This window comes from Collinsella aerofaciens, from assembly GCF_020181355.1.
Classification (GTDB): domain Bacteria; phylum Actinomycetota; class Coriobacteriia; order Coriobacteriales; family Coriobacteriaceae; genus Collinsella.
This window is the reverse complement of sequence record NZ_CP084004.1, coordinates 115343-228493: the sequence shown is the minus strand read 5'-3', so window position 1 is coordinate 228493 and position 113151 is coordinate 115343. Positions and strand designations below refer to the sequence as shown.

112 protein-coding genes and 1 pseudogene (2 of these 113 only partly in view) are annotated in these 113151 nt (G+C 61.0%); 92 read left to right on the top strand and 21 right to left on the bottom strand.

Features of this window, described 5'->3' with window-relative positions:
• The 4 genes from LCQ44_RS01000 to LCQ44_RS00985 form a co-directional block, all read right to left on the bottom strand.
• Positions 1–595: the 5' portion of an ABC transporter substrate-binding protein gene (locus tag LCQ44_RS01000; RefSeq protein ID WP_225093842.1), read on the bottom strand. The gene continues 386 nt to the left of window position 1, outside the view; only the first 595 of its 981 coding nucleotides appear in the window; its start codon is at positions 593–595; its stop codon lies beyond the left edge, outside the window.
• Positions 596–754: 159 nt separating this feature from the next.
• Entirely contained in the window at positions 755–1540 is a 786-nt protein-coding gene (locus LCQ44_RS00995; protein WP_195444122.1) for a hypothetical protein, read from the bottom strand.
• A gap of 258 nt (positions 1541–1798) precedes the next feature.
• Complete coding sequence (gene asnS / locus LCQ44_RS00990) at positions 1799–3202, bottom strand: asparagine--tRNA ligase (RefSeq protein WP_225093841.1); 1404 nt, start codon at positions 3200–3202, stop codon at positions 1799–1801.
• Between the two features lie 181 nt (positions 3203–3383).
• Positions 3384–3947, bottom strand: a complete 564-nt coding sequence (locus tag LCQ44_RS00985) for a PTS sugar transporter subunit IIA (RefSeq protein WP_040359007.1) — start codon at positions 3945–3947, stop codon at positions 3384–3386.
• A gap of 243 nt (positions 3948–4190) precedes the next feature.
• On the opposite strand from LCQ44_RS00985, the gene LCQ44_RS00980 reads away from it, so the two are divergent.
• On the top strand, positions 4191–5093 hold the full coding sequence (locus tag LCQ44_RS00980) for an alpha/beta hydrolase (protein WP_035137525.1): 903 nt from the start codon (positions 4191–4193) through the stop codon (positions 5091–5093).
• A 422-nt stretch (positions 5094–5515) separates the two neighbouring features.
• On the opposite strand, the gene LCQ44_RS00975 is transcribed toward LCQ44_RS00980, so the two are convergent.
• Positions 5516–6637 carry an IS110 family RNA-guided transposase gene (locus LCQ44_RS00975; RefSeq protein WP_225093840.1) on the bottom strand — a complete coding sequence of 374 codons (1122 nt, stop codon included), beginning with the start codon at positions 6635–6637 and terminating at the stop codon, positions 5516–5518.
• 321 nt (positions 6638–6958) lie between these two features.
• Between LCQ44_RS00975 and feoB the strand changes: the two genes are divergently transcribed.
• The 4 genes from feoB (at position 6959) to LCQ44_RS00955 (ending at position 12734) form a co-directional block, all read left to right on the top strand.
• Entirely contained in the window at positions 6959–9319 is a 2361-nt protein-coding gene (gene feoB / locus LCQ44_RS00970; RefSeq protein WP_225093839.1) for a ferrous iron transport protein B, read from the top strand.
• Positions 9320–9440: 121 nt separating this feature from the next.
• On the top strand, positions 9441–10637 hold the full coding sequence (locus tag LCQ44_RS00965; protein WP_195232353.1) for an MFS transporter: 1197 nt from the start codon (positions 9441–9443) through the stop codon (positions 10635–10637).
• A gap of 153 nt (positions 10638–10790) precedes the next feature.
• Complete coding sequence (locus LCQ44_RS00960) at positions 10791–12167, top strand: alpha-amylase family glycosyl hydrolase (RefSeq protein WP_225093838.1); 1377 nt, start codon at positions 10791–10793, stop codon at positions 12165–12167.
• Between the two features lie 3 nt (positions 12168–12170).
• A complete protein-coding gene (locus tag LCQ44_RS00955) occupies positions 12171–12734 on the top strand; it encodes a uracil-DNA glycosylase family protein (protein ID WP_161144889.1) in 564 nt (187 codons plus the stop codon).
• 1 nt (position 12735) lies between these two features.
• Here LCQ44_RS00955 and LCQ44_RS00950 read toward each other — a convergent pair whose 3' ends face one another.
• Entirely contained in the window at positions 12736–13398 is a 663-nt protein-coding gene (locus LCQ44_RS00950) for a hypothetical protein (RefSeq protein ID WP_161144890.1), read from the bottom strand.
• A 93-nt stretch (positions 13399–13491) separates the two neighbouring features.
• On the opposite strand from LCQ44_RS00950, the gene LCQ44_RS00945 reads away from it, so the two are divergent.
• The 12 genes from LCQ44_RS00945 (at position 13492) to rpsJ (ending at position 31298) form a co-directional block, all read left to right on the top strand.
• A complete protein-coding gene (locus LCQ44_RS00945) occupies positions 13492–14628 on the top strand; it encodes a pyridoxal phosphate-dependent aminotransferase (protein WP_225093837.1) in 1137 nt (378 codons plus the stop codon).
• Between the two features lie 505 nt (positions 14629–15133).
• Positions 15134–15655 carry a 50S ribosomal protein L10 gene (rplJ, locus tag LCQ44_RS00940; protein ID WP_006235004.1) on the top strand — a complete coding sequence of 174 codons (522 nt, stop codon included), beginning with the start codon at positions 15134–15136 and terminating at the stop codon, positions 15653–15655.
• A 102-nt stretch (positions 15656–15757) separates the two neighbouring features.
• Positions 15758–16135 carry a 50S ribosomal protein L7/L12 gene (gene rplL / locus LCQ44_RS00935; protein WP_006235005.1) on the top strand — a complete coding sequence of 126 codons (378 nt, stop codon included), beginning with the start codon at positions 15758–15760 and terminating at the stop codon, positions 16133–16135.
• A 314-nt stretch (positions 16136–16449) separates the two neighbouring features.
• Positions 16450–17358 carry a UTP--glucose-1-phosphate uridylyltransferase gene (locus LCQ44_RS00930; protein WP_195239356.1) on the top strand — a complete coding sequence of 303 codons (909 nt, stop codon included), beginning with the start codon at positions 16450–16452 and terminating at the stop codon, positions 17356–17358.
• A 287-nt stretch (positions 17359–17645) separates the two neighbouring features.
• Entirely contained in the window at positions 17646–21137 is a 3492-nt protein-coding gene (gene rpoB / locus LCQ44_RS00925; protein ID WP_225093836.1) for a DNA-directed RNA polymerase subunit beta, read from the top strand.
• Positions 21138–21143: 6 nt separating this feature from the next.
• Positions 21144–25622, top strand: a complete 4479-nt coding sequence (locus tag LCQ44_RS00920; RefSeq protein ID WP_175406066.1) for a DNA-directed RNA polymerase subunit beta' — start codon at positions 21144–21146, stop codon at positions 25620–25622.
• A gap of 310 nt (positions 25623–25932) precedes the next feature.
• Positions 25933–26451, top strand: coding sequence for an RNA polymerase sigma factor (locus LCQ44_RS00915; protein ID WP_225093835.1), 519 nt, complete (start codon positions 25933–25935; stop codon positions 26449–26451).
• Positions 26402–27478 carry a DUF4179 domain-containing protein gene (locus LCQ44_RS00910; RefSeq protein WP_225093834.1) on the top strand — a complete coding sequence of 359 codons (1077 nt, stop codon included), beginning with the start codon at positions 26402–26404 and terminating at the stop codon, positions 27476–27478. The genes LCQ44_RS00915 and LCQ44_RS00910 overlap by 50 nt, the downstream gene beginning before the upstream one ends.
• 406 nt (positions 27479–27884) lie before the next feature.
• Positions 27885–28262 carry a 30S ribosomal protein S12 gene (gene rpsL, locus LCQ44_RS00905; protein ID WP_006235012.1) on the top strand — a complete coding sequence of 126 codons (378 nt, stop codon included), beginning with the start codon at positions 27885–27887 and terminating at the stop codon, positions 28260–28262.
• Between the two features lie 73 nt (positions 28263–28335).
• Positions 28336–28809, top strand: a complete 474-nt coding sequence (gene rpsG / locus LCQ44_RS00900) for a 30S ribosomal protein S7 (protein ID WP_006235013.1) — start codon at positions 28336–28338, stop codon at positions 28807–28809.
• A gap of 19 nt (positions 28810–28828) precedes the next feature.
• On the top strand, positions 28829–30928 hold the full coding sequence (gene fusA / locus LCQ44_RS00895; protein WP_022094183.1) for an elongation factor G: 2100 nt from the start codon (positions 28829–28831) through the stop codon (positions 30926–30928).
• A gap of 61 nt (positions 30929–30989) precedes the next feature.
• Positions 30990–31298, top strand: coding sequence for a 30S ribosomal protein S10 (gene rpsJ, locus LCQ44_RS00890; RefSeq protein WP_022094184.1), 309 nt, complete (start codon positions 30990–30992; stop codon positions 31296–31298).
• A 116-nt stretch (positions 31299–31414) separates the two neighbouring features.
• Here the strand turns inward: rpsJ and LCQ44_RS00885 are convergent, their stop codons facing one another.
• Positions 31415–32191: a biotin--[acetyl-CoA-carboxylase] ligase gene (locus tag LCQ44_RS00885; protein WP_195625285.1), complete on the bottom strand. Its 777-nt coding sequence runs from the start codon at positions 32189–32191 to the stop codon at positions 31415–31417.
• 176 nt (positions 32192–32367) lie between these two features.
• Between LCQ44_RS00885 and LCQ44_RS00880 the strand changes: the two genes are divergently transcribed.
• The 25 genes and pseudogenes from LCQ44_RS00880 to rplX all read left to right on the top strand — a co-directional run bounded on the left by LCQ44_RS00880 (position 32368) and on the right by rplX (position 51004).
• Positions 32368–33327: a 3-oxoacyl-ACP synthase III family protein gene (locus tag LCQ44_RS00880; protein ID WP_195625286.1), complete on the top strand. Its 960-nt coding sequence runs from the start codon at positions 32368–32370 to the stop codon at positions 33325–33327.
• A gap of 51 nt (positions 33328–33378) precedes the next feature.
• Positions 33379–33615: an acyl carrier protein gene (locus LCQ44_RS00875; protein WP_006235019.1), complete on the top strand. Its 237-nt coding sequence runs from the start codon at positions 33379–33381 to the stop codon at positions 33613–33615.
• A 2-nt stretch (positions 33616–33617) separates the two neighbouring features.
• Positions 33618–34562: an enoyl-[acyl-carrier-protein] reductase FabK gene (gene fabK / locus LCQ44_RS00870; RefSeq protein WP_195625287.1), complete on the top strand. Its 945-nt coding sequence runs from the start codon at positions 33618–33620 to the stop codon at positions 34560–34562.
• Positions 34550–35476 (top strand): ACP S-malonyltransferase, encoded by a 927-nt coding sequence (locus tag LCQ44_RS00865; protein WP_195625288.1) that lies wholly within the window; start codon positions 34550–34552, stop codon positions 35474–35476. The genes fabK and LCQ44_RS00865 overlap by 13 nt, the downstream gene beginning before the upstream one ends.
• A 30-nt stretch (positions 35477–35506) precedes the next feature.
• Positions 35507–36280: a 3-oxoacyl-[acyl-carrier-protein] reductase gene (fabG, locus tag LCQ44_RS00860; RefSeq protein WP_195625289.1), complete on the top strand. Its 774-nt coding sequence runs from the start codon at positions 35507–35509 to the stop codon at positions 36278–36280.
• A 36-nt stretch (positions 36281–36316) separates the two neighbouring features.
• Positions 36317–37567 (top strand): beta-ketoacyl-ACP synthase II, encoded by a 1251-nt coding sequence (gene fabF, locus LCQ44_RS00855; RefSeq protein ID WP_225093833.1) that lies wholly within the window; start codon positions 36317–36319, stop codon positions 37565–37567.
• A 3-nt stretch (positions 37568–37570) separates the two neighbouring features.
• Positions 37571–38044 (top strand): acetyl-CoA carboxylase biotin carboxyl carrier protein, encoded by a 474-nt coding sequence (accB, locus tag LCQ44_RS00850; RefSeq protein WP_022094191.1) that lies wholly within the window; start codon positions 37571–37573, stop codon positions 38042–38044.
• A gap of 9 nt (positions 38045–38053) precedes the next feature.
• A complete protein-coding gene (gene fabZ, locus LCQ44_RS00845; protein WP_099432064.1) occupies positions 38054–38476 on the top strand; it encodes a 3-hydroxyacyl-ACP dehydratase FabZ in 423 nt (140 codons plus the stop codon).
• Positions 38477–38486: 10 nt separating this feature from the next.
• Positions 38487–39830, top strand: a complete 1344-nt coding sequence (locus LCQ44_RS00840; RefSeq protein ID WP_225093832.1) for an acetyl-CoA carboxylase biotin carboxylase subunit — start codon at positions 38487–38489, stop codon at positions 39828–39830.
• Entirely contained in the window at positions 39823–41541 is a 1719-nt protein-coding gene (gene accD, locus LCQ44_RS00835; protein WP_225093831.1) for an acetyl-CoA carboxylase, carboxyltransferase subunit beta, read from the top strand. Before LCQ44_RS00840 ends, accD begins: the two co-directional genes overlap by 8 nt.
• A 40-nt stretch (positions 41542–41581) precedes the next feature.
• Positions 41582–42796, top strand: a complete 1215-nt coding sequence (locus LCQ44_RS00830; protein ID WP_225093830.1) for a PTS sugar transporter subunit IIC — start codon at positions 41582–41584, stop codon at positions 42794–42796.
• A gap of 150 nt (positions 42797–42946) precedes the next feature.
• Positions 42947–44101 (top strand): cation diffusion facilitator family transporter, encoded by a 1155-nt coding sequence (locus LCQ44_RS00825; RefSeq protein WP_225093829.1) that lies wholly within the window; start codon positions 42947–42949, stop codon positions 44099–44101.
• 39 nt (positions 44102–44140) lie between these two features.
• Positions 44141–44767: a histidine phosphatase family protein gene (locus LCQ44_RS00820; RefSeq protein ID WP_225093828.1), complete on the top strand. Its 627-nt coding sequence runs from the start codon at positions 44141–44143 to the stop codon at positions 44765–44767.
• A gap of 448 nt (positions 44768–45215) precedes the next feature.
• The gene (gene rplC / locus LCQ44_RS00815; RefSeq protein WP_035137484.1) at positions 45216–45836 is read left to right on the top strand and encodes a 50S ribosomal protein L3; all 621 of its coding nucleotides are present in this window, start codon (positions 45216–45218) and stop codon (positions 45834–45836) included.
• Between the two features lie 46 nt (positions 45837–45882).
• Positions 45883–46509, top strand: a complete 627-nt coding sequence (rplD, locus tag LCQ44_RS00810) for a 50S ribosomal protein L4 (protein ID WP_006235032.1) — start codon at positions 45883–45885, stop codon at positions 46507–46509.
• A complete protein-coding gene (gene rplW / locus LCQ44_RS00805) occupies positions 46510–46797 on the top strand; it encodes a 50S ribosomal protein L23 (protein ID WP_006235033.1) in 288 nt (95 codons plus the stop codon).
• Between the two features lie 179 nt (positions 46798–46976).
• Positions 46977–47807, top strand: coding sequence for a 50S ribosomal protein L2 (gene rplB, locus LCQ44_RS00800; RefSeq protein WP_118079381.1), 831 nt, complete (start codon positions 46977–46979; stop codon positions 47805–47807).
• Positions 47808–47839: 32 nt separating this feature from the next.
• Positions 47840–48100 carry a 30S ribosomal protein S19 gene (rpsS, locus tag LCQ44_RS00795; protein WP_006235035.1) on the top strand — a complete coding sequence of 87 codons (261 nt, stop codon included), beginning with the start codon at positions 47840–47842 and terminating at the stop codon, positions 48098–48100.
• A 14-nt stretch (positions 48101–48114) separates the two neighbouring features.
• Positions 48115–48486 (top strand): 50S ribosomal protein L22, encoded by a 372-nt coding sequence (gene rplV / locus LCQ44_RS00790; RefSeq protein WP_006235036.1) that lies wholly within the window; start codon positions 48115–48117, stop codon positions 48484–48486.
• Positions 48487–48492: 6 nt separating this feature from the next.
• Positions 48493–49203 carry a 30S ribosomal protein S3 gene (rpsC, locus tag LCQ44_RS00785; protein WP_006235037.1) on the top strand — a complete coding sequence of 237 codons (711 nt, stop codon included), beginning with the start codon at positions 48493–48495 and terminating at the stop codon, positions 49201–49203.
• Positions 49203–49619, top strand: a pseudogene (gene rplP / locus LCQ44_RS00780) (50S ribosomal protein L16); the annotation flags it as partial. The gene rpsC and the pseudogene rplP, both read left to right, overlap by 1 nt.
• An 86-nt stretch (positions 49620–49705) precedes the next feature.
• On the top strand, positions 49706–49921 hold the full coding sequence (gene rpmC, locus LCQ44_RS00775) for a 50S ribosomal protein L29 (protein ID WP_006235039.1): 216 nt from the start codon (positions 49706–49708) through the stop codon (positions 49919–49921).
• A 16-nt stretch (positions 49922–49937) separates the two neighbouring features.
• On the top strand, positions 49938–50198 hold the full coding sequence (gene rpsQ / locus LCQ44_RS00770) for a 30S ribosomal protein S17 (protein ID WP_006235040.1): 261 nt from the start codon (positions 49938–49940) through the stop codon (positions 50196–50198).
• A gap of 118 nt (positions 50199–50316) precedes the next feature.
• Complete coding sequence (rplN, locus tag LCQ44_RS00765) at positions 50317–50685, top strand: 50S ribosomal protein L14 (RefSeq protein WP_006235041.1); 369 nt, start codon at positions 50317–50319, stop codon at positions 50683–50685.
• A 13-nt stretch (positions 50686–50698) separates the two neighbouring features.
• Positions 50699–51004: a 50S ribosomal protein L24 gene (rplX, locus tag LCQ44_RS00760; protein WP_006235043.1), complete on the top strand. Its 306-nt coding sequence runs from the start codon at positions 50699–50701 to the stop codon at positions 51002–51004.
• A 767-nt stretch (positions 51005–51771) separates the two neighbouring features.
• Here the strand turns inward: rplX and LCQ44_RS09985 are convergent.
• A complete protein-coding gene (locus LCQ44_RS09985) occupies positions 51772–51873 on the bottom strand; it encodes an IS3 family transposase (protein WP_231501554.1) in 102 nt (33 codons plus the stop codon).
• Positions 51874–52202: 329 nt separating this feature from the next.
• Here LCQ44_RS09985 and LCQ44_RS00745 point away from each other — a divergent pair, with 329 nt between their 5' ends.
• The 8 genes from LCQ44_RS00745 (at position 52203) to LCQ44_RS00710 (ending at position 60236) form a co-directional block, all read left to right on the top strand.
• Positions 52203–52547, top strand: coding sequence for a 5'-methylthioadenosine/S-adenosylhomocysteine nucleosidase (locus LCQ44_RS00745; RefSeq protein ID WP_158551150.1), 345 nt, complete (start codon positions 52203–52205; stop codon positions 52545–52547).
• Between the two features lie 193 nt (positions 52548–52740).
• Positions 52741–55482 (top strand): PRD domain-containing protein, encoded by a 2742-nt coding sequence (locus LCQ44_RS00740; RefSeq protein ID WP_225093827.1) that lies wholly within the window; start codon positions 52741–52743, stop codon positions 55480–55482.
• A 123-nt stretch (positions 55483–55605) separates the two neighbouring features.
• The gene (locus LCQ44_RS00735) at positions 55606–56079 is read left to right on the top strand and encodes a PTS sugar transporter subunit IIB (RefSeq protein WP_089572478.1); all 474 of its coding nucleotides are present in this window, start codon (positions 55606–55608) and stop codon (positions 56077–56079) included.
• 9 nt (positions 56080–56088) lie between these two features.
• Positions 56089–56874, top strand: coding sequence for a PTS mannose/fructose/sorbose/N-acetylgalactosamine transporter subunit IIC (locus LCQ44_RS00730; protein ID WP_225093826.1), 786 nt, complete (start codon positions 56089–56091; stop codon positions 56872–56874).
• Positions 56875–56876: 2 nt separating this feature from the next.
• The gene (locus LCQ44_RS00725) at positions 56877–57710 is read left to right on the top strand and encodes a PTS system mannose/fructose/sorbose family transporter subunit IID (RefSeq protein ID WP_089572476.1); all 834 of its coding nucleotides are present in this window, start codon (positions 56877–56879) and stop codon (positions 57708–57710) included.
• Positions 57711–57736: 26 nt separating this feature from the next.
• Complete coding sequence (locus tag LCQ44_RS00720) at positions 57737–58135, top strand: PTS sugar transporter subunit IIA (protein ID WP_089572475.1); 399 nt, start codon at positions 57737–57739, stop codon at positions 58133–58135.
• Positions 58136–58147: 12 nt separating this feature from the next.
• Entirely contained in the window at positions 58148–59272 is a 1125-nt protein-coding gene (locus LCQ44_RS00715) for a glycoside hydrolase family 172 protein (RefSeq protein WP_172676343.1), read from the top strand.
• 79 nt (positions 59273–59351) lie between these two features.
• Positions 59352–60236 (top strand): ROK family protein, encoded by an 885-nt coding sequence (locus LCQ44_RS00710; RefSeq protein WP_199407873.1) that lies wholly within the window; start codon positions 59352–59354, stop codon positions 60234–60236.
• Positions 60237–60352: 116 nt separating this feature from the next.
• Here the strand turns inward: LCQ44_RS00710 and LCQ44_RS00705 are convergent, their stop codons facing one another.
• Complete coding sequence (locus tag LCQ44_RS00705) at positions 60353–60595, bottom strand: DegV family protein (RefSeq protein WP_117797428.1); 243 nt, start codon at positions 60593–60595, stop codon at positions 60353–60355.
• A 624-nt stretch (positions 60596–61219) separates the two neighbouring features.
• Here LCQ44_RS00705 and LCQ44_RS00700 point away from each other — a divergent pair.
• On the top strand, positions 61220–62299 hold the full coding sequence (locus LCQ44_RS00700; RefSeq protein ID WP_117647565.1) for a Gfo/Idh/MocA family protein: 1080 nt from the start codon (positions 61220–61222) through the stop codon (positions 62297–62299).
• A gap of 3 nt (positions 62300–62302) precedes the next feature.
• Complete coding sequence (locus tag LCQ44_RS00695; protein WP_225093825.1) at positions 62303–63049, top strand: DeoR/GlpR family DNA-binding transcription regulator; 747 nt, start codon at positions 62303–62305, stop codon at positions 63047–63049.
• Positions 63050–63479: 430 nt separating this feature from the next.
• On the opposite strand, the gene LCQ44_RS00690 is transcribed toward LCQ44_RS00695, so the two are convergent.
• Positions 63480–64139, bottom strand: a complete 660-nt coding sequence (locus LCQ44_RS00690; RefSeq protein WP_225093824.1) for an RluA family pseudouridine synthase — start codon at positions 64137–64139, stop codon at positions 63480–63482.
• 15 nt (positions 64140–64154) lie between these two features.
• Positions 64155–66650: a U32 family peptidase gene (locus LCQ44_RS00685; RefSeq protein ID WP_225093823.1), complete on the bottom strand. Its 2496-nt coding sequence runs from the start codon at positions 66648–66650 to the stop codon at positions 64155–64157.
• Positions 66651–66949: 299 nt separating this feature from the next.
• Here LCQ44_RS00685 and LCQ44_RS00680 point away from each other — a divergent pair, with 299 nt between their 5' ends.
• Positions 66950–67327 carry a RidA family protein gene (locus tag LCQ44_RS00680; RefSeq protein ID WP_055285184.1) on the top strand — a complete coding sequence of 126 codons (378 nt, stop codon included), beginning with the start codon at positions 66950–66952 and terminating at the stop codon, positions 67325–67327.
• A gap of 112 nt (positions 67328–67439) precedes the next feature.
• Here the strand turns inward: LCQ44_RS00680 and LCQ44_RS00675 are convergent, their stop codons facing one another.
• The gene (locus LCQ44_RS00675) at positions 67440–68096 is read right to left on the bottom strand and encodes a helix-turn-helix transcriptional regulator (protein ID WP_225093822.1); all 657 of its coding nucleotides are present in this window, start codon (positions 68094–68096) and stop codon (positions 67440–67442) included.
• Positions 68097–68447: 351 nt separating this feature from the next.
• Here LCQ44_RS00675 and LCQ44_RS00670 point away from each other — a divergent pair, with 351 nt between their 5' ends.
• The 5 genes from LCQ44_RS00670 to xdh all read left to right on the top strand — a co-directional run bounded on the left by LCQ44_RS00670 (position 68448) and on the right by xdh (position 77823).
• A complete protein-coding gene (locus LCQ44_RS00670) occupies positions 68448–69842 on the top strand; it encodes a uracil-xanthine permease family protein (protein ID WP_225093821.1) in 1395 nt (464 codons plus the stop codon).
• A 195-nt stretch (positions 69843–70037) separates the two neighbouring features.
• Positions 70038–71393 (top strand): putative aminohydrolase SsnA, encoded by a 1356-nt coding sequence (ssnA, locus tag LCQ44_RS00665; RefSeq protein WP_225093820.1) that lies wholly within the window; start codon positions 70038–70040, stop codon positions 71391–71393.
• A 149-nt stretch (positions 71394–71542) separates the two neighbouring features.
• A complete protein-coding gene (gene ygfK, locus LCQ44_RS00660) occupies positions 71543–74542 on the top strand; it encodes a putative selenate reductase subunit YgfK (protein WP_225093819.1) in 3000 nt (999 codons plus the stop codon).
• Between the two features lie 11 nt (positions 74543–74553).
• Positions 74554–75033, top strand: coding sequence for a 4Fe-4S binding protein (locus tag LCQ44_RS00655; protein WP_195247110.1), 480 nt, complete (start codon positions 74554–74556; stop codon positions 75031–75033).
• Between the two features lie 12 nt (positions 75034–75045).
• Complete coding sequence (gene xdh / locus LCQ44_RS00650; RefSeq protein WP_196022156.1) at positions 75046–77823, top strand: selenium-dependent xanthine dehydrogenase; 2778 nt, start codon at positions 75046–75048, stop codon at positions 77821–77823.
• Between the two features lie 420 nt (positions 77824–78243).
• Here the strand turns inward: xdh and LCQ44_RS00645 are convergent, their stop codons facing one another.
• Entirely contained in the window at positions 78244–79242 is a 999-nt protein-coding gene (locus LCQ44_RS00645) for a hypothetical protein (RefSeq protein WP_195247106.1), read from the bottom strand.
• A 653-nt stretch (positions 79243–79895) separates the two neighbouring features.
• On the opposite strand from LCQ44_RS00645, the gene LCQ44_RS00640 reads away from it, so the two are divergent.
• The 3 genes from LCQ44_RS00640 (at position 79896) to LCQ44_RS00630 (ending at position 81814) form a co-directional block, all read left to right on the top strand.
• Positions 79896–81287, top strand: a complete 1392-nt coding sequence (locus LCQ44_RS00640) for an ATP-binding protein (protein ID WP_195247098.1) — start codon at positions 79896–79898, stop codon at positions 81285–81287.
• A 183-nt stretch (positions 81288–81470) separates the two neighbouring features.
• Positions 81471–81632 (top strand): hypothetical protein, encoded by a 162-nt coding sequence (locus LCQ44_RS00635; protein WP_161144910.1) that lies wholly within the window; start codon positions 81471–81473, stop codon positions 81630–81632.
• Complete coding sequence (locus tag LCQ44_RS00630; protein WP_117734342.1) at positions 81608–81814, top strand: hypothetical protein; 207 nt, start codon at positions 81608–81610, stop codon at positions 81812–81814. Before LCQ44_RS00635 ends, LCQ44_RS00630 begins: the two co-directional genes overlap by 25 nt.
• 512 nt (positions 81815–82326) lie before the next feature.
• Here the strand turns inward: LCQ44_RS00630 and LCQ44_RS00625 are convergent.
• Positions 82327–83436 carry an IS110 family RNA-guided transposase gene (locus LCQ44_RS00625; protein WP_161162656.1) on the bottom strand — a complete coding sequence of 370 codons (1110 nt, stop codon included), beginning with the start codon at positions 83434–83436 and terminating at the stop codon, positions 82327–82329.
• A gap of 115 nt (positions 83437–83551) precedes the next feature.
• On the opposite strand from LCQ44_RS00625, the gene LCQ44_RS00620 reads away from it, so the two are divergent.
• Positions 83552–83899, top strand: coding sequence for a hypothetical protein (locus tag LCQ44_RS00620; protein ID WP_225093818.1), 348 nt, complete (start codon positions 83552–83554; stop codon positions 83897–83899).
• 248 nt (positions 83900–84147) lie between these two features.
• Here LCQ44_RS00620 and LCQ44_RS00615 read toward each other — a convergent pair whose 3' ends face one another.
• Both LCQ44_RS00615 and LCQ44_RS00610 read right to left on the bottom strand, forming a co-directional pair.
• Positions 84148–85482, bottom strand: coding sequence for a hypothetical protein (locus LCQ44_RS00615; RefSeq protein ID WP_161145238.1), 1335 nt, complete (start codon positions 85480–85482; stop codon positions 84148–84150).
• 15 nt (positions 85483–85497) lie between these two features.
• Positions 85498–85797, bottom strand: a complete 300-nt coding sequence (locus LCQ44_RS00610) for a hypothetical protein (protein ID WP_161145237.1) — start codon at positions 85795–85797, stop codon at positions 85498–85500.
• A 684-nt stretch (positions 85798–86481) separates the two neighbouring features.
• On the opposite strand from LCQ44_RS00610, the gene LCQ44_RS00605 reads away from it, so the two are divergent.
• Both LCQ44_RS00605 and LCQ44_RS00600 read left to right on the top strand, forming a co-directional pair.
• Complete coding sequence (locus LCQ44_RS00605) at positions 86482–87009, top strand: type IV toxin-antitoxin system AbiEi family antitoxin domain-containing protein (RefSeq protein ID WP_118259134.1); 528 nt, start codon at positions 86482–86484, stop codon at positions 87007–87009.
• Entirely contained in the window at positions 87006–87839 is an 834-nt protein-coding gene (locus tag LCQ44_RS00600; RefSeq protein WP_161145236.1) for a nucleotidyl transferase AbiEii/AbiGii toxin family protein, read from the top strand. Before LCQ44_RS00605 ends, LCQ44_RS00600 begins: the two co-directional genes overlap by 4 nt.
• A 22-nt stretch (positions 87840–87861) precedes the next feature.
• Here LCQ44_RS00600 and LCQ44_RS00595 read toward each other — a convergent pair whose 3' ends face one another.
• The 3 genes from LCQ44_RS00595 to LCQ44_RS00585 form a co-directional block, all read right to left on the bottom strand.
• Positions 87862–88143, bottom strand: a complete 282-nt coding sequence (locus tag LCQ44_RS00595) for a hypothetical protein (protein ID WP_161170688.1) — start codon at positions 88141–88143, stop codon at positions 87862–87864.
• 149 nt (positions 88144–88292) lie between these two features.
• Positions 88293–89282, bottom strand: a complete 990-nt coding sequence (locus LCQ44_RS00590; RefSeq protein ID WP_195246776.1) for a hypothetical protein — start codon at positions 89280–89282, stop codon at positions 88293–88295.
• 123 nt (positions 89283–89405) lie between these two features.
• Positions 89406–90059, bottom strand: coding sequence for a helix-turn-helix transcriptional regulator (locus tag LCQ44_RS00585; protein WP_175406064.1), 654 nt, complete (start codon positions 90057–90059; stop codon positions 89406–89408).
• Positions 90060–90336: 277 nt separating this feature from the next.
• On the opposite strand from LCQ44_RS00585, the gene dpaL reads away from it, so the two are divergent.
• The 5 genes from dpaL (at position 90337) to hydA (ending at position 96556) form a co-directional block, all read left to right on the top strand.
• Complete coding sequence (gene dpaL, locus LCQ44_RS00580) at positions 90337–91551, top strand: diaminopropionate ammonia-lyase (RefSeq protein ID WP_138113034.1); 1215 nt, start codon at positions 90337–90339, stop codon at positions 91549–91551.
• Between the two features lie 74 nt (positions 91552–91625).
• Entirely contained in the window at positions 91626–93011 is a 1386-nt protein-coding gene (locus LCQ44_RS00575) for a YgeY family selenium metabolism-linked hydrolase (protein WP_055252228.1), read from the top strand.
• A 201-nt stretch (positions 93012–93212) separates the two neighbouring features.
• Positions 93213–94415 carry a knotted carbamoyltransferase YgeW gene (gene ygeW, locus LCQ44_RS00570; protein ID WP_055252229.1) on the top strand — a complete coding sequence of 401 codons (1203 nt, stop codon included), beginning with the start codon at positions 93213–93215 and terminating at the stop codon, positions 94413–94415.
• 149 nt (positions 94416–94564) lie between these two features.
• Complete coding sequence (locus tag LCQ44_RS00565) at positions 94565–95179, top strand: nucleotidyltransferase family protein (protein ID WP_138375101.1); 615 nt, start codon at positions 94565–94567, stop codon at positions 95177–95179.
• 9 nt (positions 95180–95188) lie between these two features.
• Positions 95189–96556, top strand: coding sequence for a dihydropyrimidinase (gene hydA / locus LCQ44_RS00560; RefSeq protein ID WP_138375100.1), 1368 nt, complete (start codon positions 95189–95191; stop codon positions 96554–96556).
• 113 nt (positions 96557–96669) lie between these two features.
• Here the strand turns inward: hydA and yqeC are convergent, their stop codons facing one another.
• Entirely contained in the window at positions 96670–97407 is a 738-nt protein-coding gene (gene yqeC / locus LCQ44_RS00555) for a selenium cofactor biosynthesis protein YqeC (protein ID WP_196022150.1), read from the bottom strand.
• Between the two features lie 102 nt (positions 97408–97509).
• On the opposite strand from yqeC, the gene yqeB reads away from it, so the two are divergent.
• The 23 genes from yqeB (at position 97510) to LCQ44_RS00440 (ending at position 112082) form a co-directional block, all read left to right on the top strand.
• Positions 97510–98304: a selenium-dependent molybdenum cofactor biosynthesis protein YqeB gene (gene yqeB, locus LCQ44_RS00550; protein WP_161145230.1), complete on the top strand. Its 795-nt coding sequence runs from the start codon at positions 97510–97512 to the stop codon at positions 98302–98304.
• 9 nt (positions 98305–98313) lie between these two features.
• Positions 98314–99357, top strand: a complete 1044-nt coding sequence (locus LCQ44_RS00545) for an XdhC family protein (protein ID WP_225093817.1) — start codon at positions 98314–98316, stop codon at positions 99355–99357.
• 311 nt (positions 99358–99668) lie between these two features.
• Positions 99669–100226 (top strand): 50S ribosomal protein L5, encoded by a 558-nt coding sequence (gene rplE / locus LCQ44_RS00540; protein ID WP_006235260.1) that lies wholly within the window; start codon positions 99669–99671, stop codon positions 100224–100226.
• Positions 100227–100305: 79 nt separating this feature from the next.
• On the top strand, positions 100306–100491 hold the full coding sequence (locus tag LCQ44_RS00535) for a type Z 30S ribosomal protein S14 (protein WP_022094280.1): 186 nt from the start codon (positions 100306–100308) through the stop codon (positions 100489–100491).
• Between the two features lie 119 nt (positions 100492–100610).
• Complete coding sequence (gene rpsH, locus LCQ44_RS00530) at positions 100611–101009, top strand: 30S ribosomal protein S8 (RefSeq protein WP_006235262.1); 399 nt, start codon at positions 100611–100613, stop codon at positions 101007–101009.
• A 33-nt stretch (positions 101010–101042) separates the two neighbouring features.
• Positions 101043–101579, top strand: coding sequence for a 50S ribosomal protein L6 (rplF, locus tag LCQ44_RS00525; protein WP_006235263.1), 537 nt, complete (start codon positions 101043–101045; stop codon positions 101577–101579).
• Positions 101580–101654: 75 nt separating this feature from the next.
• A complete protein-coding gene (gene rplR, locus LCQ44_RS00520; RefSeq protein WP_006235264.1) occupies positions 101655–102023 on the top strand; it encodes a 50S ribosomal protein L18 in 369 nt (122 codons plus the stop codon).
• Between the two features lie 14 nt (positions 102024–102037).
• Positions 102038–102562 (top strand): 30S ribosomal protein S5, encoded by a 525-nt coding sequence (gene rpsE / locus LCQ44_RS00515; RefSeq protein ID WP_006235265.1) that lies wholly within the window; start codon positions 102038–102040, stop codon positions 102560–102562.
• A 2-nt stretch (positions 102563–102564) separates the two neighbouring features.
• On the top strand, positions 102565–102747 hold the full coding sequence (rpmD, locus tag LCQ44_RS00510) for a 50S ribosomal protein L30 (protein WP_006235266.1): 183 nt from the start codon (positions 102565–102567) through the stop codon (positions 102745–102747).
• Between the two features lie 3 nt (positions 102748–102750).
• Positions 102751–103200, top strand: a complete 450-nt coding sequence (rplO, locus tag LCQ44_RS00505; protein WP_006235267.1) for a 50S ribosomal protein L15 — start codon at positions 102751–102753, stop codon at positions 103198–103200.
• The gene (gene secY, locus LCQ44_RS00500) at positions 103194–104480 is read left to right on the top strand and encodes a preprotein translocase subunit SecY (RefSeq protein ID WP_035137447.1); all 1287 of its coding nucleotides are present in this window, start codon (positions 103194–103196) and stop codon (positions 104478–104480) included. The genes rplO and secY overlap by 7 nt, the downstream gene beginning before the upstream one ends.
• 18 nt (positions 104481–104498) lie before the next feature.
• Positions 104499–105125: an adenylate kinase gene (locus LCQ44_RS00495; RefSeq protein ID WP_006235269.1), complete on the top strand. Its 627-nt coding sequence runs from the start codon at positions 104499–104501 to the stop codon at positions 105123–105125.
• The gene (map, locus tag LCQ44_RS00490) at positions 105122–105910 is read left to right on the top strand and encodes a type I methionyl aminopeptidase (protein WP_225093816.1); all 789 of its coding nucleotides are present in this window, start codon (positions 105122–105124) and stop codon (positions 105908–105910) included. Before LCQ44_RS00495 ends, map begins: the two co-directional genes overlap by 4 nt.
• A 104-nt stretch (positions 105911–106014) precedes the next feature.
• On the top strand, positions 106015–106233 hold the full coding sequence (gene infA / locus LCQ44_RS00485) for a translation initiation factor IF-1 (protein WP_035137443.1): 219 nt from the start codon (positions 106015–106017) through the stop codon (positions 106231–106233).
• A gap of 150 nt (positions 106234–106383) precedes the next feature.
• On the top strand, positions 106384–106497 hold the full coding sequence (gene rpmJ / locus LCQ44_RS00480; protein WP_006363204.1) for a 50S ribosomal protein L36: 114 nt from the start codon (positions 106384–106386) through the stop codon (positions 106495–106497).
• A gap of 14 nt (positions 106498–106511) precedes the next feature.
• The gene (gene rpsM / locus LCQ44_RS00475) at positions 106512–106886 is read left to right on the top strand and encodes a 30S ribosomal protein S13 (RefSeq protein WP_022094275.1); all 375 of its coding nucleotides are present in this window, start codon (positions 106512–106514) and stop codon (positions 106884–106886) included.
• Positions 106887–106900: 14 nt separating this feature from the next.
• Entirely contained in the window at positions 106901–107305 is a 405-nt protein-coding gene (rpsK, locus tag LCQ44_RS00470) for a 30S ribosomal protein S11 (protein WP_006235274.1), read from the top strand.
• Positions 107306–107324: 19 nt separating this feature from the next.
• On the top strand, positions 107325–107921 hold the full coding sequence (rpsD, locus tag LCQ44_RS00465) for a 30S ribosomal protein S4 (protein WP_006235275.1): 597 nt from the start codon (positions 107325–107327) through the stop codon (positions 107919–107921).
• A gap of 32 nt (positions 107922–107953) precedes the next feature.
• Complete coding sequence (locus LCQ44_RS00460; protein ID WP_006235276.1) at positions 107954–108895, top strand: DNA-directed RNA polymerase subunit alpha; 942 nt, start codon at positions 107954–107956, stop codon at positions 108893–108895.
• A 30-nt stretch (positions 108896–108925) separates the two neighbouring features.
• Positions 108926–109393 (top strand): 50S ribosomal protein L17, encoded by a 468-nt coding sequence (rplQ, locus tag LCQ44_RS00455; RefSeq protein ID WP_225093815.1) that lies wholly within the window; start codon positions 108926–108928, stop codon positions 109391–109393.
• Positions 109394–109485: 92 nt separating this feature from the next.
• Positions 109486–110310 carry a tRNA pseudouridine(38-40) synthase TruA gene (truA, locus tag LCQ44_RS00450; RefSeq protein ID WP_055287449.1) on the top strand — a complete coding sequence of 275 codons (825 nt, stop codon included), beginning with the start codon at positions 109486–109488 and terminating at the stop codon, positions 110308–110310.
• A gap of 161 nt (positions 110311–110471) precedes the next feature.
• Entirely contained in the window at positions 110472–111512 is a 1041-nt protein-coding gene (locus LCQ44_RS00445; protein ID WP_225093814.1) for a glycosyltransferase family 2 protein, read from the top strand.
• Positions 111513–111644: 132 nt separating this feature from the next.
• Positions 111645–112082: an arginine repressor gene (locus LCQ44_RS00440; protein WP_006235280.1), complete on the top strand. Its 438-nt coding sequence runs from the start codon at positions 111645–111647 to the stop codon at positions 112080–112082.
• A gap of 189 nt (positions 112083–112271) precedes the next feature.
• Here LCQ44_RS00440 and LCQ44_RS00435 read toward each other — a convergent pair whose 3' ends face one another.
• Positions 112272–113151, bottom strand: the 3' portion of a protein-coding gene (locus tag LCQ44_RS00435; protein ID WP_225093813.1) for a transglycosylase domain-containing protein. The gene runs 1316 nt beyond the window's last position; only the last 880 of its 2196 coding nucleotides appear in the window; the start codon falls outside the window, past its right edge; its stop codon occupies positions 112272–112274.

Sequence of the window (113151 nt, the reverse complement as noted above, 5' to 3'; positions counted from 1 at the left end):
CGAGGCCCAGCTTGTCGAGCTCCTTCTTGGCGGCCTTGATCTGGACGTCGGAGTTGGACTCGGCGGTGCAGTAGAGCAGGCCGACCTTTTTAACGTCGGGCAGGACCTTCTGCATCATCTCGAGCTGCTCGGCGACCGGGGTGAGGTCGGAAGCGCCCGTGACGTTGGTGCCCGGCTTGTCGTTGTCCTGGACCAGGCCGGAGGCGGCGTAGTCGGTGATGGCGCAGCCCACGATGGGGATATCGGCCGTGGCGCCGGCGGCAGCCTGCGCGGCGGGCGTGGCGATGGCATAAATCAGGTTGACGTTGTCGCCCACAAACTTGTCAGCAATGGACTTACACGTGGACTGGTCGTTCTGGGCGTTCTTCTGGTCGATCTTGACCTTAAGGCCGCTCTCCTTGATGGCCTTGACAAAGCCGTCGTTGGCGGCATCGAGTGCGGAGTGCTCGATGAGCTGCAGAACGCCGATAGTGTAGTCGGAACCGGCGGCAACAGAGCCGGAACCAGAGTTGCCGCCGCATCCGGCGAGCGGGGCGAGCGCGAGCAGGCCAGCGGAGACCAGAAGGCTCCTGCGGCTGATGGTGATGTCCTTCATATCATTACCCCCAGTATAAAAATGGCTGGAAACACTGCACTGGGACAAAGTGCAAGTGGAACTATAGTAGCGCTGATGTCCATTTTTACAACAGCCTGGCGGGTTTTTAATACAGAATCGGATGGGCGGTACGGGTAGTCGAATGGGCGGCGGAGGGTCTTATGCGGCGGAGGAGGCGTCGTCCTCGTCTAGGGCGGCGAAGAGCTTCTTGCCGTCGAGGAGACGTGTGGTGACGTTTCTCATACGGGCGATCTCGACGGTGCGCAGCGTATCGTCGGTGCCTCGGGCGTCGTAGACCGTTCCCAGCAGATACGAGATGCCATCGCGCTGCCTGATGGCAAAGGGACGGAGTGTCATCCGTGCTGCTTCGGTTTCGCCGCGTGTCGTGACGCTCGAAATATCAAAACTCACCGTGGTTCCGTGGTCGATGGCCTGCTCGACGAGCTCGCACGTGTCGATGCGCTTGATGGGCGTGCGTGTTGCCTTGGTAGCCTTGCTGCCTGCGCTTGGAGCGGGTTCGGGTGTATCGAGGTAGCCGCGAACGTCGGCGCTCGCCATGGCAACTAAGTGCTGCGCCATGCTCTTGCGGATAGCGATAGGCGTGGAGCGGTTGCGCATGACCATACCGTGGAGCCGGATGATCTCTTCATCGGTGAGCGGGCGGGTAAGAAGTTTGTAGCCCACGCCGCGTTTGTACTCAATTTCGTATCCGGCATGGCGAAGCGCGGAGATGGCGGTGTAGATGCTGCGCCGCGCCGCCGAGATGGGCATGCGGGCGGGGTCGTCGGGATGGGCGAGGCGCCGGATCAGCTCATCGGAAAGCATGGCCTTGTCTTCGCCGGTGTTTTCGCTCAAGAGCTGCAGGATGCGAACGGCGCGATAGGCTGCCATCGAGGCGGCGCCCCTCGTCGTGGTGTCGTAGGTTTCAACAGCGGCTTCGGTCATCGTGCCCACGTCCTTTCCGTTTTGGGTGGCGACGGTATGGAGCCTAGGACGTGGGGCTTTCCCAGGGGCGCAGGGCGCTCTGGGCGGTCGGTAGTCGTCGGCAAACGGCGGGCCGAGTTTTCAACAGCCCTGCTCAACTGACCAAAAACTTGCCAAAAGCTTGACGGATGCTGTTGAAAAAAGCGTCTCTCGACCGATGTCGAGAGACGCTTATGCGATGAGCGTTGGCGTGTGGCGACGCGAGCTAGCGTCCGACGATTAGAAGTCGGCGTTGCCCACGGTGCGCGGGTGCGGCAGGACGTCGCGGATGTTGCCCACGCCGGTCAGATACATGACCAAGCGCTCGAAGCCCAGACCGTAGCCGGCGTGCTTGCAGGAACCGTAGCGGCGCAGGTCAAGGTAGTACTTGTACTGCTCGGGATTCATGCCCAGGTCCTTGATGCGGGCCTCGAGCAGATCCAGGCGCTCCTCGCGCTGGGAGCCGCCGATAATCTCGCCGATACCGGGAACCAGGCAGTCGGCGGCGGCGACGGTCTTGCCGTCCTCGTTCATGCGCATGTAGAACGCCTTGATCTCGGCCGGGTAGTCGGTCACGAAGGTCGGGCGCTTAAAGTGCTCCTCGGTCAGGAAGCGCTCGTGCTCGGTCTGCAGGTCGATGCCCCAGCTGACGGGGTAATCAAACTGGTGGCCAGCAGCGACTGCCTGCTCCAGGATTTCGACGGCCTCGGTGTAGGTAACGCGGGCGAAGTCGGAGTTGGCGACATGGTCCAGGCGCTCGAGCAGACCCTTGTCCACAAACTTGTTGAGCATATTGAGCTCGTCGGGGCAGGTGGCCATGACGTCCTTAAGGACGTACTTGAGCATGGCCTCGGCGTTATCCATGTAGTCGTTAAGGTCGGCAAAGGCCATCTCGGGCTCGATCATCCAAAACTCGGCGGCGTGGCGCGTGGTGTTGGAGTTCTCGGCACGGAAGGTGGGGCCAAAGGTGTACACGTCGCCAAAGGCCATGGCAAAGTTCTCGGCATTGAGCTGGCCGGACACGGTGAGGCTTGCATGCTTGCCGAAGAAGTCCTGGCTCCAGTCGACCTCGCCGGACTCGGTGAGGGGCGGATTTTTGGGGTCGAGCGTGGTCACGCGGAACATCTCGCCGGCGCCCTCGCAGTCACTCGTGGTGATGATGGGGGTGTTGACGTAGACAAAGCCCTGCTCCTGGAAGAAGCGGTGGATGGCGGCAGCCGCGACAGAGCGGATGCGGAACACGGCGCGGAACAGGTTGGTGCGCGGGCGCAGGTGCTGCTGGGTGCGCAGGAACTCGACGGTTGCGCGCTTCTTCTGCAGCGGGTAATCCGGGGCGCTGACGCCCTCGACCTCGATGGAGGTGGCAGAAAGCTCGAAAGGCTGGGGCGCATCGGGGGTCAGCTTGACGGTGCCGGTGCAAATGAGTGCGGCCGAGACGTTTTGATGGGCGATCTCGTCGTAGTTGTCGAGTGCCTCGCGGTTCATGACGACCTGCAGGTCGCGGAAGCAGCTGCCGTCGTTGAGCGTAACGAAGCCAAAGTTCTTCATGTCGCGGACGGACTTGACCCAGCCGGCGACGGTGACGGTCTGGCCGCCGAGCGGCTCGGCATCGGCATAGAGCTGCGCGATTTTGGTGCGGTTCACGTATCCTCCCATAACGGTTGAATGATAGTTATCCATACAGTTCGATATTCTAGCAGCTCGGCTCATTTGGGCTATACAGATAAGGCATTGGCGGGATGGTTTTTCAAACGAAAAGCGCCCGCGGCCAAATGGTCGTGGGCGCTTGACGAGGTGCCTTTTGGCTGTGTGGCGTGGGGCCTGGCTACTTGGTCTTGGCAACCAGCAGCGGGTCGCCAAGCTTGACGAGCGGGTTGCCGCCGATAAGCGTTCCAGACTCGCCGACATGGTCGATGCTCTTAAGACGATCGAGCTCGGAGACGATGACGGTCACGATGTCCTCGTGACCAGCGGCCTTAATGGCCTCGCGGTCGAAGCTGATGAGCGGCTGGCCTGCCTTGACCACATCGCCCATCTCGACAAAGCGGGCAAAACCCTTGCCGTTCATTTCCACGGTGCCCAGGCCAACATGGATGAACACGCGCAGACCGTCCTCGGTGATCATGCCGATGGAGTGGTTGGTGACAGTGGTGGCACCGATGCGGCCGTTGGCGGGCGCATAGATGGTGCCGGTAATGGGCTCGATGCCATAGCCCTGGCCAAGCATGCCCGAGGCGATCGTCTCGTCGGGAACCTCGTTCAGGTTGACGAGCACGCCGTTGACGGGGGCATAGATGACGCCTTCGCGGGTAGCGAAGCTTGCTGCGGGCGGAACGGACGCCTCGCCGGTCGAGGTGAAGGTGGACTTAAGCGAATCGAGCAGACCCATAGTTGCCTCCAACTTAAATAGGCGCATATCGCGCGTTTGGTTTGCCGGAAACGTTTCACATGTGTTTCGCGGCTTGGTCAACGCCCCTATTCTACGCTGCTCAACGATACCTCTGAACTGGGATTATGTGATATATCAGTTGAAGGGAAACTTATTGCCGGAGTGTTTCTGCGCCACGGGTTCAAGTGGGGTACGCTTGAAGGCGAAAAACAAGGGCGCATAATTTGCGCGAAGGGAGCACATATGATTGTCGAGAACCATGCGCTGTGGGGCGAGGAGCCGACCGAGGATTATCCGGCGACGTTTACGTATTTGGGTGCCGAGCCGTTGCCCGATAAACCGAATGGCCGCCGCCCCGCGGTGATTATCTGTGGCGGAGGTGCGTTTACGCATATCGCTCCGCATGAGCAGGATCCTGTGGCGTTTGCGTTTTTGGATCACGGTTACCAGGCCTTTGTGCTCAACTATGTCACGAGTTCTACGGGTGACGTGAGCTTTCCGCATCCCCAGGCAGATCTTGCCAAGATGGTCGCCACGGTGCGCGCCAACGCCGACGAGTGGCATGTCGATCCTAAGCGCGTGTGCGTCGTGGGCTTTTCTGCTGGCGGCATGATTTGCGCCTCGCTGGCAACACAGTGGAAGACCGGCCCCTTTGCGGCACTTGCCGGGGCGCGTCCGGACGACATTCGTCCCGATGCCGTGGTGCTGGGCTATCCATTGCTCGACTTTGCCTATGTGCGCGACATGCAGACGCGCGATCCGCGCATTGACTTGCGCGTGCCCAAGACGGGCGGCAAGACGGGACGCGATTTGCTCAACGACTACCTGTCGATGGTGACGGGCGGCGAGGCAACTGACGAGCATCTGGCCGACATCTGCCCCACCACGCATGTTTCGCGTCAGATGCCACCGACCTTTGTGTGGGGCGTGTCCGACGACAAGACGGCGCCGATCGCGCAGGTCTACCCGTTTGCGCAGCGCATGGCCGAGGAGGGCGTTGCATGCGAGATGCACGTCTTCGACCAGGGTGGTCACGGCCTTTCGCTCGGCAACGCCAACACCGCGGTCGACAACGAGGACAAGCAGGTGGCAGTCCGTCCCTGGATCCGCCTGGCCTTCCGCTTTCTGGAGCGCCACGGGTTTTAGTTACGGCGTTTTACCAAACGCCGTAACCATTTGACGCTGCAAGCCCGCCAGAGCGGCAATCTGCCTTTCAGCTTCGGCGGCATGACCAGAAGGTCAATGCCACCTCGCTTCAAGGCACCTTGCTCGCCCTGGCGGGCTTTCGCTCATATGACCCAATCCGCTGTCAAGAGCCACAATGGCCCCGCCGACCGCTTGCAATCGGTCGGCGGGGCCTGCCGTTAACCCGTCCCGGTCCGCCCCCGGCATGTAATCGACGCCTTCGGCTCAGTCTCATATCCGCGGATACCGTTCTGTCGGCCCGCACTCCATTCCTTCGGCGGGGTTCCCCAAGTCTGTCGAGGCGCATGCGGAGGGCTCCGCGCGCACAGCGAAATAGGGGGTATCCCCGAAGGCCGCCCGGCTCGCCGGGACGGGGGCCATGTCTATTCCGCGCCCTCCCGGCACATCATGCCGAGGGCCCAGAGCCACCTCACGAGCTCGGCCGCGGTGGCCGCGTTGGCCTTCGCCTGGGGCATGCCGCGGGCGAGCATCTCCTCGCGCCGCCGCAGGAGCCGCTCGGACCCCTTCCTCCCGTGCATCCTTATCTCGAGGGGCACGCCCGTGTCCCTCGGCATGAGCTTCGGCTGGTGCCGTGCCGCGGCGTAGCACCATGAGCCCTCAACGGCCAGCTTCCTCACGAGCGCGTTGCCCGCACCGCTGATGCCTCCGAGCCGCACGGAGTCGCCACTCGACCTCTGACTCGGCGCGAGGCCGAAATAGGCCGTGACCTGCCTTCCGGAACGGAACCTCGTGAAGTCGCCGACCTCGGCCGAGAAGGCTGCGGCCAGCGCGAAGGCGCAGCCCTTGATCGACTGGAGGGCGGCCACCTCCGCGGCGATCGGGCCGGCATCCACGGCGGCCCTGTACTCGGAGAGCAGGTCCGCCCGGGCCTCCGCCGCGGCCTCGACCTCGTTCCTCAGGGCGGCGAGCGCCCGAACCCCGCCATCGTCCTCCGGCCTGACCTTGTCGAGCCACCTCAGGAAGTCGTAGGCCCAGTACTTCCTCGGGTTGCCGGCGGGCGTGGTGCCGCCGTAGACGAACCCCCGCTTTGCGAGGAAGGCGAGCAGCCGCTGCTTGGCGGTCGCCAGGCGCGCGGTCGCCCCGTCGTAGGCGCCGGCGAGGTCCCTGATGCCTTCGACCTCGGGGGAGGGGACCCATACGGGGGAGATGTCGTGGGCGAGTATCGCCTTGGCCATCCTGGCGGCGTCGTTCCTGTCGTTCTTGGAGGCCGAGTCGGCGGCCGACCTGGGGATCTTCGAGACCGCGGCGACGACGCACTCGATGCCGAGCCCGGCGAGCTCCCTTTGCGGGGCGAAGCCGAGGTAGCCGCTCTCGTAGGCCGCGAGCGACGGCCCGGGGAACCCATCCATCCACCCGGCGATCTCGCCCCAGGGGTTGCCGGGGAACCTCCTCGTCACGGCCTCGCCGGTGTCCGCGTCGAGGGCGCAGACGGTGGTCGACCTCAGGTGGACGTCCATCCCGAACGCGGTAGAATACTTTGGCATGGGAGCCTCCCAACCTCGTTGCGGCGCGGCTGCGCCTATGGCACTTCAACATCATTGTCGCAGCCCCGACCCGCGGTCACGAGCGGGGGCTCCTATCTTTTTAGTGCCCTCGGATTGGGTCATAGTGTCTGTCGGTTCCAAGACATCGGCGTTGCTATGGCCCAGATGCGGCACTTGGGGACGGTCCTTGCAACAATCTGTTGATTGAACATCGTCGTATGTTCGCGCTATCATGCGTGGTTAAATGGTTAGCCATGGCAAACGGTTAGCCAAGATAAACAAAATGCAACGCCCTGTGGGCGCCGGGGGAGGAACACGGACGTGAAGCTCGATACACTCGAGATTGGAAAGGACGCCGTTGTCGCATCGGTGGCATCGGACGATCAGGCACTCCGACAGCATATTTTGGACATGGGTCTAACGCCGGGCACCGAAGTCACCATGATGAAGTACGCCCCCATGGGCGATCCGCTCGAGATCCGCCTGCGTGGCTACGAGTTGACACTGCGCAAGGACGATGCCGCTCGCATCGAGCTCGTGGGTATTCACGACACCGATACGGGTCCGCGCGCTAACGCCGCAATCGGCACGACGGAGCATCCGGCCCTGGGCGAGGGGACGTATTCGCCCCGTGCGGCAAAGACGGCCGTGCCCGAGGGCGCGCCGCTGCACTTTGCCCTCGCCGGCAACCAAAACTGCGGCAAGACCACGTTATTCAACCAGCTGACGGGCTCCAACCAGCACGTCGGTAACTTTCCCGGCGTGACGGTCGACCGCAAAGATGGCACCATCCGCAACCACCCCGAGGCAAGCGTTACCGACCTGCCTGGCATCTATTCGCTGTCGCCGTACACGGGCGAAGAGATCGTGAGCCGTCAATTCATCCTTGACGAAAACCCCGACGCCATCATCGACATCATTGACGCCACCAACATCGAGCGCAACCTGTACCTGACACTGCAGCTCATGGAGCTTGATCGTCCTATGGTCATCGCGCTCAACATGATGGACGAGGTGACCGCCAACGGCGGCGCCGTAGACGTCAACTTGCTCGAGAGCCTGTTGGGCGTGCCCGTTGTCCCCATTAGCGCTGCCCGCAACGAGGGCATCGGCGAGCTGGTGGACCACGCCCTGCACGTGGCGCGGTTCCGCGAGCGCCCTGGTCGCCTGGACTTTTGCGCGCCCGACGGTCCGGACGGCGGTGCGCTGCATCGCTGCATCCACGGTATTGCTAACCTGATCGAGGACCATGCCGTGACGGCGCACATCCCGGTGCGCTTTGCGGCGACCAAGCTGGTCGAGGGCGATGAGCTGGTAACCGAGGCGCTTCACCTGGATCGCAATGAGCTCGACGCTATCGAGCACATCATCACCCAGATGGAGGGCGAGGCCGGCACCGACCGCCTATCTGCACTGGCCGATATGCGTTTTAGCTTTATCGGCGACGTGTGCGGGCGTTGCGTCGTCAAGCCGCACGAGAGCCGCGAGCACGTGCGCTCCGTCAAGATTGACCGCATCCTGACAGGTCGTTACACAGCCATTCCGGCGTTTCTGGTGATCATGGGCCTCGTCTTTTGGCTGACGTTTGGCGTGATCGGCGCGGCGTTGCAGGGACTCATGGAGGACGGTATCGCTGCCATCATCGCCTCGGCCGATGCGGGCCTCAAGGCGTTCGGTACCAACGACGTGGTGCGCTCGCTGGCTGTCGACGGCGTGCTTACGGGCGTGGGCAGTGTGCTGACCTTCCTGCCGATTATCGTCGTGCTCTTTTTGTTCCTCTCCATTCTGGAAGACTCCGGATACATGGCGCGCGTGGCCTTTGTCATGGATAAGGTGTTGCGTCGCTTTGGCCTGTCGGGCCGCAGTTTCGTGCCCATGCTCGTCGGTTTTGGCTGCACCGTGCCGGCTATCATGTCGACCCGTACGCTCCCATCCGAGCACGACCGCAAGATGACGGTCATGCTCACGCCGTTTATGAGCTGCTCAGCCAAGCTGCCGGTTTACGGCTTGCTGTGCGGGGCGTTTTTCCCGCAGGCGACGGTTCCCGCCATGGTCTCGCTCTATCTGATCGGTATCGTGGTCGGCTGCGTCGCGGCTTTGGTGCTCAACCGCACGGCATTTAAGGGCGACCCGGTGCCGTTTATCATGGAGCTCCCCAATTACCGCCTGCCGAGCGTCAAGACGACAGTGATGCTGGCATGGGATAAGGCCAAGGACTTCATCACTAAGGCCTTTACCATTATCTTTGCCGCGACCGTGGTCATCTGGTTCCTTCAGACGTTCGACATCCGCTTTAACGTGGTCGCCGACCAGTCGCAAAGCCTGCTTGCCGGTCTGGGTAGCATCATCGCGCCGGTGTTGGCCCCGCTCGGCTTTGGCGACTGGCGCGCCTCGACGGCGCTCGTCACGGGGCTCATTGCCAAGGAGAGCGTCATCTCGACGCTCACGGTGCTTTTGGGCGCAACGTCGCCCGCGGCACTGTCAGCCATGTTTTCGCCGTTTACCGCCTACGTGTTCTTGGTCTTTACGCTGCTGTACCCGCCTTGCGTGGCGTCCATCGGCGCCGTCAAGAGCGAGTTGGGCGCACGCTATGCCGTGGCCGTATTCGCGTTTCAGGTGACGGTCGCCTGGGTCGTGGCGTTTGTCGTGCATTCGGCGGGCATGTTGCTGGGGTTGGCTTAGTTATGAATTGACGGCGCAACCTCTGTGTATCGAATTGTTTTCGGCCCCGCATCTGTTGCTGACGGATGCGGGGCCGTTGCTATATAATCGCCTCCGCTCAAAATGATTGGAGACGTTATATATGAGTCAGGCAAGGCAAGACGGCATCACGCTCAGGCAGTGGCTCCCGCTCGTCGGGCTCACCTGCTGTGCGTTCGTGTTCAACACGTCGGAGTTTATGCCCATCGGCCTTTTGACTGATATCGCCGCGTCGTTCTCGCTCACCGAGGCCCAGGCGGGCATCATGATCTCGGTCTATGCCTGGGGCGTCATGCTGCTGTCGTTGCCGCTCATGGTGTTCGCTTCGCGTTTCGAGTTCAAGCGGATGCTGCTGGGCGTGCTCGCCGTGTTCTCGCTGGGCCAGTTCCTGTCCGCCTTGGCACCGACCTATCCCATCTTAGTCTGCGCGCGCCTGGTGGTTGCCTGCGCGCACGCCGTGTTCTGGTCGGTCGCCTCGATCATGGCGTCGCGCCTGGTTGACACACGCCACGGGGCGCTCGCTATCAGCATGATCGCCACGGGCTCTTCCATCGCACAGATCTTTGGCCTGCCGCTCGGTCGCGCCATTGGCTTGGCCGTGGGCTGGCGCATGACGTTTGCCGTGGTCGGAGCGCTGTCTGCTGTCGCGGTCGTCTACCAGGCCACGGTGTTCCCTGCCATGCCAGCGGGCGAGCGTTTTACGCTCAAGCAGCTGCCCGAGCTGCTCAAGAACCCGTTCCTCATCGCGCTCTACGCAGTCACGGTCTTCATGGCGACCGGCTATTACGCAAGCTACAGCTATATCGAGCCCTTCCTGGCGCAGGTCGCGCACGTCGATGCGGGCGCCATTACCATGACGTTGACGGCGTTTGGCTGCTCTGGTTTGCTCGGAAGCTGGCTGTTTGGCCGCCTGTTCGATGGGCATCGCTTCCCGTTCTTGGCTATCACGCTCTCCGGCGTGCCGGTGGCTCTGCTGCTCATGGGTCCGGCCGCATCGTCACTCGCTGCGGTTCTCGCTGTGTGCGCACTGTGGGGTTGCTGCGCCACGGCCTTTAACGTGGCGTTTCAGGCCGAGCTCATCAAGCACACGCCGGCAGATTCGTCGGCCGTCGCCATGTCGATCTTCTCGGGCCTGTTCAACCTCGGTATCGGCACGGGTACCGCGATCGGCGGAGCCGTGGTTTCGGGTCCCGGTATCGCCTGGATCGGCTTTGTGGGCGGGGCGATTGCCGTCGTGGGCGTTATCCTCGCCATCACGGTGATGTTCCCAGCCATCCGCCGCGCCAAGCCCGTCGCCTAGCCACGTCCCCTCATCAGTTGCGGTGGAATAGTTCCTGTTTAAGGCCTTTGAAGACCCAAGCAGGAACTATTCCACCGCAACTTATTTTGGGGGAGGGGATACAAGCTGGGCATACAATGGATGTCGTTGTGTTGAGCTTACCGGGAGGTTGCTATGTGGGCATACGAGACGACGTTCTATCAGATCTATCCGCTGGGCTTTTGCGGAGCTCCGCGCGAAAACGCCGCCCCCGTTGCCGAGGATGAGCTCGCCCAGGCCGCCGATGTCGAACCCAACCCCGATGCTCCTATCATGAAGATTGCCCAATGGGCCGACTGCCTGCAAAAACTCGGCGTTGGCGCTGTGCTCATCAACCCGCCGCTCGAGTCCGATAGTCACGGCTACGACACGCGCAGCCTGCGCCATATAGACCGTCGCCTGGGCGGGGATGCCGACTTTGCCGCCGTATGCGACACGCTGCACGCCCATGGCATCCGCGTGGTGCTCGATGCCGTCTTCAACCACGTCGGTCGCGGCTTTTGGGCCTTCCGCGATGTGCAGGAGCGCAAGTGGGATTCGCCGTACAAGGATTGGTTTCACATCAGTTTTGACGGCGACTCCTGCTATGGCGACGGCTTTTGGTACGAGGGCTGGGAGGGTCATTTTGAGCTTGTGAAGCTCAACCTGCAAAATCCCGCTGTGGTCGATTACCTGCTCGAGTCTGTGCGCCGTTGGGCCGACGTCTTTGGCGTCGACGGCCTGCGCCTGGACGTCGCCTACATGCTCGACCGCGACTTTATGCGCCGCCTACACTCCTTTACCCGTGAGCTCAAGCCCGGCTTTGTGCTCATCGGCGAGACGCTCCACGGCGACTACAATCAGATCGTCAACGACGAGATGCTCGACTCGTGCACTAATTACGAGTGCTACAAGGGCCTGTATTCCAGCTTTAACTCGGTCAACATGTTCGAGATCGCCCATTCGCTGCACCGTCAGTTTGGCGGCGACCCTTGGTGCATCTACCGCGGCAAACATCTGCTTTCGTTTGTCGACAACCACGATGTGCCGCGCCTGGCAAGTATCCTCACCGACAAATCCTGCCTGCGTCCCGCCTATGGCATGCTCTTTGGCATGCCGGGCATCCCGTGCGTCTACTATGGCAGCGAGTGGGGAATTGCTGGCGAAAAGGGCGGCCCCGATGGCGACTGGGCGCTGCGACCTGCGCTCAATGAGCCTGCGCCCAACGAGCTGACGGCGTTCATCACGCAGCTTGCGCACCTTCGCTCGGCCGACGACGCGGCTGCCCGTGCTCTCAACTACGGTGCCTATCGCAACGTGGTGATCCAGAACAAGCAGCTGCTGTTCGAGCGCGCCTGCGACGACGCGGCGGTGCTCGTGGCGGTGAATGCCGTGGGTGAGCCTTACACCTTTGGTGCCGGCGAACTCAACGGCTCCTTCGTCGACCTGCTTGCCGACGATGCGCCCACGGTCGAGCTGACGGGTACCCTTGAGCTTGCACCCTACGAGGTGCGCTATCTGTTGAGAGCCTAGCCCATGGCCGTGTCTGACGAGGGCTATCAACATATTGAGCATGGGTTTGAGCCCGTGTTTGACGAGCACTCGCGCGTTTTGGTGCTCGGGTCGTTTCCCTCGGTGCTTTCGCGCGCCAATGCCTTTTATTACGGCAACCCTCAGAATCGCTTTTGGCGCGTGATGGCCACGTGCCTCGGTATGCCTGTGCCGCCCAACGAGGGCGATCCTTTGGCAAGCGGTGAGCCCGCGACGCTCGATGCCTCCATTGCCGCCAAGCGGGCCATGCTGCTGAACGGCGGCGTGGCCCTGTGGGATGTGGTCGAGAGCTGCGACATTAAGGGCTCGAGCGACGCGAGCATCCGCAACGTTGTGCCGGCACATATCGAGCGCATTACCGATGCCGCGCCGATTGAGGTCGTTGCCTGTAACGGCGGCACGGCAGGGCGACTCTACAAACGCTACTTGCAAGATCGGACGGGGCTGCCTGCCATCGTCCTGCCCTCGACAAGTCCCGCCAATGCCGCCTGGCGCCTGGAGCGTCTTGTCGAGCGTTGGCACGAAGCCGTTGACTGGGCTGTTATTTAATTTAGATTTTTGTTTGAGCGTGGGCGCCCAGACGTTTCAGAACGCCTCGCCAGATCGGCGCGGGCACGGCTGGCTCGGCGCAAACCATGCCGTCGGCGTCGACGTTGGCGGCATTGCCGCCGCCAAGTCGCTGTGCATGCTTGACGGAGCAGCCCATGCGCACAGCGCCCACGAGCTTGTCCATCGCTTCCGAAAACGGTCGGCGCAAGAGGCCCATGCGCGGGGAGCGACGAAGCGCTGCGATGCCGCTGCCGGCGCAGATGGCAACGCCGCCACACCACAATTGGTCATGGCGCTCACATGCCTTGTGCAGGCGAACGGCGGTCCCACGCGCCTGCTCAGTGCTCTCTTGTGCGGCTCGAATCGCGGCATAGACGCGCGTTCCCGTACCGCCAAAGCGCTCAAGCGCCTGCTCGATGGCTGTCAACGTCTCATCGTCAGCCACATCTTCAATGGCCAGCACGATGCCATCGGCAACGCTGCCGGCGTCATTTGCCTTCAAGTCGACCGGGCGGGGGAGTGCGGTGCCGGAAAGCTGTGCATAGGCGGCGATGGCATCCTGCAGGTCCCAGAGCAAAAACTCAAGATCGGCACTATTGGGAATGCTGATATACGCAATGGTTTGCAGCGTTTTTGGTACATCGCTGCGCGCGGTCGGCTCCATGCTGCCTCCTTTCCGGTTGGTTTCCGTTTAGGTTACACCGTCCGGCGGCGCCCCGCCGCGCTATCCTAGTGCAACCCTTACGAAAGGAACGCCATGCGACTGCCCATGAATACCTCGCTTGCCACGCTCAAGCCCTCCGGTATCCGCCGAATCAACGCGCTCGCCGCCCAGCACCCGGGGTGCATCGCGCTTGCGCTTGGCGAGCCCGATTTTCCCACGCCCGATGTGATTAGCGCCGAGGTGACCGCCGCACTGGACCGCGGTGACACGCACTATCCGCCCAACAACGGGCGCCCCGCCCTGCGTGAGGCGTTATCTGCCTACATGGGGGACGCGGGCCTTACGTTTTCCGCCGATGAGGTCATCCTGACCGACGGTGCGACCGAGGCACTGTCGGCAACATTCATGGCTATGCTCAACCCCGGCGACGAGGTCATCATCCCCACGCCTGCCTTTGGCCTGTACGAGAGCATCGTCGTGGCCAACCACGCCAAGGCGGTCTTTTTGGATACGGAGCCTGCGCAATTCCAGATTGACGAGGACGCACTTCGTGCTTGCGTGACGCCGGCGACCAAGGCCATCGTCATCTGCACGCCCAACAATCCTACGGGTTGCATCCTCAACGCGGCTTCGCTCGACGCCGTGGCGCGCGTGGCAGAGCAGGCGGGCATCTACGTGGTCTGCGACGACGTATACAACCGCCTGGTCTACGTGGACGGCTACGAGCGCTTTGCCCAGCGTCACCCGGAGCTGCGTGAACAGACGGTCATCATCGAGAGCTTCTCCAAGCCCTGGTCCATGACCGGCTGGCGCCTGGGCTGGCTCGCGGCAGCGGCACCCGTCATCGCCGAGATCGCCAAGGCTCACCAATACTTAGTATCGAGCGCCGTCTCCTTCGAGATGGACGCCGCAGCCCGAGCCCTGACCGTCGACCCAACCCCCATGCTCGAAGTCTACCGAGCCCGTCGCGAACGCGTACTCGCGGCCTTAGACGCCATGGGCCTCGACGTAGTAGAGCCCGCAGGAGCCTTCTACACTTTCCCGAGCATCAAAAAGTTCGGCCTAACCAGCGAAGACTTCTGCATCAAAGCCATCAAAGAGGCAAACGTAGCCCTAGTCCCGGGCGACTGTTTCGGAACCGAAGGCCACATCCGCCTAAGCTACTGCGTCTCCGACAAAGACCTAGACGAAGGCCTCCGCCGCCTGTCCAACTTCGTGTCAACCCTATAGCCCACCGGGATCCAAAACCATCAGCCCACCGACCCAAGCATTATGAGTGGGGCGCGCCGGCCAACGGACACGAGGATTCGCAGCAAAGGCAACGTAGCTCCGGCCGGGAGGGGCAGGGCGAGTTTTCCGTAGATTCCGCACGAGCCGAAGGCCACTTAATGTGGCCTTCGTGCGAGCCCAGGACTTGACCGAGCGGAAAACTCGCCCTGCCCCTCCCGGTCGGAGCGTATGCAGGGTTTGTGTACGAATCCTCGCGCCCGTTGACCGACGCCGGGGTCCCCGCCATAATACTTTCGGTTCACGCACGAATCCGCTGCCAGAGACAGCCGGTGCAAACGGGCATCGCCCGCGAGCTTAATGGGATATCCCGCCAGCCGAGGTGGTCGAGTAGATATGTCTTCTCGCCCCCGTCGCTCATGCAGCGCGGGGGCTTTCTTTTTGGACATGCCCCCGTCACGTCCTTGTGGCGGACCGTGCCCGGAAAGAATTCGAGGAGGTGTAATTCATGCCCCAGCAGTACAAAATCGACAAGGTTGCAGAGATCGAGTCCCGTATCGCCGAGAACGCCGGTCTGTTCGTCGTCAACTACAACGGTCTGACGGTTAAGCAGGCTCAGGAGCTGCGTCATCAGCTTCGCGAGTGCGGCGCCGAGATGAAGGTCTACAAGAACAACCTGGTCAAGATCGCTCTCAAGAACCAGGAGCAGCCCGAGCTCGACGAGATCCTCGCCGGCCCCGTCGCTTATGTGTTCTACGAGTCCGAGCCGGTCGAGGCCGCTAAGGCCCTTAAGGACTTCTCCGCTAAGTCCAAGGGCGTCCTTGAGATCAAGGGCGGTATCTCCGACGGCAAGGCCGTTTCCGCTGATGATGTTAAGGCTATCGCCGAGCTGCCCACCAAGGATCAGCTTCTCGGCCAGATCGCCGGTCTCATCTCCGGTTTCGCTCGCGACATCGCTGTCTGCGTCAACGGCGTTTCCTCTGGTCTCGCTCGTTCGATCCAGCAGGTCTCCGAGCAGAAGGCAGCCTAGTTGCTGTTTTCACCCGCGGCGGCAACGCCGCACCCCTGGCGCATTCGCGCTGTGTTTTAACTGATCTCCGTGCACAGACACGGAAACCGAAAGGACTTAGAAATGGCTAAGCTTACCACCGATGAGATCATCGATGCTCTTAAGGAAATGACCCTTCTCGAGGCTTCCGAGCTCGTCAAGGCTATCGAGGACACCTTCGGCGTTTCCGCCGCTGCTCCTGCCGCTGTTGTCGCCGCTCCCGCTGCTGGCGCTGCTGAGGCCGAGGAGAAGACCGAGTTTGACGTCGTGCTCGAGGGCTTCGGCGACAACAAGATCCAGGTCATCAAGGCCGTCCGTGAGCTCACCAACCTTGGCCTGAAGGAGGCCAAGGAGGTCGTCGAGGGCGCTCCCAAGGCTGTTCTCGAGGGTGCCAAGAAGGAGGACGCCGAGGCTGCCAAGGAGAAGCTCGAGGCTGCTGGCGCTGCTGTCACCCTCAAGTAATCAGGCTTTCTCGCCAGATTTCTTTGCAGACGGGGTTCGCATTGCGAGCCCCGTCTTTTTTGTTTTTCGGTCCCTCGACATCGGTAGCTCAAACTGCCATGTTCTGTGATTTGCGTCGTATCGGGCACCCTGCCGTTGGGCAATAAAATTGCACCATTCGAGCAATAATTTGCGTTGACCTGCTGAAGAATTGTCTCTGCCTTGTAGCGACATATAGTTCCAGCGGTAAGATGCTTAGGTATCGCAATTTGGTCTGCGGCTGTGTGCCGCACGCATGGGGCGCTTTTGCGCCTGCGAAAGGATCTTTGAATAACATGAAGGCAATCATCCCCGCCGCCGGTCTTGGCACGCGTTTTCTGCCTGGCACTAAGTGCACGCCCAAAGAGATGCTGCCGGTGCTCGACAAGCCCGTCATTCAGTATGTCGTTGAGGAGGCGCTCGACCCCGAGGAGGTCGACGATGCCATCATCGTTACTTCTCCCGGCAAGCCCGAGCTGCTGAACTACTTCCAGCCCGATCGCTCGCTCGAGAACCTGCTGCGCGAGCGCGGCAAGAACGCCTATGCCGATGCCGTCGCCCACGCTGGCGGTATGCCGGTCGACTTCCGTTATCAGTACGAGCCCAAGGGCCTCGGCCATGCTATCCGCTCTGCTGCCGACGCCGTGGCAGGGGAGAACTTCCTGGTTCTTCTGGGCGACTACGTTGTGCCTAACCGCGACATCTGCGACAAGATGCTCGCCGTTTCCAAGGAGCACGGTGGCGCTTCGGTTATCGCCGTCGCTGCTTGCTCGCCCGAGGAAGTCAGCCGCTACGGCGTTATCGCCGGCGAGCGCGTCGGTTCGCTCGAGGGCGCCGAGGACGTTGCCGATGCAGAGCCGGGCGCTGTCTGGCGTATCGGCGGTCTGGTCGAGAAGCCCGCTCCCGAGGCTGCTCCGTCCAACCTGTACATCGTCGGCCGCTATCTGCTGAGCCCGCTGGTCATGGACCTGCTGGCAGATCAGCAGGCCGGCAAGGGCGGCGAGATCCAGCTCACCGACGCCATGGCCCGTTCGCTCGACCGCGAGGCCATGTATGCCGTCGTCATCGACCCGCTGTCGGGCTACGACACCGGCACTCCCTCTGGCTGGATGGCCACCAACGCCCTCATGGCTGCAAGCGATCCCCGCTTTGCCGGCGCCTTCTGGGACGCCATCGACGAGCGCGGCGGATTGATGCGCAAGTAAGCCTTCGGACATCGACATTTACGGGCGCGGACCTCGGTTCGCGCCCGTTTTTTATAAGAGCTGCGATTTCCGGCTCTCTGTTCACAGAAAACATATGAACATATGTTCGATACACATACATCTACCTGCGTGTTTTCTGTCGAAAAACTTTGCTACTCCAAAAACTCAATCGCGTCAAGGCTTTTCTTGCCCAACGGTCGCTACCTGATAAACTATTAGGTTGCGATAACTGGCGAAGCTATGCCTCGCCAACCCACCGAGCATTTCCGTGAAGGAGGAAAAACCTGGTGACCTACGCATACACTGCCACTGAGCGCAAGCGCGTCAGCTTCGGGAAAATCCCGGAGGCCATGGAGCTCCCCAACCTTATCTCTGTTCAAAGGGAATCCTTTGAGCGTTTTAAGGACGAGGGCCTTCGTGAGGCGTTCAAGGAATCCAGCCCCATCCAGAGCCAGAACCATGTTCTCGAGGTTACCTTCGGCGAGCATCAGTTCGGCGACCCCGCGCACACCGTCGAGGAGTGCCGCGAGAAGGATATGACCTATCAGGCTCCGCTTCTGACCGACGTCCGTCTCACCAACAAGGAGACCGGCGAGATCAAGGAGCAGCTCGTCTTCATGGGCGACTTCCCCATGATGACCGATCAGGGCACCTTTATCATCAACGGTACCGAGCGTATCGTCGTCTCGCAGCTCGTCCGCTCCCCGGGCGTGTACTACAGCTCCGAGATGGATTCGGGCAAGCAGATCTACAAGGCCCAGATCATTCCGTCCCGCGGTGCCTGGCTTGAGTTTGAGGTCGACAAGCGCGACCAGCTCATGGTCTCCATCGACCGTAAGCGCAAGCAGAGCGCCACGATGTTCCTGCGCGCCCTTGGCATCGCCGTCACCAACGACGACATCATCGAGCTGCTCGGCAATTCCGATGTGATCAAGCGCACCCTGGAGCGCGACACCGCCCTCACCCGCGAGGACGCCCTCATCGAGATCTACCGTCGCCTGCGTCCGGGCGAGCCTCCCACTGTGGATGCTTCCCGCAGCCTGCTCGAGGGCCTGCTCTTTAACCCGCAGCGCTACGATCTGGCCCGCGTCGGTCGCTACAAGGTCAACAAGAAGCTCAATCTCACCACCGAGGAAGAGGTCACGGTGCTCACCGACGAGGATATCGTCGCGACGCTGCGCTACCTCCTGTCCCTCGCTGCCGGCGAGCAGGGCTTCAAGGTCGACGACATCGACCACTTCGGCAACCGCCGCATCCGTACCGTCGGCGAGCTCGTCGCCAACCAGTTCCGTATCGGCATGAGCCGTATGGAGCGCGTCGTCCGTGAGCGCATGAGCTCCCAGGACATCGACGAGATCACCCCGCAGTCGCTCATCAACATCCGCCCGATCGTGGCCTCCATCAAGGAGTTCTTCGGTTCCTCGCAGCTCTCGCAGTTCATGGACCAGGCGAACCCCCTGACCGGTCTGACCCACAAGCGCCGTCTGTCCGCACTCGGCCCTGGTGGTCTTGCCGGCCACAAGTCCGGCTCCAGCCGCCGCACCAACGTGCCGACGGCCGTCCGCGACGTTCACAATTCGCACTACAGCCGCATGTGCCCGATCGAGACCCCCGAAGGCCCCAACATCGGCCTGATCGGCTCGCTCGCCCTCTACGCCCGCGTCAACGAGTATGGCTTCATCGAGGCCCCGTTCCGCCGCGTCGAGAACGGCGTTGCCACCGACCAGATCGACTGGATGACCGCTGACGAGGAAGAGAAGCACGTCATCGCGCCGGCCAACACGCCGCTCGATCCCAAGACCAACGAGTTCATCACGACCGATGCCGAGGGCAAGATCGTCCGTCCGCACACCGTGATCGCCCGTACCCGCGACTTCGACGGCTCCTTCGGCGCCCCCGCCGACGTGCCCGTCGAGGACGTCGACTACATGGACGTCTCGCCGCGTCAGATGCTCTCCGTCGCAGCCACGCTGATTCCGTTCCTGGAGCACGACGACGCCAAGCGTACGCTCATGGGCGCTAACATGCAGCGTCAGGCCGTGCCGCTGGTTCACCCCGCCGCTCCCTATGTCGGTACCGGCATGGAGCGTCGCGCCGCTCTGGACTCCGGCGAGGTCACCCTGGCCAAGAACGCCGGCGAGGTCATCTTTGCCGACGCCTCCAAGATCATCGTCAAGCATGCCGGCGGCATGGACGAGTATCACCTGGCCAAGTACCAGCGCTCCAACCAGTCCACCTGCATCAACCACCGTCCGCTCGTGCGCGTCGGTGACACCGTTGAGCAGGGCGAGCCTCTGGCCGACGGTCCTTCGACCGATCATGGCGAGCTCGCACTGGGCCAGAACCTCACCGTGGCCTACATGCCGTGGGAAGGCTTCAACTACGAGGACGGTATCGTCGTGTCCGAGCGCCTGGTGGCCGAGGACCTGCTGACGACCATCAATATCACCCGTCACGAGATCGACGCCCGCGACACCAAGCTCGGTCCCGAGGAGATTACTCGCGAGATCCCGAACCTCTCCGAGGACATGCTTGCCAACCTCGACGAGGACGGCATCATCCGCATCGGCGCCGAGGTCGGCCCTGGCGACATCCTGGTCGGCAAGGTCACGCCTAAGGGCGAGAGCGCTCTGACCGCCGAGGAGCGCCTGCTGCGCGCCATCTTCGGTGCCAAGGCTCACGATGTTCGCGACACCTCCCTTAAGATGCCTCACGGCGCTTATGGCCGCGTCATCGACGTCGTCCGCTTTAGCCGCGAGAACGGCGACGACCTGGCCCCCGGTGTTAACGAGCAGGTGCGCGTCTACGTCGCCCAGCGTCGTAAGATCCAGCAGGGCGATAAGATCGCCGGTCGCCACGGCAACAAGGGCGTTATCTGTAACGTTCTGCCGGTCGAGGACATGCCCTACATGGCTGACGGTACCCCGATCGACGTTATCCTCAACCCGCTGGGCGTTCCTTCGCGTATGAACGTCGGCCAGCTGCTCGAGTGCCACCTTGGCTGGGCTGCTGCCTGCGGTTGGGATACCGAGGATGCCGACTCCGACAAGTATGTCCCTGGTCCGTTCTTCGTCTCGACGCCCGTCTTCGACGGCGCCAAGGAGGACGAGATCGCCGAGGTCATCCGTCGCGCCAACAAGAACATGCTCAACAAGGCCACCGCTGCCTTTGGCGATCACATGCGCCCCGAGTTTGTCACCCAGCTTGACGAGCGCGGCAAGACCCGCTTGTTCGACGGCCGCACCGGCGAGGAGTTCCGCGAGCCCATTACCGTGGGTACGTCCTACATCCTCAAGCTCGGCCACATGGTCGACGACAAGATCCATGCCCGTTCGACCGGCCCTTACAGCCTGGTTACCCAGCAGCCGCTGGGCGGCAAGGCTCAGTTCGGCGGCCAGCGCTTCGGCGAGATGGAAGTTTGGGCACTGTACGCATACGGTGCTTCCAACGTCCTGCAGGAGATCCTGACCGTCAAGTCCGACGATACCGTGGGCCGCGTCAAGACCTACGAGTCCATCGTCAAGGGCGAGAACGTTCCTGTCCCGGGTATCCCCGAGTCCTTCAAGGTTCTCGTCAAGGAGATCCGTTCCCTCGCGCTGGACATCGAGCCCATGCACGATGCCGACGAGGACGCCTCCGCCCCTGTGACCGCCGAGGAGACCTCTGCCCTCGATGACCTGGCTGCGCTCGCCGGCGTTGACGCCGACGTCGAGGCCCAGGATGTCGAGACCGCCGAGGCACCCGAGGCTGTCGCCGCCACGACCACTGATAAGGAGTAGTTGACTGTGGCAGATTTCGAAGCTACTGATTTTGACTCGGTAAAGATCTCCCTTGCCTCCGCCGACCAGATCCGTTCCTGGTCGCACGGTGAGGTCAAGAAGCCGGAGACCATCAATTACCGTACCCTCAAGCCCGAGAAGGACGGCCTGTTCTGCGAGAAGATCTTCGGTCCCGCCAAGGACTGGGAGTGCTCCTGCGGCAAGTACAAGGGCATCCGCTTTAAGGGCATCGTCTGCGAGCGCTGCGGCGTCGAGGTCACCTCGGCCAAGGTGCGTCGCGACCGCATGGGCCACATCGAGCTCGCCGCTCCCGTGTCCCACATCTGGTACTTCAAGAGCCCCACGAGCTTCCCGATGAGCCGTATGCTCGACATCAAGTCCAAGGACCTCGAGAAGGTTCTGTACTTTGCCAGCTACATCATCACCGAGGTCGACTACGAGGCTCGCGAGGCCGACGCCGACGACCTGCGCGAGGAGCTCGCCGCCGATCTGGAAGAGATCGATGCCGAGTGCGCCCGCCAGATCGAGTCCCTCAAGGAGCAGGGCAACCCCGAGAACTTTGACGAGTTCTCCGACGAGGAGCCGCTGACCCCCGAGGAGATCGCCTCTGGCATCGTCGACATCGAGGAAGAGTGCAAGGACGAGAAGCAGCTCCGCACGGACGCCTTCAACGCCTTCATGAAGCTCAGCGAGCGCGACCTCATTTCCGATGAGCCGCTGTTCCGCGAGATGACCCGTTACTACTCCATGTACTTCAAGGGCGGCATGGGTGCCGAGGCCGTCCGCGACCTGCTCGCTGCCATCGACCTTCCTTCAGAGGCCGAGAAGCTCAAGGCCATCATCGCCGACGAGGATTCCCAGAAGCAGAAGCGCGAGAAGGCCGTCAAGCGCCTCGAGGTCGTTGACGCCTTCCTGAAGGGCGGCAACAGCCCCGCGAACATGATCCTGGATGTCATCCCGGTCATTCCGCCCGATCTGCGCCCGATGGTCCAGCTCGACGGCGGCCGCTTCGCCGCGTCCGACCTCAACGACCTGTACCGTCGCGTGATCAACCGTAACAACCGACTCAAGCGCCTGCTCGACCTGGACGCCCCCGCGATCATCGTGAACAACGAGAAGCGCATGCTCCAGGAGTCCGTGGACGCCCTGTTCGACAACGGCCGTCGTGGTCGCCCGGTCTCTGGCCGTGGCGGTCGCCCGCTCAAGTCGCTCGCCGAGGCCCTCAAGGGCAAGCAGGGTCGTTTCCGTCAGAACCTGCTGGGTAAGCGTGTCGACTACTCCGGCCGTTCGGTCATCGTTACCGACCCCAAGCTGCTGCTGCACCAGTGCGGTCTGCCCAAGACCATGGCGCTGGAGCTCTTCAAGCCCTTCGTCATGAAGCGCCTGGTCGAGCTCGGCAAGGTCGAGAACATCAAGGGCGCCAAGCGCGCTATCGACCGTGGTGCCACCTTTGTGTGGGACATCCTCGAAGAGGTCATCGACGGCCGCGTCGTGCTGCTCAACCGTGCACCGACCCTGCACCGTCTGTCCATCCAGGCCTTTGAGCCGGTGCTGGTCGAGGGCAAGGCTATCCACCTGCATCCGCTGGTCTGCTCGCCCTTCAACGCCGACTTCGACGGCGACCAGATGTCTGTCCACGTGCCGCTGTCCAGCCAGGCTCAGGCCGAGGCTCGCGTGCTTATGCTCTCTGCGAATAACCTGCGCTCGCCGGCATCCGGCAAGCCGGTCAACATCCCTTCGCAGGACATGATCATCGGTGTGTACTACCTCACCCAGGTTCGCGAGGGTCTGCCGGGCGAGAACCACGTGTTCTCGAGCTTCGACGACGCGCTGCACGCCTATGACTGCCGCTCCGAGGTCGACATGCAGGCCAAGATCCAAGTCCGCGTGTCCGCTGCCGATGCCAACGTCATCAACGAGGACGGCACCCGTATCTTCCGCGTCAAGAACGGCAAGAACGAGTTTGTCGACTACGACGTCACCGGCAACAAGACCGCGCGCTTCGAGACCTCTATCGGCCGCATCATCTTCAACCGCCAGTGCCTGCCCGAAGACTATGAGTTCATGAACTACAAGATGGTCAAGGGCGATGTGGCCAAGCTGGTTGCCGACTGCTGCGATCGTTACCCCGAGGCCAAGGTCGGCCCGATCCTCGACGCCATCAAGTACTCCGGCTTCCACTACGCTACCCGCGCCGGCCTTACCATCTCGGTGTGGGACGCTCTCATCCCTGCCGAGAAGCAGGAGCTGCTCGATCGCGCCCAGGCCAACGTCGACCAGATCAACGAGTACTTCGAGGAGGGCTTCATCAACGAGACGGAGCGCCACATCGAAGTCGTTAACGAGTGGACCGCTTGTACCGACAAGGTTGCAGCGCTCATGCTCGACATGTTCGACGAGGAGAACCCGCTGTACATGATGGCCGACTCCGGCGCCCGTGGTTCTAAGACCCAGCTGCGTCAGCTCGGCGGCATGCGTGGCCTGATGGCAGACATGTCCGGCGAGACGATCGACCTTCCCATTAAGGCGAACTTCCGCGAGGGCCTGCTGCCGCTCGAGTACTTCATTTCGACCTACGGCGCCCGTAAGGGCCTGGTCGATACCGCATCCCACACCTCGGACTCTGGTTACCTGACCCGTCGTCTGGTCGACGTGGCCCAGGACGTCATTGTCCGCGAGGAGGACTGCGGTACGCACGAGGGCGTCACCTACAACCTCATCATCCCCGGCACCACCGACCTCAACACCGACCTCGTCGGCCGTTGCTTCATCGAGGACGTCGTGGCTCCCGATGGCACCGTGCTCTTTGAGCAGGACGGCTACATCGAGAAGGTCGCCGACATCCAGAAGATGGTCGATGCTGGCCTTAAGAAGGTCAAGCTCCGCGCGCTGCTCACCTGCCGCTCCAAGTACGGCGTGTGCCAGAAGTGCTACGGCTGGGATCTTTCCACCCGTCGCCCGGTCGCTATCGGTACTGCCGTCGGCATTATTGCTGCCCAGTCCATCGGCGAGCCCGGTACGCAGCTTACGATGCGTACCATTCACTCCGGCGGCGTCGCTGGCGTCGACGATATTACGCAGGGTCTGCCTACGGTCAGCCGTATGTTCGATATCGTCGGCAACGTCAACGAGAAGATTCTGGGTCGCGAGGCCGAGCTGGCTCCGTACTCCGGTCACCTCTCGATTAAGCCCGAGAAGTCCGAGTACGTGCTGACGCTCACCGACTCCGAGGATCACACCCGTGTCCTCGACGAGCGTCGCGTCCCCGCTTCGGTGCGCTTTATGCCCGAGATCGAGGACGGCTGCGAGGTTCGCGCCGGCGACCAGATCACCAAGGGCTTCGTCAACTTCCGCAACCTGCGCAAGCTGACCGACATCGAGTCGACGATGCACACCTTCGTCGAGAGCGTCAAGGACGTCTACACCAGTCAGGGCGTTGACCTGAACGACAAGCACATCGAGGTGCTCGCACGTCAGATGCTGCGTCGCGTTCAGATCACCAACCCCGGCGACTCCAAGTACCTGCTCGGTCAGTACGTCGACCGCTACGAGTTCGCCGACGAGGTCGAGCGCGTTGCCCGTCTGGGCGGTCAGGCTCCCGTGGCCGAGCCCGTCATCCTGGGTACGCTCAAGGTCGCGTCCAACATCGACTCCTGGCTGTCGAGCGCTTCGTTCATCCGTACCGCCGGCGTCCTTACCGAGGCTGCCATCGAGGGCAAGGTCGACCACCTGCTCGACCTTAAGTCCAACGTCATCGTCGGTAAGAAGATCCCGGCTGGTACCGGCCTCAAGCCGTACGCCAACGCCAAGCTGACGTATCGCACGGCCGACGGCTACGTGGACATCGACGGCCCGGCTTCGCCCAACGCCAAGTCGCTGCCCGAGTGGGCTCCTGTGGAGCTCAAGGACCTGGACGAGCAGCTCCCGCAGCAGCTCGACTGGGCCGGCTACGACGAGTTCGGTGGTGCTGACGGTTCGTTCACCCGCAACGGCCACACCATCTCCGCCGAGAAGGCTCGCCTGTACCTGTTCGACGACCTGGGCGTGTCGCAGCGCTGGACCAACAAGTTCAGCGAGGTCGGCATCGAGACGGTCGGCGACCTGGTCGGCAAGTCCGAGGAGGATCTGCTGCGCATTGATGGTATCGGTGCCAAGGCGATCGAGGAGCTCCGTGACGGCCTGGAGGCCCACGACCTGCTCTACATCCTCGAGAACAACGACGACGTTGCCGACGAGGAAGACCTCTCGCAGCTGCTGCAGATGGTCTTTAGCCCCGACGGTCCGGACGACATCCTGCTGGGCACCTCCGCCGCGCCGACGCATCACGCCGACGCCGACGAGGAGCTCCTGGGCGCCCCGATCGACGACAAGAAGGCTCCCGCCAACGGTGCCATCAACGAGGACATGGCTTCCCTCGACGAGCTGCTCAACCAGCTCGTGGACACCGACGACGCCGAAGAGGCCAAGGACAACGACGAGGAGTAATTAGTTCCGCCGTTCTAACGAACGGCGGCGACCTCCGTCGCTGCGCGGCCCCCAGAGCTACAATCTGTCATTCAAAAGGCAGGGCATGACCAAAAGGTCAATGCCCTGCCTTTTTCATGCCACCTTGTACGCTCTGGGGGCCGCTCGCTTGCGTATGCTCAACCTGTTGCGTTCCGTTGATCCCTTGCCAATAAGGGACAGAGTCATTTTGATAGGTTATTCCTGCTTGAATTTGAAACATTCCGTTCGGTCAAAGCGTATCTATGGTGAGGGCCTCATCGAGAACCATTAACGTCACAGGGAGGTGATTATGGAAGAACAAGCATTTAGACAGGCGGTCGAGGATCACCGTGATGTCGTGTTTCGAATCGCATTGACGTACCTGCGCGATCGTGCCGACGCCGACGATGTTGCCCAGGATGTCTTTCTTAAGCTGCTTAAAAGCGATGGACATTTTGAAAGTTGGGAACATCTTCGTCGATGGCTTATCCGGGTCACGATCAATGAATGCAAATCGCTCTTTCGAAAGCCATGGAGGCGTGTGGAGGATATTGAGAACCTGGCCGATTCGCTTTCGGCGGCGCAGGATGAGACCAAGGCGGTCCTGTCAGACGTTATGCGACTTCCGGAGCGATTCCGCGTTCCCATCGTGCTCTATTACTATCTGGGCTTTTCGACCTCAGAGATTGCCGAGTTGTTGCATGTACCAGCCGCGACCGTTCGAACGCGTTTGGCTCGCGGCAGGTCGAAGCTCAAGTTCATCCTAGAGGAGGGCGACCGTGAAATCCAATCAAATCAAGCAGACCTTCGAGTCCATCCAAGCCGATAGCAATCTTGCAGATCGCGTCCTTAATACTGCTGCGGGTGAGCCGCTTCATCGAAAGGGCCACGCGAAGCCTCTCTATGTTGCCGTAATCGGGTGTCTTGTCGGAGTGTTGGCGACCGGAGGGGTCGCCTACGCAGTTATCAATTCCAGCTATTTTGCCTCAGCTTGGGGAAACCACGGCAACGGGGATTCCATTACCTGGACCAACGGCGGCTCATCGGGAACTAAATATACCTACACCAGAGAGTTTGGCGATGGCATCGCGCCCCAAAGCCTGGAAGGCGCAGTCCAGGAGGTTAATCTGTCCGTCGAGGGCAACGGCTATACGCTTGATATCCATGAGATGGCAATCGACCAAAACGGCTGCGGAGCCGTGACGTTTACGTTGTCCAATCCAAATGGAGTTAACTACTACAAGCCAGCAGCAGAGATTGGCGAACTTGTTCTCTATGGTGAAGAAGAGCAGGGCATCGGCACGCCCGATATGAAGTTCGGCGAGGAATGGCCTGACACACGCAGCACAATTGATAAGGACACATCAAGCGATACTGTCATTAATGGCACGATGTACTTTGCCGCTATGGATCGCGAGCGAGATTTGCAACATGCTGTCACCTGGAATATCCATTGGACCGAGGGTGAAGGTGAGAGTGCGAGGCGGTTTGAGGCGTCGACACCCGAGTTCACTATTGGAGCGTACGTCGATACAAAGGAACTCCGCTCCGGTGACTCGCCTCTTGAGATTAGCCCGTTTTCCATCCAGACGCACATCGATGATTTGGGCTATGAAGCAGTTGATAATAAGCTGACCGTCAGCTACAAGGATGGATCGGAGCAGATTATCGAAGATGACGACGCAGGGCTGTTCAACTTATATTTTTCTTATGGGCGCAATAGCGGAGAGAACATCTGGGTGCCAACGAAGTTGATTGATGTCGATCAAGTTGTCTCGGTAACCCTTGAAATTGTGAGGTATACATCAACAGGGGAGACCGAAACGAAAGAGCCCTTTACCATCGTCTATTCGTAAGATTTGGGGTCGCTTCCTACTAGGGGAAGCGGCCTCTTTTGCGTTAAATGGAAACGCCGCCGATTTCCATGCGACAGATGAGAGCAGATTACCGCTGGAGCGCGACGTTTCCCCAGATAAAACCGACCAAAATAAACCTGTCCCTATTTGGAAGGGAACGTTGCCCCGACAAGCACGTCGGATTCCCGGACCGGGCGGCCGCCCCCGCGCACAGAAGGGGATTCCTTTTGTGTAGGCTTTGCGGAAATATACTCATTTTGGGATACGCCCGGCGGCGTGGTCTGTTGACGGCACAGCTAACGCCACGTATCCTATCGAACTGCGTGTTTCGTAGGGGGATGCTGACCCCTCGATTCAAGCCGTTGCACTTTACAGAAAGCTGGAATCATTCGAGAAGGAGTACGCTTTGCCTACTATTAACCAGCTGGTTCGCCAGGGCCGTCGTTCCGTGCCCAAGAAGTCCAAGAACGCTGCTCTGCAGCACAACTCCCAGAAGCGCGGCGTGTGCACCCGTGTCTTCACCACGAGCCCCAAGAAGCCGAACTCGGCTCTTCGTAAGGTTGCCCGTGTTCGCCTTGTCAACGGCATCGAAGTTACTGCCTACATCCCGGGTGAGGGCCACAACCTGCAGGAGCACTCCATCGTGCTCGTCCGCGGCGGTCGTGTCCGTGACCTCCCTGGTGTCCGTTATCACGTCATCCGTGGCGCCTACGACGCTGCTCCGGTCCAGAACCGTATGCAGGCCCGTTCCAAGTACGGTGCTAAGCGCCCCAAGGCCAAATAAGCCAGATAACGTTTTGATACTTTCGCCGTGTGCCGCCTAAGCGCCGCACGGTAGACACTTAAGGAGATTTCACATGCCGCGTCGTGCAGCAGCTAATCGTCGTGAGGTTCAGCCTGACGCCGTTTACAACAACCGCCTGGTGACTCAGCTCATCAACAAGGTCCTTCTTGACGGCAAGAAGGCCACCGCTGAGCGCATCGTTTACACCGCTTTCGAGATCGTTGCCGAGAAGTCCGAGGGTGGCGACGCTCTCGCTACCTTCAAGAAGGCTATGGACAACGTCAAGCCCACGCTCGAGGTTAAGCCCAAGCGTGTCGGTGGCGCTACCTATCAGGTCCCGATGGAGGTCAACTCCCGTCGTTCCACCGCTCTGGGCATCCGCTGGATCGTCAACTTCTCCCGCGCTCGCAAGGAGAAGACCATGGCCGAGCGTCTCGCCAACGAGATCCTCGACGCTTCCAACGGCCTGGGCGCTTCCGTCAAGAAGCGTGAGGACGTCTTCAAGATGGCCGAGGCCAACCGCGCGTTCTCTCACTATCGTTGGTAAGTTAAGGTAAGGAACTAACATGGCTAAGCCTAAGTACAAGCTTTCCGATACCCGTAACATCGGCATCATGGCTCACATCGATGCCGGTAAGACCACCACGACCGAGCGTATTCTTTACTACACCGGCAAGACCCACAAGATCGGTGAGGTCCATGAGGGCGCTGCCACCATGGACTGGATGGTTCAGGAGCAGGAGCGCGGCGTAACCATTACCTCCGCTGCTACCACCTGCTTCTGGAACAAGGACGGTAAGGACTACCGCATCCAGATCATCGACACCCCGGGCCACGTTGACTTCACCGCCGAGGTGGAGCGCTGCCTGCGCGTCCTCGATGGCGCTGTCGCCGTCTTCGACGCCGTTGCCGGCGTTCAGCCCCAGTCTGAGACCGTTTGGCGTCAGGCTTCCACCTTCAACGTCCCCCGCATCGCCTTCATCAATAAGTATGACCGCGTGGGCGCTGACTTCTTCAACGCTATCGAGACCATGAAGGATCGTCTCGACGCTAACGCCGTGGCCGCTCAGGTCCCGATGGGCGCCGAGGACAACTTCTGGGGCGTCATCGACCTGGTCACCATGACTGCATGGGACTTCAAGGCCGACGAGAAGGGTATGACCTACCCCGAGCCGATGGACGAGATCCCGGCTGAGTTCGCCGACATCGCTGCCACCAAGCGCGAGGAGCTCCTCGACGCTGCTGCCAGCTTTGACGACGAGCTCATGGAGAAGATCCTCATGGAGGAGGACTTCACCGTCGAGGAGCTCAAGGCGGCTCTGCGTAAGGGCGTTCTGGCCAACGAGCTCAACCTCGTCTTCGTGGGCTCCGCCTACAAGAACAAGGGCGTTCAGGAGCTGCTCGACGCTGTCGTCGACTACCTGCCCAGCCCGCTCGACGTTGAGGCTGTCACCGGTACCGATCCGGACACCGGCGAGGAGATCCAGCGTCATCCTTCCTTCGACGAGCCCTTCTCCGGCCTGGTCTTCAAGATCATGACCGACCCGTTCGTCGGTAAGCTCACCTATGTCCGCGTTTACTCCGGCCGTGCCGAGTCCGGCTCCTACGTGGTCAACGCTTCCAACGGTCAGCGCGAGCGCCTCGGCCGCATCCTCGAGATGAACGCCGCCGAGCGTATCGACCGTGACGACGCTGCCGCCGGCGACATCGTTGCTTGCGTCGGCTTCAAGAACTCCACCACCGGTGACACCCTGTGCGCCGAGGGCAAGGAGATCGTCCTCGAGAAGATCGAGTTCGCTAAGCCCGTTATCGACGTTGCCATCGAGCCCAAGACCAAGGCCGAGCAGGACAAGATGTCCCTTGCTCTGACCAAGCTCGCCGAGGAGGACCCGACCTTCCAGGTGTCCACCAACCACGAGACCGGCCAGACCATCATCGCCGGCATGGGCGAGCTGCACCTCGAGATCATCGTCGACCGTCTGCTCCGTGAGTTCAAGGTTGACGCTAACGTTGGTAAGCCCCAGGTTGCCTACCGCGAGACCGCTGGTCACGACGTCGAGAAGGCTGAGGGCAAGTTCGTCCGTCAGTCCGGCGGTCGCGGTCAGTACGGCCACGCCGTCATCAAGCTCGAGAAGATGGAGGAGGGCTTCGGCTACGAGTTCGTCAACGCTATCGTCGGCGGCGTCGTGCCCAAGGAGTACATCCCGTCCATCGACAAGGGCATCCAGGAGGCCCTGAACACCGGTGTTATCGCCGGCTTCCCGGTCCTCGACGTCAAGGTCACCCTGTTCGACGGTTCTTACCACGAGGTCGACTCCTCCGAGGCCGCCTTCAAGATCGCCGGTTCCATGGCTATCAAGGACGCCCTCAAGAAGTCCGATCCGCAGCTGCTCGAGCCGATCATGGCTGTCGAGGTCGAGACCCCCGAGCAGTACATGGGCGACGTTATGGGCAACCTCTCCGGTCGCCGCGGCAAGATCGAGGGCATGGAGGATCGCAAGAACAGTAAGCTCATCCGTGCCAAGGTGCCGCTGGGCGAGATGTTCGGTTACGCTACCGACCTTCGCTCCCAGACCCAGGGCCGTGCATCCTACACGATGCAGTTCGACTCTTATGAGCCTGCGCCCAAGTCCATCGTGGACGAGGTCATGAGCAAGAACGCCTAAGTTCGAGCTCCCTGTTACGTAATCCTGCGAGAACATCTCTCGCACTCTTTGGAGGTTTAAGTTGGCTACCCAGAAGATCCGCATTCGCCTCAAGGGCTATGATCACGAGGTCGTCGATCAGTCCGCGAAGCTCATCGTCGAGACCGCTCAGAAGACCGGCGCTCGCGTCTCCGGTCCTGTCCCCCTGCCCACCGAGCGCAACCTGTACACGGTTATCCGCTCGCCGCACGTGAACAAGGACTCCCGTGAGCAGTTCGAGATGCGCACCCACAAGCGCCTCATCGACATCCTCGACCCCACCTCGGGCACCGTTGATTCGCTCATGCGTCTCGACCTCCCCGCTGGCGTCGACATCGACATCAAGCTTTAAGCGATATCGCTCATAGCTTAAAGGGCCCCGCTGCCGTTACGGTAGCGGGGCCCTTTTGTTTTGAGTTTAGATTTTGGGATAGCGAATTCGTCTGCCGAGCCGACGGCTGCGGCGCCCTATTCGCTCAGGGGGCGCAAGGATGCTTCTTCGAAGTGGAAGACGCACAAGCCGCTCTCGGTCTCAATGCATGCGCGGCCGCAATCGTCGACCGTTCTAAATATGCCTCGTGCCAGCTCGTCTCCAGCGGGGGAGCGGGCGATAACGTGCTCCCCGATCCAATTGAGGTGACCGACATAGTCATCGCGGACGGGCGCGAGCGGTCCGGCGTCTTCTTCCATGGCGTTGAGGCGTTCTGCCCACGCATCTACAGCGTTCACGACTGCGTGATAGACCTCATCGAGGAGCATGTCGACGGCAGGAACGTTTTCGTTAAGGTCCGAGAGACCGATTGCCGGCAGGCCGCCATCGGGCACCTCTTGGGGCACATAGTTCACATTGACGCCAATGCCGCAGACGGCGAAAGGTTTGCCTTCGTTATCGCGTGCGGCCTCGACCAGAATGCCGCCGAGCTTGCGTCCTCGCGCGACCAGGTCGTTGGGCCATTTGAGGCCAATCTCGTTTGCAAGACCCTGCTTTTCGAGTGCTTCGAGCACCGCTAGGCCGCTGACGGCGGCAAGACCAGAGTACTTTGCGGGATTAACGCATGGACGCAGGACAATCGAAAGCAATAGGTTGCCGGCGGTTGAATCCCACTTGTGGCCGCGCCGGCCGCGTCCTGCCGTTTGCGCGCGGGCGGCAAGTCCTGTGCCGTGCGTCGCTCCCTGTTTTCCTGCTTCGAGCAGGTCATCGTTGGTCGATCCGGTTACGTCGACTATCGTTAAACGAGAATCCATAACAGCTGCTACCTCCTAAGTAAATAAGGCAATCGCGCAATGGTGTCGAGAGATAGACACAATGTGAAGCCTTTGTCGCATTTGGACAATTTAATGTTAACACGTCAACAAAGACTGAAATGCGTTATCCTCTCTTGGTCGATGTAAACACGTCAACAACTCAAAGGAGGTTAGTGATGGGTTTCACGATTCTTGGAACAGGCTCGGCGCTTCCTGAGCGCAGCGTTTCCAATGACGAGCTGTCTGAGTTCCTCGATACCTCGGATGAGTGGATTTTTACTCGCACAGGTATCAAGAGCCGCCACGTCTGCACCACCGAGTCACTTGACGACCTTGCCGTAGCGGCGAGCGAGCGGGCACTCCAGGTGTCCGGAATCGACGCGAGCCAGCTGGATCTGATCGTCTGCTCGACGACGACGGGTGACCACCTTGTTCCCGCCGAGGCGTGTGCCGTTGCTGAGCGACTTGGCGCGACGTGCCCTGCCTTCGATGTCTCGGCGGCCTGCGCCGGCTTCGTATTTGCGCTCGATGTCGCCGAGGGCTATATCGCCCGCAGCCGTGCCGAGCGCGTGCTTGTTGTTGCTGCCGAGCAGATGACGCGCGCGCTCGACTGGACTGACCGTGCCACGTGCGTGCTCTTTGGCGATGGCGCGGGCGCTGCAGTCATGGAGGCCGGGGGAGAGAATCCCCTTGCCGTTGAGCTTTCGACCGCACCCGATGTCGAGACGTTACGCGTTCCCGGGCTGGATGGCACCTCGCCATTCAAGGTTCCCTCGGACTGCCAGAGTGTGCTTTCCATGAACGGCCGCCGCGTGTTCAAGTTCGGCGTCAACGCCATCTGCGACACGGTCCATAAGCTTGCGATCGATGCGGGCATTTTGGTCGAAGACATCGATCATTTTGTATTCCATCAGGCTAACGAACGAATCCTGAGCCAGGCGGTCAAGCGCCTGGGCGTGCCGGACGAGCGCGTGGTTCGCACGTTGCGCGAGACCGGCAACATTTCGAGCGCATGCATTCCGCTTGCCCTCGACCGGCTGGCAAACGCCGGTGCACTTCACACAGGCGACACCATCGCCTTGGTTGGATTTGGCGCCGGTCTGGATATAGGTGGCTATCTGCTTCGTTGGAAGTAGTCGCACATAGGAAATAAAAACGCCCTAGGGCACAACCAAAGGAGAACTACCATGGCAGATCAGAAGACCTTCGAGCGCGTTTGCGACGTTATCCGCGAGACCGCCGGTCTTGACGACGTCGAGATGAAGCCCGAGTCCACGCTCGAGGAGATTGGTCTCGACAGTCTGGGCACCGTCGAGATCCTCGTCGCCGTCGAGGACGAGTTTGGCATCCAACTCGATACCGAGGAGAACCCTAAGACGGTCGGCGAGTTCGCCGATACGGTCGAGGCGGCATTGGAGAAGTAGAGATGCTCAAGACTCCTCTCTGCGATCTGCTCGGCATCGAAAAGCCCGTGTTCCAGGGCGGTATGGCCTGGATTGCCGACGCCTCGCTGGCGTCCGCAGTGTCCGAGGCGGGCGGCTTAGGGATTATCGCGGCCATGAACGCCGATGCCAACTGGCTGCGCGACCAGATTCACGAGCTGCGCGCCAGGACGGATAAGCCCTTTGGCGTCAACGTCATGCTCATGAGCCCGTTTGCCGACGAGGTCGCGCAGGTCGTGATTGACGAGCGAGTGCCGGTCGTCGTGACGGGCGCCGGCAATCCCGCCAAGTACATGAAGGCGTGGAACGAGGCGGGCATCAAGGTCATCCCGGTCGTTGCCTCGGTGGCGCTGGCGCGCCTCGTGGCACGTCGTGGAGCCACGGCGGTTGTTGCCGAGGGTACCGAATCGGGCGGCCATATTGGCGAGACCTCGACGATGGCACTGGTGCCGCAGGTCGTCGATGCGGTCGACATTCCCGTCGTGGCCGCCGGCGGTATTGCCGACGGCCGCGGCGTGGCGGCCGCCTTTATGCTGGGCGCTGCCGGCGTCCAGGTGGGTACGCGCTTTCTCGTTGCGAATGAGTGCACCGTCTCGGAGCAGTACAAAGAGATGGTCCTGAAGGCCAACGACACTTCGACGCGTGCGACCGGTCGCTCGACGGGACATCCAGTGCGCGCCCTCAAGAGCCCCTTCACCAACGCCTATGCCAAGAGCGAGGGTTCCGGCGCGAGTGCCGAGGAGCTCGGTGCTATGGGAACCGGTGCGCTGCGTAAGGCCGCCAAGGACGGCAACTACGAAGAGGGTTCGTTTTTGTGTGGACAGATTGCCGGCATGGTCAACGAGCGCCAGAGCGCACGCGAAATCGTTGACGACCTGGTCGATGGCGCCGAGCACGTCCTGAAGGGTGCGTGCGCATGGGTGGCGTAGCGTTTTTGTTTGCCGGCCAGGGTGCCCAACACCCCGCGATGGGCGTCGACTTGATCGAGACATCGCCGGCGGCCGCCGAGGTGTTCGCCATTGCCGATGAGGTGCGCCCGGGGACGAGCGAGCAGTGCCGGAGCGCCTCCAAGGAGGAGCTCTCGCAGACCGAGAACACGCAGCCTTGCGTGTTCGTGCACGACCTGGCAGCAGCTGCCGCCCTGCGCGAGCGCGGCGTGGCACCTGCCGCCTGTGCGGGTTTTTCGCTTGGCGAGGTCGCCGCGCTCACCTTTGCGGGGGCATTCGATACGCGAGCAGGCTTTGAGCTCGTGTGCGAGCGCGCGGCGCTGATGGCCGCGGCTGCCGAGCGCCATCCGGGCGGCATGCGCGCCGTCATCAAGCTTGATGCGGCGCAAGTCGAGGGCCTGGCTGCGCAGGCCGGCGAGGACTGCTGGCCGGTCAACTACAACAGCCCGCAGCAGACGGTTGTTGCCGGAGCGCCCGAGGCACTGCAGGAGCTCGACGTCCTCGTAAAAGAGGCTGGCGGCCGCGCTATGAAAGTCGCGGTGTCGGGTGCATTTCATAGCCCCTATATGGCCGAGGCGACTGAGGGGCTGGCGACGTATATCCAAGCCGGCCACGCGCCATCTCCGCTGTTGATTCCGGTCATGGCAAATATGACGGCGGCGCCCTATCCGGCGGACCCGCGAGCGGCATCGGATGTCTTGGTCAACCAGGTGAGCCATGCCGTGCGCTGGGTCGACACGCTGCATACTCTGCAGGATCAGGGCATCGACACGTTTATTGAGGTCGGCCCTGGCAAAACGCTGTCGGGCCTGGTCAAGCGTACGCTGAGCGACGTTCGCGTGTATTCGTGCGAAACGGCCGAGCAGGTCGCAGCTATTGCCGACGAGCTCGCATAGTCCACAGGGCTGTAACCCGAAAGGAATGACATGGGCAACTTGAACAACGGCGCGCTCGAGCGCAACGACTCACGTCGCGTGGCACTGGTCACGGGCGGCTCGCGGGGTATCGGCCGCGCCTGCGCTGTCGGTCTGGCGGAGGACGGCTTTGATATCGCCGTCGTCTATGCCGGTAGCGTCGATGCGGCGCGCGAGACGTGCGAAGCCTGCGAGGCGGTTGGCGCCGCGGCACGTGCATATCAATGCGACGTGGCCGATCCCGCTGCCGTCAACGCGTGCGTGGAGGCGGTCCTCAACGACTTTGGCTCCATTTGGGCGCTCGTCAACAACGCCGGCATCACCCGCGATGGCCTGCTCATGCGCATGGGCGATGACGCCTTCGACCGCGTGCTCGATGTCAATCTCAAGGGAACATTCAATATGACGCGCGCGCTCACCAAGACCTTTATGCGCCAGCGCGGCGGCTGCGTCGTCAACATGAGCTCGGTCGTGGGCCTGATGGGCAATGCCGGGCAAGCCAACTACGCTGCCTCCAAGGCGGGCGTGATAGGGCTTACCAAGGCGGTGGCGCGCGAGCTTGCGCCCCGCGGCGTACGAGTGAACGCGGTCGCCCCCGGGTTTGTCGAGACGGATATGACGGCAAAGCTCTCGGAGAAGGTTCGCGCGGCAACCGAGGAGCAGATTCCCCTAAAGCGCATGGCGCGCCCCGAGGAAGTGGCCGGCGTGGTGCGCTTTTTGGCAAGCGATGCGGCGGCCTACATTACGGGTGAGGTCGTGCGCGTCGACGGCGGAATGGCGATGTAGAAACCAGGGCCGAAGAATGGCTTGGATGAGGAGACCATGATGGAACAGAGAGTTGCAATCACCGGCATCGGTGCCGTATCGCCGCTCGGCAACACCGCGCTTGCCACTTGGGCAGCCATGTGCGCCGGCACGTGCGGCATCGGCCCGATCACGCACTTCGATACCGATGCGTTTACCGTCAAGGTGGCGGCCGAGGTAAAAGGGTTTGACGGCAACGAGTACTTTGGTAAGCGTGACGCCAAGCATCTGGACCCTTGCGTTCAGTTTGCGATGGCGGCTTCGGACGAGGCAATGCACGATGCGGGCTTTGATGTCGAAGGTGCCATCGATCGCGAGCGCCTGGGCGTCTACGTGGGCTCGGGTGTGGGCGGCATGACGACGCTCGTCGATAACGTCCATACGATTGCCGATCGTGGGCCTCGCCGCGCATCACCCTATATGATTGCGATGATGATCCCCAACATGGCATCGGGCAATATCGCAATCCGCCACAAGGCAAAGGGCCCGACCCTGCCCGTGGTGACCGCCTGCGCGACCTCGGCCCATGCCGTGGGCGAGGCGTTCCGCGCCATCAAGCATGGCTATGCCGATGCAATCCTGGCTGGCGGCGCCGAGGCCGCAATCATCCCCGATGCCGTTGCGGGCTTTACGTCCTGCCGTGCTCTCACCACTAATCCTGACCCGTCGACGGCATGCCGTCCGTTCGATGCAGACCGCGACGGCTTTGTGATGGGCGAGGGCGCCTGCGTGCTGGTGCTCGAGAGCATGGAACACGCGCTGGCTCGCGGGGCGCACATTTATGCCGAGGTCGTGGGTTACGGCAACACCGATGATGCCTATCACATCACGAGCCCCGATCCCGAGGCTGCCGGCATCGCCCGTGCGATATCGCTGGCGGTGGCCGAGGGCGACGTTAAGCCTTCCGAGGGCCTCTACATCAACGCTCACGGCACCTCGACCAAGCTCAACGATTCGTCCGAGACGGCGGGCATTAAGCGTGCGCTCGGCGAGGACGCGGCGCGCGCCGCGCACGTCTCGTCGACCAAGTCGATGACCGGCCACATGATCGGTGCTACGGGCGCCATCGAGGTCATGGCCTGTGCCATGGCGCTCGAGCAGGGCGTGGTGCCCCCGACCATTAACTACCACACGCCCGATCCCGTCTGCGATCTTGATTACACGCCTAATCGAGCGGTTCGCGCCGACCTTACCTGGGCGCTTTCGACCAACCTGGGCTTTGGCGGACACAACGCCGCCATCGCGCTGCGTAGATATACGAGGAGCTAGAGCATGGATTCCAAAAGACTTGCCGAGATAGCCGATGTTATGGAGGACCGCGGCCTCACGCGCGTGCGCGTTGAGGAGCCCGATGGCACCGCGGTCGAACTCGAGCGCGCGAGCGCCGCGCAGCCGGTTGCCGTGCCCATGCCTATGCCGAGCGCTATGGCCGCTCCAGTTGCAGCTCCCACAGTCGCGCCTGCCGCACCGGAGCCCGCCGCGCAGACACCTGCCGCCGCACCGGAGCCCAAGGGCACCGAGGTGACCGCTCCCATGGTCGGCGTTTTCTATGCTGCCCCGGCGCCGGGCGACGAACCGTTTGTGCACGTGGGCTCCAAGGTCAAGGCTGGCGAGACCCTTTGCATCATCGAGGCCATGAAGGTTCTCAACGAGGTGACGGCCGAGGCAGACGGTGAGGTGCTCGAGATCTGCGTGGCCGACGGCGACCTCGTGGAGTTTGGCAGCTGCCTCATGAGGATCGGATAGGTGATATCCATGAACAAAGAAGAGCTCAAGAAGCTGTTGCCGCATCGCGAGCCGATGCTTTTGCTCGACGAAGCCGAGCTGGTGGGCGACGAGGCCCACGGCAAGATCACGATTACGGGCGACGAGTACTTTTTGCAGGGACATTTTCCGGGAAACCCGGTCGTCCCCGGCGTGATTCAGTGCGAGATGCTCGCCCAGAACTGCTGCGTGCTGCTGATGGGCGATGAGGAGGCGCGCGGCGCGACGCCGTTCTACACGAGTCTGGACAAGGTGCGTTTTAAGCGTCCGGTGCGCCCGGGCGACACGGTGGATCTGGTGTGCTCCATCACGCGTGCGCGCGGGCCGTTCCGCTTTGCGACGGGTACTGCGAGCGTCAACGGTGAGGTTTGCTGCCGCGCCGATATGTCTTTTGCACTCATGCACGAAAGTTAAGGAAGGCTTCATGTTCGACAAAGTGCTCATCGCCAACCGCGGCGAAGTCGCGGTCCGTGTTATCCGCGCGTGCCGCGATATGGGCATCAAGACCGTCGCCGTTTATTCCACGGCCGATGCGGACGCGCTGCACGTGCAGCTTGCCGACGAGGCGTATTGCATCGGCGGCCCGCGTCTTGCCGAGAGCTACCTCAACGACGATGCTGTGCTCACCTGTGCCGTAAAGTCGGGAGCTAAGGCAATTCATCCCGGCTATGGCTTCTTTTCCGAGAAGGCAAGTTTCGTGCGCGACTGCGACAAGTACGGTCTGTCGTTTGTCGGTCCTTCGGCCGAGGTGATCGACAGCATGGGCGACAAGGACGCCGCGCGTCGAACGGCTGCCGCGGCAGGCGTGCCCATCGTGCCGGGCTGCGATTTGCTCAAAAGCCCCGAGGAGGCAACGGTCGAGGCCGAGCGCATTGGCTGCCCCGTGCTTATTAAGGCGCGTGCCGGCGGTGGCGGCCGCGGCATTCGCAAGGTCGAGCGCGTGGAAGATGCGGCAAAGGCGTTCATCGAGGCGCGTGCCGAGGGTGAGGCCGTTTTTGGCGACGGCGAGTGCTACATGGAGAAGTTCGTCGCGCCGGCACACCACGTTGAAGTGCAGATTATGGCCGATAAGCAGGGCCATGTGTTTTCGCTCGGCGAACGCGAGTGCTCGGTGCAGCGTCGCAACCAAAAGCTGATCGAGGAGAGCCCCGCGCCGTGCCTCGACGGACACGACGACATTCGTGCCCGCATGCACAAAGCAGCGCGTGACCTGGCACGTGCTGTCGGCTACGAGGGCGCCGGTACCATCGAGTTCCTGTATTCGGACGACGGCAATTTCTACTTTATGGAAATGAACACGCGCTTGCAGGTGGAGCATCCGGTTACGGAGTTTGTGACCGATACCGACTTGGTCAAGTGGCAGCTGCGCGTGGCAGCCGGCCAGCCTCTGCCCTTTGAGCAGGAGGACATGCCGGTCCGCAACCACGCCATGGAGTGCCGTATCAATGCCGAAACGCCGGACTTTCTGCCGTCATGCGGAACGGTCACCGCGTTGCGTGTGCCGGGTGGTCCGCGCGTGCGCTGGGATTCCGCCATGTTTACCGGTGCGAACGTTCCACCGTTCTACGACTCCATGCTCGGCAAGCTCATCGTGTGTGCGCCCACGCGTGACAGCGCCATTCGCAAGATGCGCTCGGCCCTGGGCGAGCTCGTGATCGAGGGCGTGAGCGAAAACAGCGAGCTTCAGCTCGACGTGCTGGCAAACGACGAGTTCTTGTCGGGCATGTATCACACCGATCTGATGGGGCATCTCTATGCTGATGAATAGAAAAGCGAAGACGGTAAACGTCCTCGAGGGGCCGATGACCGAGTCGTGCGCCGAGTTTCCCGCGCGCCACGTGTTTATCAAGTGCCCGGAGTGCCGCCGTGTGATTGATGAGACGCGCCTGCACGACAACCTCGAGGTCTGCCCTCGTTGTGGCAAACACTTTCGCGTGAGCGGTCGCGCGCGCATGCGCATGACGGTCGACGAGGGCACGTTTGAGGAATGGGATGCCAATCTGGCGTCGGAGGACTTCCTCTCGTTTCCCGGCTATGCCGACAAGCTCAAGAGCGTAAGCGAGCGTTCGGGCGAGCGCGATGCCGTTGTGTGCGGCAGGGGCAAAATCTGCGGTTGCGATACGGCGCTCTTCTTTATGGACGCCAACTTTATGATGGGCTCGATGGGTTCCGTGGTGGGCGAGAAGATCTGTCGCGCATTTGAGCGTGCGGCCGAGCTGGGATTGCCAGTTGTCGGCTTTACCGTTTCGGGCGGTGCGCGCATGCAAGAGGGCGTGACATCGCTTATGCAGATGGCCAAGATTTCTGCGGCGGTTAGGCGCCACAGCGAGGCGGGCGGCCTGTATATCACGGTGCTCACCGACCCCACGACCGGAGGCGTAACCGCGAGCTTTGCCATGGAGGGCGACATTATCCTGGCCGAGCCCGACGCCCTGACGGCATTTGCCGGCCCACGCGTGATCGAGCAGAACATGCACAAGCGCCTGCCCAAGGGATTCCAGCGCTCCGAGTTTTTGTTGGAGCACGGCTTTTGCGATGCCGTTGTTCCACGTGGCGAGATTGCGCTCACGGTAGGCGAGCTGTTGGCGCTGCACGAAGGCCACGCGCCCGGCCTGGGGGCACCGCATGAGATCGTGCATACGGGTCGTCGCGGCAAAAAGCTGGGACACTTGTTTAAGCGCTCGGCGGCACCAAAAACCGCGCTCGAGATTGTCAAGCAGACCCGCTCGGCAGATCGCGCCACGGCAGGCGAGATGATCTTGCTGGGCCTGGATGGGTTTGTGGAGCTGCACGGCGACCGTTACTTTGGCGACGACGCCGCTGTGGTGGCTGGCATTGGCTGGAAAGACGGACGCCCCGTAACGGTCATCGCCATCGAGCGCGGCACCACGACCAAAGAGCGTATGCGCCGCAACTTTGGCATGGCACATCCCGAGGGCTACCGCAAAGCGCGTCGCCTTATGCGTCAGGCCGAAAAGTTTGGTCGACCGGTTCTGTGCCTGGTCGATACTTCGGGTGCGTTTTGCGGCATCGGTGCCGAGGAGCGCGGCCAGGGCGAGGCGATTGCCCAGAATCTCATGGAGATGAGCGGCCTTAAGACACCGATTGTCTCGGTGGTGACAGGCGAAGGCGGCTCTGGTGGCGCGCTGGCGCTATCCGTGGCCGACCGCATCCTGATGCTCTCGAGCTCGGCCTATTCGGTCGTGAGCCCCGAGGCCTGTGCGTCGATCCTATGGAAGGATACCGAGCGCGCGAATGAGGCCGCCGAGGCTCTTAAGCTCACGGCCCCCGATCTGTTGGCGCTCGGCATCATCGACGGCATTGTCGACGATAGGGGCCTGTCGCATGAGGAGATCGCCGGTGCCGTCATGTCCTCGGCATTTGATGCCTTCGATACGCTTGGGCGGCTCGACGACGCGACCCTCACAAACCGCCGCTACGAAAAGTACCGCGCAATCGGTCAGTACCGCACGATGTGACAAAGGGACAGCCCGCATGTCACATTGGGAAAGGCGTTCCATGTCACAAGTTTCTAAGGCTACGCTGCCAACGACGTTGAAGTCGACCGTCATGGCCGTGGTGGACTATCTGTCCAAAAGCATGATGTCGGCGCTGCCGTTTATTGTCTGCGCGGCGTTGTTTCGCACCGTCGCCGTCATTATGGGCGAAGGCATGCTGGGCCTGTGGTCTGCCGATTCCGAAATCTATCGCCTGTTCTACAGTTGGCTCTATAACGCCGGCTACTACTTTTTGCCCATCTATCTTGGTTGGGCGGCCGCCCGCCAGCTCGGTTGCTCGGAGCAGCTAGGCATGATGCTGGGCGGCGTATTGATTGCGCCCGATCTGCTTAAGCTCGTCGATGCCGCATCGACGACGGGGGCATCGATGACTTCCGTGTATGGTCTGCTTCCCGCGCCGGTCAACGATTACACGACGACTGTTATTCCGGTTCTCATCTCGGTGCCCGCGCTATGGCGAGTGGAGTGTTTCTTTCAGCGCGTTATCCCTAAGGCCGTGGCGTTTTCGTTCGTTCCGTTTGCGACCATGCTCGTCATGGTTCCGGTTTCCCTGTGCATTACGGCGCCGGCGGGCAGCTATCTGGGCATGCTGTTGGGCCAGCTTATGTTTATGCTTGGCAATTCCGGTGGCATCGTGTCGCTGCTCACGCTCATGGGGCTTGCCGCGGGCTGGGAGTTCCTAAAGATCGCCGGCGTCAGCAACGTTGTCCTATCGCTCGCCTATGCGCAGTTTATGAGTGTGGGAACGGATTCGTGCATCCTGATCGCCGCGACAATGGCAACGTTCGCCGTTTGGGGCATGCCCTTTGGCGCGTCGCTTCGCGTTGCGGATACGGACGAGAAGGCGCTCATGCTGGGCTATTCAATCTCGGGTGTTCTTGGCGGCGTAAGCGAGCCGGCGCTGTACGGTTGCGGCTTTAAATATGGCAGGTGCCTGACGTGCATGGCCATTGGCGGCGCCGTCGGAGGCCTTGTTGCAGCCGTGGGCCACGTTACGGCCTATACCATCGGCATGACGAATGTCCTCATGGTCATTGGCTTTGCCACGGGCGGCATCTCAAACCTGCTGTGGTGCTGCGCTGCCGGCGGCACGGCATTTGCGGTGTCTGCGGCGCTGAGCTACTGCTTTGGCGTGGTGCCGGCGAAGGGGCAGACGACGGGGGACGGAGTCGATTCGCCCGAAACCTCGAAGAGCGCGGTCGAAGCAAGCGCATAAATCGATCGACAAAGGGACAGTCCTGCATGTCACATTCCAAGGTCGTGGCCCATGTGGGTTGCGGCCTTTTTGTATCTGGGGGACAAAGTGGCTACACTACAATCCGTTTGAGCAATAGATATATAGGTAGTACCGTGGGGGCGGATATAGATGGTCGAGTGGATTGTTCGTCGTGCGCAGGGCGACCGTGCGCGCGTGGGCACGTTGACGGGTGTGGTGTGTATTCTCGCCAATGTGGCACTATGTGCGGCGAAGGGTGCAATTGGTGTGGTTTCGGGATCGGTTTCGATCGTGGCGGATGCCATGAACAACCTGTCCGATGCCAGCTCGAACATCGTGAGCGTGCTGGGCTTTAAGCTGGCGAGCAAGCCGGCCGACCCCGAGCATCCTTACGGCCACGGTCGCTACGAGTATCTCTCGGGTCTGGTCGTGGCGGCACTCGTACTGATGATCGGCCTTGAGCTTATCAAGTCCTCGGTTGAGCGCGTCATCCACCCCGAACCTGTCGAGTTCTCGCTTGCCCTGGTGGCGGTCCTGGCGCTTTCGATGGTTGTAAAGCTGTGGATGGCGGCCCTCAACCAAAAGCTCGGTGACCGCATTGAGTCCGAGACGCTGCATGCGACGGCTCAGGACTCAAAGAACGATGTTCTTGCTACGGGTGCTGTGCTGGCGTGCGCAATTGTTTCGCAGGTGACGCACATCAATCTTGACGCATGGGTCGGCCTTGCCGTTGGCGCCTATATTGGCTGGAGTGGTTTTGAGCTTATCCGAGATACGGTGAGCCCGCTTTTGGGCCAGGCGCCCGACCCCAAGCTGGTCAAGCACATTCGAGACAAGATCATGAGCTATCCCGGCGTTTTGGGCGTCCACGACCTTATGGTTCACGATTATGGTCCGGGCAGGAAGTTTGCAAGTGCGCACGCCGAGATGGCGGCCGAGGCCAGCCCGCTGGAAAGTCACGACACGCTCGATAACATCGAGCAGTCGTTTAGGGTCGAAGACGGCATGATCGTCACGCTTCACTACGATCCCATCGTGACCGATGACCCCAAGGTGGCGAGCATGCGCTTGCGCATTCACGCCATGGCTCAGGAGATCGATAACCGCCTCTCGATTCATGACCTACGCTGTGTGCCGGGTCCTACGCACACCAACGTGATCTTTGACTGCGTGCGTCCCTCGGATCTGCAGATGAGCGCCGAGGACCTAAAGCGTACGTTGGCAAAAAAGGTGGAATTCGAATACCCCAAGCCGATTGCCAAGATCACGATCGACGAAGACTACGTAGGCCATACCCACGAGTAAGGCTGCGCCGGCAAAGCAGGTTATGCAGAAGGGGAGAGCATGAAGAAGCTGTATCTACTCCGCCACGGTCAGACGGAGTTCAACGTCAAAAAGCTGGTCCAGGGCCGCTGCGATTCACCGCTGACCGACCTGGGCCGTCAGCAAGCCGGGATGGCAGCCGCGTGGTTCAAAGCCCACAACGTCGTTCCCGACAAAGTGGTCTCCTCCCCTTTGGGCCGAGCCATGGCCACGGCAAGTCTCGTCGCATGCGAGCTCCTCGGTCCGGACGCCGCGGTTGAGCCCTGCGAAGGCATCATCGAGCGCTGCTACGGCACCTTCGAAGAAGGCCCCCACGACGCCCTGCCCACCGACGTCTGGGATCCGGGCGAGGACCTGGTCCCCTTCGGAGGAGAGGGAAGCAAAGCGTTACAAGAACGCATGGTAGCCACCCTCACCAATATCATGGGCTCCGAGGGCATCGAAACCCTCTTAGCAGTAAGCCACGGCAGCGCCAGCCGCCAATTCATCAAGGCTGCAGCTCCAGAGGGCTTCGAGCTCCCAGCAAAACTCCCCAACTGCGCCATCATGATCTTCGGTTTTGAAGAGGCAAAGCCACAAGCAGAAGGCGAGCCAATGCAATGCCAGTTCACCCTCCAGCAAATAGTGGACCCTCAACAAAGTAATTAGCTGAGCGAGCAGAGTTAAGCAGACATCAACGTGTCGTCTCCCGAGCTTGGCAGAGGGGCGGCGAAATATATTAAGTTTGTCGCGAGTTCCGCACGCAAAGGAAAGCACTTAATGTGCTTTCCGTCTTGCGCAGGACTGTAGAGTAGCAAACTTAATATATTTCGCCGCCCCTCTGCCAAGCCCAGGCGACTCCACGCACTTTACCTGCGTAAACAATGTGAGTGAAATATGAATCTCGATGGATACGCCCGCAGCCGTGTATACTAAACAGCTGTGTGTAACCAGGGGAGTATTCTGGCTGGACAAAATGCCTGCTTAATAGGGTTGTCAGGTAGTCCGGACGCAATACAAGACTGGGGAGCACGTCGTGTAAGTAGTGGTCCTCTAGGGGCGTACGCTCGGTGGTGTACGCATTGTCCCAAGACCACGCGAGAGTTGGGATCATATCTTGATCAGCATGATTCTCGGCCGCAAGATTGGCATGACCCAGGTTTGGGACGAGGACGACAACGTCGTTCCCGTCACGGTCATCCAGGCTGGCCCCTGCGCTGTCTCGCAGGTTAAAACTCAGGCAACCGACGGCTATGACGCCGTCCAGATCGGTTTCGGCGACATCAAGGCCAAGAACGTGAACAAGCCCATGGCTGGTCACTTCGCCAAGGCCGGCGTCGAGCCTGTCCGCTTCCTTCGTGAGGTCCGCGTCGAGAACGGCGAGGAGCACAAGGTCGGCGAGGTCGTCACCGTCGCTGATTTCGCTGATGTCGAGAAGGTCGACGTCATCGGTACCTCCAAGGGTAAGGGCTTCCAGGGTCGCATCAAGCGCTGGGGTCAGCGCCGCGGTCCTATGACGCATGGTTCTCACTTCCAGCGTCACCCCGGTTCTATCGGTCAGTGCGCCTATCCTGCGCGCGTCCTCAAGGGCGTCAAGATGGCCGGTCACATGGGTAACGAGCGCGTTACCGTCAAGAACCTTTCCGTTGTCCGCATCGATGCCGAGCAGAACCTCATCTTGGTCAAGGGCGCTGTCCCGGGTGCCAAGAATGGTCTCGTCGCCATCCGTATGGCCTAAGGGCCCAGCCCATTTAGCCCAGCGTCATACCAAGGAGAACACTTAAATGGCAAAGTTTGAAGTAAAGAACAGCGAGGGCAAGAAGGTCGCCGAGGCCGAGCTCGCCGCTGAGGTGTACGGCATCGAGCCGAACATCCACGTTATGCACCACATCGTCAAGTGCCAGATGGCCTCTTGGCGTCAGGGCACCCAGTCCGCTAAGGGCCGCTCTGAGGTTTCCGGTGGCGGCAAGAAGCCTTGGCGTCAGAAGGGCACCGGCCGTGCCCGCCAGGGTTCCATCCGTGCTGCCCAGTGGCGTCACGGTGGCGTTGTCTTCGCCCCCAAGCCCCGTTCCTACGCTAAGCGTATGAACAACAAGGAGGTCAAGCTGGCTATGCGCTCCGCGCTGTCCGCCAAGCTGGCCGATGGCGAGCTCGTGCTCGTCGACGACTACGGCTTCGAGAAGCCTTCCACCAAGGCTGCCGTCGCCATGCTCAAGGCTCTCGGCCTTGAGGGCAAGCGTCTGACCATCATCGTCCGCGATGAGGACGTCAACGCCTACCTGTCGTTCCGCAACATTCCCAAGACGTTCATCATCACCGCCGACGAGGCCAACACCTACGATCTCGTCAACAACAACGCTGTGCTGATGCCCGCCGACATCGCCGCTCACTTCGGGGAGGTGCTTGCATAAATGACCGCCCACGAGATCATCATCCGTCCGATCGTGTCCGAGCGTTCCTTCTCCGGCATGGAGCAGAACAAGTACACGTTCGAGGTCGCCAAGGATGCTAACAAGTATCAGATCAAGGACGCTGTCGAGGAGATCTTCGGCGTCAAGGTCGTTCGCGTGAACACCCTGACGGTCAAGCCCAAGACCAAGCGTGTGCGCTATGTCGCCGGCAAGACCCGTTCTTGGAAGAAGGCCATCGTCACGCTGGCCGAGGGCGACACCATCGAGGTCTTTGGCAACCAGGCCTAAGACTCGCTGCTGTTGAGTGAGCTCATGCCTCCCAAATAGGGGAGGCGAGAGCTCAAGGTTTTGGGCGTATAAAATGGACACGCCCGGAGCCGTGTATACGTCCGGTGTCATCGCACCCGAGGCAGAACCTCGAATCCCTGTCTGCGATGGCTAACGGATTCCTATTGAAAGGGATTGTAATGGCTGTAAAGCACCTTAAGCCGACCTCCGCTGGTAGGCGTTGGCAGACGATCTCCGACTTCTCCGAGATCACCTGCACCAAGCCCGAGAAGTCTCTTCTCGAGCCCCTGCCCAAGAAGGCCGGTCGTAACAACAACGGCCGCATCACCACCCGCCACCAGGGCGGCGGCGTGAAGCGTCGTTACCGCGTGATCGACTTCAAGCGCAACAAGGACGGCGTGCCCGCCAAGGTTGCCACGATCGAGTACGATCCGAACCGTTCCGCTCGCATCGCTCTGCTGCACTACGCTGACGGTGAGAAGCGCTACATCTTGGCTCCCAAGGGCCTCGAGGTTGGTCAGACCATCATGTCCGGTTCTGACGCCGACATCAAGCCGGGCAACGCTCTGCCCCTCGCCGACATCCCCGTCGGTACGCTCATCCACGCCGTCGAGTTCCAGCCGGGCAAGGGCGCTGCTATCGCCCGTTCCGCCGGTAACTCCTGCCAGCTGATGGGTAAGGAGGGCAAGTACGCTATCGTCCGTATGCCTTCCTCCGAGATGCGCCGCATCCTCGTTACCTGCCGCGCCACCGTCGGTGAGGTCGGCAACGCCGATCACGCCAACATCGTCATCGGCAAGGCCGGCCGTAAGCGTCACTTGAACGTGCGCCCGACCGTCCGCGGTACCGTCATGAACCCTGTCGACCACCCGCACGGCGGTGGCGAGGGCAAGAACCACACCTCTGGTCGACCCTCCGTTACCCCCTGGGGTAAGCCGACGAAGGGCCTTCGTACGCGCAAGAAGAAGAAGGTCTCGAACCAGCACATCATTCGTCGCCGTAAGAAGTAATTTCGGATACCGAGTTTTAGGAGAAAGCACTTATGAGCAGAAGTCTCAAAAAGGGCCCGTTCGTGGAGACTCGCCTTCTCTCGCGTATCACCGCGATGAACGAGGCTGGCAAGAAGGACGTCGTGAAGACCTGGTCCCGCGCGTCCACCATCTTCCCCGAGATGGTTGGTCACACCATCGCCGTCCACGACGGCCGCAAGCATGTGCCCGTGTATGTTACCGAGTCCATGGTTGGTCACAAGCTCGGCGAGTTCGCGCCGACTCGTACGTTCCGTGGCCACAAGGCCAAATAGGGGGTTAACCGTAAATGGCAACTAAGTCTATTGAAACTGAGGCCACCGAGGTTCGCGCCGTCGCTAAGTACGTGCGTGTTTCCCCCAGCAAGGCCCGCCTGGTGGTCGATCTGATCCGCCGCAAGCCTGTCGCTCAGGCCTTCGACATCCTCCACTTCTGCGACCGCGCCGTCGCCGTGGATGTCGAGAAGGTTCTCCGTTCCGCCGTTGCGAACGCCGAGAACAACAACGGTCTGCGTGCCGACAACCTGGTTGTCGCCGCTGCCTATGTTGACGAGGGTCCGACGCTTAAGCGCATCCGTCCCCGCGCCAAGGGTTCCGCTTCTCGCATTCTGAAGCGTACTTCCCACATCACCGTCGTCGTTGCTCCTCGAAAGGAGGCGTAAAGCTGTATGGGTCAGAAAGTCTACCCCACCGGCTTCCGTCTTGGCATCACCGAGAACTGGCGCTCCCGCTGGTTCGCAGAGAAGGATTACGCTAAGACCCTCGGTAACGATCTCGAGATCCGCAAGTACCTCGAGAAGCGTCTTTCCCGCGCAGCTGTCTCCCGTGTCGAGATCGAGCGCGCTGGTGACAAGGTGAAGGTCATCATCCTCACTGCTCGCCCCGGCGTTGTCATCGGTAAGAAGGGTGCCGAGATCGATACCCTCCGTACCGAGCTCGAGAAGGTCGCTGGCGTCTCCAAGGGCCAGCTCTCCGTCGACGTTGTCGAGATCAAGCGCCCCGAGCTTGACGCCAACCTCGTTGCTCAGTCTATCGCCGAGCAGCTCGAGGGCCGCGTTGCCTTCCGTCGCGCTATGCGCAAGGCTGTCCAGTCCGCCCGCAAGGCCGGCGCTAAGGGCATCCGTATCCAGTGCTCCGGTCGTCTCGGCGGTGCCGAGATGGGCCGTCGTGAGTGGTACCGTGAGGGTCGCGTGCCTCTGCACACCCTTCGTGCCAAGATCGACTACGGCACGGCTGTCGCCAGCACCACCATGGGCGCTTGCGGCGTGAAGGTCTGGATCTACCTGGGCGAGAAGCTCCCGGGCCAGCCTGTTCCCAACCCTGCACTCGAGGGCTCTTCCCGTCCTCGTCGTCGTAACTCCGAGAGGAGGGGTCAGTAGTGCTTGCCCCTAAGCGTATTCTTCACCGCAAGGTGCAGCGTGGCTCCATGAAGGGCCAGGCCAAGGGTAATACCGAGCTGCATTTCGGCGAGTTTGGTATCCAGGCTCTCGAGGCCCATTGGATCACCAACCGTCAGATCGAGGCCGCTCGTATTGCCATGACCCGCTACATGAAGCGTGGCGGTCGTGTCTACATCACGATCTTCCCCGATAAGCCCATCACCAAGAAGCCTGCCGAGACTCGCATGGGTTCTGGTAAGGGTAACCCCGAGGAGTGGGTGGCCGTCGTCAAGCCCGGCCGCATCATGTTCGAGGTCAAGGGCGTGCCCGAGGAGGTCGCTCGCGAGGCTCTGCGTCTTGCACAGCACAAGCTTCCCATCAAGACCAAGATTGTTGCTGCCAAGAACGCCGAGCAGCGCATCGAGAAGGAGATGGCTGAGGAGGCCGCTCTCGAGGCCAAGTGGGCTGCTGAGGACGCCGCCGCCGCCAAGGAGGAGAACTAATGAAGCCCGCAGAGATTCGTGAGCTCTCGGACGCTCAGCTCGTTGAGAAGCTGAAGGAAATGCGCGCCGAGCTCTTTAACCTTCGTTTCCAGATGGCCACCAGCCAGCTGGACAACACCGCTCGCGTCAACACCGTGAAGAAGGACATCGCTCGCGTCCTCACGGAGCAGCGCGCCCGCGAGATCGCAGCGGAGAAGTCCGCTGTCGCCGAGTAGGACCTAAGGAGAGAACATGACTGATTCGCGTAACTCGCGTAAGGTCCGTACGGGTGTCGTTACCTCCGTCTCCGGTGCCAAGACCATTGTTGTCACCATCACCGAGCGCAAGCGTCACCCCAAGTACGGCAAGATGATGACCAGCTCCAAGAAGCTGCACGCTCACGACGAGGAGTGCACGGCTGGCGTGGGCGACACCGTCCGCGTTATGGAGACCCGTCCTATGTCCAAGATGAAGCGTTGGCGCCTCATCGAGGTCGTCGAGCGCGCTAAATAAGCAGTCGCTCTTACGACTTGTACGTTTCCGAAGATGTGCGTATACCTGGCTTGCATACCACGGGCCGTATAAAGGCTGCGCACCTCTCTTCGGTTCTTAGTTCGGAGGAACATCTACCATGATTCAGATGCAAACCATGCTGAACGTCGCCGACAACTCCGGCGCTCGCAAGATTCGCTGCATCAAGGTGCTTGGCGGTTCCAAGCGTCGTTATGCAGGCATCGGCGATGTGTTCATCGGTGCTGTCCAGGAGGCTACCCCTGGCGCCAACGTCAAGAAGAAGGACGTTGTCCGTTGCGTCGTCGTTCGCACCGTTAAGGAGATCCGCCGCAAGGATGGCTCCTACATTCGCTTTGATGAGAACGCCTGCGTTGTCATCAACAACGATGGTTCGCCCGTCGGCACCCGTATCTTCGGGCCCGTCGCTCGCGAGCTTCGTGACAAGAAGTACATGAAGATCGTCTCGCTCGCTCCCGAGACCCTGTAGTTAGGGGAGATATATGTATATCAAGAAGGGCGATAAGGTCCAGGTTCTCTCTGGTAAGGATCGCGGCAAGCAGGGCGTTGTCCTGCGTGCTCTCCCTGCCGAGAACAAGGTCGTTGTCGAGGGCGTTTCGGTCGTCAAGAAGGCCGTTAAGCCCAACGCTGCCAACCAGCAGGGCGGCATCGTTTCGCAGGAGGCTCCCATCGACGCCTCCAACGTCAATCTCGTTTGCCCCGAGTGCGGTAAGGTTACCCGCGTCGGTCACGAGAAGGACGGCAAGAACAAGCTGCGCGTCTGCAAGAAGTGCGGCCACAAGTTCTAAGCTGCCCGCAACATCAAGTTGCTAGCAAAGGCCCGGATGCCACGGCACCCGGGCCTTTTTCTATCCCCACTCGATGGCTTCGGTTCTGCCGTCCCGTCATTCCGGTTGCATCCAGTTTTCGGTGCCGTCTCGAATCGAGTGCCGCCAGGTGATACCCTGTCGCGTTTCGTCGGCTTCGGGGACAAAAGTCGGGACAACTCCAAAAACTATTTTCGAACTCAGGGCTTTGAGTTTTTGTTTTTGTCCCAAAGGGCGCGGCGGGATGCCTTTGGAGGCTCGATAGCGCCGAAAACGCCCGTTTTGAAACTTAAATGCCTTTTCGCGTGCAAGCCGCCAGCTGCAATAGGAAGTGAATCAACGCAGGTGGCTTTCAAGCAGTTTGCAAAACTGCAGGTCGCAGGTCTTCATTGCCAGTAGGAGAAATGAGTAGTCTCAGGTGGCTTGCCCATGAGTTGACGAACGGGATTTGAGATTACGCTGACGTCCGGAAACGCTTCGAGCACGGCGTTACGTTTTTGGGGTTTGGGCGTAGCCCCTGCACCCGCGAGCGCGGGCCTTAAGCCCGCCGAGAGGGTGACGCGTCGAAAACGAAGGGGAAAGAGAGAAGGGGCCGTCCCTATCATTCAGGTTGCGACCGAAGAAGACAAGGAGACCCCCTGAGCCTGAATGATGCCCCACAGACCGCGTCCGACCGAGCTCAAGCCGAGCTTTTCCTGACGTCCGCCTTCGCGAAGATGATGGCTGGATTGGCTATGGATTGGCAACACTTATTTGGACGATTCCGGGAGGGACGGCCCCGCCTCCCTGAACTCGACCGGCGACATGTAGCCCAGCGTCGAGTGGATCCTGAAGTTGTTGTACCAGTGCACGTAATCCAAGAGCTTGGCTCGGAGCTCGCGCGTCCCTCCTCGGTCCTTCGGAGTGGCCGACGATCTCCCCGTTGCAGAGGTCGACGAGCAGGCAGACGTAGTTCCACGACGCCCCGACGCGCACGCAGGCCAAGTCGCTGCATATATGGGTGCACGGCGCCCTGCCGCCGAAGCCGCGCGCGACGACGTTCGACACGTCGGCCTCGTTGACCGCCCCGGGGTGCACCTTGAACCTCTTCCTGCCGTATGCGCCGGCCAGGCCGTTCTCCCTCATGATGCGGCAGACGCGGCACCGGCTGACGGTAACGCCCGACCTCCCGGGCGACGCCTTGATCTTGCGCGATCCGTTCCGGCCCTTGCTGGCGGCGTGCGCCGCCGCGGCCGCCGTCGCCCCCGACATTAAGGTCCTCAAGGGCCGCGTCGTCTCCGGCGACCAGTTCGTCTCGCCCGCGGAACAGAAGGAGCGAATCCTCGCGGCCTTCGGCGACCTGTGCTGCGAGATGGAGGGCTGCACCATCGCGCAGGCCTCCTATCTCAACGGCGTGCCCCTCGTCGTCGTGCGCGCCATCAGCGACAAGCCCTGCGCCGAGGGCCGGGTCGTCGACTACAACACCTTCGAGAAGAAGGCCGCCTGCGACTGCGCCCGCATCGCCGCGCGCATGGTTAAGCTTTAGGCCCGGCGCGCCGGGGCCCTTTCCAAAGCGAAGTGTCGAGCCGAAGTGTTGAGCGTCGGCCCTGAATGTTCAATGGCCGTTGTTTTCTGCCCCTCAAGTGGTGGACTTTTCCTCGGAGCTGTTGATTCCCCCACGCGCCCCCTTCCGTTCTCTGTTCTCCCCTTATACTCCTTGTACGAGGAGGTAAGAAGTCATGGACAAGACCACACAGGACAGCTTGGCAAAGAAACCCGTCGACATGAGGGACAGGATTCTCGAGCATCTCGAGGCCCTCACCTCTGCCGTCTCGCTCGACGACCTTGCCCGTCTGTCCACCTCCGACATCGCCGAGACGCTCATCATCCCCAGGAGCCTGGCGAGCCAGTACCTCAACGACCTTGTTCGCGCCGGTCTTGTGGTTAAGGTGGCGGGCAGGCCTGTCCGTTATTTTCATCGCCGCGCGTTCCAGAAGCGTTTTCAGGTAAAGCTCTCTGCAAGCGAGTATGCCTCGCTCGCCGACCTCATCCAGGCGACGGGAATCGCCGATCACCGCGACTTCGCGCGTGCCGTGGGCTTCGACATGAGCCTCAGCTCCGTTGTCGAGCAGTGCAAGGCTGCGGTTCAGTACCCTCCGTTTGGCCTGCCCATCCTCTTGAGCGGCGGCGTGGGTGTCGGTAAGTCTTTCCTTTCTCGCCTTGTGTACGAGTACGGCAAGAACCAGGGCTTGCTGTCCCGCGACTCCTCCTATGTGCGCATCGACTGCGCCGGGGTCCCGGACGCCGCCTCGTTCAACGGGCTTCTTGACGAGTCGATCGCGAAAGCGCGCGGGGGTGTGGTCTTTGTCAACGGCATCGAGGCACTCTCTCCCTCTGCGATGGAGCACTGCCTTGCGACGGCCCTCGGGCTCGATGCCTCCCAGGATGCGCCGCGCGCTCGCCTCGTTCTTTCGACGACGCTTTCCGCCGATGACCTGAAGGTTTCCTCGGCCTACAGCAAAATGCCCATCTGTGCCCGCGTCCCCTCACTCAAGGAGCGGACCCCCGAGGAGCGCGAGGATCTCATCTTGAGCTTCCTGCGCAGCGAGGGGTGCCGAATCGGTTCTGATGTGAAGATCAGCCGCGGCGCATACCGTTGCCTCGTGAACGCGGACTTTTCCGATAACATCGCCGGCTTGCGCGCCTGCGTGACGAACTGCTGTGCCAAAGCGTTCCTCAATCGCGAGGGCGACTACGTCGTCGTTCGCCCGTATCTTCTTCCCAGCGGGCTCCTCTCCTCCGCGCAGATCGATCAACAGCCCGACGATGGCGTTCTGATCGACGCGTCTCTGGATGCCGCCGAGAGCACAGGGCCGGTCGAGCAGGCGCTCGATGCCCTGTGCTCCCTCGATGAGCGATTCTGCGCCGGGGAGCTCTCTGTCTCCGAGCTTGTCTCGCAAGCTGTCTCCGCTGTGCGCGGCGTTGAGGATCACTTGATCTTCGACCACGGCGTCGCCTCCTCGAGGTCGCGCGCCTTCGAGCGCGTCGTGGGCGCGGTCCTTGCCGACGCAGGCTCTTCTTATGGCATCGAGCTTTCGAGGAAGGTCGCTTTTCTACTGGCCCAGGAGATTTGCCTGCAGTTGTGGCCGGGTATCGGCCTGGCTAAGCGAAAGTCTGCCTGTGCGGAGCAAATCTCCCATCTCCTCGGTGCCGTGACCTCCGAATTGCCGTTTGCCTCGAGTGTCTCCGATCAGGTCGCCGCAGACGTGGAAGGGGCGCTGGGAATCTCGCTCGATCACTTCACGAAGACGCTTCTGACGCTGTGCGTCGCATCGGAGTCTCGCGATGCGAAGGCCCTTCGGACGCTCTGCGTCATCTTGTCCCACGGCTACTCAACGGCGACGAGCATCGCCGACGCGGCGAACCGTATGCTCGGCATGCATGTGTACGAGGCTGTCGACATGCCCTACGACCAGCAGCTGAAGGACATCGTCGGTCCGCTCCAGCGCCTCGTCGACCGCCATTCCTACTGCACCGGGGTCGTGTTCCTCGTCGACATGGGCTCCTTGGAGGAGGCCTATAAGGCCCTCGAGAACGTTACCGACTCCACTATCGGCGTGGTGAACAACGTCTCTACCGGTCTTGCGCTCGAGATCGGGGTCGGGCTGCTCGGCGGCAAGTCCATCGCCGAGGTTCTTGGCGATGCGACCGCCGCGTGCGTGACGCACTGCAAGGTGATCGAGCGCGTCAACCGTGAGGACGCCATCGTCTTCTGCTCCGAGTCCGGGGTCGACGCCGCGGAGAGGATACGCCAGCTCGTCTCGCAGAGCCTCCCGCGCACCATAGGCGCGCGCCTGCTCACGAGGCCCTTCAAGCAGCTCGTCGCGAACGGGTCGAACGACGCCGTTTTCTCCGAGCACCGCGTCTGCGCCGTCATCGGCACGGGAGACCCCGGGGTCGCCTCCGTCCCCTTCGTCGCCCTCGAGGACATCATGTCGACGGCGTCCGCCTCTAAGGTTGATGCCGTGTTCGGCAGGTGGCTTGACGCTTCCGAGCTCTCTTCTTTCCACGAGAAGCTGCTCTCGAACATGACGCTGCAGAACGTCATCCGCTCCATCACCATCCTCGACCCGGAGCGGCTATTCCATGAGATCGAGAGCGCCGTGCACGAGCTTCAGCGCAGGACAGGCGAGAAGATCGGCAGCAACGCCATCATTGGGCTCTACGTTCACCTCTGCTGTCTCGTCGAGCGCCTTGTTACCAGAAACCCCATTGAGACCTACGTTGGCCAGGACCGCTTCGAGGAGGAACGCGCCGATTTCATCGAGTCCTTCAGGCAGAGCTTCTCGAGCATCTCGACGCGCTATCGCGTAGAGGTTCCCGTAAGCGAGATCGCATATGTCTTCGACTACATAAGCGTGAGCGCCGCCCCGGCGCGAGAAGAGCGCCTCGGCTCCTCGGACCTCCTGCTCGACGAGTGACCTTCCCCACGCCGCCGCAAGCTGACCGCGCGTCCTCAATAATCCGATAACCCCTTGCCCGGCGCGAATCCGGATAGCGCCGAGGCAGTACCGAACGCAAAACTTCATTTGATAGGAGCAAACATGAGTGTTGTTATGGCACGAATCGACAATCGCCTGCTTCACGGCATCATCGTGACGCAGTGGGCCCCGGTGTCGGGCGCGACCCGAGTCATGGTCATCGACGACAAGGTCGCCGGCGACGAGGTCCTGAAGTCCACCATGAGGATGGCGCGCCCCGCGGGCATGGCCGTTTCGATCATCTCCGAGCAGACCGCGCTCAAGAACTTCGCCGCGGGCAAGTACGACCGCGAGAAGGTCTTCGTCATCGCCAAGGAGCCCGAGACGATGCTTCGCCTGGTCGAGTCGGGCGTCGAGCTCCCGTCGCTGGTCGTCGGCGGCTCGCTCGTCAAGGAGGACGGCATCCAGCTCACCCAGCGCGCCTACGCCTCCGCCGAGAACGTCCAGAGCTACAAGGCGCTCATCGCCCGTGGCGTCAAGGTGACGGCCCAGTTCGTGCCCGCCGACAAGCCCGTCTCCGTCGCAGACCTCATCTAAGGGGGAAATATGGTCAACTTCACTATCCTGCAGGTCGTCCTTTTGACCCTGCTGGCCTTCATCAAGCACGTGGACTACTACGGCATCCCGATGATCTTCGTCAATTACGCCGTTTTCTGGGGCCTCATCACCGGAGTCGTCATGGGCGACTGGAAGACCGGCCTTGTCATCGGCGGCACCATTCAGCTCATGCAGCTCGGCGTCGCGGGCTTCGGCGGCTCCTCCATTCCCGACTACGGCACGATGGTCATCATCGCCACCGCCTACGGCGTGACCCTGGGCTCCGACACGGGCCTCGCCATCGGCCTGCCGGTCGGCATGCTCGGCATCCAGCTCGACGTCGTCGCCAAGATCCTCAACGGCTTTGTCGTCGAGAAGTCCCAGAAGTTCTGCAACGAGGGTAAGTTCAATCAGATGAACGCCATCCTGTGGGTCTGCCCCGCGCTCTTCGGCCTGTGCGCCGCCCTGCCCGTCTTTGTCTCCGTGACGCTCGGCCAGCCCGCCGTCAACTGGCTCCTCGAGGTCATGCCCCAGTGGTTCCTCTCCGGCCTCACCCTCGCCGGCAAGATGCTCCCGGCCGTCGGTATCGCCATGCTGCTCCGCTACATGCCAACCGCCAAGTACTTCCAGTACCTGCTCGCCGGCTTCTTCCTCTCGGCCTTCCTGAACGTGCCCATCATCGGCGCCGCCATCGTCGGCGTTGCCCTCGCGATTGCGTTCTACCAGCGTGCCGAGAGGGACACCGAGCTCGCCGCCCACGCTTCCGCAGACGCCTTCATCGGAGAGGATGAGTAACCATGGAAAACGAGAACATCACCGCCGTCGCCGAGGGCAAGCCCTCCGGCTACAAGGTCACCAAGAAGGACCTGCGCAACGCGAACTGGCGCTGGCTCATGAGCGTGTGCACCTTCAACTACCAGACCCAGCAGGGCGCCTCAGTCGCCTACGCCCTCTCGCCGGTCCTGAGGAAGATCTACACGAACGACGAGGACTATAAGCAAGCGCTCAACAACCACTTCCGCTACTACAACACCCAGCCTTGGCTCGCCGCCATCATCCTTGGCGCCTGCGTGGCCATGGAGGAGCGCGACGGCCTAGCGGCGGCGGACGCCGTCCAAGACCTGAAGATCGGCACCATGGGACCGCTCGCCGGCGTCGGCGACTCCCTGCTCATGACCATGATCCCGACCATCATGGGCTCCATCGCCGCCTACATGGCCATCGAGGGCAACCCCGTGGGAGCCGGCATCTGGTTCGCGCTCATCCTGGCCATCTTCTGGGTCCGCATGCACGCCCTCGAGTTCGGCTACAAGCAGGGCGTGAAGCTCGTCACCGACTTCAGCGAGAAGCTTCCCAACCTCACTGCCGCCGCCTCCGTGCTCGGCCTCACCGTGGTCGGCTGCCTCATCGCCTCGGTCATCGGCGTCACCTGCCCGATTAGCTTCAGCTTCGGCGACGTCGCGATGGAGATTCAGCCGCTGCTCGACAAGATCCTGCCTGCCATGATCCCCGCCGCCATCACGGGAAGCGCGTATTACCTTCTTACCAAGAAGAACGCGAGCATGACGGCCCTCATCCTCGTGGTGATCGTCCTCGCGATGGTCGCCTCCGCCGCCGGCATCCTCGCCTAGCTTCGACCCAAGAGATTGGTGAATCAATGAGAAAGATAGTTGTGGCGAGCCATTCCCTTCTCGCCCAGGGCTTCAAGGACACCCTCGAGTTCCTTACGGGTAAGGGCGACGCCGTCAACGCCGTGTGCGCCTACGTGAACGACAACGGCGAGGGGCTCGACGCGGCGGTCGAGGCGGCTCTTTCGGGCACTGACGAGGTCGTCGTCCTCACCGACGCGTACGGCGGCAGCGTGAACCAGCGCTTTTCCCGCTTCGCCTCCGACCGGATCCACGTGATCGCGGGTGTCAACCTCCCGCTCGCCATGACGGTCGCGCTCGCGCGCCCCGACGAGAAACTCGACTTCGACGCCCTCGTCAACGAGGCGCGCCAGCAGATCATCTACGTGAACGGTGCCAGTTCCGCCGAGTGCGACGACGACGAATAGAGGAGGTCGACGATGAGAGAGTTCCTTAAGGACGTGTGGATGCACGGCGGTGAGGAAAGCCGCGCCATCACCCCCGAGAACATCACGGGCGAGAAGGGCCGCGCCGCCATGTCGGCCAGCCACCTCGGCGTCGGCCGCAAGGGCTCGTGCTGCGTGCCCCTTGAGTCCGGCGAGACCATCACGCTCGCGGACATCGAGGGCCCCGGCATCATCCGCCACATCTGGATGACCGTCCCCGACAAGACCGCCGCCGGCAGCTTCGTCATGCGTGACCTCGTGCTGCGCTTCTACTGGGACGACGAGGAGACCCCCTCGGTCGAGTGCCCTGTCGGCGACTTCTTCTGCAACGGCTTCGGTGAGCGCGCCATCGTCAACTCGATGCCCATCTGCGTGAACCCGACGGGCGGCATGAACTGCTACTTCGAGATGCCCTTCAGGAAGCACGCCAAGGTCACGCTTACGAGCGAGCACCCCGGGTTCATTAAGTACATCTTCTACACGTTCAACTACGCGCTCACCGACGTGCCGGACGACGCCATGTACTTCCACGCCCGCTTTAACCGCGAGCGCAGCACCCGCAGGGGCGTCGACTACACCGTGCTCGACGGCGTGCGCGGCAAGGGCTACTACGTCGGCACCTACATGGCCCTGTGCGCCCTGGAGCGCTATTGGTGGGGCGAGGGCGAGATGAAGTTCTTCCTCGACGGCGACGAGGAGTTCCCCACGGTCACCTCGACGGGAGCCGAGGACTACTTCGGCGGTGCCTGGGCCTTCCTCGACAGGCCGCCCCACGCGTTGCCCGAGGCGCAGTGCTTCAACACGCTGTTCGCCGGCTACCCGTACCGCTCGACGCGCGACGCCACGCGCGACCGCTTCAGCGCGGGCAAGCCGAACCCGAATCCGATGCTCGCGACTAACGACGACGCGCTGCCCAGGCACGGCCTCTACAGGTGGCACCTTCCCGACCCGATCTCGTTCAAGGAGGACCTGCGCGTGACGTTCCAGGACCTCGGCAACGACGACATCAAGCTCTACGAGCGCGAGGACGACATCTCCACCGTCGCCTACTGGTACCAAAGCGAGCCGCACGCCGTGCTCGCCCCGTTTGCCGCAAGGCAGGACCGCGTGCCCAGGTAGGGTCGCCTCGAAACAAGCCAACGTTATGGGCGCCCGCGGTTGACCATGACTGCGGGCGTCCCTTTGTAAGGAGGATCACATGAGCGAAAAGCAAATGAGGCTCGGCGCCCTCGAAGCCGGCGGGACCAAGATGGTCTGTGCCGTGGTGTCCGGCGACGGCGAGGTCCTCGACCGTATGGAGACCCCGACGCTTACGCCCGCCGAGACCGTCCCGCAGATGATCGAGTGGTTCACCGCCCGCGATGTGGACGCGTTGGGCATCGGCGCCTTCGGCCCGACCTGCGTCGACCCCAACGACGAGCGCTACGGCTCCATCCTCCAGACGCCCAAGCTCGCGTGGCGAGGCCATGGTCTTCGCGCCGCGTTCGCCGACGCCCTCGGGATTCCGGTGGCCTACGACACGGACGTGAACGTTGCCTGCCTCGGCGAAGTGGTCTTCGGCTGCTGCAAGGGGCTCGAGGACGCCGTCTACGTGACCATCGGCACCGGCGTGGGCGCGGGCGTCATGTGCGCGGGCAGACTCCTTCACGGCATGCTGCACCCCGAGGCCGGTCACATGCTGGTAAGGACCCGTCCCACCGAGGAGGGACGCTGCGTCTGCCCGAGCCACGCGAGCTGTCTCGAGGGGCTCGCCTCCGGCCCCGCCATCGCCGCGCGCTGGGGAAAGCCCGCGGCCGAGCTCGCGGACAACGATGAGGTGTGGGCGCTCGAGGGGGATTATCTGGGGCAGATGTGCGCGAACCTCGTGCTCATGTACTCGCCTCGCCGCATCGTCCTCGGCGGCGGCGTGATGCACCAGGAGCAGCTCTACGGCATCGTCCGCAAGAAGACCCTCGAATATCTGGGTGGCTACATCCAGACCGCCGAGCTTAAGGACATGGAGAGCTACATCTGCGCCCCGGGCTGCGGCGGCGACCAAGGAATCCTCGGCGCGGCCGAGCTGGCAAGAAGGGCGCTCGCGTAACTTGCGCTCTCTCCGCCATACAACGCGTTAAGAAAAGACGAGCGCTTCTTGCCAATTGAGCGGCAAGAAGTGCTCGTCTTTTGCATTTGTTTTTGGGGCAGGACGCCCCGCCTCCGCTAGAGTCCCTGGACCGCCACACCCACGAGGTTTGGACCGGTGTGGACAAGAAACGCGGGGCTGATGTCGGAGCGGACGACCTCCACCGCGTTGGCCACGCACTCGCACAGGGCCTGCTCCATGCGGTCGTAGAGGTCGGCGTGGGCCGAGGTGCGGCTCGCGGCAAAGCGCACCTTGGGGTGCTTCTCGACGATGGCGGCGATGAGCTTGACCTCGGTGCGATGCGGTACTTGCACAGCCATTTCGTGTACGCGAGGCTGTTGGCTTTCTGGGCCACAGCAATCACCTTCCCCCTAGTATGATGACCTGAACAATCCTCATGCTAGGGGGAAGGTTTTTGTCGCGTAGCGGAAATTGGCCTCCACCCGCTGAGCGGGTGGCTTTCTATGCCGCGCGTGCCGCGCGGCACGGACTAAAGTCCATGAATAAAAACGAGGAAGGCCACGTCCGGCCTCCCTCGCAAAGGGTCTCTGATTACTCCCACTCATTGGGGACAGACTTAAATGAGTGCTCTTGAAATGCCGGCGCCTGGGGACGTTCTTTTTCTGTCTGCAGTTTGGAACGTTCCTTTTCTGTCGGCAGTTTGGGACGGTCCTTAGAGCTGCAGCGCGCCATGAGCGAAGGCGAAGCGGATCATCCTGTCTTTTGAGTTCTAAGCATAAGCCCCTGTCTCTGAGCAATGACCGGTTCGCATTTGTGCGTATTTGCGTGCGTGGGATTGCGTGAATATGCGTATAGATGCGCCGTTTACGGGACAAAAATGACCGTTTAGCGGTGAGATACGCAAAAACGCGCACAGACGCGCGTGTTTGTGCGAATATAGAGCTATCCGAAATGCAAGACGTTCTATGACACAGGAGGCACATATGGTAGATTCCAAGCAGGCTCCACTCGACTCCGCGGCAGCCGCAAAAGCAGCGTTCGCTTCGGTCCAGGACAAGCCATTCCCCGATGATATCTTTACGGCTCCCGAGCTTCGTTGGGCTGTGATCGGGTGCGGCGTTATCGCCAACCAGATGGCCCAGTCTCTCGCTCTTGCCGGCCGCAAGCTTGCGGGCGTCGCCAACCGTACGCTGTCCAAGGCTCAGGCTTTTGCTGAGCAGTATGGCATCGAGAAGGTCTATGAATCGGTTGAGGACCTCTACGCCGATCCGGGCATCGACGCCGTCTATATCACCACGCCGCACAACACGCATATCACCTATCTGCGTGACGCGCTGGCCGCCGGCAAGCACGTGCTCTGCGAGAAAGCCATTACCCTCAATTCCGCTGAGCTCGACGAGGCGCGTGCCATCGCCGACGAGCACAACGTCGTCCTCATGGACGCCACCACGGTGCTTCATATGCCCTTGTATCAAGAGCTGCGCCGTCGCATGGATGCCGGTGAGTTCGGCCGCATGAACCTCGCCCAGCTCAACTTTGGTAGCTACAAGGAGTACGGCGATCTGACCAATCGCTTCTACAACCGCAACCTTGCTGGCGGTGCCATGCTCGACATTGGCGTGTATGCCCTGTCCGTCATGCGTCTCTTTATGGCAAGCCAGCCCATTGAGGTCGTTTCGTTGGGCAACACCTGTGAGACCGGTGTTGACGTTGCGGGCGGCATCGTCTGCCGTAATGCCGAGCAGCAGCTGGGTGTTGTGAGCCTTACGCTTCACTCCAAGCAACCCAAGCGCTCGATTATTAGCTTCGATAAGTGCTATATCGAGGTCAACGAGTATCCGCGCGCCGATCACGCGACCATCGTGTGGACTGCGGACGGCCACCGCGAGGAGGTCCACGCCGGCACCGAGGCTTACGCCCTTTGCTATGAGATGGCCGATCTTGAGAAGGCCGTTGCCGGCGACGACTCTAAGCGTGAGCTGCTGGATTATGCTTCTGATGTTATGGAGCTGATGACCAAGCTACGCGCCGACTGGGGAGTCGTGTACCCCGAGGAGGAGTAAGCGATGCTAGCGGAAGATAGGCTCAACGCGATCGTGTCGATGGTTCAGCAGACCGGCTCGGTTACCGTGCCGGAGCTTGCCGAAGCCCTGGGCGTGACGGCGTCTACCATTCGGCGCGACCTGCAGACGCTCAATCGCGCACACCGTATCGCCAAGGTGCACGGTGGGGCGACGAGCCTTGAGCGCGCGCACGTGACGCGCGACCTAACGCTTAATGAGCGCAGCGATCTCCATAACGACGACAAGGAACGTATCTGCGCCCGTGCGGCGGCACTTGTGGAGCCCGAGAGCTTTGTATACATCGACTCGGGTTCGACGACGCTCAGGCTCATCGAGCATCTTCCACACCTTGAAGATGTCACCTATGTGACCGATTCCGTGCTCCATGCTCAACGCCTTGCTTTGCGCGGCATGCGTACCGTGGTGCTGGGTGGCGAGCTCAAACCCGAGACCGAGGCGCTCGTTGGCCCCGATGCCTTGGCAACCTTAGACCGCTACAACTTCAACTGTGGCTTTTGGGGCTCTAACGGCATTGCCGCCGAGCAGGGCTTCACGGCGCCCGATATCGAGGAGGCGCAAGTAAAGCGTATCTCGATGCGCCATACGGCCAAGCGCTTCGTAATCTCGGACGCCAGTAAATTTGGCATGGTGGCGCCCGTCAAGTTCGCGGACTTCCGTGACGCAACGATTATTACCGCAGGCGATGTCCCTGCCAAGTACCGGGCAATGGACAACGTCATCACGGTCTAACAGCAAGGGACGGGCTAAGACCAAAACCACCACAAAGGTGCCTGTCCCCATTGTGGTGGTTAGTAACGAAAACCGAGTAGTTTTCTCAATAGAAAAGCGGCAACGTCCATCACGGGCGTCGCCGCTTTCGTTGTCTGCCGGTTTGTCTAAGTCTGTAACAACTGGACCGTTAAAAGTGGGCTAGGTGTTACAGATCGAGATACTTACGAACCGCGCCGTCCCTTTGTCTCAATCTGTAACATCTGGGACTGATTTTGCCGAGTTACTGTTACAGATTGAGATTATTCCCTTGAGGGGATTCGAATGTCTCGATCTGTAACAGATAGACCGGAAAATGGGTTCTAACTGTTACAGATCGAGACGTTTTGGGACCGCGGCTGAGCCATCGCGGCAAAACCATCATAAAGGTGCCTGTTCCCATTGTGGTGGTTTAGGGCTCCCAGGGGCAAGGGGCTTCGATGTGGATGTGCTCGCCGGTTACGGGATGCGTGAAGGACACGCTGTGGGCATGGAGCATGAGGCCGCAAGGAAGCGGCGTGCCGTACAGGTCGTCGCCTACCAGGGGATGACGCTCGCTCGCCAGATGCACACGGATTTGGTGCTTGCGGCCGGTGAGCAGCTCGACATCGATATACGAGCGCGTGGGCAGACCACGACGGCTCTTAAGACGCTTGAGCACCTTCACGCGCGTTTGAGACGGCTTGCCGCTGGCGCCGACGCGCATCTTTCGACTGTCGTGTCGGTCGCGGGCGATGGGCTTGTCGATGAGCTTTTCGTTCCAGTCGATCTTGCCCTCGGCGAGCGCCAGGTAGTGCTTTTCGAAAGCGTGGTCGATGACCATCTGGTCAAAGGCGGGCTGCGTCTGCTTGTCGAGCGAGAACAGCACCACGCCGGTGGTGTCGCGGTCCAGGCGGTTGAGCGGCTGCATGTCGGTCGCGGCAAAGCCGTCGCCCATCGCCAGCAACAGATCGCTGGCGTAGTCGGTGAGCGTGCGCTCGCCGGTGCCGTCGCCGTGGACAATCATGCCGGCGGGCTTGTCGATGGCCATGAGCCAGGCGTCGCAGTAGAGGACTTGAGGTTCTTCGTTCACGTGTAAGCCTTTCGGTTAGCTAATTCCCACAAACATGCAGCCCGAGGTCGCCCCGCGTAGGCGGGCGGCGGGCTTGCGGCCGGCCTGCGCTGCTTCGACGGCGCGACGGACGCGGGCGACGGCACGGCCCACCTCATCCGTCTCGAGCAGCGTTCCGTCCACCATGAGACGACGCACGCCGGCATCGAACAGCTGAGGAACCTGCGGCGTGAGGTCGATGGGGTAGGCATCGTACAGGCGAGAGCGGCCGTGGATGTCGGTGCGGACGGGCATGACCTTGCCGTCGATATTCTTGAGCGAGAGCTTGCGGGCACGCAGACAGCAGTTGGCACAATCGTGGATGCAGCCGTTGGCAACCTGCAGAATGCAATGCTCGCTTGTCATGACGCGCGGGCGGCCAAAGACGGTGATGCCCAGAGCCGCGGGCGCGTCGGCGCCGAGTGAGACGATCTCGTCGAGCGTGATCTCGGGCGAGAGCCAAAACGCACCGGCTCCGCGCTTGGCAAGTGCCTCCATGCAAGGCGTGTTGTGCACGGGCAGGCAGGAGCGAATCTCGGCCGTGGCGCCAACCTGGGTGGCCAGGGCAAGCTCGGAGATATTGCCGACGGCGACAGTCGCTCCAGCCTGTATCCACGGGTCGACACGTACGTGGTCGACGGCGCGGCAGACCTCATCGAGCACGGGTACGATGCCCTGCTCAAACGCATCGGCGGGGGAGAGCTCGGCCGCATCGAGCGCGTCGGTGGTCATGTAGATGCGCGATGCACCCTCCGCGCGCGCTGCCTCGGCGGCCTCGAGCGAGGTGACGGTGGCGCAGATCTGCGGCTCATCGCGGTAGTGCTCGGGCGCGGGGCGGGAATCACTGGTAATAATCGCCGGCAGCTCGAGCGTTCGGGCGCGCTCCTCGTACGGCTCCAGAATGGTCTCCTCCAGCGACTTGCAGGCGGCGGCACGTACCCTGTGCACGGCGGAGAAGCCCATGCCGCAGCCCTCATCGAGCGCCACCTCAAAGCTTGCAGCCTCAAAGGGCGAGGAGCCCATGCGGCCCACATGCTCCACCAGATCGGACGCCTCAACCGCGCGGGTCTTGGCGGCCTCGACGGTAAAGCCCGTGGCCGTGGCGGTGAGCGATGGGTCGTCGCAGCAAGTAAGCGTGACGGCAAACGGTTCACCCAAACGCGCCACAACGGTTACATCTACGGCACGGCGGCGCAGCACGTCGCGCTTGAGCGCGGCGCCGGCGGCGTCAATAGCGCGCTGGCTGCGAATCACGCGCACGCGGCAGCCCTCGGGCATGCTGCGGGGCACGCGGCACTCGATGACGTCGCCGACGGCGGCATCATCGGCGGCGATGGTGGTCAGGAACTGGTCAAACTCGTCGTCATGACGAAGCTCCAGCAGGTCGCCCTTGCCCACGGGCTCAAACAGCTCAATGCGGGCGATGGCGGCGCGGCGACGGCGGTCGTCGGGCTTGAGGCCGCGCACATCGCGGTTGGCCAGGCGGCTGCCGAGCACCGTGCCCACGATCTGGCCGCGGTTGTTGGAGCGCTCGTAGCTCATCATCTCGTCACCCGAGGTGCCGTCTTGGTAGGCGTGCGTAAAGTCACGGTTAAAGCAGCGCTTGAGCTGGCGCTGGCGGGCGGCCTCTTCATCCTTAGAGGTCGAAACATTGGCCAGCATGTCATCAATCTGATGACGATACACGTCGACGATGGAATACACGTAATCGGGGGCCTTCATGCGGCCCTCGAGCTTGAGCGACGCGGCGCCGGCGTCATACAGACGGCGAACGAGCTGCGAGGTGTTGGTGTCGCGCGGGCACAGCGCGCGCTCGCGACCGGCAGGGGAGAGCGAGCGGCCGTTCTCGTCGATCAGCTCGTAAGGCAGGCGACAGGGCTGGGCGCACATGCCGCGGTTGGCCGAGCGACCCGCCATGGCAAAGCTCGACAGCAGGCACAGGCCCGAGTAGCAAAAGCAGATGGCGCCGTGGCTAAAGACCTCCAGGTCAACGTCGGGCGCGGCGTCGTGGATGGCGGTGATCTCATCGATGGAGAGCTCGCGCGAGAGGGTCACGCGGTCGGCGCCCTGCTCGCGGCACCAAAGCGTTCCGCGGTCATCATGGATGTTCGCCTGAGTCGAGATGTGTGTCTCGATGCCGGGCATGGTGCGCTTGACCTCAAAGAACAGGCCCCAGTCCTGGATAATAAAGGCGTCGGCGCCCAGCGTGGAGCAACGATGGATGAGCTGCAGCGCATCGCTCATCTCGGATTCCTTGATGACGATGTTGACCGTGACGTAGACGCGCGAGCCGGCCAGGTGCGCAGCGCGGCAGGCCTGCTCAAAGGCCTCGTCGGTAAAGTTTGTTGCCTTGCGGCGGGCGTTGAAGCTGCCCATGCCGCAGTAGATGGCATCGGCGCCGGCAGCGAGTGCGGCGGCAAAGGGCTCCGGGCCTCCGGCGGGGGCCAAGAGCTCGGGTCTGCGGTTGGTGGTTCGACTGGCGGTTGCGGTCATATCCTGCCTTTCAAAATGCTCAGATACTCAAAAGTATAGTGGCGCCGTCGCGATGGGCGATGCCCGCAGCCTAAGCAGGACAAAGTCTTCAGCAGCTTGGACTGGCTGCTCCACATGAGAACCGTTCAGCGGTTCGGAGAAACCGTTGGGCGATAAAATATTCTCGCAAGCTGATAATATTCTTGCATCGCACGGAAACCTTGAGTACTATCCCAATCAAGCGCGGTGTTCAGACCGAATTGTGCCTCCCGGTGCGAACGCCGCGCTCACGCTCTCTATCTGATCGTAAGGAGAAAAACATGAGCAAGACCGTCGTGTCTTCCGATAACGCACCGGCCGCCATCGGCCCGTATTCCCCCGGTATCCAGGCCGGCAACATGGTGTTCCTGTCCGGCCAGCTGGGCATCGACCCCGCGACCGGCAAGATGCCCGAGGGCGTCGAGGCCCAGGCCAAGCAGTCCCTCGCCAATGTCGAGGCCCTGCTGACCGCTGCCGGCGCCACCTTTGCCGATGTCGTCAAGACCACGGTCTACCTGGCCGACATCGCCGACTTCGCCGCCGTGAACGAGATCTACGCCTCCAAGTTCGAGGCCCCGTTTCCCGCGCGCAGCGCCTTCCAGGTTGCCGCCCTTCCGGCTGGCGGTCTGGTCGAGATCGAGGTCGTCGCCGCCCTCTAAGGTGTTGGCAACAACTAAACATGACATGCAAAAAGACCCTGCAGCGCGTGCGAGCTGCAGAGTCTTTTGTTAAGTGAGGAATCGCTTGTGGAGCCGCGCTCCATTTTGCTCGTTAGCCCTCCTTGCGAACTTTTTGCAGGTAGCGGTAGACGCTGGGCTCCGAGATGCCCAACGCGGTGGCGGCGCAGGCCACGGCGCCCTTGAGCATGAACACCCCGTTGCCGTTGAGGTGGCGAATGACGTCCACGCGGTCGCTTTGACCAAGCGACGTCACATCCAGCCCGCGAGCGCTCAGCAGCTCGGCAATGCTGCGGTCGATGAGCTCCTGTGTGGACTCCGAAAGGCTTTCGACCTCGATAGAGGCGGGCTCCGTGCGCGTCGGCGCCGCGTCGAAGCACGCCATGAGCTGCTGTGCCATGGCGTTGATGGAGCGCACGGTCGAGAGGTCGGTGTTGACGCAGAGCATGCCGACGATCTCGTCATTCTCGCGGATAAAGTACGTCGCTGACTCCAACGTCTTGCCACCGGCACCGCGGCCCTCGTAGCCCGTAATAAACGGCAGGTCGCGATACTTGGCGTCGTGCATGATCTTGAGCGCCAGATCGGTGGCGGGACCGCCGACCTTGCGGCCGCTCACGATACCGTTGCGGATATCGACGATGGCGTGGTCGGGATCCGAGAAATCGTGCAGGACGATTTCGCTGTTCTTACCGAGTACCTGCTCCAGGAAATCGACCATCGGCAAAAAGCGACGTACGGTCTCGTTCACGGGCAACTCCTTTGGGTTCTATCGAAGTGTTCATAACAATTTTTTATCATGGTAACACGCTGCCCATCATCTCGTATATCCGCAGGTACATTGCGTAATGCAGACGAACGGTAGGAATTTAGCGGTAAACGGTTGACCAAAAGAAATGTTAGATGTTATTTTGACCAGACACTTTCCTGACCTGCGGAAATGCGTAATTTCAGCTGAAGAATAGTCTGATAACAAAAAATTATTATTGAGAATGAGAATCATCTTTAATACGATATGCAATGAAGGCACAACCTCAACCCCGCACTGCGTCACAATAGAGCGTCAGATGCGAAAACAACTACTTCGAGGATTGGTGGTCAAATGACCCAGGAGACGGTTACGAACGGTACTGAAGCCCTGTTCACTCGCGAAGGCATGCCTCCCGTTAAGGAAATGATCCCGTGTGCCCTTCAGCACGTACTGGCATCGTTTGCCGGCATCATTACCCCGGCGGTCATCATGGCCGGCGTCTACGGCTTTAATAGCCAGCAGAGTACCGACATCATCCAGGTCGCGCTCATTCTTTCGGCGATCGACACGGCCCTTCAGGCCTTCGCTCCCTTCCGTCGCATCGGCGGCGGCCTGCCCATCGTCATGGGCGTTTCGTTCGCGTTCCTGCCGGCCCTGCAGGCCATGGGTGCCTCGGGCTTTAGCTTTGGTGCGCTGCTGGGTGGCGAGATCGTCGGCGGCGCCGTCGCGGTCCTCTTTGGTCTGGCCTACAGCAAGATCAAGTGGCTGTTCCCGCCCGTCGTGACCGGTACGGTCATCTTCTCCATCGGCGTTTCGCTGTATCCCACGGCCGTCAAGTATATGGCCGGCGGTATGGGTACGCCGCTGTGGGGCACCCCGCAGGCCTGGTGCGTCGCTCTTATCACCTTCGCCGTGGTCTTTGCGCTCGCCAACTTTGGCAAGGGCACGCTCAAGCTGGGATCCGTGTTCTTTGGCATGATCGTTGGCATGATCGTCTCCATCCCCTTTGGCATGATCGACTTCTCCAGCGTCGCCACCGCTCAGGTCTTCGCTCTTCCCAAGCTCATGCCCTACGCGCTCAAGTTTGATCCCGAGGTCTGCATTACCCTCGCCGTCGTGTTCCCCATGGTTGCCATCCAAGTTATCGGTGACGTCTCCGCCGCCTGCCTGGGCTCCATCGACCGTATGCCCACCGAGCGCGAGCTCTCCGGCGCTATCGTGTCCCAGGGCCTCACCTCTATGGTCGGCGGTCTGCTGGGCGGTCTTCCCACCAGCGCCCTTGGCCAGAACGTGGGCATCATCTGCTCCAACAAGGTCGTCAACAAGTGGGTCTTTGTGATCATTGCGGCCGTCTTTGCCATCGCCGGTCTGTTCCCGCAGCTCTCTGCCGTCCTTTCCGCTATCCCGCAGCCCGTCATCGGCGGCGCGACCGTCGGCGTCTTTGGCACCATCACCATGAACGGCGTGCGCATGTTCACCCGCGAGGGCCTCACGCAGCGCACCACCACCATCGTCGGCACCTCCGTCGTCTTTGGCCTGGGTATCTGGATGGCCAGCGGTTGCCTTGCCGGCGAGGGTATGCCCGCCTGGGTGTCCACCGTCATCGGCTCCAATGCCGTAACCCCCACCGCCATCATGGCCATTGTCCTTAACCTGATCCTTCCGCAGACGCCGGTCGTGGCTCAGCACATCGATGCTGCCAAGGACGCTGCCGTGGATCTGGTCTTGCCCGAGAGCAAGAAGTAACCAATTCGGTGCTATTCGTCGGCGGACGCATCGCCTCGTCCGCCGACGCCATGCGGTACCAAGCCGCACTTCAAAGGGTTTGTCCCTTTGGTGAAGCGTTGACGGGAGAGGGCCCGTTTCCGGTGTAGGCCGGCGCTTCGCACTCCGCCATGTCAGAGGTGTCAAACCCCGCCTCTGATGTTGAAGGGAGCATCCATGCTTCTGGTCGCTAACGGTTCCATCTTTACCCGCAACGCTCAGACCCCGTTTATTCCAAACGGTGCGGTCGCCATTGACGGAGATACGATCGTCGAAGTGGGCCCCGAGCGCGAGCTCAAGGCCAAGTACCCGGATGCCGAGTACGTCGATGCCCAGGGCAACCTCATCATGCCCGGACTTATCAACTGCCACACCCACATCTACTCGGGTCTGGCCCGCGGCCTTGCCATTAAGGGCTGCAACCCCACCAACTTCTTGGAGAATCTCGAGCAGCAGTGGTGGAAGATCGACGACAACCTGACGCTCGACGGCACCAAGGCCAGCGCCTATGCTACGATTTTGGACTCCATCCGCGACGGCGTCACCACGATCTTCGATCACCATGCGAGCTTCTGCGAGATCCCGGGAAGCCTCTTTACCATTAAGGATGCAGCTCAGGAGCTGGGCATGCGTTCGTGCCTGTGCTACGAGGTTTCCGATCGCCGTGGCCAGGAAAAATGCGACCAGGCCATTGCCGAGAACGCCGAATTTGCCCAGTGGGCCGCCAAGGAGCGTCGCGATAACGACAACCACATGATCGCTGCCATGTTTGGCGGGCATGCCACCTTTACGCTGTCGGACGAGACCATGGACAAGATGGCCGAGGCCAACAACGGCCTGACCGGCTTCCACATCCATGTGTGCGAGGGCATGAATGACGTGTGGGACTCCCGCCTCAACCGCGGTGGCATCAGCCCCGTCGAGCGCCTGCTGCAGCACAACCTGCTTGGTCCCGACACCATGCTGGGCCACTGCATCCACGTGACGCCTGCCGAGATGGATATCGTCAAGGAGTCCGGCACCTGGCTGGTCAACAACCCCGAATCCAATATGGGCAACGCCGTGGGCTGCGCCCCCGTGCTCGAGTTCTTCCGCCGCGGCATCCCCGTGTGCATGGGTACCGACGCCTACACCCACGATATGCTCGAGAGCCTTAAGGTCTTCCTGATCATTCAGCGCCACAACGCTGCCATGCCCAACGTGGGCTGGTGCGAGGCCATGACTATGCTGTTTGAGAACAACGCCAAGATGGCGAGCAAGTACTTCGATCGCAAGCTTGGTGTGCTCGAGGCCGGCGCTGCCGCCGACGTTATCGTTATGGACTACAAGCCCTTTACGCCGCTGAGCGAGGAGAACATCGACGGCCACATGCTCTTTGGCATGATGGGCAAAAACTGCCGCACCACCATCATCAACGGCCGCGTCCTGTACAAGGATCGCGAGTTCGTTGGCATTGATGAGGACAAGATCAACGCGTGGACCATGGCTGAGTCCAAGAAGCTCTGGAGCACGCTCAACGATCGCGCCTACTAATTCACAAGTAGATTCGCGTGCGTCGGATGTTTCGCCGCATCCGACGCACGTATAGGCGGCCTCCGCGGGGTCGCCGGCGCTGTGCTAGCGCTACACCGTATTTGCGCCCGCCGCGCGGTCTCGCCGGGCGTTACAGAGAGGAGCTCATTATGAGCGACATCATGAGGCCGATCCCGTTTTCGCAGCTGATGAACTGGATCATCGAGGAGCACAAGACTCAGGGCGCCATCTTTGGCGTGCGCAAGATGGTCACGGCCAACCAGGAGGGAGCGCTTCCCATTTTTGACGAGCGCATCGAGACTCCGTTTGGCCCGGCCGCCGGCCCCAACACGCAGCTTGCCCAGAACATCGTGGCCTCTTATGTGGCCGGCTCCCGCTTCTTTGAGCTCAAGACCGTTCAGGTTATGGACGGCGAGGAGCTCTCCAAGTGTGTGAACAAGCCCTGCATTGTGGCACAGGACGAGTGCTACAACTGCGAGTGGTCGACCGAGCTCGAGGTTCCGCAGGCTTTTGCCGAGTACGTGAAGGCATGGTTTGCCTGCCACCTCATCGCTCGCGAGTACGGCCTGGGCAGCCCGGACGGATTTGTCTTTAACATGTCCGTGGGCTATGACCTCGAGGGCATCAAGAGTCCCAAGGTCGATGCGTACATTGAGGGCATGAAGGACGCTAGCGGCTCCGACGTCTGGAACGAGTGCCGCGCATGGGCGCTCGCCAACCTGGACAAGTTTGAGCATGTTGACGCCGCGTTTGTCGAGTCCATCCCGGCGCGCGTCTCCAACTCCATCACCGAGTCTACCCTGCACGGCTGCCCGCCGGCCGAGATCGAGCGCATCGCGACCTATCTGATCACCGAGAAGGGCCTCAACACCTACATCAAGTGCAACCCCACGCTGCTGGGCTATGAGTTTGCACGTCAGCGCCTCAACGAGCTGGGCTTTGATTACATCGTCTTCGATGACACGCACTTCCGCGAGGACCTGCAGTGGGCCGATGCCGTGCCTATGTTCGAGCGCCTGATTGCCCTGTGCGCCGAGCGCGGCCTGGAGTTTGGCGTCAAGCTGACCAATACCTTCCCCGTCGACGTGACGAGGAACGAGCTGCCCTCTACCGAGATGTACATGTCCGGCCGTTCGCTGTTCTCGCTGACCATCGAGGCCGCCCGCCGCATTACCGAGCAGTTCGATGGCAAGCTGCGCATCAGCCACTCCGGTGGTGCCACGGTCTACAACATCCGCGCCCTGTACGATGCCGGCATTTGGCCCGTTACCCTGGCGACCGACGTGCTCAAGCCCGGTGGCTACGAGCGCTTTAGCCAGATGGCCGGCGAGTTCACCGATCTGGATGGCAAGCCGTTCGCGGGCGTCTCGCTCGACGCCGTGGCCGCGATCCAGGCCGATTCGCTCACCAACCCGCTCTACAAGAAGCCGCTGCGTCCGCTGCCCGACCGCAAGGTCGCCGGCAAGAGCCCGCTTTCCGACTGCTTTACCACGCCGTGCCGCACGAGCTGCCCCATCCAGCAGGATATTCCCGCCTATCTGGCAGCTGTTGACGAGGGCCGCTACGAGGACGCGCTCAACATCATCATCGAGCGCAACGCCCTGCCGTTCATTACCGGCACCATCTGCCCGCATCCCTGCGGCCGCGCTTGCGAGCGTGCGTTCTACGAGCCCGAGGGCGCCCAGATTCGCGCCAGCAAGCTCAAGGCCGCCCGCGAGGCCATGACCGCCGTGCTGCCCAAGCTGCGCGCCCAGGCCATCGCCAACGACAGCGAGCGCAATGTTGCCGTTATCGGCGGCGGCCCTGCCGGTCTGGCGACGGCGTTCTTCCTGACGCGCGCCGGCGTGCGCGTCACCATCTTCGAGGCCCGCGATTCGCTTGGCGGCGTGGTCCGTCACGTGATCCCCGAGTTCCGTATCGCGAGCGACGACATCTCCCACGATGCCGAGCTCTGCCTGGCCTTTGGCGCCAAGGTGCAGCTCAACGCTCGCGTGGAGTCCATCGGCGAGCTCAAGGCTCAGGGCTTTACCGACGTTGTCGTGGCCACCGGTGCCTGGATGCCCGGCTCTGCGGGCTTGGGCGAGGGCGCCGAGCTCGACGTGCTGGAGTTCCTCGAGGCCGCCAAGAGGGGCGAGAAGCTCGAGCTGGGCGAGGACGTCGTAGTCATTGGCGCCGGCAACACCGCCATGGATGCTGCCCGCGTGGCCAAGCGCCTGGCTGGTGTGAAGAACGTGCGCCTGGTGTATCGCCGCACCAAGAAGCAGATGCCCGCCGACGAGGAAGAGCTTGATCTTGCTCTTGCCGACGGCGTTGAGTTCTGCGAGCTGCTGGCTCCCAAGGCACTCAACGGCGCCGTGCTGACCTGCGATGTTATGGAGCTTGGCGAGCCGGATGCAAGCGGCCGTCGCAGCCCCGTTGCCACGGGCGAGACCGTTGAGCTTCCCGCCACCACGGTGATCTGCGCCGTGGGTGAGGGTATCGATGCCAGCCTGTATGATGCCGCGGGCGTCGAGCACGACCGTCGTGGCCGTCTTGCCGCCACCTCCACCGGTGTCGAGGGCGTCTGGGCTGCGGGCGACTGTCGTCGCGGTCCGGCCACCGTGGTCGAGGCTATTGCCGACGCCGCCGAAGTCGCCCGCGCCATCGCTGGCGTGGACTTTAACAAGTACGCCGACTGCAACGAGCAGGCCGGTCGCGAGGACACCTGCTACGAGCGCAAGGGGTCGCTGTGCCGCGACAAGCGCAACTGCACCAAGACCCGCTGCCTGGGCTGCGGTTCGGTGTGCGAGGTCTGCTGCGACGTGTGCCCCAACCGCGCCAACGTTGCCATCAAGGTGCCGGGCCTGGCCAAGCATCAGGTCGTTCATGTCGACGGCATGTGCAACGAGTGCGGCAACTGCGCCGTGTTCTGCCCCTACCAGGAGGGTCGTCCCTACAAGGACAAACTCACCCTGTTCTGGAGCGAGCAGGACATGGAGAACTCCGAGAACGAGGGCTTCCTGGCCGTGGGCGAGGACCACTTTAAGGTCCGCGTCGCCGGCACGGTCCGCACCGTATCGGTCGATGCCGTCAACACCGGTCTTCCCGAGGCCGTCCGCCTGACCATCAGGGCTGTGCGCGACAACTATTCGTACCTTCTTAAGAAATAGGCGAGTCTCTTATGGCCAAATCCATTCAACATAACGTGGCCTACGTTGCCTGCGGAAGCGGTTGCGCCTCCGCAGGCGGCGATGCCCGCTGCAGCGAAGGCTGCATTGGCTGTGGCGCCTGCGTCACGGCCTGCCCCCACGGCGCCATTGCGCTGGTCGATGGCATCGCCCGCGTGGACCGCTCCAAGTGCACGGGCTGTGGCCTGTGCGGCGTGGCGTGCCCGCAGCGCGTGATTGCCTTCGTCCCCGGCTACCAGAACATTCTGGTGCGCTGCAACAACACCGATAAGGGTGCCATTGCGCGCAAGGTCTGCGACACGAGCTGTATCGGTTGCGGTATGTGCGCCAAAAAGTGCCCTGCCGGCGCTATCCGCATCGAGGACAACTGCGCCCATATCGACGGCGTGGACTGCCTGTCGTGCGGCATGTGCGCCGTCGTCTGCCCGCATGGCGCCATCCACGACCGCACCGGCATCGCCGCCGGCGTGTAGAAGGGAATCACCATGGCACAGGAATTCACTTTTACCGTTAACGGTGTCGAGCACACGACGACGGAGAATAAACCACTGCTGCGCTATCTGCGCGACGACCTGCACATTCACTCCGCCAAGGACGGCTGCTCCGAGGGCGCCTGCGGCACCTGCACCATCCATGTGGACGGTGCGGCCGTCAAGGCGTGCGTACTGACCACTGCTCTTGCCGCCGGCCGTAACATCGTGACCGTCGAGGGCCTGCCCGAGGACGTGCGCGAGGCCTTTGTGTACGCCTTTGGCGCCGTGGGCGCCGTGCAGTGCGGTTTTTGCATCCCCGGCATGGTCATGGCGGGTGCAGCGCTGATCGCCGAGGACCCCGAGCCCACCGAGGAGCAGATCAAGTACGCCATCCGTGGCAATGTCTGCCGCTGCACCGGCTACAAAAAGATTATCGAGGGCATTTCGCTGGCAGCTGCGGTGCTCCGTGGCGAAAAGCAGATCGACGAGGATTTGGAGCGCGGCGACGACTACGGCGTGGGCAAGCGCGCCTTCCGCATCGACGTGCGTAAGAAGGTGCTCGGCGAGGGCAAGTATCCCGACGACATCGACGAGCTCGATCAGCCGGGTCTGACCTATGCCAGCGCCGTGCGCTCCAAGTACCCGCGCGCCCGTGTGCTCTCCATCGACACCTCCAAGGCCGAGGCCCTGCCCGGTGTGGTGGGCATCCTGCGCGCCGAGGACGTGCCGGTCAACCAGGTCGGCCACCTTATCCAGGACTGGGACGTCATGATCGCCCAGGGCGACATCACCCGCTGCGTGGGCGATGCCATCGTGCTGGTGGTTGCCGAGGACGAGGCGACGCTCGAGAAGGCCAAGAAGCTCGTAAAGATCGATTACGAGCCGCTGGAGCCCGTGCGCAACATCGCCGAGGCCAGGTCTGCCGACGCCCCGCGCCTGCACGACAGCTTCTTTGCCTTTGGCAACACGGTGGAGCTCAAGGACAACGTGTGCCAGAGCCGTCACGTGACGCGCGGTGACGCCGCCAAGGCGCTGGCAGAGAGCGCGTTTACCGTGACGCAGCGCTTTACCACGCCCTTTACCGAGCATGCCTTCTTGGAGCCCGAGTGCGCCGTTGCCTTCCCGTACAAGAATGGCGTCAAGGTGCAGTCGACCGACCAGGGCGCCTACGACACGCGCAAAGAGTGCGCTCACATGTTTGGCTGGGATAGCGAGCCCGAGCGCGTGGTCGTCGAGACCATGCTCGTGGGTGGCGGCTTTGGCGGCAAGGAGGACGTGTCCATCCAGCACTTGGCCGCGCTCGCCGCATATAAGTTCCAGCGTCCTGTGAAGTGTAAGCTCACGCGTGCCGAGTCGCTCGCTTTCCATCCCAAGCGTCACGCCATGGACGGCACCTTTACACTGGGCTGCGACGCCGAGGGCAACTTTACCGGCCTGGATTGCGAGATCAACTTTGATACCGGCGCCTACGCGTCGCTGTGCGGCCCGGTGCTCGAGCGCGCCTGTACGCATGCCGTCGGCCCCTACAAGTACCAGAACACCGACATTCGCGGCTTTGGCTACTACACCAACAACCCGCCCGCCGGTGCGTACCGCGGCTTTGGCGTTTGCCAGTCCGAGTTTGCGCTCGAGAGCCTGATCGACCTGCTGGCCGAGAAGGTCGGCCTGGATCCGTGGGAGATCCGCTACCGTAACGCCATCGAGCCGGGCGAGGTTTTGCCCAACGGCCAGATTGCCGATTGCTCCACGGCACTGAAGGAGACGCTGCTCGAGGTCAAGGATGCCTACTACGCGCATCCCGGACACGCCGGTATCGCCTGCGCCATGAAGAACGCCGGCGTGGGCGTGGGCCTGCCCGATGCCGGCCGCTGCAAGATCCGCGTCGAGGATGGCCGCGCCGTGGTCTACGCCGCCACGTCCGACATCGGCCAGGGCTGCAACACGGTCTTTTTGCAGGACGTTGCCGAGGCCTGCGGTCTGCCGCTGAGCTGCATTGCCAATGGCGAGTGCTCCACCGAGAACGCTCCCGACTCCGGCACCACGTCTGGCTCGCGTCAGACGGTCGTGACCGGCGAGGCCGTGCGCGGTGCCGCCTTCCTGCTGCGCGATGCCATGCTTGACATCGAGGCCGGCAAGCCCGCACCCGATACTCCCGTGAGCGCGCATGGCGACGGCGTCAAGATTGAGTACGACGACGGTCGCGCTTATCAGCTGCGCACGCAGGAGCTCGTCGCCGGCCAAGGTATGCATCCTCAGGATCCCGCGGCTGCCATCAAGGCGCTCGAGGGATGCGAGTTTGGCTACGTGTACCTGGAGCCGACCGACAAGCTGGGCGCCGACGTTCCCAACCCCAAGAGCCACATCTGCTACGGGTTTGCCACGCATGTGGTCATTCTGGATGATGACGGCCGCGTGAGCGAGGTCTATGCCGCGCACGATTCCGGCAAGGTGGTCAACCCCATCTCCATCCAGGGTCAGATCGAAGGCGGCGTGCTCATGGGTATGGGCTATGCGCTTACCGAGGACTGGCCGCTCAAGGACTGCGTACCCCAGGCAAGGTACGGTACGCTCGGGCTGTTCCGTGCGCCCGAGATTCCGAATATCCACGCCATCTACGTGGAGAAGGACGAGCTGTTGCCCGTGGCATACGGCGGCAAGGGCATCGGTGAGATCGCAACGATTCCCACGGCGCCCGCCGTACAGAACGCCTATCGCGCATTCGACGGCAAGCTGCGTCCGGATCTGCCCATGGTGGATACGCCGTACAGCCGCGTTCGCAACCGCGGGTAGGGTGGGGTGCGGACGACCATTGCTGATGGGCTGTTCGCGCTCAACATCAACTGTATATGCTGCGCCTTTGGCCTCGACTTTATCGCGAGCCGGGGCCTTTTGTTTGGAGCGCCTCCGCATACGGAAACTGCGTCCCAGATTTCGGCTCCAGAATGGGACGTGCTTTCCGGAACAGCAGGAAACCGGAAACTGCGTCCCAGTTTGAGCGTCTATTCCGGGATGCAGTTTCCGCTGGGCGCTTCAACCGGAAAGTCTGTCCCGTTCTAGGCCTTGATTCCGGGACACGGTTTCCGCTAGGCATGCCATCTGGAAAGTACATCCCGTTTTGAGCGCTCAATTTGGGACATGGTTTTCGCGGGTGCTGCCAACCGGAAAGTGTGTCCCAGTTTGGTGGGCAGGCGGGCATAAGCTCAGCAGCTCCTACAGCTCAATATCGTTGAGCCATGTCGGCAGCGCGGTCTGCTGGATGCCTGCCGTCTGCAGCTTTTTGGCGAGCATTCCTGTCGAGCGGACCTCGTTCATGGTAAAGCGCAGCAGAGGGTGACCGTAGAGCGATAGGTACGCCTCGCGCTGTCGTTCGGCAACGAGCGCCTCGGCGGTGGTGCGTCCGGCCAGCATGGTCTGGTCGGTATATTTGATGAGCCCGTCGAGCTCGCCCAGCGTGAGTTCCCGCGCCTGGCGCTCCCAGGCAAAGTCCGTTCGTATGGGCTTGGCCGAATCGAAGGGGTCCGTCAGCTCGTATTGAAGCCAGTCGGGCGCAAAGCCCGTCTCGATCATGACGGCTCGGGCGACCGATTCCCCGCCGCTCTCGGCGCGGGCGTCGGCATATCGAAGTGTCGTGAGGGCGGTGCGAATTGCGCGACCATTGCGGGCAGTCGCTCGTTGCTCAACGGCCTCCATCAGCTGTTCCCGTGCAAGGCCGAGCTTTAAGATCGCCGAATCGGCAATGGGCATGCCGTCGGCAAAACCAGTTTGCAGCAGGCAATCTGTGACCGTTTGGATGGGCGGCGTTACCGATATGCCGGCTCTGCGTATTGCTCCGGCCGGCTCGATCTGGTGCCGCTGAATATGTGAGCCCGGACGAGCCGACGGCTTTGTCGAGCTGCAAACATGCACGACGTTCAGGTGCCGCCACGAGACCTCGAGCCCCAGCAGGCAAGCTGCCGAAAACGAGCAGAACGTCCAATCGGGATGGATGATCGCAAGGGCGCGGATAATCTCGCAATGGCGTTGCGCTCGGTTGAGTTCATCCCAGCGCGTTTTTCGCGCAAACAACCCCGGCATGAGCGAGACAACCGTGCCGCCGGTGCGCCGAAGGAGCGCTTTTCGGATCGCCGCGCTCGGGGGAATCAGACAGCGGCCCTCTTGTTCGGCTTGAGTGAGCAGTTGGTCGATGAGTTGGTCATTGCAATGGGTCATGAGCTACCGCCTCCTTTTGGGTAGCAAAAACGTATCAGCTGGAACTTGCCGCTCAGCTGACCAAAAGCTGACCAAAATCTAACCATGCAGGTAGATGGCCTGCTTTTGGCGACATATTTCTTGTTTGAATCGGTGGGCGGTAATCGGCGACCGTGAACGGTAGCTGGATATGAAGTCTTGGTAAGTTTCGGGACGTGTACTTTTTGAAAAAGAGCATTCTATCTGCTGTTTTGTGTTTCTGGATCGCATATTTGAAGGCATGTGATAAGGGCGGCGGACTGTCGCCTTGTACCTGAGGAAACCGTGACCCGGAATTGCCGCTCGGAACGGGACAAGCTTTCCGGAACAGCCCTCAACCGGAAACTGCGTCCCGGATTCGACGCTCAGAATGGGATTCGCTTTCCGGTAGAAGCTTCAGCGGAAAGTGCATCCCAGAATTCAGGCTCAGAACGGGACACGCTTTCCGGATGGCATGCTTGGCGGAAACTACGGCCCAGTTTTTGGCTCCAGAACGGGATACATTTTCCGGAACGGTCCACGTGCGGGGGTGTACCGCCCCTTTTGCGTGCGCCGCTTGTCGAATTGCGTTATAGCTAGCTATATTATAGGAAGGTATAATATAGCTAGCTATAACGCAAAGGAAGGATGGCCCTATGTTTATCGGAAGAACAGTGGAAATGTCCGAGCTCAATCGACTGTATGGCACGGGCTCCTTTGAAATGCCTGTGATTTACGGCCGCCGTCGCGTGGGTAAAACGCGTCTTATCACAGAGTTTATCCAAGGCAAGAAGGCTATTTACTTTCAAGCTCGTCGTACCAATGCAGTGGCAAACCTGCACGGCTTTAGCCAGGCGATACTTGCGGGTTCGGTTGGTGCTGCAGGTGTGTCGTTTCGTAGTTTTGACGAGGCGTTCGATGCGTTGGCCACCATGGCTCGCACGGAACGTTTGATTGTCGTGATTGACGAGTATCCCTATCTCGCCCAATCGAATCCCGAGATCAGCTCGTTGCTGCAAGACAAGATCGATCACTTGTACAAAGAGACCAAGCTCATGCTTATCCTGTGCGGGTCGTCGCTTTCGTTCATGGAAGAGCAGGTGCTGGGCTACGAGAGTCCGCTATACGGTAGGCGTACGGCCCAGTTTAAGATCATGCCGCTGGATTTTACGACGACCCTCGGCTTGTGGCAGAGCATGGGTCGCGAAGACGCTGCGGTTTGCTATGGCATGACGGGCGGCATTCCTGCATATATCGAGAAAGTCGATCCTACCGTATCGCTCGAGGACAACATCAAACGTCTTTTTCTTACTCCTACGGGCTATCTCTTTGAGGAGCCGAGTAACCTGCTATTGCAAGAGTGCCGCAATCCCGAGCAATATGATGCGATCGTGCAAGCAATTGCCCAGGGGCGCTCGAAGATCTCAGAGATTGCGAGCTCTATGGGAATCCCTGCGAGCAACGTAAAGAGCTATGTGGATAAGCTGGCGTCGCTTGGGATTGTCGAGCGCGAGCTGCCCCTAAACGAGACGAGCAATAAGCGAGCCGTGTATCTGCTGAGCGACCAGATGTTTAGGTTCTGGTACAAGTTTGTGCCGCAGAACATTGGGCTGATTCAAAACGATATGGCCGAGATGGCGTATAGGCGCATTGAGCCGCACGTATCGGATTACATGGGTACGGTCTTTGAGCTTATATGCAGACAATACGTGTACGAACTCGCACGCGCGGGCGAACTTGGTGTGGTGCCGGCAACAGTTGGCCGTTGGTGGGGAACGGACAATCGGACGCGTACGCAGGAAGAGATCGATTTGATTGTCGACGACGGAGAGGGCGCGGCGCTCTTTGCGGAGTGCAAATGGCGTAACGAACCGGCAGGCGAGGATGTTCTGGAAAAGCTCGTGTACCGAAGCGAGCTCTTTAGGCGTCAGCATAAAAGCTACGTGATCTTCTCGAAGCGTGGCTTTACGCAAGGATGTCAGGAAGCTGCGGCGAGCAGGGGAGATACCAAGCTGATTTCATTTGCCGAGATGTGCGAGCGGAGATAACCAAGCGCGCTCTGATGTGATTGCTCGGAATGGGTCGCGCTAAGGATGCCAAGCGTAAAACCTACAATGAAAATGGCGTAAAAACTACATTGAGAACGGCGTAAAAACAGCATTGAGAATGGCGTAATTTCGTATATCGCATGATCGCCCGAGCTTGCACACGGCCTTTTGCGAGCTCTTGCCATGAACGAGAGCCAGGCTGTCACGTACAAGACGCTCATAAAGGACGCCTCGTACGGTGAGACGGGCCCCGACGAGAGGACCATCGCTGCGCACCTGGATCTCTTCAACAGGCTCAAGCTGACCGAGGACCTGTGCGGATGGGAGCCATCGAGGTCAAGCTGAGTGATGCGAAAGCAGACGATGGAGCGAGAAATCTCAAGGCGCTGGAGAGGAAAGTGCTCTCCAATCCTGCCGCCCAGAATGCCGCGCCGGCGTTTTTGGCGGTTGTGGTTGGAAAGGGGAGCATTGCCTACACACGCGACGACGGCGTGGCGGTGATCCCCATGGCGGCACTTGGGGCGTAGTGGTTTTGCGGGCGTGCCGTGCTTCCTTTACCGAAAATCCATTTGGTAAACCAGATGCTCGCGGATAGAATAAAGTTGACGGCAGCCCAAGTTCTGGAGAGCTGGGAAACGCCGTTGCTTGGTCAAGAGGTCGGTGCCTTAATGGCAGCGACTTGTTATGCTTCGAATGCTGCTAATATGAGAAAGCCATTGTCAATAGGCGTGTTTGTTCGAGCCCGGTTTTAAACCGGGCTTTTTCGTTTCCCGTCGGGAGGGCCCGCGCACGCTGCACGTTTAGTCGACGCTTGCCTGGCAAGCTAATATCCGCGGGCTCTTGCGGGCGCGCTGCCGGCGGTCAGCCCGGTATGTCCGCGCACCCCACCGCATTTCGATTCTCCGTCCGGCGCGCTCGTCCGAAACCAGTCTTGTTCACGGGCGCGGCCCTTGGGCTGCCCAAAAAGGGCTCGTGAACGCGCGCCGGCGATGCGTCGAGGCGCGGGCCCTCCCGGCGGGAGGCTTGTTGTCCGACGGGGTCAGCCGAGGGTCCCCTCCGCCCGGCGCCCGATCTCCCAGACCCAGCAGGCGAGCTCGCGCGCGACGGCGGCGTTTGCCTTGCACGAGCTCTTGCCCGCCGCCGCCAGCGCCTCGCGGCGGCGGCAGAGCCTGGCGGTGCAGTCGTCGGCGCGCGCCCGGATCGCCGCGGGGACGTCCGCGCCGGGCGCCGGGGCCTTCGGGCGGGGCGTGCACGTCAGGTAGTGCCACGCCGACTCCACCAGTGCCGTCCTGGCGAGCCGGTTGCCCGTCTTGGTTATCCCGCCGCGCCGCTCGGTCTCGCCGCTCGAGCGCTCCGACGGGACCAGCCCGCACCAGCTCGCGAAGGCCGGGGCCGTCCGGAACCTCGTGAAGGAGCCCGCCTCGGCTGCGAGCCTGAAGGCCGTCAGGGTGTCGATTCCCTTGATGCAGGAGAGCGCCTCGACGGCCGGGCGCCACCGGTCGGTCCGGGCGAGGGCGAGCACCTTCTTCTCGAGCTGCCGGCGGTCCGACTCCGCGCACCTCGCGGCCGTGACGTAGTACTCGAGCACGTCGCGCTGGGGCCCCTCGAGCCTGATCCCGGATATCCACCTCCAGTGGGCGCGCGTCCAGGATCCCTTCCTCGCCCCGTCGGCGTTGCGCTCGTCCCAGACGTGGCCCAGCCTGATCAGGAACATGTTGAGGCGCTGCCTGGCGCGGCGGTACTCCGCCGTGGCGTCGTCGAGGGCGCGGTCGAGGTCCCGGGCGGCCTCGACGGCCGCATCGGGCAGCGGGACCTCCACGATGTTGTGGGTGGCGAGCATGCGGGCGATGAACTCGGCGTCGCGCCGGTCGTTCTTGCGGCGCGCGTCCGCCGCTGGCCTCTGCATCTTGGAGACGGCTGCCACGGCGCAGTCGAGGCCGAGCGCGCGCAGCTCGCGCGCCATGTGGAAGCCGGTGGGGCCGCTCTCGTAGCAGGCCCTGGGCTCCTCGAACCCGAGGGCCCACTCCGCGATCTCGGCGGCGTCCGTCCCGAAGTCACGGTGCACCACCTCGCCGGTGAAGGGGTTGAACGCCGCGGCGGCGACCGATCGCGCGTGGACGTCCAGGCCGATGGAGGTAACATGGGGCATGGGAAGCCTCCTCCCCGCAGGTGCGGTAAGGGCTACCGCACGGGCCGATACTCAAAGCCCATTGTGGCATCCCGAGCCCGCGGAAAGAAGCTGCGCCGCGGGGGAGGCGACCCAAATGGCTTTCTCATATCGTCTTTCTTTGCTTCGATCGCTGCTTGGGCGCCTCGGAAAGTCCGATGAGCGCCGTGAGGGACGAGATCAAAGCGGTCAGGTATTTCACGATCAATCAGCAATCCCCGGCCTGCTCCTTGGCCAACCGAGCACAGGCGCGTTTGATCTGATTCACGTTCATCGGGATCCAGGCTTTAAAGATAAAGGTGCCCCCTCTGTCGACGGTGATGGACTCAATGTGGGTGCTCATTTCTTTGTGAACGTATTCCGAAATACTCGTAACTTTACGCGATGCGAGTGTGAAGCCTATGACTGGCTCCTTTCAGTGCTGTTGAAGCAGATGGCCGATTAGTTTTACGATATCCACCTAAATGTCGTTAAAACGGAGCGTGTCGGCAAGCGGCTATTGCAGGCGGATCCTATGCCACGACTGATGCCGATTGCGTCATTGCAATCTCGCACGTGAAACGTCCAGCCGGAAGATGGCTAGACTGCGAGACGGTTCTCCGTTTGCAAACGGGCGACGTCGGGCCTATGCTGCCTATGTGCCGGAGGGAGCTTCCGACTTTAATAAAATCGGAAAGGTTCAACTTCTCAGTTTTAAGCGAAGATGAACTCAAAACCCTTCATGTTTTCAAGCCTTTCTTCGGATGATTTCGCAAGTTCCTGCAGCTCGAGATCAAGTGCTTGCATGATGTGCTTGTGTCTGAGATTGGGCTTCTTCACCAAAGACCACTTCAGCTGTCCCATGGCGTAAACGGCAAAGGTGGCCATCTCAGGGTAGCTGAGCTCCATTGGATTCTTCGAGAAGTATATCCTGCCGGCATCGATACCCGCGGCAACTGAATGTGCCAGGAACAGCATAGTGGCGAGCTTGGGATGCTTCTCCCTGTTCTTGGAGAACGGGATGGACTCCTTCACGCTATGCCCCTCATGGATTCGTTTGGAGAAGTATGAGACTCGCACCGCGATCTCGGCGAGCATGGTGGGGATGCTCTGCGCGCAGAAGTGTTCGAAGTCGTAGCCTTCGTAGTACATGCCTTGGACAATCTCGGCAACTGTTTGCTTCTCCGTCCCAAGTTCGCCAAACTGCATAATATTGAACAGTCCCATGAGGGGCGCCGGGAGACCCATGGCGGTGTTCACATCGGTTTTGAGATGGATGAACTGTCTGATGAGGGCTTCGGCAACGGTCGATGCCTTGCGATCTGTGTATCTGCCAATTTGTTGAACTACTACGTTGCCGGTCTTGTCGACGGTGGTAATGGTTCCGTTGAGGATGTCTCCCACGCCCACTACAAAACCCAGCAGCGGGTCATGGCCTAGCGAGTAGAGCCTGTGCATCGTAGGGTATAGTCCTTCAACCCACGTTTCGGTAAAGCCGGCATTGTATTGTGCGTCATACGGGACCTTTGCTGCAGGCGTTGCGGCGAGTTTTTTCATTTCGTCTTCGGGAAGCCATTTCTTAAACTGGTCGCGGACGTAGTTCTCAAGGGGTTGTGCTCGTAAGCCTTGTTCGTGAGTTCTAGCGGGAACGCCGACTAGGAACATGTCCACTGCGGCAGCTAGAATTCCCGACATCACTGCAATGCCGATGTCAAACTTGTCAAGGCGATGCTGTGCGGCGAATTCCTCATTCAGAGCGGCGAGTTTGCTGTCTATTTCATCACAGTCTGACTGTGTCAGGAGGCTGTCGAGGCTATCCTCTTCCGAAGCGAATTTGCTCGCTCGTGCCACCATCTCATTCCAGGTTGGAACGACAATGGGTGACGGTGCGCATTCCTCGACCCCAGTTTCATCCTCGGGAGTGAGGCTATCTTCCACATTTGTCTCTTCGAGAAGCGCAGCATTTGCTACGAGTGCGGCGATGCGATTCTCATGATCTAGGAGGATCGCATCGACTTCCCTAAGCGGGTCCTTCTTTTTCCTAAACATTGGAGATCTCTCAACCTAGTTCCTTGGCGGTTTTGAAAGCGAATCCTTCTGCGTCTCGAGCTTTCTAATTTTTGTTTTGAGTTCTCGTATCTTTCTTTGATCGCTGAAACTTTTCTTCTGTATTGACTCAAGCGCTATGAGTTTGGCTTCTTGCTTCCTGATTACTTTTTGGAGCTTCGAAAACTCTTTCTCTGCTTCGTGCTTCTCTAGGCTTTTTCCGAGGAAGAGGCCCGCAGCAAGGGTGCCAAGTGATGTGACGATTCTCTTCCAGTTCTTGCTCAGGAACTGGAGTGCTTTGTTGAAAAATGATCCCATCGACTCGCTCCTTGGCAATGATTGAATCCGTTTACACATTTTACCTTACACCCTGTGCCGCTGATTCAGTTGCCGGCTGATTGGGGAACGATCGATGGCGATCGGTGAGTGTTCGGCGGTTGGGAGATACTTGCAGAGCTCACGTGGAGTGGATTGCTTTCAGCCTAATTGGTGAGGCGGCGGCGCCGACAGTTCGATAACGCCACCGCTCTGTTTCCAAACCATTGCAATCCCGCGCGCGGCACTCAGCAGCTCGTACTCCCTTTGGCTCCACTGGTGCAGCTCGGCCGCGTGCGCGGCGTCGCGGCACAGGTCCAGGAACACCTCGGCGCCCTCGCAGAAGCACTCGCGGTCAAAGGTACCCGAGCCGCTTGCGATGCACGCGCTGTCGGCGAAGAGCTATCGGCTAGACGATTCGCGCGGGCAGCGGCTAAAGCGGGCGTGTGATAAATCGATAATTGATGAGAACGAACACGTGTTCGTTTATATGGTAAGATATATGCCAGCGGGAGCGATTTCATTCGATATCGTTCTTGCCGGTACTTTTTAGTTCCGCATGCTGTCGGCGCGGGCTTCGAATTCAGAGAGGGCGATTGCAATGCTATACGAATTTAAATAGATCTCTAATGCTTGATTAAGACCATGTCTATGTCAAAAGACATACAAAAGTGTTAGTCTTTTGACATGAAACACTTTGATGAAATATTCGAACTGGCGGCAGATGGCTACGGCATCGTGACTGCTGCGCAGGCACGCGAGATTGGCGTAACCACCGGAGAACTGAGCCGATGGTGTGCCACTGGGAAATTGATGCGCCGAGGACATGGAGTGTACAAGCTCACCCAATGGGTTCCGACGCCCCGTGACGTCTTTGCGGAGGCAGTGGCTCTTGTTGGTGACGAGGGTTTCCTGTGGGGCGAATCAGTGCTTTCTATGCATGCACTTGCACTTGTTGATCCTCGTGCCGTGACCGTGGCAACACCAAAGCGTATTCGCCGCAAACTGCCAGCTTGGGTAAAAACAGTGCCCGCTCCAGAGAATGCGAAAACGACGTTCTATGAAGGAATCCCTTCTCAATGCGTTGCTGATGCGATTGAGGCTTGTAAGGGGTCCGTTATGACCGAACGCCTCATCGAGGCAACCAAGCACGCTCAAGCCGAGGGCCTTATTACCTCCAATGAGCATGAGAGACTGATGAAGGAGCTGTCGTGAAGGAAGTCAAGAAGCCAACCAGCAGACGTAACCTTGACATAGCGATAGACCGACTCTGCACTGATTTGGGCGAAGAACCGGGCCGTGTTAAAAGGCTCATTGCGGCCGTTGTTGTTGGGCAGATGCTACCCGATGGAGCCGCAAAGGGTGGAAATGCCCTGAAGATTCGCTTTGGGAAGGATGTCACGCGGTTCTCGCGCGACCTCGATACCGCTAGGGCATCCTCACTGAACGATTACATGACGAAGCTTGAAGATTCGCTCACTATAGGCTGGAACGGATTCTCGGGTGCCATTGTTCCGAGGGAGCCCGCATCTCCGAAGGGAATTCCAACTGCTTACGTCATGCGTCCGTTCGAAATCAAGATTGCCTACAATGGTAAATCGTGGATGACGCTGCCGCTTGAGGTCGGTCATAACGAAATCGGCGACGCCGACGATCCCGATATGGTTTCCTCGCCTGAAGCTGCGGCAATATTGAAAGGTCTCGGGTTTCCCGAACCGGGGCCGGTTCCGTGCATGAGGCTCGAGCATCAGATTGCCCAGAAACTTCATGCTGCGAGCAGCCCCGGCAGCGAGCGCGCCCATGATCTGATAGATCTCCAGATTGCAATTTCCAACGGGGAAATTGATTACCTAAAAACTCGAGAGGTTTGTATCAGACTCTTTACGTATCGTGCGGAGCAGGAGTGGCCTCCAATGATCTCGAGGGGAGTGGGCTGGGACTCACTGTATTTCTCCCAGGCGGAAGGACTTAACGTTTTGCCGACTGTCGATGATGCCGTGGCATGGGCGAACGATTTGATTGCAAAAATCGATTCTGCTCGTTAGTAACACTGCTGAGATCTCTCGCTTACGCCATAGCAACCCCACGCGCGGCGCTCAGCAGCTCGTATTCCCTCTGGCTCCATTGACGCAGCTCGGCAGCCTCGACGGCATCTCGGCACAGGTCCAAAAACACCTCGGCGCCCTCGCAGAAGCACTCGCGGGCAAAGGCGCCGGATCCGTCCGCAACGCACGCGCCGTCGGCGAAGAGCTTCCAGCTAGATGGCTCGCGCGAATCGTCTCCGAGCAGCTTGATCTGCAGAACATGTGGGCCGCCAGCGGCACATGGCCCTTCTTCCAATGCCTGCACCGTAAAGCGCATCTGGAGGGACAGAGTATAAAATCCGGAAAAGTGTCGAAATAGGCACCTTAAAACTTCGGAAAAGTGTAGCTGGATGACAAAACAGCACTTAGAAGCCGGTGCTGGATGCGGGATCCAGCGGCCGCCTTCAGCTCTCGCTACTCGTCGTCTCCGTCGTTGGGGTCGCCCTTGAGGGTGTTGATGTCCAGGTACTGGTTATCGTCCTCTTTTTGCTGGGTCTCCGACTCCGCTTGGGTGGGGCCGCGGAACAGCTGGAATCCCTCAAACGCAATGACGCCGAGCAGGGCAATGATAATGGCGATAAAGGCAACCTTGACAGCCTGCGGAAATTCCGAGAAACGCAGCGCCTTTTCCTCGGCGTAATAATCGGCGAAGCGCTCTTCGCCCGTGCTTTTGGTATACGCCGGCGCGGACGCGGCCTCCGGGTCATATTCCGGTGCAGGCGTGGCAGCGTACGGATCGTTGGGATAATCGCTCGATGCGGTGCCATAATCCTCTGTCTCGATGCGACCGTTGCCAGCATAGCCATCGGAATAATCGGAATATGCCGTACCGCCCTCATAGTCTGCGGCGCTCGTGTTGGCGGCAAAAAGCGGGTTAACTGGAACGTCGAGCGCCGGCATGCCGGTAGAGGTCTCATCCAGATCGGCTGCGGCCCAGGAATCGTAGGCAACCTGACGGGCAACGGGCTCATCGAGCCTTGCGACCGGAGGCTTGCGTGCCGCAGGAACAGGCAACTGCTGGGCGCTGTACATAACGGTGCTGTCGGCCGATTTGCCCTGCGTCGCTGCTGCGAGAAATGCCGCCGTCTCGGACGGGTCGCTTGCGGGGCGGGGAGCGGGCGTGGGCGCCGAAGTGGGTGCGGGTGTAGGCGCGGGCGTCGAAACAGCCGGCTGCGCAGGAGTCGGCGCAGATGCGGTCTTAGGCGCAAGTGCGGGATTGGGGCTTGACGGGCGAGCCCCGCCGCCGCCCATGAGTTCGTCGGCGGTCCACGGGCGATCATCCATCACATCGTCAAGGCTCAGCGAAAACAGGTCGTCTTCACCCTCATCGAACATGCGGTGCACATGTCCACCAATTGCCGGAATCAATCCGCGACCGGTGCATGATGCCTTGCTCAACGCCATTCTGTTCCATCCTTTCGAAATACTAATGACATCGATTATATGGAACTTCCCAAGCGGCTCGGTCTTGGATTCGTGCTTTCCAGAACTCGCGCCCAAAAGGGGAGGGGCAATCCAAGCGAGTGCCTACTTGTCGCCGGTCGCCGCCTTGGCCTCATTGAGGTAGCTATAGAAGCTGTACTTGGAGATGCCAAAGAACTCGCAGGCGCGCTCGCTCGACTTGGAAATGAGGAAGGCACCGCGACGGTCGAGGTAGCCAATGGCACGAATGCGCTCGTCTTTGGTCATGAGCGCCGCGGGCTTGCCCACAAACTGTTCGCACTCGCGCAGTAGGTCTTCGAGCAGGTCGCCGATGTTTTTGGTGATGGGCTCGGGCTCGGTATAGCCCGTGCCGCCGGTGCCGGTGAAAGCGTCGAGCGAGCGCTCAAAAGCCTTCATAAGCGTAATGTCAAAGTTGATGCCCAAAATGCCGACGGGCTTGCCTTCGTCGTTGCGGATAAAGATGGTCGAGGACTTGAGCAGCTTGCCATCGGCGGTTTTGGTGAGGTATGGCTCGCGGTCGTGCACGTCGGTGGTGCCATCGTGCATGGACTCAAGCACAATATGGCTGGGACCGTCACCCAGTTTGCGCCCGCTGACGTGGCCGTTTTCGATCACTACGATGGAGTGGTCCACGTCCTCGGTCTCCAGATCGTGGACGACGACTTCGCAGTTGGGGCCAAACTGGAGCGCCAGACCGTGTGCGAGGCGCTTGTAAAACTCAATCTGTGACGGGGTCATGGGTGCCTTCCTAAAAATTAGTTTGGGCATACTTTGCCATAAACCACACCTGTTCGCAAATAACGAAAGCGTTGCTGCGTTATGTAACCGTTCGTCGGCGATAAGGTACCGATTACGGCAACAAACAATTTGTTAGGTTTGCCAATCAAAAAGTGTGATAGAACAGTGCTAACAAACTTTTTGTTTGGCATCCACATAAAAGTTCAGTCGCATGAATGGGAATGGGCTGAAACGCGTATGCGGGGGCCGGCAAGAGAGGACTTAAGGAGTTCACCGTATGGCCGATAAGATCCAGTGGGCGGGCAACACGATGCCCAAGAGCGATGACAAGCACTTGGGAATCATGAGCCTCGACCACGTGAAGAAGGCCCGTGCCTTCCACCAGTCGTTCCCCCAGTACACCGTCACTCCGCTTGCCCGCCTGGACGGCCAGGCCGCGCGCCTGGGCCTGTCCAACCTGTGCGTTAAGGACGAGAGCTATCGCTTTGGCCTCAACGCCTTTAAGGTCCTGGGCGGCTCGTTTGCCATGGCCAACTACATTGCCGACGAGACCGGCAAGGACGTTGCCGAGTGCACCTTCGATTACCTGACCTCCGATCAGCTTGCCAAGGACTTTGGCCAGGCCACCTTCTTTACCGCCACCGACGGCAACCATGGCCGCGGCGTGGCATGGGCTGCCAACAGGCTCGGCCAGAAGGCCGTCGTGCACATGCCCAAGGGTTCCACCAAGCCCCGCTTCGATAACATCGCCGCCGAGGGCGCCACGGTGACCATCGAAGAGGTCAACTACGACGAGTGCGTGCGCATGGCCGCCGCCGAGGCCGACGCCTGCGAGCGCGGCGTCATCGTTCAGGACACCGCCTGGGAGGGCTACGAGAAGATCCCGTCCTGGATCATGGAGGGTTACGGCACCATGGCTTCCGAGGCTGCCGAGCAGCTGCGCGAGATGGCCATCAACCGCCCGACGCACGTGTTTGTCCAGGCTGGCGTGGGTTCGCTCGCCGGCGCCGTGGTGGGCTACTTCACCAACCTGTATCCCGATAACCCGCCCACCTTCGTCGTGGTCGAGTGCGCTCCGGCCGCCTGCCTGTACAAGGGCGCTGCCGCCGGCGACGGCGACCCGCGCATCGTGGACGGCGACATGCCCTCCATCATGGCCGGCCTGTGCTGTGGCGAGCCCAATATCCTGGGCTGGGATATCCTGCGCAACCACGCTACCGCCTTCGTGTCCTGCCCCGACTGGGTCACCGCTCGCGGCATGCGCACCCTAGGCGCCCCCGAGAAGGGCGACCCGCGCGTCATCTCCGGCGAGTCCGGCGCTGTGACCACCGGCCTGGTCGAGACCCTCATGCTCGATCCCGAGTACGCCGAGCTCAAGGAGCTCATCGGCCTGGACAAGACGAGCTCCGTGCTCTGCTTCTCCACCGAGGGCGACACCGATCCCGACCAGTATCGCCGCATTGTTTGGGAAGGCGAATATCCCACTTGCTAATCGTTGGGGCGGAGTAAATAGGTATCGCTCCGCCACCTCACAGGTAGATTCCTTCGTTTGAAAGGTTATGAACAATGGCTAAAGAACTCGATTTCGACGCTATCAAGGCTGCTGCTGAGTCCCACCGTGCTGATATGACGCGTTTTCTTCGCGCAATGATTAGCCATCCCTCTGAGTCCTGCGAGGAGGGTGAGGTTGTTGCCTGCATCAAGGCCGAGATGGAGAGCCTTGGCTATGACGAGGTCAAGGTCGACGGCCTGGGCAACGTCATGGGCTTTATGGGCGAGGGCGACAAGATTATCGCCATCGACTCCCACATCGACACCGTCGGCATCGGCAACATTGAGAACTGGGACGCCGATCCCTATGAGGGCTACGAGACCGACGAGATCATCTACGGCCGCGGCGGCTCTGACCAGGAGGGCGGCATGGCTTCCGCTACCTACGCTGCCAAGATGATGAAGGACATGGGCCTCATCCCCGAGGGTTACAAGATCATGGTCGTCGGCACCGTCCAGGAAGAGGACTGCGACGGCATGTGCTGGCAGTACATCTACAACAAGGACGGCATTAAGCCCGAGTTCGTCATTTCCACCGAGCCCACCGACGGCGGCATCTATCGCGGTCACCGCGGCCGCATGGAGATCCGCGTCGACGTTCACGGCACCTCCTGCCACGGCTCCGCTCCCGACCGCGGCGACAACGCCATCTACAAGATGGCCGACATCATCGCCGACGTCCGCGCTCTCAACAACAACGGCTGCGACGAGTCGACCGACATCAAGGGTCTCGTCAAGATGCTCGACCCCAAGTACAACCCCGAGCACTTCGAGGATGCCCGCTTCCTGGGCCGCGGCACCTGCACCGTCAGCCAGATCTTCTACACCAGTCCCAGCCGCTGCGCTGTCGCTGACTCCTGCGCCATCTCCATCGACCGTCGCATGACCGCCGGTGAGACCTGGGAGTCCTGCCTGGACGAGATCCGCAACCTGCCGGCCGCCAAGAAGTACGGCGACGACGTGAAGGTCTCCATGTACATGTACGACCGTCCGTCCTGGACCGGCGAGGTCTACGAGACCGAGGCTTACTTCCCCACGTGGATCAACAAGGAGACCGCTCCGCACGTCAAGGCCCTCGTCGACGCCCACAAGGCCATGTTTGGTGACGAGCGCATCGGCTGCGAGCCCAGCATGGACAAGCGCACCGGTCGCCCGCTGTGCGACAAGTGGACCTTCTCCACGAACTGCGTTTCCATCCAGGGCCGCTACGGCATCCCCTGCGTGGGCTTTGGCCCGGGTGCCGAGTCTCAGGCTCACGCTCCCAACGAGGTCACCTACAAGGACGACCTGGTCACCGCTGCCGCCATGTACGTGGCTGCCCTGAACCTCTACGATCCGAGCCAGGCCGATGGCGATGCCACCGTGTTCCGCGCCGGTCTGACCAACAACAAGATCGATTAGTCCCATTCCTCGATTTTGTTGAGCCGGGGGCCGCTCGTGTCCCCGGCACCCCCTGTTGACTTGGGGCCCGCGGTCGTTATCTCCCATGCTTCCTCAACGGTGGCGGGTCCTCGTCATGGTGCTCTGCATGTTCTAGCCACACGCGCATGGCGGAGCACATCTACTCATTGCGATCGTTTCATCTTTAGAAAGGACATTTCCATGGACGCTAAGTTTACCGAGCTCGTCGAGCAGCTGAACGGCCTCGATTTTAAGGGTATGTACGGCAGCGACTTCCTGCACACCTGGGACAAGACCACCGATGAGCTTAAGGCGCTCTACATCGTCGCCGACGCCCTGCGCGAGCTGCGTGAGAACAACGTTTCGTCCAAGATCTTCGACTCCGGTCTTGCCGTCTCGCTGTTCCGCGACAACTCCACCCGTACGCGCTTCTCCTTCTCTAAGGCCGCCAACCTGCTCGGCCTTGAGCTGCAGGACCTGGACGAGAAGAAGTCCCAGATCGCTCACGGCGAGACCGTCCGCGAGACCGCTACCATGATCTCCTTCATGGCCGACGTCATCGGCATCCGCGACGACATGTACATCGGCAAGGGCGACGCCTACATGGCCGAGGTCTCCGAGTCCGTACAGCAGGCCTACGAGGACGGCGTTCTGGATCACCGTCCCACGCTCATCTCCCTGCAGTCCGACTCCGACCACCCCACGCAGTCTTCTGCCGACATGCTCTACCTCATCAACGAGTTTGGCGGCCTTGAGAACCTCAAGGGCAAGAAGGTTGCCGTCACCTGGGCCTATTCGCCCTCTTACGGCAAGCCGCTGTCCTGCCCGCAGTCGCTGATCAGCCTGCTGCCCCGTTTTGGCATGGACGTCACCCTGGCTCACCCCGAGGGCTACGACCTCATGCCCGAGGTCGTCGAGCGCGCCAAGGGCTATGCCGCCGAGTCCGGCACCACCTTTAAGCAGGTCAACACCATGGCCGAGGCCTTCGAAGGCGCCGACATTGTGATCCCCAAGAGCTGGGCTCCGTTTGCCGCCATGGAGAAGCGTACCAACCTGTACGCCGAGGGCGACGACGCCGGCATCGCTGCGCTCGAGAAGGAGCTGCTCGCTCAGAACGCCACCCATCAGGATTGGTGCTCCACGACCGAGCTCATGGAGAAGACTGCCAACGGCCAGGACACCATCTTTATGCACCCGCTGCCCGCCGACATCTCCGGTGTCTCCTGCGAGCACGGCGAGGTCAACGCCGACGTCTTCGACATGCACCGCGTGGGCATGTACAAGGAGGCCAGCTACAAGCCGTACGCCATCGCAGCCATGATGTTCCTGCAGAAGGTTGCCGATCCCGCCGCTACCCTCAAGGCCCTCGACGAGCGCAACACCGCCCGTTGGTTCCAGGCCTAAAGCCGGGTTGAGGTAAGCCATGTAAAGGGGGCGCTCTGCCAACCGGCGGGGTGCCCCTTTTTGCATCGCGGGCGTGCGGGATAAGCGCTTTCGATGTAGATGCCCGCGGCGCGAGTTATGGGTACGATGGTTTCAGGGGAGGTATCACCATGAAACTTGGATGCGTCATTATGGCTTCGGGCGAGGGCAAGCGGTTTGGCTCTAACAAGATGCTTGCCGATATCTATGGCGAGCCGCTGATTGCCCGGACCATCGATTCGGTTCCCCGGGGCTTTGACGTCGTGGTTTCGACGCGTTGGCCCGAGGTCGCTCAGATTTGCGAGGACAAGCATTGCCCGTGCGTGCTGCACGATGGCGAGCTGCGCAGCGAAAGCGTCCGTGCGGGCCTTTCGTGGGGAGTCGAACGCAACTGGAAAGGTTGCCTCTTTTTGCCGGGCGACCAGCCGCTCGTGAGTTCGGATTCTTTTGAGGCTATGGTTCGTGCATTTGACGAACGTGGCCGCAAGCATCCGGTGCGTCTTGCGTGCAACGGTGAGCCTTCGAGCCCGGTGCTCTTTCCGGCGGAACTGTTCGATGCGCTCATGCGTCTTGAGGGCAAGGACGGCGGCGGTTCGATCCTCAAGGACCGTATTGACGTGGTGCTGGTCGAGGCGCGTGCCTACGAGCTGTGGGACGTCGATACCGCCAAGGGACAGCGACGCATAACGGAGCATATCGCCGCCTGCTCGTATTTTGATCGCGTGGCCAACAGCATCAATCAATAAGGAGCAATTATGATCATCATCAAAAACGGCGCGCTCGTGACGCCCCAGGGGCTTCGCCGCGCCGATCTTGCCATGGATGGCGATAAGATCGTGCGGATCGCCGCGGCGATTGAGCCGGCCGAGGGCGATACCGTCGAGGACGCCGCGGGCTGCTGGGTGTTTCCCGGCTTTATCGACGGCCACACGCACATGCAGTGCTGGACCGGCATGGATTGGACAGCCGATAGCTTTGAGACCGGCACGCGCGCAGCTGCCTGCGGCGGCACGACGACCATCGTGGACTACGCGACGGCCGATCGCGGCGTGACCATGCCCGATGCCTTGGCCGAGTGGCATCGCCGCGCCGGCGGAACCTGCACGGCCAACTACGCCTTTCATATGGCACTCGCCGAGTGGAACGAGCGCAACCGCGCCGATCTTTCGGCCATGCGCGAGGCGGGCGTGTCGTCGTTTAAGACCTACTTTGCCTATGACCACCTGCGCTTGGACGATGCCGAGACACTCGAGGTGCTCGAGGAGCTCAAACATATTGGCGGCATACTGTGCGTGCATTGCGAGAACGGCACGCTGGTGAATGAACTGCAGAAGCGCGTGTACGAGCGAGGGATTCATGGACCCGAGGGCCATGCGCTCAGCCGTCCGGACGTGTGCGAGGCCGAGGCGGTGAGCCGTCTGCTGTATCTGGCGCACCTGGCCGGCGACGCACCGGTCAACGTGGTGCACCTTTCGACCAAGCTGGGGCTCGAGGCCATCCGCGCCGCCAAAGCGCGCGGGCAGAAGAACATCTATGTCGAGACCTGCCCTCAGTATCTGATGCTCGACGATACTTGCTACTTGGAGCAGGGCGAGGACGGCTTTGCGGGTGCCAAGTATGTGATGAGCCCGCCGCTGCGCCATGCCGGTGACCGTGCCGCGCTACGCGAGGCGCTTGTGGCCGGCGAGATCGATACGATTGCGACCGATCATTGCAGCTTTAACCTGCACGGGCAAAAGGACCGCGGGCGCGACGATTTCCGCGCGATTCCCAACGGCGGGCCCGGCGTGGAACATCGTCCCGTCGCGATTGCCACGAGCTTTGAGGGCCAGCTGGGCCCCGAGGATCTGTGCCGCTTGATGAGCGAGAACCCGGCGCGCGTGTTTGGCATGTACCCGCGCAAGGGCTGTCTTGCCGAGGGCGCCGATGCCGATGTGTGCGTGTGGGATCCCAAAGCGCGCTGGACAATCAGTGCCGCGACACAGCATCAAGCTGTGGACTACACGCCGCTCGAGGGTTTTGGGGCACATGGCCGCGCCAAGGTCGTGTTTGTGAACGGCGTGCTGGTGGCACGCGACGGCGAGCCCACCGGAGCCCAACCCGGCCGCTACGTCCCCCGCTAGCAGGAAGGCCGCCAGGGTAGCTAATTTGGGACGGGGCTCTTTTAGCTACCCTTGCCTGCCTGATGATTTTTCTCTCAACATGGGGTAGCTAAAAGAGCCCCGTCCCAAATTAGCTACCCCTTGAGGCTGGTGGCGACGATGGGGCTGCCGAGGGCTGCCTCGAAGCAATCTGCCATCGTTGGGTCGGCAAGCGTGTCGACTTGGTTGAGCATGATGCGGGCATTGTTGAGGTTCAGCATTCGCAGCTCGGCATTGAGCACCATGGCGACGCGCTCTGGGGTGGCAGCGTCGGTGGGCTCGCAGCCGCAGCGCTCGCAGAAGAGCTCGGGGCGGTGGGCAGCCTCGGCGACGGGCTTGCCCAGCCCCGAAGCGCCGACGACCCAGACAACGTTTGCCGTGGCGTCGGGAATTACCGGCTCCCAGGCGGCATGCGCCTTGAGCGGGAGTCGCTTGCTGCCATCTGCCTCGGCCAACACGTAGTCAAAGCGCTGCGCCAGCTCGTTGAGCGGCTCGGCGGGGGCGGAGAGCTTGCCTGTCTCCGGGTCCAAAACACCCGCCTGGCAGATACTTCCGCGGCTCATGCCAGCGCATGCCTCGCAAGTGCAGCCAGGAACATGCAGAGCTCCCGGCTTCCAAGGCGCGGCGCCCAGGCGACGGCTCGACCCGTCCCATGGCACGCCGGCGACGGGAAACATGTGCGTGGTGGTACAGAGGAGCACGCGGCCGCCGGCGCGCATAAGCTCAAGGCCGAGCGTCTTTAGTAGGGTCGACTTGCCGCCACTGCCGATAATTGCGGTAATGCCCGGCTCGATCTTGAGCGTGGAGGCAAGGTTTCCGCTCGTCGTTTCCATCTGTTCACCGCCGTATAATACTGTGATAATAAATAATCATCAGAGTAGAGGTCGAACCGCTTTTGCTCTGCTCAAACCGTAGCACAGGGAGGTGCCCCGGGAATGCTCGTTTATATTCGCGGTGCCGGCGATATCGCCACGGGCGTCGCCGCTCGCTTGGTGCGCGCTGGCGTGTCGGTCGTTATGGCCGATATCGCGGTTCCCACGTGCATCCGCCGCACAATCAGTTTTTGCGAGGCCATTCGCCTGGGCGAGGTCCAGGTCGAGGGCATTCGCGCCCGCTTGGCGCAGACGCCGGCAGAGGCGCTCGAGATTACCCAAGCGGGAGACGTCGCCGTTGTGGTGGACCCCCAGGCCAAGATGCTCGGCGAGCTGAAACCCGCTGCCGTGGTCGACGCGATTCTGGCTAAGCGCAACTTGGGCACCACGCGCGATATGGCTCCTGTCGTCATCGCCGTGGGGCCGGGCTTTACCGCGCCGGTCGATTGCGACGCCGTGGTCGAGACCATGCGCGGGCATTTTCTGGGCCGCGTCATCACCCAGGGTTCGCCCCAGCCCAACACGGGCGTGCCAGGCATTATCGCCGGCTATGGCAAAGAGCGCGTTATTCACAGCCCCGCCGCCGGCGTGTTTCGGTCCGACCGCGCAATCGGCGACATCGTGAGTGCCGGAAACGTGATTGGCTACGCGGGCGATACGCCCATGTGCACGCAGATCGATGGCTGTCTGCGCGGACTTTTGGCGAACGGCGTGCAGGTGACTGAGGGCTTTAAATGCGCCGATGTCGATCCGCGCGGCGATGCCAGCTATATCAACTACATTTCGGACAAGGCGACGTCGGTCGGCGGCGGCGTGCTCGAGGCACTCGCCATGCTCACCGATGTCTTTAGAGGATAGAAGGCGGCAATGGAAAAGCTCGATGTTGTGAATGCGGCGCTTGCCGCCCTGCGTGCTGGCGAGACGTGCGAGCTCGTGGTCGTGGCCGGCACGGCGGGGTCGTCGCCGCGCGGCGTGGGCGCCTGGATGGCCGTCTTTGCCGACGGCAGCCAGGCGGGCACTATCGGCGGCGGCAAGATTGAGCTCTTTGCGCTGGATGAGGCGCGCGAACTCCTGAGCGCGGGACAGTCGCGTCTGGTCCGCTACACCATGGGCGGCGAGAACTCCGATACCGGCATGATCTGCGGCGGAGCCATCTGCCTGTGCTATCTGCATCTGGATGCGACCCAGGCACCGTTGTTCCAGGAAATTGCCGACGTCTTGGTCTATCGGCGCATCGGCGACTTCGTCATCGACTTTGAACCGTTTATCGCGAGCGCGCTCGAGGGCGATGTGGCCGAGTACCATGGCGAGGCATCGCGCCATACCATTGCGGGCTGCCCCGGGCTTTCACTGGTGGAGGAGGGGAGTAACGTCACCTACACCAACGCTGCCTCTGAGATTCCCGCGGCGCACATCGAGACGCTCTGCCCCGAGGGCCTGACCTACATCTTTGGCTGCGGGCACGTGGGCGCCGCGACGGCGCGCGTGCTCACGGCGGCGGGCTTTGCCGTCGTGGCCTGCGATGACCGCCCCGGCACGTTGACGCCCGAATGGGTGCCCGGTGTCTACGATCGTCGCCTGGTCGATTACAAGAACCTGAGCGAGCTGTGCCCCATCGGCCCGCGCGACCTGGTGGTCGTCGCCACGGCGGGTCACAAGTCCGATATCGACGTGGTGATTCAGGCCATGCGCGCCAAGCCTGCCTACCTGGGCTGTCTGGGCTCGCGCCGCAAGACGGCCTTTGTGCGTGCCCGCCTGGAGCAGGAAGGCTTTACGCAGGACCAGATCGGCGAGCTGCACCTTCCGATCGGCGTTGCCATCGAGGCCGAGGACCCCGAGGAGATCGCCATCTCCATCGCCGCCGAGATGATCCACCTGCGCCGCACCAAGCTCGTCCCCCGCAAGCGCTAATCGCATCCCCACCAATAAGTTGCGGTGAAATACGGATTGTTTAAGCCTGTTAGGCCGCCCAACAGTCCCTATTTCACCGCAACTGCTTGTTGGGACCCATTTGTGCGGGGGAGTTGTGGAGTTGTGCAGGCAGACGAGGTTTTTCTGGAAATACGCTCACGATGCGCGTATAGTACCGATTGTTTTGTCGGCTCCTGCTGCGTCGAGTCCAAACCGCGAAATGCCATGAGCGGCGCGGATGCAGTCAGGAGGCACGAGGACAACCCATCGTGGCCACGCCCCGTGCTTAAAACCCCAAGAAGGAGTGAACAATGGCAGAAGAGAAGTATGTGCCGCGTCTGAAGACCAAGTACAACAACGAGGTCAAGCAGCAGCTTCAGGACAAGTTCCAGTACGAGAACGTCATGATGATCCCCAAGTTTGAGAAGATCGTCGTGAACATGGGTGTCGGCGAGGCCGCTACCGATTCCAAGGCCATCGACGGTGCCGTGCGCGACCTGCGCGCCATCACCGGCCAGCAGCCGATGATCACCCGTGCCCGCAAGTCCATCGCTACCTTCCGCCTGCGCGCTGGTATGCCGATCGGCTGCAAGGTTACCCTGCGTGGCGACCGTATGTGGGAGTTCTTCGATCGTCTGACCTCCGTCGCGATCCCCCGTATCCGCGACTTCCGCGGCATCTCCGCCAAGAGCTTCGACGGCCGTGGTAACTTCTCCATGGGCGTCACCGAGCAGCTCATCTTCCCCGAAATCGACTTCGACTCCGTCGATCACCAGCGCGGTATGGACATCACTTTCGTGACCACCGCCAATACCGATGAGGAGGCCAAGGCCCTTCTGGACGCCTTCGGTTTCCCGTTCAAGAAATAGGTTCACCTGCCCTATAAGCGCCGTTCCCACAAGGGGGCGGCGCTTGGGGCGAACAATACTCTATGTGAGGAGGATATAAGTGGCTAAGACATCGATGATCGTCAAGTGCAATCGCAAGCAGAAGTTCTCTACTCGTGAGTACACGCGCTGCCAGCGCTGCGGCCGTCCGCACTCTGTGTACCGCAAGTTCGGCTTGTGCCGTGTCTGCTTCCGCGAGCTTGCACTCAAGGGCGAGCTTCCCGGCGTTAAGAAGGCCAGCTGGTAAGTCACTACCAGCGTTTCAAGCATCAGTTTGGAACAGGGAAAACGCGCTAAAAAGGCTTTGCCGTTAAGGGCGGCGAAGAACCAAGAGCACGTGTTCATCAAGAACGAAGGAGAATCTGTATGAACCTTACAGACCCGATCGCAGATATGCTTACGCGCATTCGTAACGCTAACTCTGTGAACAAGGCCACGGTCTCCATGCCGAGCAGCAAGAAGCTCGTCGAGATCGCTCGTGTTCTGCACGAGGAGGGCTACATCGAGGGCTACGATGTCGAGGACACCGTTCCCCAGAAGACTCTGCACATCACGCTTAAGTATGGTCCCAAGAAGGCTAAGGTCATCAACGGCATCCGCCGCATTTCCAAGCCGGGCCTGCGTAAGTACACCGGCGTTGCCGACATGCCCCGCGTCCGCGGTGGCCTTGGTACCGCCATTATTTCCACCAGCCATGGCGTCATGACCGACCGCGATGCTCGCAAGCACAACGTCGGCGGCGAGATCATCGCTTACGTCTGGTAATTCGCTCGGTAGGTAGAAGGAAAGGAGATCACCGTGTCTCGTATCGGTAATAAGCCTGTCCAGATTCCCGCCGGAGTCGAAGTGGCAGTCAACGGCAACAACGTTGTCGTCAAGGGCCCCAAGGGCCAGCTCGAGCTCGATGTCTTTGAGAAGCTCGCTATCAACGTCGAGGACAACGTCCTCACCGTTTCCCGTCCCGACGACGAGCGTGAGACCCGTGCCCGCCACGGCCTCACCCGCGCCCTCATCCACAACATGGTTGTTGGCGTTTCCGAGGGCTTCGAGAAGAAGCTCGAGCTCGCCGGCGTCGGTTACCGCGTGCAGCAGAAGGGCAAGAACCTCGAGTTCTCCCTGGGCTTCTCGCACCCCGTGATCGTCGAGGCTCCCGAGGGCATCACCTTCGAGGTTCCCGACAACACCCACGTGAACGTCAAGGGTATCAACAAGCAGCAGGTCGGTCAGATCGCCGCTGAGATCCGCGGCCATCGTCCTCCCGAGCCTTACAAGGGCAAGGGTATCCACTACGTTGGCGAGCACATCCGCCGCAAGCTGGGTAAGGCCGCCAAGTAGTCGTAACCGACTCACTCGCATAAGACCAGCACCCCGTCAGGTGCTGGCAAGATCAACCTTTTTAGGAGTTTACGTATGAACAAGCATAAGGCGAAGCTGGAAGGCCTCAAGCGTCGTCAGCGTCGTGTTCGCGGCAAGGTCTCGGGTACCTCCGAGCGTCCGCGTCTTCGCGTGACCCGTACTAACGCCAACATCTATGCCCAGATCATCGACGACAGCAAGGGCTCCAGCCTGACGCTCGTCTCTGCCTCGACCCTCGAGGCCGAGTTCAAGGGCACCCACACCTCGAACAAGGAGGCTGCGGAGAAGGTCGGTCAGCTCGTTGGCAAGCGCGCCATCGAGGCCGGCATCACCAAGGTCGCCTTCGATCGCGGTGGCCGTATCTACCATGGCCGCGTCAAGGCCCTCGCCGACGGTGCTCGTGCCGCCGGTCTCGAGTTCTAGGAGGTATGTAGCACATGGCTCGTAATCAGAAGCAGCAGCGCGAGGCCTCCGAGTTCGAGGAGCGCGTCGTTTACATCAACCGCGTGTCGAAGACCGTCAAGGGTGGTCGTCGCATGAGCCTCGTCGCTCTCGTCGTCGTTGGCGACGGCAAGGGCAACGTCGGCGTTGGCATGGGCAAGTCCGCTGAGGTGCCCATGGCCATCTCCAAGGCGTCTCTCGATGCCAAGAAGAACATGTTCCACGTGCCGGTGACCGAGCAGGGCACCATCCCGCACGAGGTTCTCGGCCACTTTGGTGCCGGCCGCATCATCATCAAGCCCGCTGTCGAGGGTACCGGCGTTATCGCCGGCGGCGCTGTGCGTCCCCTCTTTGAGCTTGCTGGCATCAAGAACGTCCTGTCCAAGTCCCTCGGTACCGACAACGGCCTCAACATCATCAAGGCTGCCGTCGAGGGCCTCAAGGAGCTCTCCAGCCCTGAGGACGTCGCGGCTCGCCGTGGCCTGACGGTCTCCGAGATGTTCGTCGGTAAGGAGAACTAAGCATGGCTGACACCATCAAGATCAAGCAGGTCCGCAGCACCAATGGTTGCAAGCAGGACCAGGTCCGTACTGTCCGTGCCCTCGGTCTCCACAGGATCCGCGAGGTTCGCGAGATTGCTGACAACGAGTCCGTCCGCGGCATGATCTTCAAGGTCAAGCACCTTGTCGAGATTGTAGAGGAGTAGCAAATGCAGCTTCACGATCTTACTCCCGCGCCCGGTTCCACCAAGAACCGTAAGCGCGTCGGCCGTGGCAATTCTTCGGGTCACGGCACCACTTCTGGCCGCGGCCAGAAGGGCCAGGGTTCCCGCTCTGGCGGCACCAAGGGTGCCGGCTTCGAGGGTGGCCAGACTCCGCTGGCTATGCGCCTGCCCAAGCTTCCGGGCTTCCGCAACCCCCGTCGTATCGAGTACACCGCCGTTAACGTTGAGCGTCTCGAGCGTAAGTTCGAGGACGGCGCTGTGATCGACGGTGCCGCTCTTAAGGCCGCTCGCATCACCAAGAGCGAGTTCGAGCCCGTCAAGGTGCTCGGCAATGGTGAGCTCACCAAGAAGTTCACGGTCAAGGTCGACAAGGTCAGCGCTTCTGCGCAGGCCAAGATCGAGGCCGCCGGCGGAAAGGTCGAGCTGCCGTGCTAAATGGTCTTAAGAATGCTTTCCGCATCAAAGAATTGCGCGAAAAGATTCTTTTTACCATAGCTATGCTCGTCGTGTACCGCATTGGTGCGCACGTTCCTGTGCCCGGCATTCCCTTCCAGGGGATGCTGGGCCTTTTCTCGACCGATAACAATTCGGTCGCCGCAGGTGCTATGGCCCTCCTGAATCTTTTCTCTGGCGGCGCGTTGAGCTATGTGTCGGTGTTTTCGCTGGGCATCATGCCTTACATCACCAGCTCGATCATCCTCCAGATGCTCCAGGCCGTTGTGCCTTCCCTGCATGAGCTTGCCCGCGAGGGCGAGGTCGGTCAGACCAAGATCACGCAGTATTCGCGTTACCTCACCCTGGCTCTGGCAATCCTCAACTCCGTGGGTTACCTCTTCCTCTTTAAGAGCTTCGGCATCAGCTTCAATGGCGCCGGCGCTCCCGAGATCATCTTCGACCTCATGATCGTCGGCACGCTCACTGCGGGCGCCATGCTGATCATGTGGATTGGTGAGCTCATCACCCAGCGCGGTATCGGCAATGGCATGTCGCTGATCATCTTTGCGAACATCATGGCCGGCCTGCCGCAGGCTATCTTCTCCAGCACCGAGGGCAATGCCGGTGGCATCATCACCATGGTGATCATCTGCGCCATCATTTTGCTGGTTATCCCGCTGATTGTTTTCCTTGAGCGCGGCCAGCGCCGCATCCCGGTCTCCTACGCTAAGCGCGTCGTGGGCCGTCGCATGATGGGTGGCCAGACCACCTACCTGCCCATCAAGGTCAACACCGCGGGTGTCGTGCCGATCATCTTCGCTTCGGCGCTGCTGTACTTCCCGGCTCAGATTGCCGTGTTCTTCCCCGGCATCGGCTGGATTCAGGCAGTTGCCTCCGCGCTTTCGACCGGTTGGCTCAACTGGGTGCTTAACGTTGTCCTCATCGTGTTCTTCGCGTACTTCTACACCTCCATGGTGTTCAACCCCGATGACACGGCCGATAACCTTAAGAAGCAGGGCGGCTTTATTCCGGGCGTGCGTCCGGGTAGGGCTACCGCGGCCTACATCAAGAACGCGCTCAACAAGATCACGCTTCCCAGCGCTGTCTTTTTGGCGCTCATCGCCATCGTGCCTTCGATCATCTTCTCCTTCACGGGTAACCATCTGATCCAGGCATTTGGCGGCACGTCCATCCTCATCATGGTCGGCGTCGTGCTCGACACGGTCGATAAGCTCGAAGGCCAGATCAAGATGTATGATTACGATGGATTCTTTAAATAGGCTAGAGGAGGATTGCTCATGAACCTCGTATTGCTCGGAGCTCCGGGTGCCGGTAAGGGCACCGTCGCACAGGAGCTCGTCGCCGAGTTTGGCGTCGCCCACATTTCCACGGGCGACCTGCTGCGTGCTGCCGTCAAGGGTGGCACCGAGCTTGGTATTCAGGCTAAGAAGTACATGGACGCTGGCGAGCTCGTTCCCGACCAGCTCGTGATCGACCTTGTCAAGGAGCGCCTTGCCGCCGATGACGCCCAGCAGGGCTTCATCCTCGACGGCTTCCCGCGCAACACCGCCCAGGCTGTGACGCTCGATTCCGAGCTCTCCGCCATGGGTCGCGAGATCGACTGCGCCCTTCTGGTCGATGTGGCCCCCGAGGTCATTATCGATCGTCTGTCTTCGCGTCGCACCTGCCGCGCATGCGGTTACACCGGCACCGCTGCCGATGCTACCTGCCCCAAGTGTGGCGGCGAGATGTATCAGCGCGACGACGACAAGCCCGAGACCATCAAGAACCGTCTCGACGTCTACGAGAAGTCCACGAGCCCGCTCGTCGACTACTATCGTGGCCAGGGTCTGCTCAAGTCGGTCAACGGTGACCAGGCTCGCGAGACCGTGTACGGGGATGTCAAAGAGGCTCTCGGTCTATGATCAAGATTAAGTCTGCAACGCAAATCGAGCAGATGAAGAAGGCAGGAGCGCTATCTAAGATGGCGCTCCGCCACGTTGGAGCCATGGTGCGCCCCGGCGTTTCCACCTTTGAGCTCGATCAGCTCGCGGAGCAGATTATCCGCATGCATGGCGGCACCCCGGCCTTTAAGGGTTACGGCGGGTTCCCGGGGACCATTTGCGCATCGATCAACGATGCCGTGGTCCACGGTATTCCCAACCCCGACATGATCCTGCGCGATGGCGATATCATCTCCATCGATACGGGAGCCGTTGTCGACGGTTGGGTCGGCGATAATGCTTGGACGTTTTTCGTCGGCACCCCCACGCCCGAAGCCAAGGCTTTGTGCGAGGTCACGCGCGATTGCCTTAAGGCTGCCATCGAGCAGGCTGTTCCCGGTAACCATATCGGGGACGTCGGTTATGCCGTTCAGTCCCTCGCCGAGTCTCACGGTTACGGTGTGCTTCGTGATTATGTAGGCCATGGCATTGGCCGCGTGATGCACGAGGACCCCAACGTTCCTAACTATGGAAAGAAGGGGAGGGGCGTTCGCCTCCAGGCCGGCATGGTCATTGCTATCGAGCCGATGGTTACGATGGGTTCCAACCATGTGAGCACGGGCTCCGACGGTTGGATTGTTACGACCAACGATCACCTGCCCGCCGCGCACTACGAGAACACCGTCACCATTACCAATGACGGTCCGGTGATTCTCACCACGGATGCCCAAGGTGCTTGGTGCTCCCTCCAAGGCGGAGAAATGTAACAAGTTCCATTTAGTTGTGGAGCCATTACGAAGTTATTACGATGCGTGCATACGTGTTGTAGAATACTCAATCGCTGTCGTTTTCTAGAGAAAGATGATTGCTTGTGAAGAAGGAAGACGCAATTGAGCTCGAGGGTACGGTAAAGGAACCGTTGCCCAACGCCATGTTTAAGGTCGAGCTCGAGAACGGTCATTCGGTTCTGTGCAACATTTCTGGCAAGATCCGAATGAATTACATCCGTATTCTCCCCGGTGACAGGGTTGTCGTGGAGCTTTCCCCGTACGACCTGACCCGCGGCCGCATCACCTATCGCTACAAATAGCGGCACGCATACACGCACTCCATTTCCGACTGCAGGCTTAGCTCAACCTACGGTCGGATTGTGTGTGAAGACCAGCCATAGTTTTAAACGCCTGCGGCTGGGCGAGTAGATAGTAGGGAAGTAGTTTGAGCGCTACCGAAAGGAAGAACGATGAAGGTACGTCCTTCGGTCAAGAAGATGTGCGATAAGTGCAAAATCATTAGGCGCCATGGCAAGGTCCTCGTCATTTGCGAGAACCCCCGTCATAAGCAGCGTCAGGGTTAAGAGAGGAGACTACGTTGGCCCGTATTAATGGTGTCGACCTCCCGCGTGAGAAGCGCGTTGAGATCGGTCTGACCTACATTTACGGCATCGGCCGCACCACTGCGACGAAGATTTGCGTCGAGTGCAACGTTAACGTGGATACGCGCGTTAAGGACCTCACCGAGGATGAGGTTAACGCCATCCGCGATTATATCGATAAGAACCAGATCATGGTTGAGGGCGACCTCCGCCGTGAGCGCAACCAGAACGTCAAGCGCCTTATGGACATCGGCTGCAACCGCGGCCTTCGTCACCGCAAGGGCCTCCCGGTCCGCGGCCAGCGCACCCACACTAACGCTCGTACCCGCAAGGGCCCGAAGCGTCAGATCGGTGCTAAGAAGAAGAAATAAGGAGCGCTAGATAGATGGCTACTGCTAAGAAGAACGTTCGCGCTGCCCGTCTGAAGCGCGCGGACCGTAAGAACATTTCCGTGGGCCAGGCTCACATTCGTTCTACGTTCAACAACACGATCGTTTCGATCACCGATCCCCAGGGCAACGTCATTTCCTGGAAGTCGGCTGGCCAGGTGGGCTTCAAGGGCTCCCGTAAGTCCACGCCGTTCGCTGCCCAGATGGCTGCCGAGGCTGCTGCCAAGCAGGCCATGGAGCACGGTATGAAGAAGGTTTCCGTCTTCGTCAAGGGCCCCGGCTCCGGTCGTGAGACCGCCATCCGCTCCCTCCAGGCTGCTGGCCTCGAGGTCTCGAGCATCCAGGACAAGACCCCCATTCCGCACAACGGCTGCCGCCCCAAGAAGCGTCGCCGCGTGTAACTGAAAGGATCGTATCAATATGGCAATCGACAGGACTCCTGTTCTTAAGCGCTGCCGTCAGCTCGGGATCGATCCCGCTGAGCTCGGTTACAGCAGCAAGAAGGAATCTATCCGTCAGCCCAAGCGCCGTCGCAAGGAATCTGAGTACGGCATGCAGCTGCGCGAGAAGCAGAAGGTCAAGTTCATCTATGGCGTTCTGGAGAAGCAGTTCCACGGCTACTTCAACAAGGCCCGTAAGATGAACGGCGTCACCGGTGAGAACCTCATGATCATTCTTGAGTCTCGCCTCGACAACGTCGTCTTCCGTCTTGGCTTCGCCCGCACCCGCAAAGAGGCTCGTCAGTCCGTCCGTCACGGTCACTTCACCGTGAACGGCAAGCGCGTGGACATCCCGTCCTACCGCGTCAAGGCCGGCGACGTCGTCGCTGTCGGCGAGAAGTTCCGTGACCTCCTCCCCATCAAGGAGGCCCTGATTTCCTCCGAGCGCTTTGAGGTCCCTGGCTGGCTCGAGGTCGATATCGAGAAGCTGTCTGGTAACGTGCTCGCTCTGCCGACGCGTGAGCAGATCAGCGGTGATATCAACGAGCAGCTCATCGTCGAGCTCTACTCTAAGTAGTCCATCCGGGCTGCTGAGGCTGGAGGTAATACATGTCAGAATTCATTAGGCCTCAGGTTCAGGTCGAAGAGATCAACGAGACGTCTGCTCGTGTCTCCGTCGAGCCGCTCGAGCGTGGTTACGGCGATACGCTGGGTAACTCCCTTCGTCGCGTTCTTCTGTCCTCGCTCGAGGGTGCCGCCGTCGAGGCTATTCAGATCGATGGTGCGCAGCACGAGTTCATGACCATCCCTAACATGGTCGAGGATGTCACCGACATCGTCCTGAATGTCAAGGGTCTTGTCTTCAGGGCTCTCGGCACGACCGACGAGGCGACCGCCACCATCTCGGTTGACGGCCCCTGCGAGGTCACCGGTGCGGACTTCTTTATTCCGTCCGAGTTTGAGCTGGTCAACCCCGAGCAGCACATTGCTACGCTCACCGAGGGTGGCCATCTCACCATGAGCATGCGCATCGGCTATGGCCGCGGCTATGTTTCTGGCGAGGCCAACAAGCGCGACAACGATCCCATCGGTGTGATCCACGTCGACTCGCTGTACTCGCCGGTTTCCCGTTGCGCCAAGCTCGTTGAGGCTTGCCGTGTCGGTCAGCACACCGACTACGACCGCCTTGTCCTCGAGATCGAGACCAACGGCTCCATCGCCCCGCGCGACGCCGTGGTCCAGGCTGCCAATATCATCAACCAGCATATGGCCGCCTTTATGAACCTTGCCGAGACCCCCGAGGTCGAGGAGGAGGCTTCGATCTTCGCTCCCGAGGTCACCAACGACAACGCCGAGCTGGACAAGCAGATCGAGGATCTGGACCTTTCCGTCCGTTCCTACAACTGCCTTAAGCGCGCCAGCATTCACTCGGTCCGTCAGCTCGTTGAGTTCTCGGAGAACGATCTGCTCAACATCCGTAACTTCGGTGTTAAGTCGATCGAGGAAGTGAAGGACAAGCTTGAGTCCATGGGCCTGAGCCTGAAGGCTTAATGCTTCGCATATTTGAGGAGAAACTAGACCATGCGTCACAACGTTAAGAAGGGCCTGAAGCTCGGCACCGATGCGAGCCACACCAAGGCCATGAAGAAGAGCCTTGCTAAGGCCCTCTTCGAGAACGACCGCATCAAGACCACCGAGACCCGCGCTAAGGCGCTGCGTTCGGTCGTCGATCCGATCATCACTTGGGCCAAGAAGGGCGACCTGCACTCTCGTCGTCTGGCTATCGCCAAGCTCGGCGATAAGCAGCTCGTTGCCGAGATCTTCGACAAGGCTGCCCAGGGTATGTGGCAGGATCGCAACGGCGGTTATACCCGCATCATGAAGCTCGGGCACCGCAAGGGCGACAACGCTCCCATCGTTATCATGGAGCTCGTCACCGAGCCTTGCACGCCTAAGGCCAAGAAGGCTGCTCCGGCCCCCAAGAAGGCCGCTGCTCCCAAGAAGGTCGAGGCTGCCGAGGAGGCTCCTGCTGAGGAGACCGCTGAGTAGACAATCCGTCTGCATAGGCTATATTCGAGGGGTACGTTCGCGTACCCCTCTTTTTTTGTCGAAATGCCATTGCCTGTTTGTTGGGAGCGCCCATGACCGCGCCGTCTGATTTCAATTCGATTCCAGAGCTCGATGCCACGCTCGTTTTCCGCGTGGCATACGATGGCTCGTCCTATAGCGGCTTTGCCGAGCAGCCGGGACAGACGACGGTTGCGGGTGAGCTGCGTCGAGCCATCGAGACGCTGCTTCGCCGTCCGATCGATCTGACGTGCGCGGGTCGCACCGATGCCGGCGTGCATGCCGTGGCTCAGTACATCAGCGTGCCCGTAACGGACGCTGAGCTCGCCCTAACGCGCCGTAGGTGGCTGCGGGCTATGGATGCCCTGCTGCCCAAAGATATCGCCATCAACGAGGTCTACAAGGCCCGTAAAGGCTTTTCTGCACGTTTTGACGCGCGTTCCCGTACGTATACGTACCGTATTGCCGATCGAGATGCGCGCCCCGTGCTGTCCCGCGGTGCGGTGTGGTGGCATCGCTATCCCTTGGATGTTGAGGCTATGTCTGCTGCCTGCCCCGCGCTGCTGGGCGAGCAGGACTTTAAAAGCTTTTGCAAGGTTGCTTCTGCCGTGGGCAAACCTACGCACCGCTGCGTAATGCGCGCCGAGTTTGGCCATGAGGTTGCGTTTGGCGAGGACATCCTGACGTTTACCATCGAGGGCAATGCGTTTCTGCATTCGATGGTCCGTACGATCGTTGGCACGCTTGTCGCGATTGGCATGCATCGCCGTGAACCCGAGTGGATGCGCGAGGTCATCGATGCTTGCGACCGTACCGCTGCGGGCCCCACGGCTCCTGCCTGCGGCCTTACGTTTATGGGCGTGGATTACGATCCCGCCGAGCTTGTCGTGCTCGACTAGGGGAGGGCTCGGCGCGTCGTGCGTCGGCACCTGTCATCTGTGGGCTGCGCGTGTGCAACATCTGTTCTTGGCGTGCAATACAACCGGTGTCTCATTGCTTTTATTGCCGGGGTGTACCATGAACGACAGTTTGATTCACTGCTGTCGAGAGGACGGATAACTTGGTTCGACGTGGCTCGCATCCGCGACTTTCGGTGATCCTTGTGGTAGAAGGTTCGCTCAGCTATGCGATGCGTGCGCTCGAGAGTATCCAGAACCAAGACCTCTACGATTTGCAGATTGTCGTTGTCTGTCGCGATGCTGCGCCCGGTGTGCGCCATTCGCTTCAAGTTGCTGCCGACAGGGACATTCATATTGATTTGATTGACGTCGAGGACGCGAAGCGCGGCGCTTGTCTTCGTGCCGGTTTTGCTGCCTCGCGCGGCTCTCAAATCATCGCTATGAACGCCGATGAGTGGTTTGCTCCGCAGTCCCTTTCCAAGATGGTCAATATCGCGTGCGATTCTACGGCAGACATAGTGCTCCCCACGGTGTCGCTCGACCGCTATGATGCACATCGAGAGCGCCATTCGCGCGTCTTGGATGCTGCTCATATTTCCATTGATAGCAAATCTTCGATGGTGGCCGGGCTGCCTCAGTTGATTTTAGGCGGCCTAGTCGTTCAGACCTCTGGTGTGATGTACAGCCGCTCGCTGTTTGAGGCATGCCTTTTGTGCGACAAGGTGTTTCGCACAGTTGGGTTTATGGCATGCGCGCTTTCGCAGACACGATGCGTGTCCGGCTGCGGCGATGCTTGTTTCCACACGGCGGCACCTAAACTTACAGATGCCTTTGATCCCACCATGTATGCCAAGGTATCCGATGACACTCGAGCGCTCGACGAGCTTGCGGACTCACTCTCGGAAGCAGACAGCGGTGGTCGGCTCAAGCTGGCAAGCCAAAAGTTCTACTTTGCCGGACTGGTCGCCTGCATCGAGAATTTGTGTCTGAGCCCGCATGGGGTGTCGTCAATCGAGCGTTCCGCCCGCATGCGTGATATGCTCGATGCGCCTCGAACCCGTCAGATGGTCGCCGCGCTCAAGGATAACCATCGGGGACTCGGTTTGTTGTTTGGGCCGATCGCCAGCGCCAAGCCCGCGCGCTGCGTGATGTGTACGCATCTGGCAGCTTTTCTTAACCGGACGGGCGCAAAAACCGCCTAAACGGCTCATTTCGAAACAAATTTGCATAGAATTGTTTCGAAATGCGTTCTTATACACAAAAGCCTTCAAATAGCGTTAAACTATTCAGTCACTGATTGATTGTCTCCGCCATCTTTTGGAGAGAGGGTTTGTATGGCTAAAAAACGCAATGGGCGCCAGGATGCCATTAGAGATATTGTGCGCAATAAGGACGTCCGCACGCAGCGCGTGCTGGTCGATGAGCTCCGCGCTATGGGCTTTGATTGCACGCAGGCGACTGTCTCTCGCGATATTGCCGATATGGGGCTGCGTAAGCTCCCCGAGGGTATCTATGTTCTGGCAGAGGACCTGCACCTGCAGCGTATGGTTTCCGAGCTCGTAACGGGCGTTCTGCGCACCGATAATCTGGTTATGATCAAGGCTCAGCCTGGTACGGCTTCCGGCATCGCCGCCGCCGTTGATGCGGCAGAGTTGCCCGATGTGCTTGGCTCGCTTGCCGGCAACGATACGATTTTGGTTATTGCCCAGACGGCCGAGGACGGCGAGCGTCTCGAGGCGCTGATCAATAAGCTGAGCAATTCTCGCAAGTAGGCGTGCGGGTCGTGCGCTCGGCACTGTGTGCGTGACATGGTGGCTTGTAAGGGGGTATCGACGTTGGTCGGTACCCCCTATATTGTTTGCCGGTATAAAGGCCGTCCACCAGGTCGCTTTAAACTAAAAGGCCCCCGAGCACTTTAATAAGCTGCTCGGGGGCCTTGTTGCTAATGGCCGGATGAATTTCTAGCCAACCGTATCGTCAGGCGTGGGCGAGGGGTCGGGAGTGGGTGTAGGCGTAGGCGTAGGCGTGCCGCCATCGCCGCCGGTCGAACCACCAGTGGAGCCGCCCGTCGAGCCACCGGTCGTACCGGTGCCGCCGGTGGTGTCGCCGCCTGTGGTCTCGGTGGTCGTGGTCGTCGTTGTCGTCGTTGTGGTTTCCTCTTCGTCCTCGTTCTCGTCCTTGTCGTCGTTCTCCGTCTTCTTGGTGTTGTTGGTGCCGTAGAACTTCCAGACGCTGTTGTTCTTGTAGGTGGGCGCCGTTCCGGTCGCAAACTCCTCGCGCTCGGTACCGGTCAGAACGGTGTTCATAAACCGCTTAAAGACAGGCAGGTTGGTGCTGTCGCCCAGCAGGTCTGTGCCGTATTTTTGGATAGGGATCTCGCCCGCGGAATAGCCGGTCCACAGAGCGCACGCCAGCTGCGGGGTATAGCCGCAGAACCACAGGTTGGTGGTGTTGTCGGTGGTGCCCGTCTTGCCGGCATAGGGCTGGTTGACGCTCAGGGCACCGGCAGCACCCGTACCGCCGCCCTGCATGACGCCGGACAGAACATCGGTGACCGCGGCGGCCTCGCCCTCGGTAAGCACCTGTGAGGGATTGTCGGTGTGCTGGTACAGCACCGAACCGGTACGAGAGTCAATCTCGGTGATGGCGATCGGCTGGCGATAGTAGCCGCCGTTGGCAAACGTCGCGTAGGCGGCGGCCATCTCGAGCGGCGAGATCGAGCCGGTGCCGAGCGTCATGACGGGAACGTCCTCGATGTTGTCCTTGGCGGGATCGATGCCGAGCTTTTTGACGAGCGAGATGATCTTGCTGTTGCCGACGGCTTCCGCCACCTGGATGTAG

What these genes read in the sequence shown, in the direction of transcription:
- rplR (WP_006235264.1), top strand. Translation starts at nt 101,655, where the DNA reads ATGAACAAGCATAAGGCGAAGCTGGAAGGCCTCAAGCGTCGTCAGCGT.
- LCQ44_RS00710 (WP_199407873.1), top strand. Translation starts at nt 59,352, where the DNA reads ATGAGCGAAAAGCAAATGAGGCTCGGCGCCCTCGAAGCCGGCGGGACC.
- LCQ44_RS00930 (WP_195239356.1), top strand. Translation starts at nt 16,450, where the DNA reads ATGAAGGCAATCATCCCCGCCGCCGGTCTTGGCACGCGTTTTCTGCCT.
- rpsS (WP_006235035.1), top strand. Translation starts at nt 47,840, where the DNA reads ATGAGCAGAAGTCTCAAAAAGGGCCCGTTCGTGGAGACTCGCCTTCTC.
- LCQ44_RS00705 (WP_117797428.1), bottom strand. Translation starts at nt 60,595, where the DNA reads ATGGCTGTGCAAGTACCGCATCGCACCGAGGTCAAGCTCATCGCCGCC.
- rplD (WP_006235032.1), top strand. Translation starts at nt 45,883, where the DNA reads ATGGCAAAGTTTGAAGTAAAGAACAGCGAGGGCAAGAAGGTCGCCGAG.
- truA (WP_055287449.1), top strand. Translation starts at nt 109,486, where the DNA reads ATGACCGCGCCGTCTGATTTCAATTCGATTCCAGAGCTCGATGCCACG.
- rplE (WP_006235260.1), top strand. Translation starts at nt 99,669, where the DNA reads ATGGCAGAAGAGAAGTATGTGCCGCGTCTGAAGACCAAGTACAACAAC.
- LCQ44_RS00460 (WP_006235276.1), top strand. Translation starts at nt 107,954, where the DNA reads ATGTCAGAATTCATTAGGCCTCAGGTTCAGGTCGAAGAGATCAACGAG.
- LCQ44_RS00840 (WP_225093832.1), top strand. Translation starts at nt 38,487, where the DNA reads ATGTTCGACAAAGTGCTCATCGCCAACCGCGGCGAAGTCGCGGTCCGT.
- rpsK (WP_006235274.1), top strand. Translation starts at nt 106,901, where the DNA reads ATGGCTACTGCTAAGAAGAACGTTCGCGCTGCCCGTCTGAAGCGCGCG.
- LCQ44_RS00630 (WP_117734342.1), top strand. Translation starts at nt 81,608, where the DNA reads ATGGGAGCCATCGAGGTCAAGCTGAGTGATGCGAAAGCAGACGATGGA.
- accD (WP_225093831.1), top strand. Translation starts at nt 39,823, where the DNA reads ATGAATAGAAAAGCGAAGACGGTAAACGTCCTCGAGGGGCCGATGACC.
- LCQ44_RS00880 (WP_195625286.1), top strand. Translation starts at nt 32,368, where the DNA reads ATGGGTTTCACGATTCTTGGAACAGGCTCGGCGCTTCCTGAGCGCAGC.
- yqeC (WP_196022150.1), bottom strand. Translation starts at nt 97,407, where the DNA reads ATGGAAACGACGAGCGGAAACCTTGCCTCCACGCTCAAGATCGAGCCG.
- dpaL (WP_138113034.1), top strand. Translation starts at nt 90,337, where the DNA reads ATGGCCGATAAGATCCAGTGGGCGGGCAACACGATGCCCAAGAGCGAT.
- LCQ44_RS00695 (WP_225093825.1), top strand. Translation starts at nt 62,303, where the DNA reads ATGCTAGCGGAAGATAGGCTCAACGCGATCGTGTCGATGGTTCAGCAG.
- LCQ44_RS00945 (WP_225093837.1), top strand. Translation starts at nt 13,492, where the DNA reads ATGCGACTGCCCATGAATACCTCGCTTGCCACGCTCAAGCCCTCCGGT.
- LCQ44_RS00610 (WP_161145237.1), bottom strand. Translation starts at nt 85,797, where the DNA reads ATGGGATCATTTTTCAACAAAGCACTCCAGTTCCTGAGCAAGAACTGG.
- rpsQ (WP_006235040.1), top strand. Translation starts at nt 49,938, where the DNA reads ATGACTGATTCGCGTAACTCGCGTAAGGTCCGTACGGGTGTCGTTACC.
- LCQ44_RS00715 (WP_172676343.1), top strand. Translation starts at nt 58,148, where the DNA reads ATGAGAGAGTTCCTTAAGGACGTGTGGATGCACGGCGGTGAGGAAAGC.
- xdh (WP_196022156.1), top strand. Translation starts at nt 75,046, where the DNA reads ATGGCACAGGAATTCACTTTTACCGTTAACGGTGTCGAGCACACGACG.
- ssnA (WP_225093820.1), top strand. Translation starts at nt 70,038, where the DNA reads ATGCTTCTGGTCGCTAACGGTTCCATCTTTACCCGCAACGCTCAGACC.
- rplO (WP_006235267.1), top strand. Translation starts at nt 102,751, where the DNA reads ATGCAGCTTCACGATCTTACTCCCGCGCCCGGTTCCACCAAGAACCGT.
- LCQ44_RS00645 (WP_195247106.1), bottom strand. Translation starts at nt 79,242, where the DNA reads ATGACCCATTGCAATGACCAACTCATCGACCAACTGCTCACTCAAGCC.
- LCQ44_RS00685 (WP_225093823.1), bottom strand. Translation starts at nt 66,650, where the DNA reads ATGACCGCAACCGCCAGTCGAACCACCAACCGCAGACCCGAGCTCTTG.
- LCQ44_RS00640 (WP_195247098.1), top strand. Translation starts at nt 79,896, where the DNA reads ATGTTTATCGGAAGAACAGTGGAAATGTCCGAGCTCAATCGACTGTAT.
- fabF (WP_225093833.1), top strand. Translation starts at nt 36,317, where the DNA reads ATGATGGAACAGAGAGTTGCAATCACCGGCATCGGTGCCGTATCGCCG.
- rpmJ (WP_006363204.1), top strand. Translation starts at nt 106,384, where the DNA reads ATGAAGGTACGTCCTTCGGTCAAGAAGATGTGCGATAAGTGCAAAATC.
- rplJ (WP_006235004.1), top strand. Translation starts at nt 15,134, where the DNA reads ATGCCCCAGCAGTACAAAATCGACAAGGTTGCAGAGATCGAGTCCCGT.
- LCQ44_RS00985 (WP_040359007.1), bottom strand. Translation starts at nt 3,947, where the DNA reads ATGGGTCTGCTCGATTCGCTTAAGTCCACCTTCACCTCGACCGGCGAG.
- rplV (WP_006235036.1), top strand. Translation starts at nt 48,115, where the DNA reads ATGGCAACTAAGTCTATTGAAACTGAGGCCACCGAGGTTCGCGCCGTC.
- rplX (WP_006235043.1), top strand. Translation starts at nt 50,699, where the DNA reads ATGTATATCAAGAAGGGCGATAAGGTCCAGGTTCTCTCTGGTAAGGAT.
- LCQ44_RS00820 (WP_225093828.1), top strand. Translation starts at nt 44,141, where the DNA reads ATGAAGAAGCTGTATCTACTCCGCCACGGTCAGACGGAGTTCAACGTC.
- LCQ44_RS00865 (WP_195625288.1), top strand. Translation starts at nt 34,550, where the DNA reads ATGGGTGGCGTAGCGTTTTTGTTTGCCGGCCAGGGTGCCCAACACCCC.
- LCQ44_RS00590 (WP_195246776.1), bottom strand. Translation starts at nt 89,282, where the DNA reads ATGGCGTTGAGCAAGGCATCATGCACCGGTCGCGGATTGATTCCGGCA.
- LCQ44_RS00915 (WP_225093835.1), top strand. Translation starts at nt 25,933, where the DNA reads ATGGAAGAACAAGCATTTAGACAGGCGGTCGAGGATCACCGTGATGTC.
- fabZ (WP_099432064.1), top strand. Translation starts at nt 38,054, where the DNA reads ATGAACAAAGAAGAGCTCAAGAAGCTGTTGCCGCATCGCGAGCCGATG.
- LCQ44_RS00635 (WP_161144910.1), top strand. Translation starts at nt 81,471, where the DNA reads ATGAACGAGAGCCAGGCTGTCACGTACAAGACGCTCATAAAGGACGCC.
- LCQ44_RS00740 (WP_225093827.1), top strand. Translation starts at nt 52,741, where the DNA reads ATGGACAAGACCACACAGGACAGCTTGGCAAAGAAACCCGTCGACATG.
- rpmD (WP_006235266.1), top strand. Translation starts at nt 102,565, where the DNA reads ATGGCTGACACCATCAAGATCAAGCAGGTCCGCAGCACCAATGGTTGC.
- fusA (WP_022094183.1), top strand. Translation starts at nt 28,829, where the DNA reads ATGGCTAAGCCTAAGTACAAGCTTTCCGATACCCGTAACATCGGCATC.
- rpsE (WP_006235265.1), top strand. Translation starts at nt 102,038, where the DNA reads ATGGCTCGTAATCAGAAGCAGCAGCGCGAGGCCTCCGAGTTCGAGGAG.
- LCQ44_RS00620 (WP_225093818.1), top strand. Translation starts at nt 83,552, where the DNA reads ATGGCTTTCTCATATCGTCTTTCTTTGCTTCGATCGCTGCTTGGGCGC.
- LCQ44_RS00965 (WP_195232353.1), top strand. Translation starts at nt 9,441, where the DNA reads ATGAGTCAGGCAAGGCAAGACGGCATCACGCTCAGGCAGTGGCTCCCG.
- LCQ44_RS00575 (WP_055252228.1), top strand. Translation starts at nt 91,626, where the DNA reads ATGGCTAAAGAACTCGATTTCGACGCTATCAAGGCTGCTGCTGAGTCC.
- fabK (WP_195625287.1), top strand. Translation starts at nt 33,618, where the DNA reads ATGCTCAAGACTCCTCTCTGCGATCTGCTCGGCATCGAAAAGCCCGTG.
- LCQ44_RS00825 (WP_225093829.1), top strand. Translation starts at nt 42,947, where the DNA reads ATGGTCGAGTGGATTGTTCGTCGTGCGCAGGGCGACCGTGCGCGCGTG.
- LCQ44_RS00565 (WP_138375101.1), top strand. Translation starts at nt 94,565, where the DNA reads ATGAAACTTGGATGCGTCATTATGGCTTCGGGCGAGGGCAAGCGGTTT.
- rplQ (WP_225093815.1), top strand. Translation starts at nt 108,926, where the DNA reads ATGCGTCACAACGTTAAGAAGGGCCTGAAGCTCGGCACCGATGCGAGC.
- ygeW (WP_055252229.1), top strand. Translation starts at nt 93,213, where the DNA reads ATGGACGCTAAGTTTACCGAGCTCGTCGAGCAGCTGAACGGCCTCGAT.
- hydA (WP_138375100.1), top strand. Translation starts at nt 95,189, where the DNA reads ATGATCATCATCAAAAACGGCGCGCTCGTGACGCCCCAGGGGCTTCGC.
- LCQ44_RS00960 (WP_225093838.1), top strand. Translation starts at nt 10,791, where the DNA reads ATGTGGGCATACGAGACGACGTTCTATCAGATCTATCCGCTGGGCTTT.
- LCQ44_RS00655 (WP_195247110.1), top strand. Translation starts at nt 74,554, where the DNA reads ATGGCCAAATCCATTCAACATAACGTGGCCTACGTTGCCTGCGGAAGC.
- LCQ44_RS00725 (WP_089572476.1), top strand. Translation starts at nt 56,877, where the DNA reads ATGGAAAACGAGAACATCACCGCCGTCGCCGAGGGCAAGCCCTCCGGC.
- rpsH (WP_006235262.1), top strand. Translation starts at nt 100,611, where the DNA reads ATGAACCTTACAGACCCGATCGCAGATATGCTTACGCGCATTCGTAAC.
- LCQ44_RS00830 (WP_225093830.1), top strand. Translation starts at nt 41,582, where the DNA reads ATGTCACAAGTTTCTAAGGCTACGCTGCCAACGACGTTGAAGTCGACC.
- LCQ44_RS00495 (WP_006235269.1), top strand. Translation starts at nt 104,499, where the DNA reads ATGAACCTCGTATTGCTCGGAGCTCCGGGTGCCGGTAAGGGCACCGTC.
- accB (WP_022094191.1), top strand. Translation starts at nt 37,571, where the DNA reads ATGGATTCCAAAAGACTTGCCGAGATAGCCGATGTTATGGAGGACCGC.
- LCQ44_RS00975 (WP_225093840.1), bottom strand. Translation starts at nt 6,637, where the DNA reads ATGCCAAAGTATTCTACCGCGTTCGGGATGGACGTCCACCTGAGGTCG.
- LCQ44_RS00700 (WP_117647565.1), top strand. Translation starts at nt 61,220, where the DNA reads ATGGTAGATTCCAAGCAGGCTCCACTCGACTCCGCGGCAGCCGCAAAA.
- rplW (WP_006235033.1), top strand. Translation starts at nt 46,510, where the DNA reads ATGACCGCCCACGAGATCATCATCCGTCCGATCGTGTCCGAGCGTTCC.
- LCQ44_RS00875 (WP_006235019.1), top strand. Translation starts at nt 33,379, where the DNA reads ATGGCAGATCAGAAGACCTTCGAGCGCGTTTGCGACGTTATCCGCGAG.
- LCQ44_RS00670 (WP_225093821.1), top strand. Translation starts at nt 68,448, where the DNA reads ATGACCCAGGAGACGGTTACGAACGGTACTGAAGCCCTGTTCACTCGC.
- LCQ44_RS00605 (WP_118259134.1), top strand. Translation starts at nt 86,482, where the DNA reads ATGAAACACTTTGATGAAATATTCGAACTGGCGGCAGATGGCTACGGC.
- rplL (WP_006235005.1), top strand. Translation starts at nt 15,758, where the DNA reads ATGGCTAAGCTTACCACCGATGAGATCATCGATGCTCTTAAGGAAATG.
- LCQ44_RS00440 (WP_006235280.1), top strand. Translation starts at nt 111,645, where the DNA reads ATGGCTAAAAAACGCAATGGGCGCCAGGATGCCATTAGAGATATTGTG.
- LCQ44_RS00980 (WP_035137525.1), top strand. Translation starts at nt 4,191, where the DNA reads ATGATTGTCGAGAACCATGCGCTGTGGGGCGAGGAGCCGACCGAGGAT.
- rplB (WP_118079381.1), top strand. Translation starts at nt 46,977, where the DNA reads ATGGCTGTAAAGCACCTTAAGCCGACCTCCGCTGGTAGGCGTTGGCAG.
- map (WP_225093816.1), top strand. Translation starts at nt 105,122, where the DNA reads ATGATCAAGATTAAGTCTGCAACGCAAATCGAGCAGATGAAGAAGGCA.
- LCQ44_RS00995 (WP_195444122.1), bottom strand. Translation starts at nt 1,540, where the DNA reads ATGACCGAAGCCGCTGTTGAAACCTACGACACCACGACGAGGGGCGCC.
- LCQ44_RS00615 (WP_161145238.1), bottom strand. Translation starts at nt 85,482, where the DNA reads ATGTTTAGGAAAAAGAAGGACCCGCTTAGGGAAGTCGATGCGATCCTC.
- fabG (WP_195625289.1), top strand. Translation starts at nt 35,507, where the DNA reads ATGGGCAACTTGAACAACGGCGCGCTCGAGCGCAACGACTCACGTCGC.
- LCQ44_RS00735 (WP_089572478.1), top strand. Translation starts at nt 55,606, where the DNA reads ATGAGTGTTGTTATGGCACGAATCGACAATCGCCTGCTTCACGGCATC.
- LCQ44_RS00720 (WP_089572475.1), top strand. Translation starts at nt 57,737, where the DNA reads ATGAGAAAGATAGTTGTGGCGAGCCATTCCCTTCTCGCCCAGGGCTTC.
- rpmC (WP_006235039.1), top strand. Translation starts at nt 49,706, where the DNA reads ATGAAGCCCGCAGAGATTCGTGAGCTCTCGGACGCTCAGCTCGTTGAG.
- LCQ44_RS00885 (WP_195625285.1), bottom strand. Translation starts at nt 32,191, where the DNA reads ATGGATTCTCGTTTAACGATAGTCGACGTAACCGGATCGACCAACGAT.
- yqeB (WP_161145230.1), top strand. Translation starts at nt 97,510, where the DNA reads ATGCTCGTTTATATTCGCGGTGCCGGCGATATCGCCACGGGCGTCGCC.
- rplN (WP_006235041.1), top strand. Translation starts at nt 50,317, where the DNA reads ATGATTCAGATGCAAACCATGCTGAACGTCGCCGACAACTCCGGCGCT.
- LCQ44_RS00950 (WP_161144890.1), bottom strand. Translation starts at nt 13,398, where the DNA reads ATGGAGCCGACCGCGCGCAGCGATGTACCAAAAACGCTGCAAACCATT.
- LCQ44_RS00545 (WP_225093817.1), top strand. Translation starts at nt 98,314, where the DNA reads ATGGAAAAGCTCGATGTTGTGAATGCGGCGCTTGCCGCCCTGCGTGCT.
- LCQ44_RS00585 (WP_175406064.1), bottom strand. Translation starts at nt 90,059, where the DNA reads ATGACCCCGTCACAGATTGAGTTTTACAAGCGCCTCGCACACGGTCTG.
- LCQ44_RS00730 (WP_225093826.1), top strand. Translation starts at nt 56,089, where the DNA reads ATGGTCAACTTCACTATCCTGCAGGTCGTCCTTTTGACCCTGCTGGCC.
- rpsC (WP_006235037.1), top strand. Translation starts at nt 48,493, where the DNA reads ATGGGTCAGAAAGTCTACCCCACCGGCTTCCGTCTTGGCATCACCGAG.
- LCQ44_RS00625 (WP_161162656.1), bottom strand. Translation starts at nt 83,436, where the DNA reads ATGCCCCATGTTACCTCCATCGGCCTGGACGTCCACGCGCGATCGGTC.
- LCQ44_RS00680 (WP_055285184.1), top strand. Translation starts at nt 66,950, where the DNA reads ATGAGCAAGACCGTCGTGTCTTCCGATAACGCACCGGCCGCCATCGGC.
- LCQ44_RS00955 (WP_161144889.1), top strand. Translation starts at nt 12,171, where the DNA reads ATGGCCGTGTCTGACGAGGGCTATCAACATATTGAGCATGGGTTTGAG.
- ygfK (WP_225093819.1), top strand. Translation starts at nt 71,543, where the DNA reads ATGAGCGACATCATGAGGCCGATCCCGTTTTCGCAGCTGATGAACTGG.
- rpsG (WP_006235013.1), top strand. Translation starts at nt 28,336, where the DNA reads ATGCCGCGTCGTGCAGCAGCTAATCGTCGTGAGGTTCAGCCTGACGCC.
- rpsD (WP_006235275.1), top strand. Translation starts at nt 107,325, where the DNA reads ATGGCAATCGACAGGACTCCTGTTCTTAAGCGCTGCCGTCAGCTCGGG.